At 67.4% G+C, this 108,932-nt stretch carries 121 protein-coding genes and 1 tRNA gene (2 of these 122 only partly in view); 54 read left to right on the top strand and 68 right to left on the bottom strand.

Translation table 11 applies throughout. From position 1 onward, the window contains the following. Both JOE30_RS18975 and JOE30_RS18970 read right to left on the bottom strand, forming a co-directional pair. Positions 1–179 carry the 5' portion of a hypothetical protein gene (locus JOE30_RS18975; protein WP_204868555.1) on the bottom strand. It extends 55 nt beyond the left edge of the window, so only the first 179 of its 234 coding nucleotides appear in the window; the start codon lies at positions 177–179; the stop codon falls past the left edge of the window. A gap of 31 nt (positions 180–210) precedes the next feature. Next, positions 211–354: a hypothetical protein gene (locus JOE30_RS18970; RefSeq protein WP_204868554.1), complete on the bottom strand. Its 144-nt coding sequence runs from the start codon at positions 352–354 to the stop codon at positions 211–213. Positions 355–617: 263 nt separating this feature from the next. On the opposite strand from JOE30_RS18970, the gene JOE30_RS18965 reads away from it, so the two are divergent. From JOE30_RS18965 to JOE30_RS18955, 3 genes are all read left to right on the top strand, one after another. Continuing rightward, positions 618–1,250: a hypothetical protein gene (locus tag JOE30_RS18965; protein WP_204868553.1), complete on the top strand. Its 633-nt coding sequence runs from the start codon at positions 618–620 to the stop codon at positions 1,248–1,250. 220 nt (positions 1,251–1,470) lie between these two features. Next, entirely contained in the window at positions 1,471–1,674 is a 204-nt protein-coding gene (locus JOE30_RS18960) for a three-helix bundle dimerization domain-containing protein (protein WP_204870859.1), read from the top strand. A gap of 531 nt (positions 1,675–2,205) precedes the next feature. After that, positions 2,206–2,466 carry a DUF3263 domain-containing protein gene (locus tag JOE30_RS18955; protein WP_204868552.1) on the top strand — a complete coding sequence of 87 codons (261 nt, stop codon included), beginning with the start codon at positions 2,206–2,208 and terminating at the stop codon, positions 2,464–2,466. Positions 2,467–3,036: 570 nt separating this feature from the next. On the opposite strand, the gene JOE30_RS18950 is transcribed toward JOE30_RS18955, so the two are convergent. Further along, positions 3,037–4,023, bottom strand: a complete 987-nt coding sequence (locus tag JOE30_RS18950; RefSeq protein WP_204868551.1) for an SMI1/KNR4 family protein — start codon at positions 4,021–4,023, stop codon at positions 3,037–3,039. A gap of 129 nt (positions 4,024–4,152) precedes the next feature. On the opposite strand from JOE30_RS18950, the gene JOE30_RS18945 reads away from it, so the two are divergent. After that, positions 4,153–4,614, top strand: a complete 462-nt coding sequence (locus JOE30_RS18945; protein ID WP_204868550.1) for an antibiotic biosynthesis monooxygenase — start codon at positions 4,153–4,155, stop codon at positions 4,612–4,614. Positions 4,615–4,711: 97 nt separating this feature from the next. Here JOE30_RS18945 and JOE30_RS18940 read toward each other — a convergent pair whose 3' ends face one another. Further along, entirely contained in the window at positions 4,712–5,428 is a 717-nt protein-coding gene (locus JOE30_RS18940; RefSeq protein ID WP_204868549.1) for a DUF899 family protein, read from the bottom strand. A gap of 211 nt (positions 5,429–5,639) precedes the next feature. After that, on the bottom strand, positions 5,640–6,446 hold the full coding sequence (locus JOE30_RS18935; RefSeq protein ID WP_204868548.1) for a MerR family transcriptional regulator: 807 nt from the start codon (positions 6,444–6,446) through the stop codon (positions 5,640–5,642). A 130-nt stretch (positions 6,447–6,576) separates the two neighbouring features. On the opposite strand from JOE30_RS18935, the gene JOE30_RS21845 reads away from it, so the two are divergent. Beyond that, positions 6,577–7,161 (top strand): VOC family protein, encoded by a 585-nt coding sequence (locus JOE30_RS21845; protein WP_371831688.1) that lies wholly within the window; start codon positions 6,577–6,579, stop codon positions 7,159–7,161. 108 nt (positions 7,162–7,269) lie between these two features. Further along, complete coding sequence (locus tag JOE30_RS21840; protein ID WP_371831687.1) at positions 7,270–7,404, top strand: hypothetical protein; 135 nt, start codon at positions 7,270–7,272, stop codon at positions 7,402–7,404. A gap of 47 nt (positions 7,405–7,451) precedes the next feature. Here the strand turns inward: JOE30_RS21840 and JOE30_RS18925 are convergent, their stop codons facing one another. Then, on the bottom strand, positions 7,452–7,631 hold the full coding sequence (locus tag JOE30_RS18925; protein ID WP_204868547.1) for a hypothetical protein: 180 nt from the start codon (positions 7,629–7,631) through the stop codon (positions 7,452–7,454). On the opposite strand from JOE30_RS18925, the gene JOE30_RS18920 reads away from it, so the two are divergent. The 4 genes from JOE30_RS18920 to JOE30_RS18905 all read left to right on the top strand — a co-directional run bounded on the left by JOE30_RS18920 (position 7,630) and on the right by JOE30_RS18905 (position 12,222). Further along, the gene (locus tag JOE30_RS18920) at positions 7,630–7,833 is read left to right on the top strand and encodes a hypothetical protein (protein ID WP_204868546.1); all 204 of its coding nucleotides are present in this window, start codon (positions 7,630–7,632) and stop codon (positions 7,831–7,833) included. The two genes, JOE30_RS18925 and JOE30_RS18920, sit on opposite strands and share 2 nt — an antisense overlap. A 340-nt stretch (positions 7,834–8,173) precedes the next feature. Beyond that, on the top strand, positions 8,174–9,601 hold the full coding sequence (locus tag JOE30_RS18915; RefSeq protein WP_204868545.1) for a serine hydrolase: 1,428 nt from the start codon (positions 8,174–8,176) through the stop codon (positions 9,599–9,601). A gap of 294 nt (positions 9,602–9,895) precedes the next feature. Further along, positions 9,896–11,599, top strand: coding sequence for a CocE/NonD family hydrolase (locus JOE30_RS18910; protein WP_204868544.1), 1,704 nt, complete (start codon positions 9,896–9,898; stop codon positions 11,597–11,599). Between the two features lie 203 nt (positions 11,600–11,802). Further along, entirely contained in the window at positions 11,803–12,222 is a 420-nt protein-coding gene (locus tag JOE30_RS18905; protein WP_204868543.1) for a pyridoxamine 5'-phosphate oxidase family protein, read from the top strand. Between the two features lie 38 nt (positions 12,223–12,260). On the opposite strand, the gene JOE30_RS18900 is transcribed toward JOE30_RS18905, so the two are convergent. Next, positions 12,261–12,956 (bottom strand): MerR family transcriptional regulator, encoded by a 696-nt coding sequence (locus JOE30_RS18900; protein WP_204868542.1) that lies wholly within the window; start codon positions 12,954–12,956, stop codon positions 12,261–12,263. An 86-nt stretch (positions 12,957–13,042) separates the two neighbouring features. On the opposite strand from JOE30_RS18900, the gene JOE30_RS18895 reads away from it, so the two are divergent. Both JOE30_RS18895 and JOE30_RS18890 read left to right on the top strand, forming a co-directional pair. Next, complete coding sequence (locus JOE30_RS18895) at positions 13,043–14,206, top strand: erythromycin esterase family protein (protein ID WP_204868541.1); 1,164 nt, start codon at positions 13,043–13,045, stop codon at positions 14,204–14,206. Between the two features lie 172 nt (positions 14,207–14,378). Beyond that, positions 14,379–15,365, top strand: coding sequence for a LacI family DNA-binding transcriptional regulator (locus tag JOE30_RS18890; RefSeq protein ID WP_204868540.1), 987 nt, complete (start codon positions 14,379–14,381; stop codon positions 15,363–15,365). 31 nt (positions 15,366–15,396) lie between these two features. Here JOE30_RS18890 and JOE30_RS18885 read toward each other — a convergent pair whose 3' ends face one another. Further along, entirely contained in the window at positions 15,397–16,557 is a 1,161-nt protein-coding gene (locus JOE30_RS18885) for a serine hydrolase domain-containing protein (protein ID WP_204868539.1), read from the bottom strand. A gap of 84 nt (positions 16,558–16,641) precedes the next feature. Further along, a complete protein-coding gene (locus JOE30_RS18880) occupies positions 16,642–17,928 on the bottom strand; it encodes an MFS transporter (RefSeq protein ID WP_204868538.1) in 1,287 nt (428 codons plus the stop codon). Between the two features lie 353 nt (positions 17,929–18,281). On the opposite strand from JOE30_RS18880, the gene JOE30_RS18875 reads away from it, so the two are divergent. The 3 genes from JOE30_RS18875 (at position 18,282) to JOE30_RS18865 (ending at position 21,646) form a co-directional block, all read left to right on the top strand. Then, positions 18,282–19,169 carry a LuxR C-terminal-related transcriptional regulator gene (locus JOE30_RS18875; RefSeq protein WP_204868536.1) on the top strand — a complete coding sequence of 296 codons (888 nt, stop codon included), beginning with the start codon at positions 18,282–18,284 and terminating at the stop codon, positions 19,167–19,169. 115 nt (positions 19,170–19,284) lie between these two features. Next, positions 19,285–20,964, top strand: coding sequence for an AMP-binding protein (locus tag JOE30_RS18870; RefSeq protein ID WP_204868535.1), 1,680 nt, complete (start codon positions 19,285–19,287; stop codon positions 20,962–20,964). 121 nt (positions 20,965–21,085) lie between these two features. After that, entirely contained in the window at positions 21,086–21,646 is a 561-nt protein-coding gene (locus tag JOE30_RS18865; RefSeq protein ID WP_204868534.1) for a hypothetical protein, read from the top strand. 58 nt (positions 21,647–21,704) lie between these two features. Here JOE30_RS18865 and JOE30_RS18860 read toward each other — a convergent pair whose 3' ends face one another. The 6 genes from JOE30_RS18860 to JOE30_RS18835 form a co-directional block, all read right to left on the bottom strand. Further along, positions 21,705–23,363, bottom strand: a complete 1,659-nt coding sequence (locus JOE30_RS18860) for a hypothetical protein (protein WP_204868533.1) — start codon at positions 23,361–23,363, stop codon at positions 21,705–21,707. Continuing rightward, positions 23,360–24,286: an ABC transporter ATP-binding protein gene (locus JOE30_RS18855; RefSeq protein ID WP_204868532.1), complete on the bottom strand. Its 927-nt coding sequence runs from the start codon at positions 24,284–24,286 to the stop codon at positions 23,360–23,362. Before JOE30_RS18855 ends, JOE30_RS18860 begins: the two co-directional genes overlap by 4 nt. Further along, a complete protein-coding gene (locus JOE30_RS18850) occupies positions 24,283–24,981 on the bottom strand; it encodes a TetR/AcrR family transcriptional regulator (RefSeq protein ID WP_204868531.1) in 699 nt (232 codons plus the stop codon). The genes JOE30_RS18855 and JOE30_RS18850 overlap by 4 nt, the downstream gene beginning before the upstream one ends. Before the next feature lie 144 nt (positions 24,982–25,125). Beyond that, positions 25,126–25,395 carry a hypothetical protein gene (locus tag JOE30_RS18845; RefSeq protein ID WP_204868530.1) on the bottom strand — a complete coding sequence of 90 codons (270 nt, stop codon included), beginning with the start codon at positions 25,393–25,395 and terminating at the stop codon, positions 25,126–25,128. Between the two features lie 134 nt (positions 25,396–25,529). Then, positions 25,530–26,603, bottom strand: coding sequence for a tryptophan--tRNA ligase (gene trpS, locus JOE30_RS18840; RefSeq protein ID WP_204868529.1), 1,074 nt, complete (start codon positions 26,601–26,603; stop codon positions 25,530–25,532). A 190-nt stretch (positions 26,604–26,793) separates the two neighbouring features. Then, on the bottom strand, positions 26,794–27,456 hold the full coding sequence (locus JOE30_RS18835) for a MerR family transcriptional regulator (protein ID WP_204868528.1): 663 nt from the start codon (positions 27,454–27,456) through the stop codon (positions 26,794–26,796). A gap of 240 nt (positions 27,457–27,696) precedes the next feature. Between JOE30_RS18835 and JOE30_RS18830 the strand changes: the two genes are divergently transcribed. Then, entirely contained in the window at positions 27,697–28,080 is a 384-nt protein-coding gene (locus tag JOE30_RS18830; RefSeq protein ID WP_204868527.1) for a DUF3291 domain-containing protein, read from the top strand. A 189-nt stretch (positions 28,081–28,269) separates the two neighbouring features. Here JOE30_RS18830 and JOE30_RS18825 read toward each other — a convergent pair whose 3' ends face one another. Together JOE30_RS18825 and JOE30_RS18820 are read right to left on the bottom strand one after the other, a co-directional pair. Continuing rightward, positions 28,270–28,701, bottom strand: coding sequence for a hypothetical protein (locus JOE30_RS18825; RefSeq protein ID WP_204868526.1), 432 nt, complete (start codon positions 28,699–28,701; stop codon positions 28,270–28,272). Positions 28,702–28,768: 67 nt separating this feature from the next. Further along, on the bottom strand, positions 28,769–28,945 hold the full coding sequence (locus JOE30_RS18820; protein ID WP_204868525.1) for a hypothetical protein: 177 nt from the start codon (positions 28,943–28,945) through the stop codon (positions 28,769–28,771). A gap of 167 nt (positions 28,946–29,112) precedes the next feature. Between JOE30_RS18820 and JOE30_RS18815 the strand changes: the two genes are divergently transcribed. Both JOE30_RS18815 and JOE30_RS18810 read left to right on the top strand, forming a co-directional pair. Continuing rightward, positions 29,113–30,255 carry a DUF6745 domain-containing protein gene (locus tag JOE30_RS18815; protein ID WP_239532417.1) on the top strand — a complete coding sequence of 381 codons (1,143 nt, stop codon included), beginning with the start codon at positions 29,113–29,115 and terminating at the stop codon, positions 30,253–30,255. Positions 30,256–30,284: 29 nt separating this feature from the next. Next, a complete protein-coding gene (locus JOE30_RS18810) occupies positions 30,285–30,737 on the top strand; it encodes a hypothetical protein (protein ID WP_204868524.1) in 453 nt (150 codons plus the stop codon). 63 nt (positions 30,738–30,800) lie between these two features. Here JOE30_RS18810 and aztD read toward each other — a convergent pair whose 3' ends face one another. The 4 genes from aztD to aztB are packed head-to-tail and all read right to left on the bottom strand — an operon-like array spanning position 30,801 to position 35,078. Beyond that, entirely contained in the window at positions 30,801–32,003 is a 1,203-nt protein-coding gene (gene aztD / locus JOE30_RS18805; RefSeq protein WP_204868523.1) for a zinc metallochaperone AztD, read from the bottom strand. A 33-nt stretch (positions 32,004–32,036) separates the two neighbouring features. Next, positions 32,037–32,957 carry a zinc ABC transporter substrate-binding protein AztC gene (gene aztC / locus JOE30_RS18800; protein WP_204868522.1) on the bottom strand — a complete coding sequence of 307 codons (921 nt, stop codon included), beginning with the start codon at positions 32,955–32,957 and terminating at the stop codon, positions 32,037–32,039. A gap of 2 nt (positions 32,958–32,959) precedes the next feature. After that, entirely contained in the window at positions 32,960–34,186 is a 1,227-nt protein-coding gene (locus JOE30_RS18795; RefSeq protein WP_204868521.1) for an ABC transporter, read from the bottom strand. Positions 34,187–34,220: 34 nt separating this feature from the next. Next, the gene (aztB, locus tag JOE30_RS18790; RefSeq protein WP_307806245.1) at positions 34,221–35,078 is read right to left on the bottom strand and encodes a zinc ABC transporter permease AztB; all 858 of its coding nucleotides are present in this window, start codon (positions 35,076–35,078) and stop codon (positions 34,221–34,223) included. Positions 35,079–35,132: 54 nt separating this feature from the next. Here aztB and aztA point away from each other — a divergent pair, with 54 nt between their 5' ends. Beyond that, positions 35,133–35,777: a zinc ABC transporter ATP-binding protein AztA gene (aztA, locus tag JOE30_RS18785; RefSeq protein ID WP_204868519.1), complete on the top strand. Its 645-nt coding sequence runs from the start codon at positions 35,133–35,135 to the stop codon at positions 35,775–35,777. A 328-nt stretch (positions 35,778–36,105) separates the two neighbouring features. On the opposite strand, the gene JOE30_RS18780 is transcribed toward aztA, so the two are convergent. Then, a complete protein-coding gene (locus JOE30_RS18780; protein ID WP_307806244.1) occupies positions 36,106–37,113 on the bottom strand; it encodes an AraC family transcriptional regulator ligand-binding domain-containing protein in 1,008 nt (335 codons plus the stop codon). A 130-nt stretch (positions 37,114–37,243) separates the two neighbouring features. On the opposite strand from JOE30_RS18780, the gene JOE30_RS18775 reads away from it, so the two are divergent. Then, positions 37,244–38,089, top strand: a complete 846-nt coding sequence (locus tag JOE30_RS18775; protein ID WP_204868517.1) for an alpha/beta fold hydrolase — start codon at positions 37,244–37,246, stop codon at positions 38,087–38,089. A gap of 34 nt (positions 38,090–38,123) precedes the next feature. Here the strand turns inward: JOE30_RS18775 and JOE30_RS18770 are convergent, their stop codons facing one another. Then, on the bottom strand, positions 38,124–39,110 hold the full coding sequence (locus JOE30_RS18770) for a phytanoyl-CoA dioxygenase family protein (protein WP_204868516.1): 987 nt from the start codon (positions 39,108–39,110) through the stop codon (positions 38,124–38,126). Continuing rightward, positions 39,101–39,913: a class I SAM-dependent methyltransferase gene (locus JOE30_RS18765; protein WP_204868515.1), complete on the bottom strand. Its 813-nt coding sequence runs from the start codon at positions 39,911–39,913 to the stop codon at positions 39,101–39,103. The genes JOE30_RS18770 and JOE30_RS18765 overlap by 10 nt, the downstream gene beginning before the upstream one ends. 48 nt (positions 39,914–39,961) lie before the next feature. Here JOE30_RS18765 and JOE30_RS18760 point away from each other — a divergent pair, with 48 nt between their 5' ends. Further along, on the top strand, positions 39,962–40,840 hold the full coding sequence (locus JOE30_RS18760; RefSeq protein WP_209993108.1) for a methyltransferase domain-containing protein: 879 nt from the start codon (positions 39,962–39,964) through the stop codon (positions 40,838–40,840). Here JOE30_RS18760 and JOE30_RS18755 read toward each other — a convergent pair. Next, positions 40,821–41,675: an alpha/beta fold hydrolase gene (locus JOE30_RS18755; protein ID WP_204868513.1), complete on the bottom strand. Its 855-nt coding sequence runs from the start codon at positions 41,673–41,675 to the stop codon at positions 40,821–40,823. The genes JOE30_RS18760 and JOE30_RS18755 overlap by 20 nt on opposite strands. A 91-nt stretch (positions 41,676–41,766) precedes the next feature. On the opposite strand from JOE30_RS18755, the gene JOE30_RS18750 reads away from it, so the two are divergent. Together JOE30_RS18750 and JOE30_RS18745 are read left to right on the top strand one after the other, a co-directional pair. After that, a complete protein-coding gene (locus JOE30_RS18750; protein WP_204868512.1) occupies positions 41,767–42,444 on the top strand; it encodes an alpha/beta fold hydrolase in 678 nt (225 codons plus the stop codon). 99 nt (positions 42,445–42,543) lie between these two features. Then, positions 42,544–44,046: an NAD(P)/FAD-dependent oxidoreductase gene (locus JOE30_RS18745; protein ID WP_204868511.1), complete on the top strand. Its 1,503-nt coding sequence runs from the start codon at positions 42,544–42,546 to the stop codon at positions 44,044–44,046. A 19-nt stretch (positions 44,047–44,065) separates the two neighbouring features. On the opposite strand, the gene JOE30_RS18740 is transcribed toward JOE30_RS18745, so the two are convergent. From JOE30_RS18740 to JOE30_RS18730, 3 genes are read right to left on the bottom strand one after another with little or no spacing between them, the layout of a single operon-like run. Further along, positions 44,066–44,719, bottom strand: a complete 654-nt coding sequence (locus JOE30_RS18740) for an enoyl-CoA hydratase-related protein (RefSeq protein WP_204868510.1) — start codon at positions 44,717–44,719, stop codon at positions 44,066–44,068. Beyond that, positions 44,716–45,351 carry a TetR/AcrR family transcriptional regulator gene (locus JOE30_RS18735; protein ID WP_204868509.1) on the bottom strand — a complete coding sequence of 212 codons (636 nt, stop codon included), beginning with the start codon at positions 45,349–45,351 and terminating at the stop codon, positions 44,716–44,718. The genes JOE30_RS18740 and JOE30_RS18735 overlap by 4 nt, the downstream gene beginning before the upstream one ends. Positions 45,352–45,354: 3 nt before the next feature. After that, positions 45,355–46,206, bottom strand: coding sequence for an NAD(P)-dependent oxidoreductase (locus JOE30_RS18730; RefSeq protein ID WP_204868508.1), 852 nt, complete (start codon positions 46,204–46,206; stop codon positions 45,355–45,357). Positions 46,207–46,404: 198 nt separating this feature from the next. On the opposite strand from JOE30_RS18730, the gene JOE30_RS18725 reads away from it, so the two are divergent. Next, positions 46,405–47,685, top strand: coding sequence for an EAL domain-containing protein (locus JOE30_RS18725; protein WP_204868507.1), 1,281 nt, complete (start codon positions 46,405–46,407; stop codon positions 47,683–47,685). 28 nt (positions 47,686–47,713) lie between these two features. Here the strand turns inward: JOE30_RS18725 and JOE30_RS18720 are convergent, their stop codons facing one another. Next, positions 47,714–48,289 (bottom strand): TetR/AcrR family transcriptional regulator, encoded by a 576-nt coding sequence (locus JOE30_RS18720; RefSeq protein ID WP_239532415.1) that lies wholly within the window; start codon positions 48,287–48,289, stop codon positions 47,714–47,716. Positions 48,290–48,387: 98 nt separating this feature from the next. Between JOE30_RS18720 and JOE30_RS18715 the strand changes: the two genes are divergently transcribed. Beyond that, positions 48,388–49,050 (top strand): NAD(P)H-dependent oxidoreductase, encoded by a 663-nt coding sequence (locus tag JOE30_RS18715; RefSeq protein WP_204868505.1) that lies wholly within the window; start codon positions 48,388–48,390, stop codon positions 49,048–49,050. A 19-nt stretch (positions 49,051–49,069) separates the two neighbouring features. Here JOE30_RS18715 and JOE30_RS18710 read toward each other — a convergent pair whose 3' ends face one another. Beyond that, positions 49,070–49,507 (bottom strand): hypothetical protein, encoded by a 438-nt coding sequence (locus JOE30_RS18710; RefSeq protein ID WP_204868504.1) that lies wholly within the window; start codon positions 49,505–49,507, stop codon positions 49,070–49,072. A 136-nt stretch (positions 49,508–49,643) separates the two neighbouring features. Between JOE30_RS18710 and JOE30_RS18705 the strand changes: the two genes are divergently transcribed. Then, on the top strand, positions 49,644–50,756 hold the full coding sequence (locus tag JOE30_RS18705; RefSeq protein ID WP_204868503.1) for an ABC transporter substrate-binding protein: 1,113 nt from the start codon (positions 49,644–49,646) through the stop codon (positions 50,754–50,756). A 298-nt stretch (positions 50,757–51,054) separates the two neighbouring features. On the opposite strand, the gene tatC is transcribed toward JOE30_RS18705, so the two are convergent. From tatC to JOE30_RS18690, 3 genes are read right to left on the bottom strand one after another with little or no spacing between them, the layout of a single operon-like run. Continuing rightward, complete coding sequence (tatC, locus tag JOE30_RS18700) at positions 51,055–51,837, bottom strand: twin-arginine translocase subunit TatC (RefSeq protein WP_204868502.1); 783 nt, start codon at positions 51,835–51,837, stop codon at positions 51,055–51,057. Then, entirely contained in the window at positions 51,834–52,067 is a 234-nt protein-coding gene (locus JOE30_RS18695; protein ID WP_204868501.1) for a twin-arginine translocase TatA/TatE family subunit, read from the bottom strand. The genes tatC and JOE30_RS18695 overlap by 4 nt, the downstream gene beginning before the upstream one ends. Before the next feature lie 31 nt (positions 52,068–52,098). Beyond that, a complete protein-coding gene (locus JOE30_RS18690) occupies positions 52,099–53,076 on the bottom strand; it encodes an intradiol ring-cleavage dioxygenase (protein WP_204868500.1) in 978 nt (325 codons plus the stop codon). Positions 53,077–53,237: 161 nt separating this feature from the next. On the opposite strand from JOE30_RS18690, the gene JOE30_RS18685 reads away from it, so the two are divergent. Next, positions 53,238–53,573 (top strand): nuclear transport factor 2 family protein, encoded by a 336-nt coding sequence (locus tag JOE30_RS18685; protein WP_204868499.1) that lies wholly within the window; start codon positions 53,238–53,240, stop codon positions 53,571–53,573. Between the two features lie 12 nt (positions 53,574–53,585). Further along, a complete protein-coding gene (locus JOE30_RS21730; RefSeq protein WP_204868498.1) occupies positions 53,586–54,398 on the top strand; it encodes a MerR family transcriptional regulator in 813 nt (270 codons plus the stop codon). Positions 54,399–54,407: 9 nt separating this feature from the next. On the opposite strand, the gene JOE30_RS18675 is transcribed toward JOE30_RS21730, so the two are convergent. From JOE30_RS18675 to JOE30_RS18660, 4 genes are read right to left on the bottom strand one after another with little or no spacing between them, the layout of a single operon-like run. Further along, entirely contained in the window at positions 54,408–54,743 is a 336-nt protein-coding gene (locus JOE30_RS18675; RefSeq protein ID WP_204868497.1) for a hypothetical protein, read from the bottom strand. Beyond that, a complete protein-coding gene (locus tag JOE30_RS18670) occupies positions 54,740–55,075 on the bottom strand; it encodes a hypothetical protein (RefSeq protein WP_204868496.1) in 336 nt (111 codons plus the stop codon). Before JOE30_RS18670 ends, JOE30_RS18675 begins: the two co-directional genes overlap by 4 nt. A 59-nt stretch (positions 55,076–55,134) precedes the next feature. After that, positions 55,135–55,542, bottom strand: coding sequence for a hypothetical protein (locus tag JOE30_RS18665; protein WP_204868495.1), 408 nt, complete (start codon positions 55,540–55,542; stop codon positions 55,135–55,137). 22 nt (positions 55,543–55,564) lie between these two features. Beyond that, a complete protein-coding gene (locus JOE30_RS18660; RefSeq protein ID WP_204868494.1) occupies positions 55,565–56,548 on the bottom strand; it encodes a bile acid:sodium symporter in 984 nt (327 codons plus the stop codon). A 93-nt stretch (positions 56,549–56,641) separates the two neighbouring features. Here JOE30_RS18660 and JOE30_RS18655 point away from each other — a divergent pair, with 93 nt between their 5' ends. From JOE30_RS18655 to JOE30_RS18645, 3 genes are all read left to right on the top strand, one after another. Continuing rightward, complete coding sequence (locus tag JOE30_RS18655) at positions 56,642–57,283, top strand: dihydrofolate reductase family protein (protein ID WP_204868493.1); 642 nt, start codon at positions 56,642–56,644, stop codon at positions 57,281–57,283. Between the two features lie 68 nt (positions 57,284–57,351). Further along, entirely contained in the window at positions 57,352–58,368 is a 1,017-nt protein-coding gene (locus tag JOE30_RS18650) for a LacI family DNA-binding transcriptional regulator (protein ID WP_204868492.1), read from the top strand. Positions 58,369–58,485: 117 nt separating this feature from the next. Continuing rightward, positions 58,486–59,670, top strand: a complete 1,185-nt coding sequence (locus tag JOE30_RS18645; protein ID WP_204868491.1) for a phytanoyl-CoA dioxygenase family protein — start codon at positions 58,486–58,488, stop codon at positions 59,668–59,670. Position 59,671: 1 nt separating this feature from the next. Here the strand turns inward: JOE30_RS18645 and JOE30_RS18640 are convergent, their stop codons facing one another. Next, positions 59,672–59,875, bottom strand: a complete 204-nt coding sequence (locus tag JOE30_RS18640) for a zinc-ribbon domain-containing protein (protein WP_204868490.1) — start codon at positions 59,873–59,875, stop codon at positions 59,672–59,674. Between the two features lie 69 nt (positions 59,876–59,944). On the opposite strand from JOE30_RS18640, the gene JOE30_RS18635 reads away from it, so the two are divergent. Both JOE30_RS18635 and JOE30_RS18630 read left to right on the top strand, forming a co-directional pair. Beyond that, entirely contained in the window at positions 59,945–61,207 is a 1,263-nt protein-coding gene (locus JOE30_RS18635) for an MFS transporter (RefSeq protein ID WP_307806243.1), read from the top strand. Positions 61,208–61,222: 15 nt separating this feature from the next. After that, positions 61,223–61,585, top strand: a complete 363-nt coding sequence (locus JOE30_RS18630; protein WP_204868489.1) for a metalloregulator ArsR/SmtB family transcription factor — start codon at positions 61,223–61,225, stop codon at positions 61,583–61,585. A 6-nt stretch (positions 61,586–61,591) separates the two neighbouring features. Here JOE30_RS18630 and JOE30_RS18625 read toward each other — a convergent pair whose 3' ends face one another. The 5 genes from JOE30_RS18625 to JOE30_RS18605 are packed head-to-tail and all read right to left on the bottom strand — an operon-like array spanning position 61,592 to position 65,300. After that, positions 61,592–62,197: a response regulator transcription factor gene (locus tag JOE30_RS18625; RefSeq protein ID WP_204868488.1), complete on the bottom strand. Its 606-nt coding sequence runs from the start codon at positions 62,195–62,197 to the stop codon at positions 61,592–61,594. Further along, on the bottom strand, positions 62,194–63,333 hold the full coding sequence (locus JOE30_RS18620; protein WP_204868487.1) for a sensor histidine kinase: 1,140 nt from the start codon (positions 63,331–63,333) through the stop codon (positions 62,194–62,196). Before JOE30_RS18620 ends, JOE30_RS18625 begins: the two co-directional genes overlap by 4 nt. A 40-nt stretch (positions 63,334–63,373) precedes the next feature. After that, positions 63,374–64,159 (bottom strand): ABC transporter permease, encoded by a 786-nt coding sequence (locus tag JOE30_RS18615; RefSeq protein WP_204868486.1) that lies wholly within the window; start codon positions 64,157–64,159, stop codon positions 63,374–63,376. Continuing rightward, on the bottom strand, positions 64,156–65,052 hold the full coding sequence (locus tag JOE30_RS18610; RefSeq protein ID WP_204870560.1) for an ABC transporter ATP-binding protein: 897 nt from the start codon (positions 65,050–65,052) through the stop codon (positions 64,156–64,158). Before JOE30_RS18610 ends, JOE30_RS18615 begins: the two co-directional genes overlap by 4 nt. Positions 65,053–65,072: 20 nt before the next feature. After that, positions 65,073–65,300, bottom strand: coding sequence for a hypothetical protein (locus tag JOE30_RS18605; RefSeq protein ID WP_204868485.1), 228 nt, complete (start codon positions 65,298–65,300; stop codon positions 65,073–65,075). 123 nt (positions 65,301–65,423) lie between these two features. Between JOE30_RS18605 and JOE30_RS18600 the strand changes: the two genes are divergently transcribed. The 3 genes from JOE30_RS18600 to JOE30_RS18590 all read left to right on the top strand — a co-directional run bounded on the left by JOE30_RS18600 (position 65,424) and on the right by JOE30_RS18590 (position 67,282). After that, on the top strand, positions 65,424–65,579 hold the full coding sequence (locus tag JOE30_RS18600; RefSeq protein ID WP_204868484.1) for a hypothetical protein: 156 nt from the start codon (positions 65,424–65,426) through the stop codon (positions 65,577–65,579). 102 nt (positions 65,580–65,681) lie between these two features. Further along, positions 65,682–66,353 (top strand): TetR/AcrR family transcriptional regulator, encoded by a 672-nt coding sequence (locus JOE30_RS18595; RefSeq protein ID WP_204868483.1) that lies wholly within the window; start codon positions 65,682–65,684, stop codon positions 66,351–66,353. After that, positions 66,350–67,282, top strand: a complete 933-nt coding sequence (locus JOE30_RS18590; protein ID WP_239532414.1) for a TIGR01777 family oxidoreductase — start codon at positions 66,350–66,352, stop codon at positions 67,280–67,282. The genes JOE30_RS18595 and JOE30_RS18590 overlap by 4 nt, the downstream gene beginning before the upstream one ends. A 41-nt stretch (positions 67,283–67,323) precedes the next feature. On the opposite strand, the gene JOE30_RS18585 is transcribed toward JOE30_RS18590, so the two are convergent. After that, positions 67,324–67,833, bottom strand: a complete 510-nt coding sequence (locus tag JOE30_RS18585) for a hypothetical protein (protein WP_204868482.1) — start codon at positions 67,831–67,833, stop codon at positions 67,324–67,326. Continuing rightward, positions 67,824–68,498 carry an RNA polymerase sigma factor gene (locus JOE30_RS18580; RefSeq protein ID WP_307806241.1) on the bottom strand — a complete coding sequence of 225 codons (675 nt, stop codon included), beginning with the start codon at positions 68,496–68,498 and terminating at the stop codon, positions 67,824–67,826. The genes JOE30_RS18585 and JOE30_RS18580 overlap by 10 nt, the downstream gene beginning before the upstream one ends. A 233-nt stretch (positions 68,499–68,731) precedes the next feature. On the opposite strand from JOE30_RS18580, the gene JOE30_RS18575 reads away from it, so the two are divergent. The 3 genes from JOE30_RS18575 to JOE30_RS18565 all read left to right on the top strand — a co-directional run bounded on the left by JOE30_RS18575 (position 68,732) and on the right by JOE30_RS18565 (position 71,779). After that, positions 68,732–69,151 (top strand): Asp23/Gls24 family envelope stress response protein, encoded by a 420-nt coding sequence (locus tag JOE30_RS18575; protein ID WP_204868481.1) that lies wholly within the window; start codon positions 68,732–68,734, stop codon positions 69,149–69,151. Between the two features lie 216 nt (positions 69,152–69,367). Further along, positions 69,368–70,066, top strand: a complete 699-nt coding sequence (locus JOE30_RS18570; RefSeq protein WP_204868480.1) for an aquaporin — start codon at positions 69,368–69,370, stop codon at positions 70,064–70,066. A gap of 213 nt (positions 70,067–70,279) precedes the next feature. Further along, the gene (locus JOE30_RS18565) at positions 70,280–71,779 is read left to right on the top strand and encodes an amidase (RefSeq protein ID WP_204868479.1); all 1,500 of its coding nucleotides are present in this window, start codon (positions 70,280–70,282) and stop codon (positions 71,777–71,779) included. Positions 71,780–71,852: 73 nt separating this feature from the next. Here JOE30_RS18565 and JOE30_RS18560 read toward each other — a convergent pair whose 3' ends face one another. Both JOE30_RS18560 and JOE30_RS18555 read right to left on the bottom strand, forming a co-directional pair. Next, positions 71,853–72,149 (bottom strand): hypothetical protein, encoded by a 297-nt coding sequence (locus JOE30_RS18560; protein WP_204868478.1) that lies wholly within the window; start codon positions 72,147–72,149, stop codon positions 71,853–71,855. Then, entirely contained in the window at positions 72,146–73,093 is a 948-nt protein-coding gene (locus JOE30_RS18555; RefSeq protein WP_204868477.1) for a DMT family transporter, read from the bottom strand. The genes JOE30_RS18560 and JOE30_RS18555 overlap by 4 nt, the downstream gene beginning before the upstream one ends. A 35-nt stretch (positions 73,094–73,128) precedes the next feature. Here JOE30_RS18555 and JOE30_RS18550 point away from each other — a divergent pair, with 35 nt between their 5' ends. After that, positions 73,129–73,710 (top strand): TetR/AcrR family transcriptional regulator, encoded by a 582-nt coding sequence (locus JOE30_RS18550; RefSeq protein ID WP_204868476.1) that lies wholly within the window; start codon positions 73,129–73,131, stop codon positions 73,708–73,710. Here the strand turns inward: JOE30_RS18550 and JOE30_RS18545 are convergent. Next, positions 73,684–74,709 (bottom strand): LLM class flavin-dependent oxidoreductase, encoded by a 1,026-nt coding sequence (locus JOE30_RS18545; protein ID WP_204868475.1) that lies wholly within the window; start codon positions 74,707–74,709, stop codon positions 73,684–73,686. The two genes, JOE30_RS18550 and JOE30_RS18545, sit on opposite strands and share 27 nt — an antisense overlap. Positions 74,710–74,791: 82 nt before the next feature. Between JOE30_RS18545 and JOE30_RS18540 the strand changes: the two genes are divergently transcribed. Further along, entirely contained in the window at positions 74,792–75,454 is a 663-nt protein-coding gene (locus JOE30_RS18540) for a GNAT family N-acetyltransferase (protein WP_204868474.1), read from the top strand. A 19-nt stretch (positions 75,455–75,473) separates the two neighbouring features. On the opposite strand, the gene JOE30_RS18535 is transcribed toward JOE30_RS18540, so the two are convergent. From JOE30_RS18535 to JOE30_RS18525, 3 genes are read right to left on the bottom strand one after another with little or no spacing between them, the layout of a single operon-like run. Further along, a complete protein-coding gene (locus tag JOE30_RS18535) occupies positions 75,474–76,346 on the bottom strand; it encodes a sugar phosphate isomerase/epimerase (RefSeq protein WP_204868472.1) in 873 nt (290 codons plus the stop codon). Position 76,347: 1 nt separating this feature from the next. Next, entirely contained in the window at positions 76,348–77,382 is a 1,035-nt protein-coding gene (locus JOE30_RS18530; RefSeq protein ID WP_204868471.1) for a Gfo/Idh/MocA family protein, read from the bottom strand. A 31-nt stretch (positions 77,383–77,413) separates the two neighbouring features. Further along, entirely contained in the window at positions 77,414–78,337 is a 924-nt protein-coding gene (locus JOE30_RS18525; RefSeq protein ID WP_204868470.1) for a sugar phosphate isomerase/epimerase, read from the bottom strand. A 161-nt stretch (positions 78,338–78,498) separates the two neighbouring features. Here JOE30_RS18525 and JOE30_RS18520 point away from each other — a divergent pair, with 161 nt between their 5' ends. Then, positions 78,499–79,500, top strand: a complete 1,002-nt coding sequence (locus tag JOE30_RS18520; RefSeq protein ID WP_204870558.1) for a LacI family DNA-binding transcriptional regulator — start codon at positions 78,499–78,501, stop codon at positions 79,498–79,500. 131 nt (positions 79,501–79,631) lie between these two features. Here JOE30_RS18520 and JOE30_RS18515 read toward each other — a convergent pair whose 3' ends face one another. The 3 genes from JOE30_RS18515 to JOE30_RS18505 are packed head-to-tail and all read right to left on the bottom strand — an operon-like array spanning position 79,632 to position 83,498. Beyond that, on the bottom strand, positions 79,632–81,383 hold the full coding sequence (locus tag JOE30_RS18515) for an ABC transporter ATP-binding protein (protein WP_204868469.1): 1,752 nt from the start codon (positions 81,381–81,383) through the stop codon (positions 79,632–79,634). Continuing rightward, on the bottom strand, positions 81,380–83,083 hold the full coding sequence (locus tag JOE30_RS18510; RefSeq protein WP_204868468.1) for an ABC transporter ATP-binding protein: 1,704 nt from the start codon (positions 83,081–83,083) through the stop codon (positions 81,380–81,382). Before JOE30_RS18510 ends, JOE30_RS18515 begins: the two co-directional genes overlap by 4 nt. Before the next feature lie 49 nt (positions 83,084–83,132). Continuing rightward, a complete protein-coding gene (locus JOE30_RS18505; protein ID WP_204868467.1) occupies positions 83,133–83,498 on the bottom strand; it encodes a PLD nuclease N-terminal domain-containing protein in 366 nt (121 codons plus the stop codon). A gap of 213 nt (positions 83,499–83,711) precedes the next feature. Between JOE30_RS18505 and JOE30_RS18500 the strand changes: the two genes are divergently transcribed. Then, positions 83,712–84,008: a hypothetical protein gene (locus tag JOE30_RS18500; RefSeq protein ID WP_204868465.1), complete on the top strand. Its 297-nt coding sequence runs from the start codon at positions 83,712–83,714 to the stop codon at positions 84,006–84,008. Beyond that, positions 83,998–84,744 (top strand): CDP-alcohol phosphatidyltransferase family protein, encoded by a 747-nt coding sequence (locus JOE30_RS18495; RefSeq protein ID WP_209993106.1) that lies wholly within the window; start codon positions 83,998–84,000, stop codon positions 84,742–84,744. Before JOE30_RS18500 ends, JOE30_RS18495 begins: the two co-directional genes overlap by 11 nt. Here JOE30_RS18495 and JOE30_RS18490 read toward each other — a convergent pair. Further along, positions 84,677–85,540 carry a YhjD/YihY/BrkB family envelope integrity protein gene (locus tag JOE30_RS18490; protein ID WP_204868461.1) on the bottom strand — a complete coding sequence of 288 codons (864 nt, stop codon included), beginning with the start codon at positions 85,538–85,540 and terminating at the stop codon, positions 84,677–84,679. The two genes, JOE30_RS18495 and JOE30_RS18490, sit on opposite strands and share 68 nt — an antisense overlap. A 114-nt stretch (positions 85,541–85,654) precedes the next feature. Here JOE30_RS18490 and glgX point away from each other — a divergent pair, with 114 nt between their 5' ends. Continuing rightward, positions 85,655–87,745, top strand: a complete 2,091-nt coding sequence (glgX, locus tag JOE30_RS18485; protein WP_204868458.1) for a glycogen debranching protein GlgX — start codon at positions 85,655–85,657, stop codon at positions 87,743–87,745. A gap of 37 nt (positions 87,746–87,782) precedes the next feature. Here the strand turns inward: glgX and JOE30_RS18480 are convergent, their stop codons facing one another. The 4 genes from JOE30_RS18480 to JOE30_RS18465 are packed head-to-tail and all read right to left on the bottom strand — an operon-like array spanning position 87,783 to position 91,223. After that, a complete protein-coding gene (locus JOE30_RS18480) occupies positions 87,783–88,910 on the bottom strand; it encodes a TetR family transcriptional regulator (RefSeq protein WP_204868456.1) in 1,128 nt (375 codons plus the stop codon). Continuing rightward, positions 88,907–90,016 (bottom strand): sulfate/molybdate ABC transporter ATP-binding protein, encoded by a 1,110-nt coding sequence (locus JOE30_RS18475; RefSeq protein ID WP_204868454.1) that lies wholly within the window; start codon positions 90,014–90,016, stop codon positions 88,907–88,909. Before JOE30_RS18475 ends, JOE30_RS18480 begins: the two co-directional genes overlap by 4 nt. Further along, complete coding sequence (locus JOE30_RS18470) at positions 90,013–90,831, bottom strand: ABC transporter permease (RefSeq protein WP_307806313.1); 819 nt, start codon at positions 90,829–90,831, stop codon at positions 90,013–90,015. Before JOE30_RS18470 ends, JOE30_RS18475 begins: the two co-directional genes overlap by 4 nt. Then, positions 90,831–91,223, bottom strand: a complete 393-nt coding sequence (locus tag JOE30_RS18465) for a molybdopterin-binding protein (protein WP_204870555.1) — start codon at positions 91,221–91,223, stop codon at positions 90,831–90,833. The genes JOE30_RS18470 and JOE30_RS18465 overlap by 1 nt, the downstream gene beginning before the upstream one ends. Before the next feature lie 481 nt (positions 91,224–91,704). Here JOE30_RS18465 and JOE30_RS18460 point away from each other — a divergent pair, with 481 nt between their 5' ends. Further along, complete coding sequence (locus JOE30_RS18460) at positions 91,705–92,919, top strand: Ig-like domain-containing protein (RefSeq protein WP_204868451.1); 1,215 nt, start codon at positions 91,705–91,707, stop codon at positions 92,917–92,919. A 4-nt stretch (positions 92,920–92,923) separates the two neighbouring features. Here JOE30_RS18460 and JOE30_RS18455 read toward each other — a convergent pair whose 3' ends face one another. After that, entirely contained in the window at positions 92,924–93,712 is a 789-nt protein-coding gene (locus tag JOE30_RS18455) for a M23 family metallopeptidase (RefSeq protein WP_307806239.1), read from the bottom strand. Between the two features lie 469 nt (positions 93,713–94,181). Between JOE30_RS18455 and JOE30_RS18450 the strand changes: the two genes are divergently transcribed. Beyond that, on the top strand, positions 94,182–95,405 hold the full coding sequence (locus JOE30_RS18450) for a DUF4185 domain-containing protein (RefSeq protein WP_239532412.1): 1,224 nt from the start codon (positions 94,182–94,184) through the stop codon (positions 95,403–95,405). 54 nt (positions 95,406–95,459) lie between these two features. On the opposite strand, the gene JOE30_RS18445 is transcribed toward JOE30_RS18450, so the two are convergent. After that, positions 95,460–95,532, bottom strand: a tRNA-His gene (locus tag JOE30_RS18445). A gap of 80 nt (positions 95,533–95,612) precedes the next feature. Then, positions 95,613–96,215 (bottom strand): oligoribonuclease, encoded by a 603-nt coding sequence (orn, locus tag JOE30_RS18440; RefSeq protein WP_204868449.1) that lies wholly within the window; start codon positions 96,213–96,215, stop codon positions 95,613–95,615. A 123-nt stretch (positions 96,216–96,338) separates the two neighbouring features. Between orn and JOE30_RS18435 the strand changes: the two genes are divergently transcribed. Further along, positions 96,339–97,913: a helicase HerA-like domain-containing protein gene (locus JOE30_RS18435; protein WP_204868447.1), complete on the top strand. Its 1,575-nt coding sequence runs from the start codon at positions 96,339–96,341 to the stop codon at positions 97,911–97,913. Between the two features lie 4 nt (positions 97,914–97,917). Here the strand turns inward: JOE30_RS18435 and cmrA are convergent, their stop codons facing one another. Together cmrA and JOE30_RS18425 are read right to left on the bottom strand one after the other, a co-directional pair. Further along, a complete protein-coding gene (gene cmrA, locus JOE30_RS18430) occupies positions 97,918–98,724 on the bottom strand; it encodes a mycolate reductase (protein WP_056446372.1) in 807 nt (268 codons plus the stop codon). A 39-nt stretch (positions 98,725–98,763) separates the two neighbouring features. Then, positions 98,764–100,776 (bottom strand): NADPH-dependent 2,4-dienoyl-CoA reductase, encoded by a 2,013-nt coding sequence (locus JOE30_RS18425; RefSeq protein ID WP_204868445.1) that lies wholly within the window; start codon positions 100,774–100,776, stop codon positions 98,764–98,766. 23 nt (positions 100,777–100,799) lie between these two features. On the opposite strand from JOE30_RS18425, the gene JOE30_RS18420 reads away from it, so the two are divergent. Beyond that, positions 100,800–102,131: an MFS transporter gene (locus JOE30_RS18420; protein ID WP_239532411.1), complete on the top strand. Its 1,332-nt coding sequence runs from the start codon at positions 100,800–100,802 to the stop codon at positions 102,129–102,131. Next, positions 102,128–102,751, top strand: a complete 624-nt coding sequence (locus tag JOE30_RS18415) for a GyrI-like domain-containing protein (protein WP_204868442.1) — start codon at positions 102,128–102,130, stop codon at positions 102,749–102,751. Before JOE30_RS18420 ends, JOE30_RS18415 begins: the two co-directional genes overlap by 4 nt. A 26-nt stretch (positions 102,752–102,777) precedes the next feature. Here the strand turns inward: JOE30_RS18415 and JOE30_RS18410 are convergent, their stop codons facing one another. The 3 genes from JOE30_RS18410 to JOE30_RS18400 all read right to left on the bottom strand — a co-directional run bounded on the left by JOE30_RS18410 (position 102,778) and on the right by JOE30_RS18400 (position 104,685). After that, the gene (locus JOE30_RS18410) at positions 102,778–103,071 is read right to left on the bottom strand and encodes a hypothetical protein (protein ID WP_204868441.1); all 294 of its coding nucleotides are present in this window, start codon (positions 103,069–103,071) and stop codon (positions 102,778–102,780) included. 106 nt (positions 103,072–103,177) lie between these two features. After that, the gene (locus JOE30_RS18405) at positions 103,178–103,987 is read right to left on the bottom strand and encodes an alpha/beta fold hydrolase (protein WP_204868440.1); all 810 of its coding nucleotides are present in this window, start codon (positions 103,985–103,987) and stop codon (positions 103,178–103,180) included. Positions 103,988–104,007: 20 nt separating this feature from the next. Next, complete coding sequence (locus JOE30_RS18400) at positions 104,008–104,685, bottom strand: TetR family transcriptional regulator (RefSeq protein WP_204868439.1); 678 nt, start codon at positions 104,683–104,685, stop codon at positions 104,008–104,010. Between the two features lie 202 nt (positions 104,686–104,887). On the opposite strand from JOE30_RS18400, the gene JOE30_RS18395 reads away from it, so the two are divergent. The 4 genes from JOE30_RS18395 to JOE30_RS18380 all read left to right on the top strand — a co-directional run bounded on the left by JOE30_RS18395 (position 104,888) and on the right by JOE30_RS18380 (position 108,878). Then, complete coding sequence (locus JOE30_RS18395; RefSeq protein ID WP_204868438.1) at positions 104,888–106,009, top strand: ferredoxin reductase; 1,122 nt, start codon at positions 104,888–104,890, stop codon at positions 106,007–106,009. Between the two features lie 30 nt (positions 106,010–106,039). Continuing rightward, positions 106,040–107,251, top strand: a complete 1,212-nt coding sequence (locus JOE30_RS18390; RefSeq protein ID WP_204868437.1) for an acyl-CoA desaturase — start codon at positions 106,040–106,042, stop codon at positions 107,249–107,251. Positions 107,252–107,262: 11 nt separating this feature from the next. Beyond that, a complete protein-coding gene (locus JOE30_RS18385) occupies positions 107,263–107,511 on the top strand; it encodes a hypothetical protein (protein WP_204868435.1) in 249 nt (82 codons plus the stop codon). Positions 107,512–107,699: 188 nt separating this feature from the next. After that, on the top strand, positions 107,700–108,878 hold the full coding sequence (locus JOE30_RS18380; protein ID WP_204868432.1) for a winged helix DNA-binding domain-containing protein: 1,179 nt from the start codon (positions 107,700–107,702) through the stop codon (positions 108,876–108,878). Here JOE30_RS18380 and JOE30_RS18375 read toward each other — a convergent pair. Next, positions 108,867–108,932 carry the end of a LuxR C-terminal-related transcriptional regulator gene (locus JOE30_RS18375; protein ID WP_204868430.1) on the bottom strand. 711 nt of this gene lie beyond the right edge of the window, so the window shows 66 of its 777 coding nt (coding positions 712–777); its start codon lies beyond the right edge, outside the window; the stop codon is at positions 108,867–108,869. The two genes, JOE30_RS18380 and JOE30_RS18375, sit on opposite strands and share 12 nt — an antisense overlap.

The following is a 108,932-nucleotide window of genomic DNA, read 5'->3' as shown; positions in this document are numbered from 1 at the left end:
GCTCGGGCGAGTTGTTGCGCTGCTCGCGTCATGCGCTGCTGCGCACGGAGGAGACGGCGGCGGTCGCGGTGAGCCTGCCGTTGCAGTCGTGTTTCGACGCGACGGTGCTGCGTGGTCATGTACTGGGTCAGTTCGGCGCGGTGAAGTTCGAGGTGCAGCTCGGGCGGAAGATGGTGCATCCTTGTTCCTTTCGTTGCCCCTGTGTCGTGGTCACGGCTCGAACGGGAACCCGTGCGCGAACACCATGACGTGGCTGCTCTCGGCGGGCGCGACCGTTGACTCTGCTCGCGCACGCCACTTCTCGATCACCGACTGGATCTCGCGCGACATCCCCTCGAGCTGCTCCGCGGTCATTTTGAGCACGTAGTCGGTGCTGAAGGCAGACGGCAATCGACGGGGCGGGCGTCGTCGATATGAACAGTGGATGTCAACTGGCTATTCGCTTCCCTTGCTCGGATGGTCCACACGGGCACGTCTGTGCACGTCAGGCGGTCGCGGCGTGGTCGTCCGCGGCGGGCCGAGGGCTCCGGATCGGGACAATCGCGCTTGCGCCCGTCATTACCTCTGTCGATACTGGCGGCCACCGAGAGCACCGCTCTCCATGATGGAGGATCTTGATGCGTTCACGCCCGACACCCGTGCTGCTCGTGACCACAGGACTGCTGTTCGCTCTCTACTCGGCCTTGCGGCCGTACTCCACCGAAATCGGCACTGGAGGTGCCGAGGCCTTCGCATCGCCACTCTGGCTGGCGGCTCACGTCGCTGCAATGGTCGGTTTCACGTGTCTGGTCTTCGTCGCGCGCCAGGCACGAGTCGGCGCACTCGTCGACACGACCATCCTTCTCGGTGTCGCCCTGGTGTTGCCCTATTACGGCGCCGAGACGTTCGCGCTGCACGCGGTGGGACAAGACGCCCTCGACACCGGCCGTGCGGATCTCCTCGAACTCGCCGATCCCATCCGCTACGGCCTGCTCCAGGTCAGTATGTTCGGCGTCGGTCTGATCCTGATCGCGGCCGGCGCCGTAGTGCTGGCAGTGCGCACCGGGGGCGTCGGCGCCGCAGTGTTCGCGGCGGGCTTCGTCCTGTTCCTGCCGCAGTTCTATGCCCCACCCTGGATTCGCGTCGCCCACGGCCTGCTGGTCCTGATCGGCGCCGTATTGTTCGCCCGCAGAACCGCTACCGGCACCGATGCCGGCGCGTCGAGCGGCGACCCGCAGTCGGTTGAGGGTCACGTCAGCGACGCCAGGTAATCGTCCACCGTCGTCGGAGCTCGGGGGTCGTCCTTCGTCGCGGCGACGTCACGCTTCGGTGGCGGCGCCAGCGCCTCGTTCCTGCACAGGTGGCGCGGCCCCATCGGCCCACGTGACCCGCCTGAGAATGCAGCTCGGTGCGGCGGAGATGGTGAGGTTGAACGCCACAAAACTCGGCGTCACCTTGACTCGGTCCCGACACGAGGTCGATTCTGAGCAGATGACGACCACCGGCGAATCGGAGCACCTCGCGGCGGTGCAGGACCGGCTCACCGCCGCCCTGCCCGGGGTGAGCCGACACGACATCGAACAGACCGTGGCGGCGGAGTACGCCCGCTTCGAGGGACGCTCGGTGCGGGACTTCGTGCCGCTGTTCGTCGAGCGCAACGCACGAGAGGCACTGCGCTCCACTGCAGCGCACTGACACACCGTCTTCACAGCAGTGCACGGCCGCCCAGAACGTGGGCGACCGTGCAGGGTGCGGGGGTGTGTCAGCTGAAGAAGCTGAGTCCGTCGAGGAAGTCGCTGCTGCCGCCGAAGATGTCGGACAAGGCGCCGAGGAAGTCGACGAAGCTTGCGAGGTCGGTGATCATGGGAGCTCCCGTGGTCGAGTGGTGGTGGCAGGAATGCCTGTTCATTGGTACTGAGCACTGGTGAACGAATGGTGGATTGTCGGTTACTCCAACGGGATTGCCGCCGTGAACGGTTCCCGTCAGACCGGGGTGATCACCAGCAGGTGAGCCCAGTACGCGGCGGAGTGCTCACCGAGGTAGGGGAGCAAGGTGTCGAAGAGGATGTAGGACATCGGGGGACTCCTGCGATCGGGTCGAGGTGGGTCTGCGGCGAGTGCAGGATGCTCTCTGCGCAGGTAGCCGGAGTGGCGGTGCGGTGAACGGCAGGTGTCGACTCGGCTCATAGTCGGGTGCGATGGCTCGTCGGCCGTGATGATGGTGCGATGAGTACGAGTCAGGCCGAGGGCCTTCGCGGAATGATCGAGTTCGCGCGTCGGTGGTTGCCCTACGGCGGCGGATCCGATGAGGAGATCCTCGTGACGTTCGGTGTCCCCGGATATGAGTTTCACGAGCGGCTCGCGCGTGTCGTCGACAGCGGAGACCCGACGGTGACGCAGGCGTTGACGGCGCCCGAAATTGCGGCGCTGCGCCTGCAGTGCCGCATCCGCTCGCAGCATCGCCACAACGTGCCTGCCTGGCAGTGACCCACTGGTCCTCGACACGTCTCGTCAGTTGCCGCTGCCACGTCGTCGACGACACTCGCCACGACTGAGCCAGGTGGGATGCTTCCGGCCACGACCGGTCGTCACGTAGGACTCGCATTGTGTCCCGTGGTGACGGCTGCTCTCGCGTCCTATGGTCTCCTGACCATGGGTCCGGAATGAGCGGCCGCCGCTGGGCTCGCAGAACTCGGCGAGCGCGGAGGGCCTGAACTCAGCCGTCTCAGAGGAAGTACACATGCATGCCGCGACGGTAGGGGCACACCTGCAAACTTTGCAACGGTTTACCCGTACCAGTCGTTGGTTGCAGCGCGTACGTACACCCGGTCCATGCCAGGGCGTTCATGTCGGAGGAGCTTGACCCGGCTGCGTGGTTGCTGGGACTCACCACGTCCCCAGAGACGTGGGTCGTGGTTGTGCTCGTCGTGGTGACGGTGTTGGCGACTGCTCTCGCGGTGGGGCGTCGTTGGGCGCTCCGTTCATGACTACTTGCAACCAACGGTAGCGATCTGCACGACTCGACTTCGGCACAGCGCGGCCTGCCTACCGTCCGCGTCAACGGTCTTCGACGACCTCGATCGTGTACCCGCCCGGGATCGCCTCGACGACGATGACGTCGTCACCTTCGCCGGTGATGAATGCGGTGAAGATGCGCTCGTTGCCGAACGGCGGCAGACTACCGGTGCCGCTCATCGACAACCACCAGTTCATGTTGGCGCCGCGCTGACGAGGAACGCGCTGGTACACAGCACGTGCATCCTCGACCACTGCCCCCGGATACCGGTCGCGAGCGGCAGCGATCACGGCCGACCGAACAGCATCGAGATCGACGATGTCGTCGTCATCGGTCCACTGGGACGGCCGGAAATCTGTGGGAGCGAACGGCAACCGCAGCAGCGTAGGCGGGGGAGTCGGCGGCGGTGGCGGCCTGTCGGAGAAATCCACTTCCCAGATGAGGGCTCCCTGCTCGACGGTCGGAACGAGTCCGTCATGCTCTGTTCCCCCTTCGGCGTCGAGCCGTACGGCGTCGATGTAGTCGGCCAGCGACTCGTACGCCACGCCGCCCTCGTCGGCGCTGTCGTTGCCGAATAAGCGCACGCACCCCTGTAAAGGTCCACTGCGGGTGTCGACGTAACAGAATCCGCCAGCGCCGTCCTCGGCGATCGGCATGTACTCAGGGAGGAACATGTACGCCGTGTCACCTGCCTCCTGGGTTGCGACCTCCGAAGGCCACTCCTCACCGAGGTCGTCGATGTCGAAGGGGTGCTCGAGCTGGAATTTGTGCCGATACACGATCTCCTCGAACGTGAGCAGGGAATAGTGCGGCAGAACGGTCCCGACGAAGTGCTCGGTGCCCGTGGGCACACGTTGCCCACTGTGGAGCGTGAAGAACTCGCGTAGTTCGTCCGACCACGGTGTGGTTGCCCGTTCCAGCTCCCGACGCTCACCTTCCGAGCGCGGCGGGAGCACCGACTCTGCCGTCGCCGGGTAGCGGTCGCGGAGCAGAGCCATGTAGGAGGACCACACCTCGGTGAGAGTCATGCATGCACCGTAGCCGCGGTGGTACACAACGGATTGCACAATGGTTTCGGCGGGACGCCCATCGCCTGGCCTGATCAGCCCGATCTGTGCTCACCTGCGACGAGAACTGCGGCAACACCATCGCTCGTCATGGAGCATCCTGCCATCGCGGCCTCTACGCTTTCCACCATGAGGAGCTCCAGAGACGACGACGAGCCCGGCCGGCAGCCCGCCGAGCCGGGCCGCCTTGCCGCCGACGAGCTGCGCGGGACCTCGCGGATCCAGATCTTCGATGGTGGGCTCGAGAAATTCGAGAAGCTGGCCCGGGAGTGCGTCGACATCGTCCGCGACCTCGACACCGGGACGTTGGAGTACTGCTTCTTCGTGAACGCCGAGGGCACAGAGGCATTCGTGCATGAGCGCTATCGTGACTCGGCGGCCGGCTTGGAGCACATGCGCAACATCGGCCGAATGATGGAGCCCCTCTCGGAGGTATGCGTCATGACCGGCGAAGTGTGCGGCGAGCCGAACGCAGAGCTTCGCGAGGCACTCACCAATGCCGGCGTGACGATCTACAGCCCATTGACTTCGCGTCTTCGCGGCGTTCCGTGAAACGCCACGCGAGCCGGCCTGCGGTGCCCCCGAGTCATGAAGTGGCACGGCTTCCCGCGCGCACCTGCGTCGATCCTCGCCCGACCCCTGCGCCCGTTCAGCTTTCAGAGGGCCTGTTCGCGGCGGACGGGGCGGGTTCCGTGTACTCGTCGTGACGGCGCATCCAGAATGCGTGTGGCGCCTGCGGCCATCCGTCGGGAACGTCCTCGCCCTCGATCTGGCCGCCGTAGGGCGTGAGCGACAGCAGGCTGTTGACGCTTCCGATGCCCCCGACGACGGTCCCGTTCTGCAGGAAGTACGTGCGGTACACGCTGTCGCCCACTCGGAGGAAGACGTTGAGCGCGAACCACTCCGTCCCCCCGAAGTCGCTCGTGAAGGAGGGCGTCCTGATCGTGTACCAGGGCACGTCGTCCCACCCCATCCGCGCCTTGTACGCCGCGAGCTGCGGCTGCTCCGCGGGTGACGTCATGGCGAAGGTGGCGTCGTGGGCGTGAACGAGTCCGAGGTCCCCGACGCCGTCTGCCCAGGAGGAGCAGCCCGCACATCCGGCATCGGGCCAGCCCGCGACACCCTCCTCGAAGAAAAAGCGGTAGAGGATCAGCTGGCTGCGCCCCTCGAACAGATCCGCCAGCCGGACCACGCCCTCCGGCCCCTCGAACAGGTACTCGTCCTCGACGAGGACCATCGGCATCCGCTTGCGCGCCGCCGCGGTCTCCTCGAGCACGGCTGCCAGACGCTCCTCGTGCGCCCTGAGGGCCGAGACGGAGGACTCCCACTCGGAGGCGGAGACGACGGCAGGCTTCGCGATGCTCATGCCCGCATCGTAGGCACTGCCGACATCCGCGATCCAGCATGAATCTGGTGGGTTCGGTCAGACGGCCTGCCGCGTTCGTTGCTGCGCCAGGAGAGTGCCTCGACCCCGTGGGGTGACGGCGGCGCCCTGTCCAGCGGACGGCGAGGGAGGCGATGCTGTGGTGGACAGACTCGGGAGGCGGTATTTCCCGGAACGCACCGGACGGAGTCCTTCATCGGGGTGGTGAGTGGAAGAACCACTGCTGACCTTCCGGATCGCGGGCGCCCCACTCCCGCACCCCGTACGGCTGGTCGATCGGTTCTTCGATGACCTCGGCGCCCGCGGCGGTGCAGCGCCGATAGTGCTCGTCGACGTCGTCGACCACGATGACCGTCATGCCCGTGGCGGCCCCCAGTCGCGCCGGAGGCTGATAGCCCTCACCACAGGGATGCAGCCAGATGACGTGGTGACCGGCGCGCACCTCCGCATGCACCACGGCGCCGTCGTCGTCGACGTGCACTGGGCCGGCCGACAGACCCAAGACGTGCACCAGATGATCGTGGGCAGCGGCCAGGTCGTCGTAGACCAGCATCGACGTCGTTTCGCGGATCGGTGAATCGAGCATGTTCATCTCCTCGATCGTCGAGAACAATTGTTCTGTGGAAAGGCCCTCCACTTCCTCGAGGGCCGTGGCGATGTCGCTGAGCCGTGCGACCAATCGAGTGGCCACCGACGCGGTCCGTCGAGCATCGACGAGGTGATTGGCGACGGCTTCTTCGAGCTGCCATTGCGACTGGGAGAGCAGGTCGGCTATGCGGTCCAACGGGAACCCCAGACGCCGCAACACGCGGATCCGATACAGACGTTCAGCGTCGGCGGCACTGTAGAGCCTGTGTCCCGACGCGGAACGCTGGGACGGGGTCAGCAACCCGATCTGGTCGTAGTGGTGCAACGCACGCACCGACAGACCGGTCCGCTGCGCCAAGGCACCCACCCTCCACACCTCGCCGGCTTGCTTTCGGAGTGCTTTCTCGCTCACACCAGTGACGCTAGAACCTCACGCCGCGTCAGGAGCAACTCCATCGGTGGGATATGTCGCTCCGGTGCGATGAGTTTGCGAGCGCTGATCGGTCACAACCGACGACACCGAGCGAAGCGAAAGGTTCACGATGCAGATCACGACCACGCTGGCAATCCTGTTCGTCGACGATCACGACACCGCCATCGACTGGTACACGAGACTGTTCGGCCGCACCTTCGATCGACGGCCGATGGACCCCGACGCCGAATGGGACCTCGGTGACGGACGCGGAGTCCAGGTCTATCTCGACCCGGCGCGGGCCGGCGGACACGACGTCGTCCTCGGAGTGCCCGACCTCGACAGCACGTTGTCGGAACTCCGCTCTCGCGGAATCGACGCCGAGAAATTCACGGTGCCTTCAGGGCAGTTCGAGCTGGCCATGCTCACCGACCCCGCCGGCAACAAGGTGATCTTGTCCCGGTCATCGGCCGATACGATGCCTGCGACCGAGCGATATACCTCGCACCGCACTATCGCTGCATCACCGTCGGACGTCTTCGCGTTCTTGGCCGACCCCGACAAACACCGACACACCGAACCGACCGACTGGGTCCGCGGAGCCGTCGACTCTGACCGGATCACCGGTCCTGGACAATCTTTCGCGGTCAACATGTATCTCGACGAAGCGGGCGGAGAGTACGTGATGCACAACGTCGTCACCGCGTTCGAGTGAGACCGCATCATCGCGTGGCTGCCGTGTACGAAGAACTCCTCCGGCGGCCTCGATGCAGGGGGATGGTGGTGGCGTTACGACCTGGCACCGCACGACGACGGAACGCGGGTGACCCTCACCTACGACTGGGCTGATACCCCCGCGGCGACACGAGAGGAGATCGGCGGCCTGCCGGCAGTTCCGCCGACCTTCCTCGACGAATCGCTGGCGTCACTGGACGCCGCCGTCCGGGCCGGCCGGTGACGCCCCCGCTGAGTCTCCTGGATCCGCTCCTCGGCCGGTGGCGAAGTTCAGGCACCGTGCTGGACAGTCACGGGAGACCTGACGGTGAGATATCGGGTACGGACGCGTACTCCGTACTGCCTGGCGGGCAATGGATCACCCACGACGTCGACGTCGTCGTGGGCGCGCAGCACACCCTCGTTCACGAACTCATCGGCGGATCGCACCCCCGACGGGGGTTGGCTCATGTACGCCTTCGACGACTCCGCCGAACCCGGGCTCATGCGGCTGTCGATGCACGACTCCGACCTGCTCTTTCTGGCGGGAGACGGCATTCGTAGCTGGTTCCACATGAGGGCCGGCGCCGACCACATGACAGCCCGGTGGGAACGGTCCGACGGCAACAACTGGACGACGTGGATGGCGATGCGATTCGACAGACTCGAGTGAGACGGAGACGTGACGAGGATGACCGGGCCGGTCGGGCGGCCGCTGAACGTGTCACACGACGGCGGTCGACGGCGCGGGCGTCCGAGATGAACGGAACGCAGGTGTTTCTGGTCGCACGACGGCATGGCTGGGGGATACGAGAGCGGTACCCACTCCATCGCCATCCGGTCTCGGGGTGAGGTCGGGGTGTTCCCGGATGTCCGGGCGAGCGGATCGTTCCTAGTGTTGTTCGTGTGCAGACACCTTCGCCAACCACACGAATGAATGATCGTGCAGCGGTGCCCGATTCGTCGCCACGCAGCCGGGTCACTCGCGCGACGGCGCTGACGGGAACACGGCGATGACCGCGGCACGACGAGTCGTCGCCGCACTCGTGGGTGCCCTGACCCTGCTCGCACTGTCGATCTGCCCGGCGGCCGGTCGAGCGCACGACGAGGAGTCGTTGCAGGGCCTCGTCACTCGGTGGGCCTCGGAGATCGGTGCACCGGGCATGGCCGCACGGATCGTCGACAGCGGCGGTGCACGGTCTGCGGCATTAGTGGGAGTCGACGGGGACGGTCACGACATCGACGGGTCGACCCCGTTCGTCTGGGGGTCGGTGTCGAAGCAGTTCGCGGCAGCGACAGCGAGGGGCCTCGAGTGCGAGGGTGTTCTCGATGCGACCAGCCCTGTCGTCGAGGTGGTCCCGCAGGCTCGCCGCGTGCTCTCCGACCCCGCAGTGACCGTCGACGACCTCGTTCATCACACCAGCGGGCTGCCGCAGGACATCACCGTCACCGACGAGTGGACCCGAAGGGGTTCCGCGACCGACGCCGTCACCGCCCTCGACGCGCCGAAAGGGGCCGGTCCTCGTGGTGAGTTCCGGTACTCGAGTCTGAACTACCTGCTCCTGCAGGCTGTGATCGAGCAGGCCGGAGGGTCCTCCTACGCGGACGCCGTACGCCGTCTCGTGCTCGATCCCGCCGGCAGTGACGCCATCACCGACCCGCAGTTGTTCGTCGACAGTGTTCCGCGGGGACACGTTCCGTTCTTCGGTTCCTCCCGCCCGGTCGACGTCGGCGTCGATTCGGCGGGGTTGGGATACGGCTACCTCGCCGGCTCCATCGATGACCTGGGACGTTATGCGTCGTGGCGACTGCGGGAAGGTCACGACGGCGAAGCCCGGAATCGCGAGGTGCCGACGGGCCAGGGTTCGACCACCTACGGTGACGGCCTGTTCCACGAGAGGATCGATGGCCACGATGTCTGGTGGCATGCGGGTGCGGTGCCCGGCTACTACACCTACGTCTCTCTGATTCCATCCCTGGACACAGCAATCGTGGTGGCGGCGAACCGATACGGTGAGATCGAGGCCGATCGACTCGCGGCCGTCGGCCGGAACCTGACGACGTCGGTGACGGGTGGACGGACGAGCGAGCTTCCCGAGTCCTCGGCGTCCACCGTGCTCGGAGCGCTCGCTGCGATCATCGCGGCGCTGGTGGTCGGCATGGGCGTTCATGCGGTGAGCATCGTCTCGGGGAGGATGTCTCCGCGGACCAGACGAGTCGCGGTCGTTCGCGGGGTCGTCGCACTCGCGGTGGGGACAGCGGCCGTGATCGCCGTCCTGTTCGGAATGTCTGCGTCGACCGGCGCGGGGTTGGCGGTGGCAGGCAGGTGGGCTCCGGATGTGACTCTGCTGGTGTGGATGTTGCTCGGGGCGATCGTTGTTGCCGCCGTGGTCGTAGTGCTGGGGCAGGTCGTCGGGTGTCGACGTGTCCGTGGGGCGTAGTGAGCGACTGTCGCTCTGGCCTGTGGTCTCCACGCCGATGCCGTACCCGCACCCCGTTGCGCGATCCCCCCATTCGGGTGTGCCGAAGGACACACACGCCGCGGTACGGTTGCGTTCAGTGCCTCGGACCGCCGGGTGATCTGCGATCACCCGGCCCTGCGGACGCTGCACATCGCGCACGAGACGGAACCGTCCATCAGCGTGGGTCGTGTCATCTATGCGCCTCATCCCTGCCGCTCGCCGTCACCGTCGCTGACCAGACGCGCCTGACGCGTTGAAACGGAAAGGATTGTCGTGTTCGACATATCGATCGAGAAGAACGTGCCCGCAACCATGCGCGACGGAGTCGTTCTGCGTGCCGACATCTACCGTCCGCAAGGCGCCGGACCGTGCCCCGTGCTACTCCTGCGAGGCCCGTACGGCAAGGACAGCGGAGCGCTGATAGGTCACTTCGACGTTCTCGATTTCGTCGGGAAGGGCATCATCGTGGTGTTCCAGGACACGCGCGGCCGGTTCTCGTCCGACGGGGAGTTCGAACCGTGGACTTTCGAAGCGCGAGACGGATACGACACGGTCGAGTGGGCTGCCCGTCTTCCGGGTGCCGACGGCTCGGTCGGCATGTTCGGCGGCAGCTATCTCGGCAACACTCAGTGGATGGCGGCGATGGAACAACCGCCGTCACTGAAGGCCGTCATGCCGATGACCACATTCTCCGATCCCCACGACGGCCTCTTCTCGCGGGGCGGGGCACTCGAACTGGGGCTCTCCTTACCCTGGTCCCTGACCCAAGGGCTGGACACAGTCAAGCGGAAGCATCAAGGCCGGCTGGATACGTTGGGTGCTGCGATGTCGGCGCTCATCAGCGAGATAGACGATGTCACGCACAAGGGTTACTGGGAGCTGCCCGCCGGGAGCCACCCGGCATTCGTGCGCCACGATGTTCGGGAGTTGGGGTTCGAACACGCGGTTGCTGATCCGGGGTGGGACACCGCCTGCATGGTGTCCGGTCATTACGATTCGGTGCAAGTTCCCTCGCTCAATGTGGGCGGATGGTTCGACATGTTCTGTCAGGGGACCCTGGACAACTTCGTGGGGATGACGACGGCGCAGAAGCCGTCGAACTTGATCATGGGACCGTGGGCCCACACCTCATGGGGACCTCAGATCGGCGACACGAACTTCGGCATCGCGTCGAGTACCGAGTTGCTCGGGTATCGAGGACGATTCGCCGACATCCAGGCGCAGTGGTTCAAGGACCAGCTCCGAACTGACGCGCCGACCGGCGACGAGGGTGGTCTGCCACCGGTTCTCATTTTCGTCATGGGCACCAATGTCTGGAGGGAGGAGCAGGAGTGGCCTCTGGCGCGCACAACTTTCACTCCGCTCTACCTTCGTGGTGGTGGCACCTTGTCCTTCGAGGCCCCGACCGACGTCGAGCCGGCCGACTCGTATGTGTACGACTCCGCTGATCCTGTGCCGACAGTGGGCGGCGCGGCCCAGCTGTCGGGTGAGTTCCGAGCGGGGCAACTGAACCAGGCTCCGGTGGAGGCTCGGGACGACGTTCTCTGCTACACGACAGAGGTGCTGAAGCACGATGTGGAGGTCACTGGTCGCGTCACCGCGACCATCTGCTTCCAGAGCGATGGAGCCGGCACGGACTGGGTGGTGCGGATGTGCGACGTGGACGAAGCAGGCACGTCGAGAAATGTGGTCGACGGAGTGCGCCGCACCTCGGCCCTTCCCGAGGGTCCGATGGAATGCGACGTCGATCTGTGGTCGACCAGTCACGTTTTTCGTGCAGGCCATCGCATCCGTGTGCACGTGACCTCGAGCAGCTTCCCGCGCTGGGATCGCAATCCGGACGACGTCGCGCAAGGACCCAGCTCTCCGGCCCGGATCAGCACCAAAGCCGTTCTGCACGAACCAGGTCGGGAATCCCGTGTCGTCATCCCGCTGATCCCGGGCGCACCGGACGATCTTCTGACGCCGGGGACCTGACCCGTCCGGACGTCCGACGCTCGTCACCCGGTCCGCGAGGGAGGGGAGAAGCGCGTCGCGACGCGGCGGTACGTCTCTCGGCATCCGTACCGACGACGAGTTCGACGGATCCGGGTTCCGGTGGCACGAGATGGTCGGACGTCCGTTGTGGCTCGGTTCGCCGGTCGGCACAATCGTGAGATGCCGACGACGAATGCTTTCTGATGAGGCTCGCCCGCAGCGAGGCCGTCGCGCGTCTGGCCGCCCGCGACCATGGTGTCCTCTGCACGGTCCATGCCACCCGCGGCGTCGATGCAGTGCCCTGTGTCTTCGCTGCCGACGACGGATTCATCGGTGTCCCGGTCGATCGGGTGAAACCGAAGTCGACATTCCGATTGCAGCGTGAGCGCAATCTCGACGCCGATCGGCGCGCGACCTTGCTCGTCGAGCAGTGGGACCGAGATGACTGGTCCCAACTGTGGTGGGTCCGGGCGTCGCTGCGCTGGGAGGCGGATCCCTCTCCCCGTCAGGTCGACGATCTTTCTGCACAGCTGCGACGCCGGTTCTCGCAGTACGTGGGCGAGCCGTTCGCCCGCATTCATGTGTTCCGCATCATCGAGGTCACAGGCTGGGCCGCACGGTGAGTCCGGAAATGTGGTCACACCGGAGCCCGTCATTCACCTCATCGGTGGTCGCGAAGACGGAGATAGGCATCGAGCCGAGCCGCACCGACGAGGAAGTCGTGGCTCCGCGCGGTCAGCCGCGTCTGCCACGCGTCGAGGAATGAACGTAAGGCGTCGACACCTCCGGCTCCGCGCAACGACGTGAGAAAGTCCGCGACCTGACTCAGTCGGTAGTCGCCGCGCCGGAGCTGCCGCGCGATCTCGGCATCCCGGACGGCCTCGGCGTCGTATTCGCGGTATCCGGTCGTCGGGGAGCGCGTGGGTCGCACTATTCCTTCCGCCTCCCAAGCCCGCAGCGTGGCCGGGTGCAGGTCGAGGCGTCGAGCGAGTTCACCGACCGTCATCGGGCGCCCCTCGATCGGCCGCGGTGCTGCCGTCGACAGGTACTCGAGGGCGTCGGCTGTATCGCTGTAGGTGCGACGTTCGGTGTGCAGGGCCGCGTGGCCGGCGTCGATCGTTCGGTAGGCGGAGGCATCGTCACGGGCGTGGACTGCGCGCATGATCTCGACCGCCGGTGTGTATCCGTGTCCGCGGCGCAGTGCGACGAACGCGTCGAGCGCCGCGGCATGCACGAGTGTGTACCGCCGGTAGCCGGAGTCCGACCGAGCTGCCGGAGGTAGGACGCCTGCCTCTTCGTAGTTGCGAATCGCCTGTGTGGACAATCCGTGTGCACGGGCCAGATCGGTAGGTCTCACAATGCCTCGATCGAGGGTTGACAGGGCAATTCCCTGCAGAATTCTGCCGAAGTGCCAATGGGGTGTTCAACGATACCGTCGAACCCATGCCCGCTGAACTGCACAGCGTCGCCCGAGAACTCGGCGACGACCTCGGCCCCGTGGTGGACGCCTTCCTGGCCGAGCGTCCGGCCGTCCTCCTCGGGCTCGGCGAGCCGACGCACGGAATCGCCGCCTTCACGAGCTTGCGCAACGAGATGCTCGTGCATCTCGTCGCACGCGGATTCCGATCGGTGGCCCTCGAGACCGACATCGTCGCCGCATCCATCGTCGACGAGTACGTGGCCGGTGGAACAGCGGATCTCGACGAGGTGCTCGCGACCGGGTTCAGCCACGGGTTCGGCGCCGTTCCGGGCAACCGTGAACTGCTCGAATGGCTACGCGATCACAACGCCGCACAGGCGCCGGCTGATCAGGTCCGGTTCCACGGCTTCGACGCGCCCGTCGAGTACTCGGGCGCGCCGAGCCCCGGCACGTTCTTGCGGTTCGTCGTGGAAGCCCTGCCCCCCGACGTGGGGCTGCCTCCCGGAACAGGGGAACTCGACCAGCTCCTCGGTGACGACGCCGACTGGACCGCCCCCGACGCGATGTACGACGCCGCCGCGTCGATCGGCGGAACCGACAGGGCCCGAATTCTCGGCTCGATCGCGGACGGCCTGGCCGCAGCTTTGCCACCGGACGCGCAGTGGGAGGTGTCTGCGCACGCACGCATCGCGCAGGGACTGCTTCGCTATCACGCGGCGATGGCAAGCAGCGCCCCCGATCGGATCGGGCAGCTGCTCGGTGTACGCGCAGAGATGATGGCCGACAATCTTCGTGACATCGTCGCGCGTGAACGCCGCCACGGGCCGACCCTGGTGTTCGCACACAACTCGCACCTGCATCGCGGCGATTCGGCTTTGCCGGGTGAGGCGAGGTGGGCTGCAGCAGGTGCGCTCCTGGCCCGCGACCTCGGCGACGAGTACGTCGTCATCGCGACCGATGCCAACCCGTCTGCACCCGCCGGGACACTGCAGGCCATGGTGGCCGAGGCCACGGTGCGACGCGCGTTGTACCCGTCCGACGCGCTACGCAGCGCTCTGCCCGGGTCCGTGACCGCAGGTCCGCCGATCGTGCCTGGTCACCTACCACTGTCTCCGGCAGATCTGTCCGGGACCGACGCGGTCGTGTTCATCGCCGACACCGACGGGCACCGCCACCGGTACTGGTGACGGTCGAAACACATCAGAGCCGTTCGAAGCGGTGTGACCGAAGAATGAGCATGGTGCAGTGCCCTCAGCAGGTGCCGCGGTCCCGTGATCTTCTCGATCTCGTCGAGGGCCGCGCGGTGAGCTCATCGGACTAAGCTCGCGTCGTGGTTCGGAAGGAGTTGATGTGGCCCGCGTGACGAGCAGGGATGTAGCGTCCGCTGCGGGGGTGTCGCAGACCACGGTCAGTTTCGTGCTGAACGGCCGTGACGATCAGGGCATCTCGGCCGAGACTCGCGATCACGTGTTGGCGAAGGCGCGCGCGCTGGGGTATGTCCCCTCGGCGGCAGCGCGCAGTCTTCGCACCGGGACGAGCGGGGTGGTGCTCGTGCTGCTGCCGGACATGCCGGTGACGCACGCGATGGAAGAGTTCAAAGTGGAGCTGAGCACGGCGTTGGCCCGATCTGATCTCAGTTGCGTCTATTTCCATCAGTCCGACGAGCGGCAGCGTTCAGACACCGAATTGTGGCAACAGGTGAACCCGGCGGTCGTGGTGGCGTTCGGGCACCTGGACTCTGTGTCGACCGCTGCGCTGGACAGAGCCGGTGTACCGCTGATCGACGACGTGTTCGGATCGAAGAGTGTCGACCACATCGGATTGGACCAGAGCGCCATCTCCACTCTGCAGGTCCGGCATCTCGTGGCGAAAGGCCATCAGCGAATCGCCTACGCCTCTCCCTCGGACTCCAGGGAGGCGCGGTTCTCCGAGCCTCGCCTCGAAGGCGCCCGGCGGGCGTGCGCTGAGGCTGGAGTCGACCTCGTCGCGGTGAGATCGAGTGAGGTTCGGCGCGAGGACGCACGCGAGGCGGTCGACGAGATGATGCGAACCCACACGACAGCTGTCGCTGCGTACAACGACTTGATCGCTTTGTCGATCATCGATTCGTGCAGGGAGCGATCCCTCGCAGTCCCGACAGATCTCGCCGTCATCGGTGTGGACGATCTGGCGGTGTCGTCGTTGGTCCAGCCCCGGTTGACGACCGTCGCGTTCGGCCTGGGGGCCTATGCAGCGCATCTGGCGTCCACCATAGTGACCCGTCTGCCGTTCGTGCGGTCCGTCGATACTCATGACACAGGTCGGCCCGCCGAGCTTCTCTCCGTGATCGAGCGTCAATCCACCTGAGGCGGAACGCCGGTGTGACTTTTTCGAACCATCACCGTCCGCTCGTCCGCAGACACGCGCCCACTTCGGACACGAGGGCATTAGCCCTCTCGTCCGGAATGCCCCCCATTTGATTGGGCGTGTAGGCGAAGGCCACACCGTGGGCGTGATCAGCAAATGCCAGGGCTCCGCCGGCTCCGTCGTGCCCGAAGCTCGAGGTTCCCAGCATCGGCCGCACCGGGCCGGTCACCTGAAAGCCGAGACCCCACCGATTGTCGACTCCCGGCAGTCCGAAGAATCCGTCACCTCGACTTCGAACTCTGGTCGCATCCTCGCGCAGCTCCCGGGACAGGAACGGCCCACGGCCATCCATGTCGCCGATCGCGGCTGCATAAAATTTGGCGAGTGATCGTGCGGTGGTGGTGCAGTTGGCCGCCGGCAGCTCGCGTACGAGTACGTCGGGGTCGTTCAGCGAGCACTCCATCTCGATACCGGGTACCGGGATCTGTAGTGCACCGTTCATCGTCACGGCGCGCAGGACCCTGTCGTCACGTTCGACGTGTGACCGGATCATGTCGAGCGTGGCCGATTCGGTCCACGCGTCGGGTGGCGCGATGACAGTGGCGACCCTGTCGAGTTCCGACGGGGGAAGCCCGATCCACGTGTCGAGTCCGTATGCCGAGGCCGCGGTAGCGTGGAGGAACTGTCCTGCACTCTGGGCGGTGACCCGTCGAATCACTTCTCCGATAAGACTTCCGAATGTGACAGCGTGGTAGGCGTGGTCCGTTCCCGGTTCCCACAGAGGTGCCTGTGTTTCCAGGGTCGCCACGATCGCGTCGCCGGTCAGGAGTTCGTCGAGTGACGGTGTCGTCTCGACGAGGGGAAGCCCTGCTCGGTGCGCGAGGACCTGTTCGATGGTGACGTCCTCTTTTCCGGATGCCGCGAACTCGGGCCAGTGATCACTGACGCGGTCGCTGATGCTCACGCGCCCGTCCTCGACGAGCATCAGCAGGCAGAGAGTGAGAACTCCTTTGCTGCAGGAGAACACAGGAACAAGAGTGTCGTGTGTCCATGCCCGTCCGGTGGTGGGATCGGCTGTGCCGCCCCAGAGGTCGAGCTTCTTCTCGCCGTCGATGTAGACACACAGTGCGGCACCGATGTCAGCGCCTGAGGCGACGCTGTCGGCGAACAGGTCAGCGACAGAACGCAGCATCGGGTCGCACTCACCTTGCAGCGGACTTCTCGCGGTCACATCGAGTGGCATGGAAGACTCAGTTCTTCTCTCGTCGGGGGCAGGTCAGCGCAAGGACCGGATACGAAACACCACGATGCCGGACAACACGGCGCACAGTGCACTGAAGACGTACAGGGCCGAATAACCCAGCGTGAGTATGAGGCCGCCGGCGATGACCGAGGACAGTATCTGGGGAAGTCCGGTCGCAACAGCGAGAATGCCGAAGTCGCGGCCCTCGTTGTCCCTGTCCGGCAGTACGAGTGACATCAAGGCGAGATCGACTGCGAAGTAGATGCCGATGAATGCACCTGAGAGAACCGAGTAGACGAGCATTCCGATCCACGTCGGACTGAGGATGGGAACGAGCAGAGACACGCCCATGCCCACTGCGCTCGTACCCACGAACATCTTGCGCCGATCGAGTTTGTCCGCGAGCCAGCCCGCAACGCCGGCCACGACCACCCAGGTCACCGTCGACACCGTGGACAGCGTCGCCACTGCGACCGCGACATCACCGCCGGGGAGTTTGTCCTTCCCGATGTAGTCCTGCATCGTGTAGAACAGGTAGCCGCTCACCGTGAAGTAGGCCAGGAACAGAAAGAATCGGCTGACGAAAGCACGTCGGAAATCCGCGGTGGAGAAGGCTGAGAAGAACGAGCGCGCGAACGCTGTCGGGGATCGACGACTCTCGGCCTTCTCTCGGGGTGGTAGCGACAACGACGAGGGCTCCCTCGATCCGAGGACCAACAGGACGGTGAATCCCGCGAATGCCGTGGCCAATACGAGATAGCTCAGGATCGGCGACACCCGGCTCGCGAGATTGACCCCCACCAGGATGCCCACGGGGGTACCCAGGCCGATCACCGAGGACGCCAGGCCTCGGCGTTCCACGGGAATGCGATCGGGCAGGATCGCCGCTATCGCGCCTTGATGGAAACTTGTGACATAGAGCAGGGCGAACACGACGAAGCCCATGACGATCAGGTTGTCCGTCACGGCCAGTGCGATCAGCAACACGGCCGTGAGCACGGACATCACGACCATCCACGGTGTGCGTCGGCCGAACCGTGACCGCGTCCGGTCCGACACCGCGCCCCCCATCGGCAGGGCGATCAAGGATCCGACAGCGGCGATCGTCGTGATCAGAGCGAGGTTGCCTACTTTCGAAGCAGGATCGATCGCCTCGATCTGTGCTGGCAGGAGTATCTGTCCGATGCCGTTGTAGACCGCGTACATCGCCGTGGTCGCAGGGAACAGCAGCGCCAGCAAGCGGCCGAGCCCGGCATGAGTTCGGGCGTCCGGTGCAAGCGGCTGTGCCGCGTGTGCGGTGCCGAGTTCGGATTGCGTCACGGGATCCTCCAGGTGGCATCACGACTAATTCGTATTAGCTGGAAGGTAGACCATCGCAGATGTGATGCGCAATACATGTCCGACTCCACGGGGCTCGAACGGTCAGAGGGCCGACCCCTCACGGATGTACTCCTCCGCGAACGGGCTCGAGGCGGCGGTGGACGTGGATCCACCGCGCTCCTGCCAGAAGCGCGAGCAGCTACCGCTGAGCACGGCGGGAAGTGCGAGCGCATCGCCGATCTGCCACGGGTGCCGCCCCCCCCATTCGGGGGTGGTACGAGTATGACCCGGGTCATACTGTCGAAACTTCGGGACAGGATCGGAAGGACAGGCCGGCGGTGAGATCGCATTCGATGACGACGGAGGTGAGTGTGGCCAGCGACCAACGACCCCATGGAGAGTTGCTACGCCCTCGCGACGACGACGTTCTGCGTTCGGAGCTTCGTTCGATCGCGCACGCGTGGTCGTCCCCCGTCACTCTCTTCGGAGGCTCCGTGTCGAGCGGGACGTTGGTGATATCCGAGATGCTGGGCACACGGACCGCGGCACTGAAGAACTTGACCATCTCACCCCGGTCCGGCCTCGGTGGACGGGCCATGAACCGGTGCGCCCCTCAATGGGTGGACGATTATCACTCCTCGTCGACGATCAGCCACGAGTACGACAGGCCGGTCCTGGTGGAGGGGCTGCGTTCCGTCATCGCCGTGCCGATCGTCGTCGGGGGCACGTCGCGTGCCGTCCTCTATGCGGGACTGCGCGAAGCATCGGCGATCGGTGGTCGGACGTGCGATCTCCTCGTCGACGCGGGCAAACGAATCGGTGCAGAAATCGTCCTTCGAGACGAGGTCGATCGCCGGATCCGACTCCTCGACTCTCTCGGCAGACACGTGCCCCGTGATCAGTCGATGGCCGAAGGCATTCGAGAGATATACGGAGAGCTGCGCCCGCTGATCCATTCCGTGCCTGACGGTGCGCTGCGAAGCAGCCTGCTGGAGATGACCGAACGATTGGCCGAGCTCACTCGTCCGGGCAACGCAGATTCACGGGTGATCCTGTCTTCCCGCGAAGTCGATGTGCTTGCCTGTGTTGCCCTGGGCTGTAGCAACAGTGATGTCGCGCAACGGCTGTCGATCAAAACGGAAACCGTGAAGAGTTATCTACGCACCGCGATGGGGAAACTCGATGCGCACTCCCGGCACGAAGCGGTCGTGCAGGCGCGCAAACGTGGCTTGCTGCCGTGAAAGTTTGTCGCCGCGTCGGCGGCACCCCAATGCGGGGGTAGTGGGGCGTGGCGGAACCTGCGTAGCTTTGCGCTCACTTCGACAAGGCCAGTGCGGCCCCGACGGTGGGAGAACGATGACGAGTGTGCCGGGTGGGCCTCCTGAGGGGAGTGCCGTCGCGGATGACGGGTCGAGCGCCAGCTGGTGTGTCGGCAGCTCCGACACACCACTTCTCGACACCACCATCGGTGCCGATCTCGACGCCACCACTGAACGATTCGGCGAGCGTGACGCGCTGGTGGAATCGGCTACCGGCCGACGGTGGAACTACACGGAATTTCACCGAGAGGTCGTCACGCTGGCGGCGGCATTCCTGGCGCGCGGCGTCACCGCCGGGGACCGGGTGGCCATCTGGGCACCGAATTGCGCCGAATGGACGATGGTGCAGTACGCGACGGCCAAGATCGGCGCCATCCTCGTGAACGTCAATCCTGCGTATCGGTCGCACGAGCTGCGGTACCTGTTGCAACAGTCGGGATCTCGATTGCTCATCACGGTTCCGAAGTTCAAGTCCTCGGACTACGCCGCGATGATCGAGGAAGTCGTGGCGGACTGCCCGTTGTTGGCAAGCTCCATCTTCATCGGCACCGACAGCTGGACCGCTCTCCTCGCCGACGCGCGACTGGTCGACAGGTCAGCTGTTGCTGCGGCCCAGAATCTGACGCGAGCCGACGACCCCATCAATATTCAGTACACATCCGGTACGACGGGGTCACCGAAGGGTGCGACACTCAGTCATCGGAACATTCTCAACAATGGGTTTTTCGTGGGGGAGCTCCTCGGCTACACCGAAGCCGATCGCGTCTGCATTCCCGTGCCGTTCTATCACTGCTTCGGCATGGTGATCGGCAACCTCGCGTGTACGACCCACGGATCCGCGATGGTCATTCCGGGGCCGTCGTTCGAACCGGTCGAGACGCTCCGTGCCGTGGAAGAAGCGCGCTGCACCTCGCTCTACGGGGTTCCCACGATGTTCATCGCCGAACTCGAACATCCCGACTTCGATTCGTTCGACCTGAGCAGCCTTCGTACCGGCGTGATGGCAGGATCCCCCTGCCCGGTCGACGTGATGAAGCAGGTCCTCGACCGCATGGGGATGACAGAGGTCGGCATCTGTTACGGAATGACCGAGACGTCACCGGTGTCCCTGCAGACCAGACCCGACGATTCCGTCGAGAAGCGCGTGTCGACGGTGGGACGTGTCGGACCGCACCTCGAGGTCAAGATCATCGACACCGTGACCGGAGAGGTCGTTCGTCGCGGTGCGCCGGGAGAACTGTGCACGCGCGGGTACTCGGTGATGCTGGGTTACTGGCAGTCCCCGGAGATGACACGAGATGCCATCGACGGCGAAGGGTGGATGCACACCGGCGATCTGGCGGTGATGGATGGCGACGGCTACGTCGTGATCACGGGGCGTATCAAGGACATGGTGATCCGAGGCGGGGAGAACATCTATCCGCGCGAGGTCGAGGAGTTTCTGTTCTCGCACCCGGACATCATCGACGCTCAGGTCATCGGAGTGCCGGACGAGAAGTACGGCGAGGAGTTGGTCGCGTGCCTGCGGCTGCGCACGGGGGCCCGGGATCTCACTGCCGACGAGGTTCGTGAGTTCTGTCGAGGCAAGCTGGCGCATTACAAGGTGCCACGCTATGTGCATGTGATGGACAGCTTTCCGATGACCGTCACCGGCAAGGTTCGCAAGATCGAGCTTCGCGAGCAGGTGAGGATGCACTCGGCCGGTCGGCGGGGGTGACCGCTCAGTCGCCGTGTACCGCCCGCGCTGCCGACCTCCCGAATATCGGCAGGGCGGGCCGGAGACGAAGCAGAAGTAGAAGTAGAAGTATCCGATCCGGTCGAGGTGGTGTGACCGAAGAATGAGCATGGTGCAGTGTTCTCATCAGGTGCCGCGGTCCTGCGATCTTCTCGATCTCGTCGAGGGTCGGCCGGCGATCGACATCGCCGCTGACGTGGACGATCCGAACTCGGTCGCATCCGTCGTCCGCCGACGCGGTTTTCTGGTGTGGTTGATCGATGATCGGGACACGGTGGTGGTGCGGTCGGCGGCCACCCTGTCCAGTGCGGTGGAGGTGGCTCGTGCTTACCGCGCCGCCTGGGGTGGGAAGGTGCGGTTCATCGAGGGGCCGGACGGTGAGCTCGTCGACCGGGCCGAGTGGGAGCAACTCGTGGAGTCGTCGGCGCCGTTGCCGTACGTGTACACCGTCGAGTTGCGGTCACCGCGTTCGAACGGGATCAGCGAGGTGGTCTCCGCGCTGTGGACGAGCACCGATCTGTCCGAAGCGTTGCAGTGGCGCAGCCTTCTCCCGGACGATCTGCGTTCCCGCGCCCTGGTGGTCAGTAACGCCCCGGACGGGCACTACCCGAATCTGTCGCGACCGCGATCACGTGACGCCGATGGTCGACATCCGACGGCGTGATGCGCGGCGGGTGAATGGCGTGTGACAGCGGTACCCACGCGACGTTGCCGTCCGTGAGCTACGTCAGGTCGCGGCGGCGCAGAGCCCACAGCCCGGTGGCCAGAAGTGCGGCGGCCACGACCACGAGAATCGATGAGGCGGCGGCGGGGACCGAGGCTCCGGTGTCGGCGGGAACATGGCTGTGCGGCGCGACGTCTCGCAACCACTGAGGCGCTCCGATGAGCGTTCCGAGAGGCCCCAACAGCAGGTCCAGGACGACTGCAGCCCAGCCGAGTGCGATCCATCGCGTCCCGAATCCGTATGCGGCGAAAGCGATCGCGGCAACCGACAGTGTTGCCGGTAGCTGCGATACTGCCCCGAGGAGTACATCGACGACACCGGGGCCTGTCCCGCCGACGGCAGCGGCCCCGGCGACGAGCCCTACACCTGCCAGAAGCAACACGAGGGTCGCCGTGACTGTCGCCGTGGCGGCAGCGGCGAGCAGACGGGATCCCGGGGAAACGGCGGTAGCGAGGAGCACTTCTACGCGGCCTGTCCGGTCGTCCTCGCGCAGGCGCCCGACCACGGACACCGCGGCAGCCGAAGCGGCGATCGCCATAATTCCCAGGACGGTGTCGATCAAGGCGCCGACGAGGTCCGATGACGCCGCCCCGGAACCGCCTCCGATGTCTCTGAGTACGTCACCTGCCGCCTCGGACGCACCCAGGAGATCGTCGATGGAGTCGGTGAGCAGCCCGACGAGAAGGCAGTAGGCGAACGCGCCGGACATCCACGGCACCAGGGAGCCTCCCATGGTTCGGACGGTGACTCCGAGAATCGAGATGGGCCATCGTGCGACCGGAGGGCCGGGTCGCGGTTGCACTAGGCCCGCGCCCAGATCACGCCTGCGTCCGACCGCGGCCGCAACTCCGAGGCCGACAGCACACAGGGCCACGCACGCGAGGAACGGCGATACGGCGCGGTCGCCGAGTGGGTCCACGCGTTCGGCCCACCCCAGAGGTGACAGCCATGTCATCCAGGCCAGTCCGCTCACGGCGTCACCGATCCCGCGGACGAGGTACGCGGCGAGCAGTACGACTGCGGACGTGGCGATGGCCGTTCGTGACGTCGTCACGACCTGGTCGACGACCGCGGCGACACCTGTCGCGGCGAGCCCGGCTCCGACGAACTGGAGAGCGAGGAATGTCGCTGCAGGCGCGGGTACTCCGGCCAGTGCGGCCGCTGCTCCGGTCAGCACGCCGGTCGCGACCGCGGCAGCTGTGGCGGTGATCGCCGCAGCCGCCAGAGGTGCCGCTGCGCCGATGGCGCCCGCCCGCACGAGTTCCATCCGCCCCGTGGCTTCCGGACCGCGAAGGTGTCGCGTCACCGTTGCGGCAATCATGATCGCAACGACGAGCAGCGCGAAGGCGCCCACCCGCCACACGGCGATCTGCGCGGTGCCCGATGTGTCGCGAAGCGGGCCGAGAAGGATTCGGAAGACCGGGTTCGCTGCAGAGCCGTCGGCCAGTGCAGCACGCGACGTCGCATCCGGGTACAGAGGCGCGAGCGACGCCGCGGTCGACAGGTACAGCGCCGGCACCACCAGGACGCCGACCGGGGTCGTGAAGCGTTCGGTGCGCAGGGCGAGACGAAGCAGGTAGGTGGTTCCGGCGAGCCTGCTCTGTGGGCCGCCGCCGGGCTGATCAGTAGTGTCACGCCGGTCGGAGATGGTGGTCATGAACGATCACCGTCGGAGTCGTAGTACCGCAGGAACAACTCCTCCAGAGACGGTGGCGCCACCGTCAGATCCGCGACGCCGAGAGCGCCGAGTGCGGCGACCGCAGCGGGCATGTCCGCACGGGTCACGGAGAAGGTGACGCGCCGCCGACCGGTCTCGGCGGACGCGACGACGTCGAGGTCGACCACGCCGGGAGTTCGGGCCAACGACCCCGGGTCTCTGCTCACCTCTGCTGTCACGTGCACGGTGGTGACATGGCGTAGGTCGGTCAGCCTGCCGCTCTCCACCGTCCGCCCGGCACGGATGATCGTGACTGTCTCGCAGAGCTTCTCGACTTCGGACAGGATGTGACTGGACAACAGGACCGATGTTCCCCGGTTGGCGATCTCGCGTACGCACTCGGCGAACACGTTCTCCATGACGGGATCCAGGCCGGACGTGGGTTCGTCGAGCACGAGCAGGTCCGCGTGCCCCGCGAACGCGGCGATCAGCACGACCTTCTGGCGATTTCCCTTCGAGTAGGTCGAGACACGTCTGGTGGGGTCGAGGTCGAAACGCTCGATCAGGGAGTCGCGCGCGTGGACGTCCACGCGAGCCCCGCGCATACCGAGCAGCAGGTCGATCGTCTCCCCTCCGGTGAGTCGTGGCCACAACGCGACGTCGCCGGGTACGTAGGCCAGACGTCGATGGATACTCACGGCATCACGCACCGGGTCTGCGCCGAGTAGTCGGACCGTGCCGGCGTCGCGGTGCACCAGTCCGAGAAGAATGCGGATCGTCGTGGACTTGCCGGCGCCGTTCGGGCCGAGGAACCCCGCGACCGCACCTTCGGACACCGTCAAGTCCAACCCGTCGAGCGCCCGGTGTCGGCCGAATCGTTTGACCAGTCCGGCTATCTCGATCGCATTGTCGGCATCGTTCATGGTCGGTTGTCTCCTGTTCCGTCGAGCGGAGCACCCGCACCGCGGGCAGCGAGGACGGCGTCGAGGGCCGAACCGTCGGTGAGTAGTCCGTGGGTGGCGTACTCGGCGGCGGGCACCATAGTGCGGTCGCTGTAGGCGCGGAGGATGGCGGCACCGTCGGTGGGGTCGGGTGGGGGATTCAACGCCATGTCGATCGTCAGCGTCCCCAGCGCCATCGTGACGAGGTAGCGGGCGCGCGCCGCCTCGTCGACAGAGGGTCGGACGGTTCCTGCTGCCACCGCAACCCGCATCGAACTCTCCACGTCATCCACCAGTCGATCGACGAACGTCCGGGCAGACTCTCCACCCTCGGCCAACAGACGAGTGATGTACACCAGTAGCGGGCCGTGTTCGGCCATGGACTGCAGCGTCTCTTTCACCGCATCACCCACTGCGCCGGCGGACGAGTCGCTCCCATCGGCTCCCAGGATCCGGCCGGTGCGATTCCGGCTCAGGTCGAGCACGTGCGTGTCGCACTCGGCACGCAAACCTGCCTTGTTCGTGAAGTGGTGGATGACCAGCCCCGGACTCACGTCCGCTCGGACTGCAATCGCCCGAAGGGGTGCACCGAAGCCGTCGCTCACGAACACGTCGATCGCGGCGTCGCGGATACGTGCACGTGCAGTGAGGTCGGGATCGTGTCGGACTGAACGCATGTTCAGCATATTAAACATACGTACAGTCGCGAAGCAAGATCGCTCCTCTGAGTCGACGTGACTGTGGACTTCGCGAACAGCACACGATCGACAGCCCGTCAGCGGCGCCGAATCCCGCGTCGCTGCCGTCACTTCACTCTTGGGTCAGTTCGAACGGTCGACGAGGATCGCGGCGTCGCCGAGACCGAGACCGGGGTGCGCTTCACGCAGCTTCTTCACCGCAGCCACCCTCGTTGCGGTCGAGTCGACCGCATCGGCGACATCAGATGCCGGGACAACGTCCGGTGCGACTCGAGGTGGCGGGACATCGCGATGAAAGAACCTCTCGCGGAAGGTGAAGTACGCAAGGACGGCCACGGCGAACACCCAGACGACGACCAGCGTCACGTGCCACGCTGTCGGCTCCTCGAGCATGTCGCCGATACTCGATCTCGTCCTTCTCGTACCATCCTCGGGCGCTCATGGGTCGCAGTCTCCTCTCTCCGCACTGCAGCCGGTGGACACGGTTCCGTCGATGCCATGGGTCGGTGTCCGAACGTGATCGTCTGTCAGTAGATGGTCCCCATCGCGCTGCGAACCTCGTCGAGCGTGCGGTCGGCGATCGCGTTCGCGCGGTCGTTTCCCTCTCGCAGGACCTCGCGCACATGGTCGAGGTCGAGTGCGAGCTCGGCGCGTCGTCGACGATGGTGGGCGAGGAACTCGTTCACTGCGGTGGTCGTCAGCGTTTTCAGGGCCCCCGCACCGGCATCGCCGAGGGAGTCGGCGATCTCGTGCTCATGTCGATCCGAACACAGCGCGGCGGTGGTCAACAAGGCTGACACCCCGGGGCGAGTGGTGGGGTCGAAAGTGATGACGCGTTCGGAGTCGGTCCGCGTTCGGCGGATCGCGTCGGCAGTCTGATCTGCGGTCATGGACAGGGCGATGGCGTTGCCGTAACTCTTGGACATCTTGCGTCCGTCGAGTCCCGGCACCTCGGGTGTCGCGGTCAGCAGTGGTTGCGGATGAGGAAAGACCTCGCCGTAGCGCGCGTTGAAGCGCCTCGCGATCACCCGCGTCTGTTCGAGGTGCGGCACTTGATCCTTGCCGACGGGCACGAGGTTGGCTTTGCAGAACAGGATGTCTGCCGCTTGGTGGACAGGGTAGGTCAACAGCAGTCCACTCAGAGCCCCTCCGGCCGCGGCGTTCTCGGCTTTCACCGTGGGATTGCGATGCAGCTCGGCTTCGGTGACGAGACTCAGGAAGGGCAGCAATAGTTGGTTGAGAGCCGGTACGGCAGAGTGGGTGAAGATGGTCGCTGTGGCCGGATCGATTCCAGCCGCCAGGTAGTCCAGGACTGCCCCGTGCACATTCTGTCGAATCGAACCCATGGAGTCGCGGTCGGTGATCACCTGGTAATCGGCGATCACGAACATCGTCTCGACTCCGAGGCGGTGCAGACGCACGCGCTCGCGGATGGTGCCGAAGTAATGTCCCAGATGTAATGGCCCGGTGGGGCGTTCCCCGGTCAGGACGCGGTAGTGGTCAGGGTGCTCCGACACGGCGCTTCGAAGTGCGTCACTACGCTCGACGGTGACGGCGGCGGACGTTTTCATACGACAACTCCTCGGTGATGAGGGCCGCATGACACTCGCTGATCACGCACTGCACGTCGATGTCCGCGAGCTGCATGCAGCCAGCGGACATGAATGGGCCGGGCTGCTAGCGCAGCCACCACCATGCTTGTCGGACAACGGACATGCGACGACGGTAGCACTTCGCCGATTCACCGGAAAGTGCGAATTGATGACGTGTGTCCCATGCGGATCAGAGGTGTCAGTCGCCCGTTCGGGAGAAGGGCGACAGGGTGTCGGCGTGCTCGAGGTGGAAACTGGCGGATTCGAGGCTCAGCCGACGAATCTCGAGGAGTATTCGTTCTGTGATGACGGTGCCCACGATCATGGATTCGACAGCCGCCGCGCGCTCGTCCTTCGCTCGTGCGTAGGCGACCTCTCCTCTCGCGGCGGACTCGGCATGGTCGGCTGCAGCGTCGAAATCGGTCAGGGAGACCGGTAAGCCGAAACGGCGCATCGTGGTGATGAGCTCAGCCAGTCGGTGGTGTGCGGGTGCAGCGGGATCGATATGCCAGTGCCGATCGGTCATCCATGCGATGACCTCGTGGTGCGCGGCGGCCAGATCCGGGTCGGTGTCGTGTGCGTCAGGTAGGTCGTCCAAACCGTGCATCACTGCACCGAAGGCGTCGTGCAGCGTCACCGTGTCATCGTCTACTGCAGCCAGGACGGCTCGTACACGGGCAAGGGGCAATTCGCCGATCTCGATCATCGAGCGAATGAGTCCGAGCCGGCGCACGTGCGATTCCCCGTACTCCGCCTGATTGGTTGCCGTCCGGACGCCGCTGTGGAGAAGGCCCTCGCGGAGGTAGTACTTGATCGACGAGATGGGCACGGCCGAGCGCGTGCTGAGCTCGGAGACCCTCATGATCGACGCCTTGACATCACGATCGGATACTAGCACTATCCATAACGGATACTTCAAGTGTCCATTGTGATCGGTCGCGGCACCCGCGTTCACGCCGAAGTGCCGGAACGGGTGTCGCAGTAGCGGGGCGTCACTCGACATGTGATGTCTCCGAACCGTTGTCGGACACCGGACGGCCCCTGTCCACCGCCGGCGACGATCACGCACGCATTCTGATCACTACCACCACAGGAGATTCACATGGTCGCACTGCCCTGGTCCGCAGGCCCACAGGATGCGGACGAGCTCGACACCTCAGTCGTCATGGCGTCGCGGTTCGAGCTCACGTCCGCCCGCCACGTCCTACCGTTCTTGATCGCATCGCTGCGGGTACATCATCAGGTGCGCCGAGCGGAAGGGGCCGTGGGAGTCGCTCTGATCGCCAGGCCGTTGCGTCGGGAGTTCTACACGCTCAGTGCGTGGCGAGACCGCGACGCCATCGATGCGATGGTGAGCGCGGAACCGCACCGCTCCGTGATGAAGGCCTTTCGAAAGCAGACCGCGGACGCCGAGTTCACGTTCTGGACCATCCCCGCCTCGGAACGACCGAACTGGACGGACGCTCGTACGAGACTCGGCCGGTAGAAAGCGCGTGGCCGACATGCTCCATAGTCAGGGGGCGCCAGTACTCGTGGGAGACGGACACCTCGTGCTGTGGGACTACGGCGCCAACAAGAGTTTCCAGCGATATACGAAAACGATCAATGCCTTCGCCGCAGCCCTGGACGACGCCACTGTGTCGAAAGGACAGTACGGCCCGGACGCCCCGATGATCTACGTATGGCGTTCGCTCCCTCTGGACGCACGTCGACGAACGATGGCGCCGGCGACACTACCCACCGCAGCGCAGATCACGCCGCTCGCGACGACGAAGCCCGGTGCGAGGGAGATCAGACCAGCAACGAGTGACACCCATGCGAGGACCACTGCGCCAGTCTCGAGGCGCGCCGCCACGGCCGGCCCGGTTCTCCGGCTGTGCGCCGACACCGCCTTCAGGTACAGACCGTAGGCGGCATAGATCGTGGTGTATGCCCCCACGCAGAACGCGAGAACACCCACCGCGAACCACCCGGGAACGACGTCGTAGGGAGCACCGCCGAGGGCAGACACAGCGGCGACCGAGATGGGCACCACCAAAGCCGTTCCGATGTACAGGAGGACCGCCAGGCCCAGCACCGAATCTTTCGGCGACGACGTCCACGACATCGCCCCACTGTATCGAACCGATCGGTCTACATCGTGCTGTCGGCTGCCGCTGCGGAGCACGGGCAGGTCACGGCGTGTCCGTCCGGGGCCTGACCGAGAGAATCGCCGCGACCACTGCTCCGACCAGGAGGATCAGGACCACGTCGTCACTGCGATCGGTCGCCGACGTGCCTCCCCAGGTTGCCACGCGGACGATCACCGCGAGTAGGTAGAGGCCGACCGCTGCGGTGCGTGGATTTCCCATGAACGCACCGTATGCCAGTATCGGCACCGACTCTTGCGCTGCGTTGCGTGACGTGCCATTCTCGGATTCATGACAAACGGAAAGGCGGACACCGCCACCCTCGCGTGAGCGCCGCAGCAACACCCTCCGCGGTCAGGGAAAGAACCGCATCGTCGTCGATTCATCACATGGCATCCGTACCCACGTTGCGGGACACGTGGCTCGCGCTGGGTGTGTCCACTCTGCCGTCCGACAGGCCGACCGCCGAGGCCGCCGTCGCGGATCTGTACAGGCATGCAGGGTTCCGCTGCCCCGAGTTCGTGTGGGTACCGTCCCCACCGGCGGGGGCCGAACTGATTGTCTCCGAACAATTGTCGGGGACCAACTCTCTGACCTCCGGTGCTGCTGCCAGGATCGCGTCGACCGTCTCACGGTCACGCGAACGAATGGACAACCGCACGGGCGGGGTGTCGCGCCGCTGGCCTTCCGACAATCGCTCCCTCTGGGCTGCACGCACACAGCCGCTGGTGGAGTCCGTGCGGCAGGGGATCGCGCCCGACGCGTTGATGCGGATCGCGGTGTGGGATTCATTGCGCACCAGCCTGTTCGATGGAGTAGCGGCCGCTGTGCGGTCACTCGTTCAGCAACCGACGGGAAGCGTGGCGTGGTACGGGCAGCAGGAAGCGCACCGGCTCGCGTACTACGACATCCATCGCGCACTGGGCATCTCCGCCTTCCGCGGTACGGATCACGCCATCCTCGATACTCAGACGGCCCTCGCGGGGGCGACCGGCTGGTGGTGGGCATTCGACAGTGTCTGCGTCATGTCCGAGCGACCTCGGATTCTGCAGACCGAACCTCTTCCGGGAGCGGTGCACAACGAACGGCGACTACACGGACAGAACGAGCCCGCAGTCCAGTTCGTCGACGGACGATCCGTTCACGTCGATCACGGGACCATCGTTCCCGAGTGGGTGATCACCGAACCCACCGTCGAACGCATCGCACGTGAGCGGAACATCGAGATACGCCGGTGCGCGATCGAGCGCATCGGATGGGACGTCTACATCGACGAGGCTGGACTGGAGCTCGTCGACCGAACGGACGATCCGGGAAATGCCGGCGCCCCGCTGTCGCTCTACGCCACGCCGACCAGTTGGGTGGCCGACGGCCGAATCCTGCTCGTGGTCAACGGTTCTGTCGAGCGAGACGGTCGGCGGCGACGGTACGGTCTGCCGGTTCCGAACGGTATGACCTCCGCACTCGACGCCGCCGGATGGACCTACGGCATCACCGGCGACGACTACTCCCGGCTCGTGCGCCGCACGTGACCACATCCCGACGACCCGAGGTGACTTCGATGACCACGACCATGACTCTGTCCACACTCACAGCTCTGACCGGCCTCGACGTCTTCGACTATCTCGATCGAGACGTGTCGATTCCCGTCGTCGACGGGCTTCAGGCCCAGGGCGACCTCATCGTCGTCCCGCGCCCGATGATCGTTCACGTGCAGGCATTTCAGGGCACCAGGGCCGACGACGTGCCTCTCACAGGGTTCGAACTGCTTCGCAGCGCTGCCGGCGGAAACCCCCACAGCCTGGTCTGCGAGGAAGGCCACTGCACGTGGTCCACTCCGGTGTTCGATCCGAAAGGCCTCGCATTGGGCATCCTCGACACAGAGGTCACGGCGTACCTGATTCATCCCGAACACGGTGCGACGGGAATTGCGCCCGGCTCCTACGTGATCAGCAGGCAACGCGAGCGCGGAGTGGGTCGACACTTCCGATCGGCGCGATTGGTCGCGGACTGAGTCGGCGGCGACCACCCGCCGGTCAGGGGCGCGGCCGACATCGCACCCCTGACTGCGGTGAGATCAGTCGGTGACGGCCACGAACTCGTTGGGCGTGACGTCGAGTTCTCTGCTGACGGTGACGTCACCGGTGGTCAGGTCCACGGCGTGAATGCTGTCGGTGTCCGGTTCGGTGACGTAGGCGGTGTTGCCGGTGACAGAGATGCCGGGGTGGGCATCCTGGTATTCGGTGGGGCCTTCCCACTCACCGATGACGGGGTACGAGGCGGTGAACTCCCGGGTCTCGGGATCGAAGACGTGCACGGCGCCGTCGGTCCCGATGATGTAGGCCTTGTCGTCGGGCCCACGGGAGACGCCGCGCCAGGTGTACTCGGCACCGTCGGGCATCTGGACGACCTCCAGAGTCTTCGCCACGGTGTCGATGACGGTGACCGCATGCAGCAGTGACCCTTCCGCATCGGCATCGTCCTTGTAGTCGCCGACGACCAAGGGACTGGTCTCGCTGACATACGCGTTACCGGTACGCCCGTAGGGCTGGTCAGGCGAGTCGAGCTTGGTGATCTCGCCCTTGTCGTAGACCAGGACGCCGTTCTCGCAGCCGAAGACGACGACCTCGTTCCGCGCCGTTCCCTCTCCGTGCACACCGGGGCACTCGTCGTTGCGCGCGATGACCGTACCGGCGTCATCGCGCACCTCGATACCGGTGCGTCCGTTGGCGTTGCCGACGGTGGTGAGGAACGTGCCGTCTTCCAGAACGATCGAGACTCCGTGATGCGGTTCCACGCCGGGAATACTCTTCACCTCGGGGAGACCGTCGGTCGACTCCAGTGCTGCCGTGTCGAAGATCGTGGTGTCGCTGGTGCCGTCGGCGTACAGAACGGTCTTGCCGCCGTGCCGAACGACGTGGCCCGCCTTCTCCGCCTCGAAGACCGTGTCCGTGAGCTCGGGTTCGTCCGTGGTCCCGGCGGCGGTGTCGAGTACCTGGAAGCCCGTGCTCGTGGTCACCAAGACGTTGCGACCGTCGCCGACGAGGTTGAGTCGTGTGTAGTCCTCGGAGTCGAAGTCCGCGACGGTGTCGAGGGTGGCGGCGTCCAGCACCTGTACGCCGCCTTCGTAGGAGACGGCGACGCGAGGCCCGGCCTGCATCGCTGCGGTGGTGGAGTCGGCGGCGGTCGTGGTGGTGCCGGAGGAGCAGGCCGCGAGGGTGACGACAGCTCCGAGCGCGAGCACCGTGGAGCCTGACCGCCGGAAATGACTGAGACGCATCTGATGTCCTTATCTGTGGGGGATCGAAACTGATCAGGGGGAGAGGCCGGTGGCGATGCGTTCGGTGTTGACGCGCATCATCGTCAGGTAGTCGGGAGCGCCACCGTCGGGACCGGAGAGTGACTCGGTGAACAGCTGGACGACGTTCACTCGAATGTCGGCTTCACTGGCGAGCGCCTGGACGAGGCGGTCGGGCGAGGACGATTCTGCGAAGATGGTGCGGACACCGGTGGAGTCGACGGCATCGACCAGATCGGACAGATCCGACGCGGACGGTGCGGCGAGGGTGGTGCCGCCGGGAATGACCGCCCCGACGACCTCGAAGTCGAAACGATCAGCGAGGTAACCGAAGACGTGATGATTGGTGACGAGCGCACGACGCTCGTCCGGAACGGCGGCGAAGGCGGCGGTCATCTCTTCGTCGAGACTGTGCAGCTGTCCGCGGTACTCGGCCGCTCGGGTCGACGTGGTGGCCGGATCCATCCCGTCGAGATCGCCGAGAATCGGCTCCAGGGCATCGACGACGGCGATCATGCGTGCAGGATCGGTCCAGAAGTGAGGATCGGGGCTACCCTCCGCATCGCCCTCCTGGTAGTCGAGCACGTCGATGACGTCCCCGGCGACGAAGGTCGGAACGTTCTCCGCGGCTGCGGCGTCGAGATGCTGCTGCAGACCCTCCTCGAGGCCGAGCCCATTGGAGACGACGAGGTCCGCCGAGCGCAGACGTGCGCCCTCCTGCGCGGAGATCTCGAACGAGTGCGGGTCGGCGTTCGGCTTCATCAGAGTCACGACCTCTGCCTCGTCGCCGACGAGGTGCTCGACGACGTCGCCCAGGATGTTCGTGGAGACCATCACCACCGGACGGTCGTCTGCTGTCGCCGAACACCCTGCGAGAGAGATCATCACAGCGACTGCCGCCGCGGCCAGGGGAGTCCCCGTCCGGTGTCGTCGCATGATCAGCGTCCCGTCTCGGCCGTGAACGCCGGTTCGGATGCGGTCTCGAACGTGCGTGAGATGCGGGCGTCGTCGGCGTAGTCGATCTCGTACAGCTCGTTCTCGGTGGGCGCGCTGAGATAGGCGCGCTGCTGGTCGGCGACCAGGGTCGGTGCCTGACCGGCGGCCAGTGACGCGGCGACGAGTGGCGGCGTCTCGGCGACGACAGAACCATCGGCTCCGTTCAGCACGAGCACGCGCCCGTCGGCTGCAAGGCCCAGGACGTGCTCATCGTTGTCGTCGACCGCCGTCACGTGCACCAAGGGAGTGGGTGCGGGGAGAAGTGCCCACGACTTCTCGCGGGTGTCGAGCAACCAGATGCCCTCGTCGCCGGCGAGGCCGGCGACGGTGGGTCGGCCCTCCCGGTTGTCGAACGACGTTGCGGGAGGGGCGGTCACGTCGGTGGGGTACGGGATCCGTTCCACCGTGAGCTCGTCTCCGGTGGCCGACGCGAGCAGGGCGCCGTCCGAGCAGCCGATCACGGCGCCGACCCGTGTGGTGATGGTGCCGGCCGCGTCGGGGCACGGCTCCACGAGACCGGTGAGCGTCCCGTCCGAGGTGTGTCCGACCACCGTCCGTGACGGACCCACGCCCTCGGTGACGAGGGCGAACGATCCGACGGGCACGACCATTCCTTCTCCCGGCGGATTCCGCAGACGGAACGACTCGGCGATCTCGCCCTTCGACAACGCCTCGGTGTCGAGTAGTACGGCGTCGCCGGTCTCGGGGAAGTAGAGTCCGGTTCCGCCGGAGGTGGACTGATTCGACGTGGCCACGGCCGCGTCGCCGGCGCCCTCGACAGTGCCGATGAGCCGAGGTTCGGCGCGGTAGTAGTGGTAGTGGTCGACGTGGTCCCAGGTCCAGACGCCGCTGTCGACGATCTCGATGCCCGCGTCGGTCCGGGCGAACAGGTAGCGTCCGTCGGTGCTCATCGCTGCCGGGGCACCGATGGTCCCGAGATCGGACACCGATTCGTCCAACAGGTCCAGGTGCGAGACCGCGCCGGTGGGGTCGATCGTCGTGAGTCCGAGGCGCGGCTCGGCGAGTTCAGTGGCGTCCGTGATCGCTCCGTGGCCTTCGACGGGTGCTTCGTCGGCGGTGGATGGCGGCGCCTGCTCGGTGGCGCACGCGGTCAGGCCGACGATGACGGCGCCGAGTACGAGAACGGAGGTCGTGATGCGATGTCGCACAGTGTCCTTTCGGGTGGATCGGGGCGGCCGAGTGTCAGGTGGAGAGCGCCGACGCTGGTGTCGGGCGTCCGATCGACGTGGTCGCGGTCCTGGCCGCCACCGACAGTCCCGACAGCGCGATCGCCGTCGCGGCGACCGTGGCGCCGGCCGCCGTGGCCGCGTGCCACGAGATGAGCAGTCCGACGAACACCGACAGCACACCGAGGAGGGCGGCCGACACCATCCGAGTCGGTATCCGAGTGGTCCACTGCCCGGCGGCGACGGCGGGTGCGAGAAGGAGTCCGACGACCAGAAGCGAGCCGACGGCCTGGTAGGAGGCCACGACAGCGAGTGTCACCAGGGCGACCAGAGCAGCCTGTGCCGTGCGGGGAGCAAGGCCCAGTACCGACGCGATGCGGGGATCGAGCGCGAGCGCCACCAACGAACGATGGAAGCCTGCGGTCACCGTCATGCCGACCACCACGGCGACGGCCAGGAGCGCGATGTCCACGGACGTGATGGCCAGGATGTCTCCGAACAGGATGGACGTGGCGTCGGTGGCGAAGCTTCCCGAGTGGGAGATGATGATGACCCCCAGCGCCAGCATCGAGACGAACAACATGCCGATGCTCGTGTCGTAGGAGAGGGATCCGCGACGCTGGAGCGCGGCGATGCCGAGGCTCATGACGACCGCACTGAGTGCTCCGCCCACCAACGCCGGTGCACCCAGGACCGTCGCCAGGGCGACGCCGGGAAGCATCCCGTGTGCGAGAGCCTCACCCAGAAAAGCCATGCCGCGGACGACGACCCAGGTACCGACGACCCCGCACAGCACCGCCACGAGTGCGCCGCCGAGCAAAGCGCGTTGCACGAAAGCGAGCGAGAAGGGCTCGACGAGCGCCTGAAATGTCACGCTACGCATCGTAACGATAGTGATAACGATTTCCAAAATCGTTAAGATGGGTCCATGAGTGAGATCGACACGACCCGACCCGCTGCTCGGCTCCGCGATGTCCGCGTGGAGTTCGACGGACACGCGGCCCTCGACGGGATCGAACTGGATGTCGTCGCGGGTGCCGTGATGGTGATCGCAGGGCCGAACGGTGCCGGAAAATCCACCTTGCTGGAGGTGATCGCGGGAACACGTGCGCTGACGTCCGGTGCGCGAGTCGCAACGCGAGCAATAGGATTCGTTCCACAGCGCGCGGCGGTCCCGGACCGACTGCCGGTGACGGTGCGGGACGTCGCGACAGTCGGGGTCTGGGGCGGGACGCGGGCGTGGCGCCGTGTCGATGCCGAGTCTCGCCGTGCCGTCGACGACGCGCTCGATCGCCTCGGTATCAGCGAGCTCGCGGACAGGTCCTTCTCCGCGTTGTCAGGCGGTCAGAGACAGCGGGCGTTGCTCGCGCAGGGCCTTGCGCGTCGCGCGGATCTTCTTCTTCTCGACGAACCCACGACGGGTCTGGACGCGACGAGCGGTGACCGCATTCGGGACGTGATGAGGGCGGAAGCTCGGCGGGGGGCGGCAGTCGCGTGCGTCTCTCACGATCCGCTCGTGATCGACATGGCCGATCGGGTCGTGCGTCTCGAGGCTGGGCGGGTGGTCCGCTGATGGGCGATCGCGGCGATTCAGGAGGGGCTCCGCTGCCTGTGCTCCGACGGTCCAGACGTGCAGGGACTCCCGCTGCGATGATGGCCGTACACATCGCCACCACGACCACGGCCGGCGGACGCACTGTAGTCACCGACCCGCAGCAGACCGACCGCAGCGGCCATACGCCAGTGCACAGTTCGAGGGCCGGGGATCGCGACGTGCGGCAACGAGATCGTGCTCGCGAGTAGCACTGCGGTCACCTCGGGACTGCGGCGACGCCGGCCCATGCGGGACTGAGGAACACAGAGCTGACAGGAAGTCGCGCGCTGCCATCATGAGATCGGTTCTACATCGGACTGATCCCCGGGGACCTGACTGCGGAGAGAGCTGCCGGATCGATGAGGCGAAAGCGGCGAGGGGTGGTGTGCCACCACCGGTCCGCATAGCGGCTCAAGCTGGCGGGGCTGTCGAGTCCGATGACGGCGGCGACCTGACCGACAGGCATTCTCGTCGTGCGAAGGTAGTGCTCGGCTCGTTCCCGACGTGTCTCGTCGAGACAGGCACCGAAGCTCGACCCTTCCGCGCGGAGCTGCCGTTGAAGCGAGCGAGGCGCCATCGACATCTCCGACGCGGTCGCGTCGAGGGTGGGACGGATGGTTCCCAACGTGCGGCGGAGGTAGGTCTTGACCTGCGTCGTCAACGTAGTGGTCCCGTTGTTCGGTTGCTGCTGCAAGAACCGGAGAGCAAGCTCGTGGGCCGATCGGTTTCGGCCGCTGATCGGCTGTTCGGCGAGGTGCTTGGGTACGCGTAGGAGTGCTGAGGAACGGCGGTATCGCACCGCATTCACGCCGAACAACGACTCGTACCGTTCGGGGTGCGCGACGGGTGCATGGGGAATTTCGACACTTCGCAGGCCGTAAGGGCCGCCCGCGAGATCGGTGATCGCCCGGTGCAGAAAGAGAAGACCCATGTCCACGCTCTGCGGCGTCGCGTAGACGCCGGGCGGGTAACCATAGCGATACGCGATCACACCGCGAACGAGGTAAGGGTCGGGAACCGCCGCGACGCTGAGGCCGCGGGCATGCACGAAGAGGTATCGCGACGTGCAGTCGAGAGCCTCTCCGATCGTCTCGGAGTTCCCGACAGCCAGTGCGAGCGGACCGAGCAGGTCCAAGTTCTGCTCGAGCGCAACTCGTAGACCGAAATCGGCGCAGTCGAGTTCGGCGGCCGCGAGTTCCAGGAGCGCTGCGATAGAGGTGTCCCGGACCAAGATCTCGTCGTTGTCCAGAACCGCGAGCGGAAGTCCGACTCGGACGACCAGACTTGCCGCGTCGCCGTGCAAGCTTTCGATCACCTGCCTCACGCCTCGCAGACCAGCCGAACGTACCCATGCCATACCGTCACTGTATGGCGTGATCGGTCAACTTTGCCGGTCTGCGATCGTGCATCGTGGAGGCCGTCCGACACGACGACCTGGAGATCCGATGCCTGAGTACTTCATCCCCACAACTCTGGGGAAGATCCACGCGACGGTGTCGGGTACCGGAGACGCGATGGTGCTGTGGCCGAGCATGCTCACCGACCACACACTGTGGGACAGGCAGGTCGAGTACTTCGCGGACAGGTACACCACGATCGCGATCGATCCACCCGGGCACGGACTCAGCGAACCGCTGACTCACCACTTCGACTTTGCGGAGAGTGCGCGCTGCTACGTCGAAATTCTCGACTGGCTCGGTATCGAGTGGGCGCATCTCGTCGGGAATTCATGGGGGGCGATGACGGGAGCCACCATCACTGCCAGGTATCCGGACCGGGTCGGTTCTGCAGTGCTGATGAACGGTACGGCGTCGGTCGCACCGCGACGGCAACGCATCAAGGTCATGGCGCAAGCGCGACTGGGTAGACTCAGCGCCCGCCTGCCCGACGTAGTCGAAAGGCGCGTTTCCAGGCCCGTCGTCGATCACAGTGTCATTCGCATGTTCTTCGGCCCCACAGCATTACGTGATCAACCGGACTTGACGACGCGCATCTCCGAACTCGTTCACAGCCATGATGTGCGGTCTGTGGGCCTGGCGGGGGAGAGCGTGGTCAGCCGCCGGCCGGACCAACACATTCTGCTGGCGGCGATCACATCGCCCGTTCTGATACTCGCAGGCCGCGAGGATCCGACTTTCCCGGTAGACGAGGTATCCCGGATGGCGGCCGCGATTGTCGGCAGCGAATTCGTCGTCATCGACAACGCCGCTCACCTGGTGGCTGTCGAAGCGCCGGACACGGTGAACGCGCTGATCGACGACTTTTTGGATCGCCACCCGATCGAGCGGTGACGGGACTATCGCGCTCCGTACGAACTCGACCGCCTCAGTCCCGGCGCCCCACCACCGGGTTGAGCTCGGAGTCCGCGAGCCCGCCCGGCTCGATACCGGGGAGGAACTCGCGCCACGTGCCGCTGATGAGGGTCGGCGATTCCACGACACGGGTGCCGTCGGCGAAGTAGGTGGTGGCGAGGGCTCGACGCGGCTGCGTCGTCCGGTTCGGGCCCGCGGTGTGAAAGCACAGTGCGGAATGGAACGACACGTCTCCCACCGCGAACGGCTCCGCTTCCACCGCGACGTCGCGCTCGAGGAAACGCTGGGTGACGGCTTCGTCGTACGACGTGCCGACCTTGTCGAACTCCAGATCGGCGACCTCGTTCAGCACGTCCCGGCCGCGGGCGAAGGACAGCGGACCCATCCGGCCCGGGATGGCAGACATCGGCATCCACGCGGTGACGGCGTCGGTGGTCTGCAGGGGGAAGTGCTCGGCGTCGTGATGCCACGGCGTGCGCCCGCAGCCGGGCTCCTTGGACAACGCATTGTCGTGGTAGAGGCGAACTCCGGGCACGTCGAGCAATGCCGCGGCCAGACCGCCGATCCGGGGCGACAGCGCCACGGCGCGCATCAGATCGTCGTGGAGCCACATCTGCTCGAGCGCGGTGAATCGGCCGGCGACGTCGTCACCGTGTTCCGCGCGCAGCAACTCCTCGAGTCGCTCGGCGAGGCGACGCACCACCGCCGGCGACAGCACTGCGGGCAGTCGCACGAAAGCCTGCCGTGCGAATGCCTCGACGGAGGCGGGGTCCAGGTCGTAGGGCTCGGCCAGCTCGCGCTCGACCTGCTCGTCCGTGGCGGCCTCGACCTCGGGCATACCGGGACCCTCGACCAGCTCGGTGGGCGTGGCATCGTTCGCGGCCAGCGTGACGTACCAGTCCCACCAGTCCTGATCGTCGCCTGCCCAGTCCTGATCGATACCGCCGTCCCGGTTCTGCTCGGGCAGGCGATCATTGGTGGTCGAGTCGTTCAGAGCCACAGCAGGGCCGCCTCGTGCGAGAAGGTGTAGGAACCGGACGCGTCGCGGCAGGAGGCCAGGTAGTCGCCCAGTACCGGGGCGGCTTCCATCTCCTCCAGCGACACCGAGTCGTCGAATGCGCAGCGCTGGAGAAACCCTTCGGCGATGCCGCGGTCGGAGGTTCCGGTCGAGTAGGTGACGCGCTGGTCGCGTACGTCCGCGCCGGCTCGTGTCAGCGCGTCGCGCACCTGCTCGGCGGTCGTGTACGGCGTCGCCTCGCGCACCCCGGCGCGGAAGGCGTCGTAGAACGCGAGGTAGTGCGAGGCCGCCGTGGCCTGTGCGACCAGGCCCAGACCTCCGGGAGTCAGTGCGGCCACGAATCGTTCTGCCGCAGCGTCCAATTCGTCCGGCGGAAGTGCGTAGAGCGCGTGGGTGGCCCAGACGACGTCGTAGCCGGCGTGATCCGCGGGGAGGTCCTGCAGGGTCATCACCAGGTCGTGCCGGGCCGCGAACGGCGCGCCGAGCGCGCCGCGTGCCTCGGCGACGGAGAATGCGGACGGGTCGAGCAGGTCGTAGGCCAGCTCGGGGACTGCCGACAGGTCCGTGTAGCGGCGCAGCGCGGTGGGAAACTTTCCGCTGCCGCACGCCACGTCGAGCAGCGACCAGCCTTCGTGCGCGCGGTCGCTGAGAAGCGTCGGCCAGTCGGCGGCCAACGCCAGCTGCCGGTAGTCCTCGGTCGCGAGAGCGTAGAACGCCTCCATGCCCGTGCGACCGGCTTCACTCCAGTGCTCGAGGCTGCGCTCGGCTGTGTCTCCGCTGCTCATGTCACTCCTCCTGAAAGGAGCCGACCGCAACACACCGGATGAGGCGTCGTGATTGACTCGTATCTGATGTCCAACATAGCTGCGCCACCGCCCACCGAGCTCGCCGCAGTGCTTCTCGACGGTGTGCGCGCCGTGCGGCGGGGAGCTCCGGCCCTGGCCGGCCTCGAACCCGACTCCTACGCCCGCCTGCATTCCGCTTTCGAACTGCTCTCCGATCAGCGCGATCTGATCGCCGAGCACCTCGCCGAGAGGCTGGCTGACAGGGGGGACGGACCGATCTCGGTGCTGTCGGTGGGATGCGGTGACGGCGTGCTGGACGTCCGTCTCGCCGCCGGGCTGGTGCTGGCGGTGCCCGGGCGGCCCGTGCGGTATGTCGGAGTCGATCCGTGGATCGGCAGTGTCGAGCGATTCACCGCCACGATGGCCGCGCTGGATGCCGACGAGCTGAGCGCCGACGGCCACGTGGCGTCGTTCGGCGACTCCCCGGTGGACGAGACCTTCGACGTCGTGATGTTCGTGCACTCGATGTACTACGTCGCCGACGTCGGGGCGACCCTGCGCGCTGCTCTCGCGCTGCTGCGTCCCGGCGGCGAGCTGTGGGTGGCCGTCGCACCGTCGGCCGAGCTGAATGCCCTGGTCGGAGTCCTCGCACCGCCGCTCGAGGGTCATCGGCAGTGGTTCAGCGGTGACGTCGGAGAGGCCTTCGTCGACGCCGGGATCGTCGTGGACGACGTGGCCACTCTGCACGCGCTGGTCGATCTGGCGTCCGCGAGCGACGAGGTGCTCGATTTCGCGGTGCAGGCCAGGCTGACCCCCGACCTACAGGGTCCGGTGCGGGCCTACCTCGACGCGGTGTCGGTGCCCGGTGTGGACGGGGGCCTGCGAGTGCCGCATCCGGTCGACGTCTTCACCGCGTCCGGTCACTGACCCCGTCCCGCAGTGCGTCGTCGATCGTCGCGCCCACGGCGGCCGCACCCCTGGAGGTCATGATGGTGCCGGCATGGTCGAGGCCGTTCAGTGCTCGGACGGACGCCACCTCGAGAGCGTCGATGTCCCGCGGCGAGTACATCGGCGGGGACTCTGCCCCGACGCTCCACTGCGCGTGCAGGAATCGGATCGGCAACGTCAGTTCGCGGAACCGCGAGTCACCGAAGAAGACGTCCGTGGCGTCCGCGACCACCGCATCGGTCGACAGCCGTATCGCACCGTCGGCCAGATCGTGTTCGGCGTACGCCCGGAGGAGCGGATCGGCACGGTCCAGCAGCGGCAGCGACGTCGACACCAGGAAGTCGAGGTAGTCGTCGACGTCGTCCCATCGCTGCCGCGTCCGCGCGATCCGGTCCTCGAACACGGCCGCGACGGTGTCTCGGGTGAGACCGGCCGGCGGTCCCACGGGCACACCTCCGTCGACGAGAACGAGACTCTTCGCTCTGGACGGGTACCGCGCTGCGAACTCCACCGCCGCGAATGCACCCATCGACATGCCGCACACGTGCACGGAGTCGAGTCCCAGTGCGTCGAGAACGGCGCCCAGATCCTCGGCGTGCCGGGTGAGTGACGACGGGCCCGTGACGTCGACGCTGTCACCGCGGCCGCGGAGGTCCGGCGCGACGAGCGTCAGGTGAGGCGCCTCCGCGTGCAGCCAGTTCCACAGCATGCGCTGGCTGGACACCCCGTGGATCACGAGGATCGGCTCGGAGCTGCCCGTGTGCGTCTCGACGGCGATGTGTCCGCCCGACACCGGTACTCGTTCGACGGTCATGGTGCCGACACTAGGAGGTCGGCATGCCGGCGAGTGCGACACCGGCTATTGCGGACCGAACTCGACCTCGATCATTTCTATTCTGTGCGATATGACGAGTTACGTACTGGTTCCCGGATTCTGGCTCGGCGGCTGGGCCTGGCGGGACGTCGCGGCCGAGCTGCGCGAGCAGGGCCACGATGTTCACACGGTCAGCCTCACCGGCATGGGCGAGCGGGCGCACCTGGCGGGCCCCGGCGTCGATCTGAACACTCACGTGACCGACGTGGTCAACGTGCTGCAGTACGGCGAACTCGACGATGTCGTGCTCGTCGGTCACAGTTATGCCGGGGCAGTGGTGACGCCGAGCGTGGCCGACCGGGTACCGGAGAAGATCGCGAGCCTCGTCTTCGTCGACACCGGGCCGCTGCCGGACGGTATGTCGCAATCCGACTTCGGCGGGTCGTCGGAACCGGTGGGCGAGCGTGTACCGCCGCCGCGTTGGGACGATCTCCTGGCTTCCGGTGCCGAGCGCACGACCAGACTGTCCGTCGCGCAACCGGGAGCGACCGCCACGAGCGCCGTCCATTACACCGGTGCGTGGGAATCGATTCGGCGTGTGTTCGTGATGAGCAGCGTCACCGAGGCGGAGGTCCGCGAATCGTCGACGACGATACCCGCCTACCGACACATGACCGGAGAGTTCCGGGAACTACCGGGCTCACATTGGCCGATGTTCGATCAGCCTGCAGCCCTCGCGGCGGTCCTCGCCGAGGTGGGCCGCTGCTGACTGCGCGCCACCCGGGATCGACGCGGAGTTGTACCGTCGCAGAATCACGAGGCCACGAGGGATGCACCTCGACGGCCACACCGCCGAAGAAGGGGCCTCATGCCCGACACGTCACCGCGCAGGCACCACGAGATCGTCATCGTCGGCGGAGGCTTCTCCGGCCTGGGCACCGCGATCGCGCTCCGCAAGGCCGGTTTCGACGATCTTCTCATCGTCGACGACGGCGACGGTCCCGGGGGCACGTGGCAGTGGAACACCTATCCGGGCGTGGCGGTCGACATCCCGTCCTTCAGCTACCAGTTCTCGTTCGCTCAGCGTTCCACCTGGTCGCGCAGCTACGCCCCCGGCCGCGAGTTGCGTGCCTACGCGGAACAGATCGTCGAGGAGTACGGTCTGGCACCCCATCTGCAGTTCGGCACGCGCGTACACGGGGCCTTGTTCGATGCGTCGTCCGCTCGCTGGTCGGTCTCGACCAGCGCCGGCGAGGTCACCGCGCGCTGGTTGATTCACGCGGGCGGGCCGCTGAGCCAGCCCAAGCTCCCCGACATCGAGGGCATCGACACCTTCGAGGGCGCGACGATGCACACCAGCCGGTGGAAACACGACGTCTCATTGGCCGGTAAGCGGGTCGGCGTCATCGGTACCGGCGCGACGGCGGTGCAGGTGGTCCCGGAGATCGCGCCGGAGGTGGATCATCTGGCGGTGTTTCAACGCACCCCCATCTGGTGCCTGCCGAAGCCGGACTTCCCGCTCGGCCGGGTGGGACGCGCGTGTCTCGATACAGTCCCCGGAGTCCGGCAGATCGCCCGCCTGGCGAGCCAGGCATTCGTCGAGGCGACGTTCCCGGTGTTGGCGCACTTCCACAAGTGGGTTCCCGCCACCGCGGCTCTGCAGGTCGCCGCGCGCCGGTACATCGCCGCGCAGGTGCGCGATCCGGCCACACGGGACGCCCTGACTCCGACGTACGCGCTCGGGTGCAAACGGCCGAGCTTCCACAACTCCTATCTCTCGACGTTCAACCGGGACAACGTCTCTCTGCAGACGGCGTCCATCGAGGCGATCACCCCCGGGGGCATTCGCACGAGCGACGGCGTGCAGCACGAGCTCGACGTCCTCGTCCTCGCCACCGGATTCAAGGTCACCGACAGGGATGCGCTGCCGACGTATCCGCTCACCTCCGCCGACGGCACCGATCTGGCGGAGCACTGGGAGACCGAGCGGTTCCACACCTATCAGGGTGTCGCGACGGCGGGCTTCCCCAACTTCTTCACCGTCTTCGGCCCCTACGGATACAACGGCGCCTCCTTCTTCACCCTGGTCGAGAACAGTGCCGCGCACATCGTGCGTGTCCTGACCGAGGCTCGTCGACGCAGAGCCACCTTCGCCGAGGTGACCTCGGCGGCGCAGGAGCAGTACATGAGCGCGATACTGGCCCGTCGGTCGTGGCAGGTCTTCACCGATCCGACGTGCGCCGGCGCCAACAGCTACTACTTCACCAGAAATGGGGACGTGCCGTTCCGGGCGTCGACCACTCCCGAGGCGGCGTGGCGGAGCCGGCGATTCCCCTTGGCCGACTATGCCTTCGGTGGACGGGCGGGCTGATCTTCGCCGAGCTCGAATCTCAGGTCGTGCGCAGTGCCGCGACGACCGGCGCGAACATGGTGGTCTTGATCGCGCCGAGGGTGCCGCGATCCTTGCCTGCGATGGGCGTGATCCGCTCGATCGCGGCTCCGACCACCTCGGTTTCCGGGGCGGTGGCATCGACGAGCCGCGCGGTCAGTGCATCGGCGCCGCCATAGCGGTGTCCCGTCGTCATCGCGACGACGGCGTCCTGCGGTGACAGCTTCGCCTGGATCAGCGCCGCCATGCCCGGTGTGAAAGGAATGTTGATATCGACCTCGGGGAAGCAGTAGTAGCCGCGATCGGCGCGCATGATGCGGAAGTCGTGCGCCAGAGCGAACATCGCGCCGGCACCGAAGGCATGGCCGTTGACGGCGGCGACGGTGGGGAGCGGGAACGTGAGGATGCGGGCGAACAGATCGTGCACGCGGCCGACGTACCAGTCGGCGCGCTCGCCGTTGGCCATGAGCCAGTCGAGGTCGAGTCCGTTGGAGTAGAACTTCCCGGTGCCGACGGTGACGAGTCCGCGGGCGTCGGCTTCGACCTGATCGAGCTGGGCGCCGACGGTGTCGAGCCAGTCCGGGGAGAAGCGGTTCTCGTCGTCCCCGAGGGTGAGGACGGCGATGCCGTCGCGGAGGTCGAGAGTGGCGGTCATGAGGAGGCCTTTCGTGTGGTCGGTGGGGGCAGGGCGAGGACGCCGCGGACGGCGGCGGCGAGTCGTTCTCGGGCGGCGGTGTCCGGTGATCTGGTGCCGCGCAGCAACAGTGCTGTCGGGAGTCCGACGACGCAGTCCTCGACGACGGCGACGCTCTCGCGATCGGCGCGGTTCCACAGGGCCCGGGCGAGTTGGACGAGCAGTGCGACCAGTGTCTCGTCGAGGGTGCGCAAGTCTGCGGCGACCTCGTCGGGCAGGTCGTCGGTGCCCAACAGCTCTCGCCGCGAGACAGTCATGAGAAACCGTGCTGCGACCGGTGATTCGGCCAGGAATGCGGCCGGTGCGTCCGCTGCCGCCACGACGGCCCGGACGGCGGAGTCACGTCCGGTGCGGTGCTCGAGCGCCGTGGTCACCGCGTCGTTCTGCAGTGTGAGCATCCGACGTGCGTCACGGACCCACACTCGTCCGAGGAGGCCCGCTCGTGACCCGAACGCGTGATAGATGGCGCCGTTGGAGACCGAGGTGCGCTCCGACATCGCGCGGATCGTGACTGCGGAGGCACCGGAGTCGACCGCCAGCGTTTCGGCGGCGTCCATCAGCGCGTCGAGGTCGTGGAGGCGGGGGCGTGGCACGACTCAGGCGGGTGGTCGGTAGCCCGGGGGATTGGGCTCGTCGACCCAGATGTCCACTGTGAGATCGCCTCCCGGCGTGCAGTCGTAGGTCGACAGATCGGTCACGCCCGACTCCAGCAGGACGTCCTCGCACAGCAGTGTCTGTCCCGTGTAGTCGCGGGCCGGTCTGCTCAGCACCGCGTATGCCGCGTCCGCGTAGATCTCGGGCTTGCGTGCCTCGCTCATCGCCTTGTCGCCGCCGAGCAGGTTCTGCACCGCGGCGGTCGCGATGAACGTGCGAGGCCACAGCGTGTTGGAGGCGATGCCGATCTCCCGCATCTCCTCCGCGATTCCCAGGGCGCACAACGTCATCCCGAACTTGGCCATCATGTAGGGGGTCGGCGCGAGCCACCGCTGTTCGAGGCGCAAGGGCGGTGAGAGCGTGAGGACGTGCGGGTTCTCGCGGCCCTTCATGTGCGGCAGGCACGCCTGCGACACGGCATACGTCCCGCGCACCTGGATGCCGTTCATCAGATCGAACTGTTTGAGAGCAACCTCGTCGATGGATCCGAGGTTGATCGCCGAGGCGTTGTTGATGCAGATGTCGATGCCGCCGAACTGCTCCACGGCGGCGCCGACGGCAGCCTGCACCGCCTCGCCGTCTCGAACGTCTCCGACGATGGGCAGCGCCTGCCCGCCCGCCTCCTCGATCTCCGCGGCCGCGGTGTACAGGGTCCCGTCGAGCTTCGGGTGGGGTTCGGCGGTCTTCGCCAGCAGCGCGATGTTGGCGCCGTCCGCTGCGAGGCGCTTCGCGATGGCCAACCCGATACCGCGGCTGGCCCCGGAGATGAACACGGTCTTACCCGAGAAAGTCATGAGCCGTCCGTCCTTCGTCGATGTCGCGGTGAACGGTCACTACCGCGGACACCTCGGACCGTAGCAGAGCGGTTGCTCGGTAATTCGAACACCGATCAGCTTCCCGACATGCGCGGGACCAGTAGACTGGGGATGATCACAGTCGCTCCGTAGGTGAGCGGCGGCGGACCAACCCCAAAGTCCGTCGGAGAGGGTGACGTGCAGCGCATCGTCGATCCCGAATCCCACGCGGTCGAGGCCGTCCTGGCGGACGTGTGGGGAGCGCGATCGGTGTATCAGCCGATCGTGGACCTGGACTCCCGAGTGGTGGTCGGCTACGAAGCCTTGGCTCGGTGGCCCGCGGTACCCGGTGTGGATGTCGGACGGGTGTTCGACGAGGCGGCGGGCCGAGGTGTGGTGCGAGAGCTCGACTGGGCATGCCGACTGGCCGCGCTCTCCGGTGCCGCGGAGGCCGGTCTGAGTACCGAGTACAGCGTCTTCATCAACGTCGAACCGCACAACGGGCCCGTCATACCCGACTTCGCGCGGAGAATGCTCGACAGCTTCGACCGGCCGATCAACGTCGTGATCGAACTGACCGAGAGGTCGCTGATGTCCGATCCCGCCACGCTGCTGACGGTGGTCGACGCTGCTCGGCGACTGGGGTGCTCGGTGGCACTCGACGACGTCGGGGCCAACGAGGCCACGGTCACCATGCTGGAATTCGTGGCACCGGACATCATCAAGCTGGATCGCACGCTGGTGCAATCCGATCCGAGTCCGGCGCAAGCGCGTGTCATCGCCGCGGTGCGTGCGCACGCCGAGTTCACCGGCGCGACGATCCTCGCCGAGGGTGTGGAGAACGAAGAGCACCTGGCCCGTGCCCGAGCGCTCGGTGCCACCCTGGGGCAGGGCTGGCTGTTCGGCCGGCCCGCGGCGTTGCCGTCCGACACGTCGCGACGCCGCGACGTTCTCGAACGGACGCCGTCGGTGGTGTCACGCAGGCGGTCGTCGGCCGGTTCTGCAGTGCCGGAGGTGCCGTCCGATCTGTTCGAGGAGATAGCGCCCCTGGTGGGGCGAAAAGCGTTCGTGCTGAGCATGGCTCGTCAGATCGAGGACCACGCCCGCGGCGCCGTGGACCCACTCATCGTGCTCTCGGCGTTCCAACGTGCCCGGTGGTTCGCGCCGAACGTGGTCGACCGGTATGCCGATCTCGCGACACTGCACCCGTTCATCGCCGCGCTGGGGGTGGGCCTGCCGGACGAGCCGGCTCCGGGAGTGCGCGGCGCCGCACTCGATGCGACCGAACGCTTCTCGGGCGAGTGGACGGTGACGGCGGTGGGGCGGCACTACTTCGCGGCCTTGATCGCTCGCGACCTCGGCGATGTCGACGTTCCCGACGCCGATCGGCGGTTCGAGTTCATCCTCACGCACGACCGTCGCCTGGTCGTGTCGGCGGCACGGTCGTTGATGAGGCGCGTGCTGCCGTCTCGCGGATGATCCTCACGCATCCTCGACCTCGCCCCGGTCAGTCGTCGCCGCGTCGAGTATGGCGCTTCACTCCGTCGACGATGGTCGCCGTCAGTTCGTCGTACGCCTCCCTGGTGTCCAAATTTCCCGCAGCCGCTTCTGCCGAGAGTGCGTCCGCGGCACCGAGAACGGCAGTCATGGTCGACGCCGGAAGCGCTCCCTCGGCGAACGGTTCGAGGAATGATCGACACCGATCCGAGTACGCGGCGTCCGCGCGGCGTTTGTAGTCGGCCAACTCGGGTGCGCCTTCCAGGGCCGCGGCGACGCCTGCCAGTTCGCGCCCGTGGGTGACCACGCAGTCGACGTGCGCCGTGGCGATGGCGCGCGCTCGTTCGGCGAGTGAATCGTCGACCGCGTCGAGAGCCTGCTCCAGTGCGAGTGTCTGAGTCGCGTCGTACGCCTCGAACAAGGCCACCAGTAAGGCTGAACGGGACGGAAAGTGGCTGTAGACGACAGGTTTGGTGATGCCGGCCGCGTGCGCGAGTCGTCCCAGTGTCAGCGCGTCGGTACCTTCTTCGCGCACGATCGTCCAGGCCAGGGTCACCAGTTGCCCGTGGCGATCCTCTCTCGTCATCCGCACCCGCGCCATCGACACCGCCTCGTCTCTTATGTACCTTTGGTAACCTACCGTTGGTAACCTACTGATGGTACATCCCGACCGAGAGGATTGTCATGACCACGCTCGTCGTCGTCGCCCACCCCGACACCACGTCCTTCACTCAGCGTCTCGCTCGTTCCGTCGCCGACCGACTCACCGAGGACGAGGTGTCGACCGCTGTCGCCGACCTCCATGCCGAGGGCTTCGATCCGCGGTTCTCGCTCGAGGATCGCGCCGGGTATCCGGCGGGTGGGACTCCTCCTGCGGATGTGCTCGCCGAGCAACGTCGCCTGGACGGTGTCGACGACCTGGTCCTGGTCTTTCCGGTCTACTGGTGGTCTATGCCGGCGCTCCTGAAGGGGTGGGTCGATCGCGTCTTCACCGACGGGTGGGCATTCGACACCGACGTCGCGCCGACCGGGCGCAAACTCGACCACCTGACCGTGCATCTGGTCATGGTTGCGGGAGAGGACGCGGAGGGATTCGCGAAGCGCGGCTACGACACCGCTCTGTCCACCCAGATCATCACCGGCATTCTCGGATACACCGGCGCGCGAACCGGTCTGACGACAATCGTTCACGACTCCGAGGCGCGCTCACGTAATTCTCTCGCGCGGGAAGCGGCCGCGATCGTGGACGGCGTGGCGGCCCGGGTCCGTACCTCGGCGGCGGAGGCTTCCGGGGTGCGTTCCGATGCGCAGAATCGGGAGGTGCGGGACGTGTCCGCCGTGCGGTGAGCCGGCCGTGCCTTTCGCGTCAGGGTGCCACGAAGCAGAGCGGCCCCACCGCGGTCGCGGGGTTGACCGTGACGGTGGCGACGGGCCCACCCGCGGACGTCTCGTACGCCATGAGCGAATGCTCGCCGGGAGTCGTCGGCGTCCAGAGGGACACCTTGTGTCCGGCGATCACCGGTGACGACCAGTAACCGTCGAACTGCCAGGCGAACTCCTCCAGGGGCATGATCGACTCAGTGTCCAGTGGAGCGATGTCGACGCGCGGGCCGGAGAGATCGGCAGTGCGGGCCACGGCGACGTACGTGCATCCCACGCCGTACGGCGTGGTGGGACCGAAGCTCAGCCCGGGCAGAATGTCCAGGTCGACGACCTCGGCATGTGCCGTGCCCGATGCGAGTAGCGCGGCGGCCGAACACGCTGCGGCGACGAACAGGGAGCGGGCGACCCGCGACAGTGTCATACCACCTGGTCGGTGGCGGACGCCTGCGCGTTACAACGCGCGGAGAATGTCACCCTCGACCGCGAGGTGACCGGACACACATGCTCGAGCCCGAGCTGGCACCCCTGTCCTGTCGGCCACCTCGCTACGGTGAGACGTGCATTACCAATCCTTTACCAAACTCATCGCTCTTGCCGGTGCTGTCGCGGTGCTGACCGCCTGCAGTGCAGACGTCTCGGCCGAGGACGCCACGGGCCGCACGGTCGACACCAGCCTGGGTGAGATCGTCGTTCCCGACGAGATCCGGTCGGTCGTGGTCATCGACGGGCGTCGGGACCTGGACATCGCCTTGTCCTTCGGCCTCCCGGTCGTCGGCATGCCCGTCGAGTCGGAGGCTCCGCCGGAGATCCCGGGGCCGTTGACCGCACCGACCCGAGACCTGCTGTCGCGGGGAGTCGCGGAGCTGTTCCCGCGCAACAGCATCGACATCGAAGCCGTGGCCGCAGCGGATCCCGACCTCATCATCGCGCGTGACGAGGTGGTCGAAGAAATCTACGACCAGTTGAGCGCCGTCGCGCCTGTGCTCCCCGTGGGATCGACCGATTCCGGGGTGTCCTGGCAGGACGACGTGACCAGGGTCGGTGCGGCACTGGGCCGCGAGGACACGGCCGCCACACTGCTCGGCGAGTACTCGGACCGCGTCGACGCGCTCCGACAGCGACTCGCAGGACCTCTCGGTGACACGACCGTGCTGTCGATAGCCACCGGAGACGGTGGTGGCATCTCGATCAACAGGGAGCGAATCACCTCGCTGGTGCTGGAGGACGTCGGAGCTCGATTCGGACAGGCCTGGCAATCGGCTCGTCCCGAGGCCGAGTTCGCAGCGGAGAACATCCCTGTCGCAGCGGATTCGGACGTTCTTCTCGCGGCCATCACGTCGAGTGACGATCTACGAGCACTGGAGTCGAATCGCCTCTGGGCCGATCTGCCGGCTGTGCGGGACGGGCGGGTGGTGCGAACGGACAAGTTCACCAACGACGGTGGGCCGATCACGGCGCAGTGGTCACTCGACCTCGTCGAGCAGATGTACGGGTCGGCCGGCCAGCACTTGCATTACAGCGCTTCTCGCTGGGGAGGGCTCGCATCAGCGGCAGGCGCGTCTTCTTCTGTCACGAGTCTCGCAGCACTTCGTCGGGGGTCGTCGGCGGGCAACGATGCGATGAGGGTGCGGACGGGGTGCGAGGACGGTCCCGTCACTAGGTACTTCTGACCCGGGCGCACTCGCTCCGCCTGCTCGATCATCTCGTCCGTCACGACGGTCGTCGGGGTCGTGTCGTGGAGTGCCTCCCGCACGATGCGACGCGGGTCGTATTGCCGTAGGTCGAGTGCCTCCCACTCCGAACGGTGGAGCGGCACGCCCATCTCCCGCTCTGCCGTGGCGCGCGTCGTCTCGACGAACTGCTTCAGCGTTCGAATCGCGCGGGTGAGGTGGTGTGCGTAGCCGGGTAGCCGGCTCGGTCCGAGTACGAGGCCGGCGATGACGGCGACGAAGAACAGCTTCTCGAGGGTCAGGCCGAACATGGGGTGCTCCGGATCGTGGTGGGGTTCGAGGTGAGTGCATGCCGGTCGTGGACGGTGGTGATGGCCACGGCGGCTCCGAAGAGCGCCGACATCGGCAGCGCGACGAGGAACATCGACAGCACGTCGGCCGCCGGCGTGACGAGCGCGCTGAAGAGGGCGATGACGACGACGATGATGCGCCAACTTCTGCGTAGACGGTGGGCGGACAGGACTCCGAGGCAGTTGAGCATCACCAGCAGCACGGGGAGGACGAACGCGACTCCGGTGGCGAGGACGATCTTCATGACGAAGTCGACGTAGTAAGAGGCGTCGAGGATGGTGCTGTCCTGGTCGGAGGAGAAGCTCGCGAGGACGGTGACCATGCGGGGGAAGACGAGGAAGCCGAAAGCGCACCCGGTGGCGAACAGGGGCACTGCCGCCGCGGTGAATCCGAGGACGTACTTCTTCTCCCGAGCCGTGAAGCCGGGGGTGAGATACGCGAACAGTTCTCGCAGCCAGACCGGGCTCGAGAGAATGATTCCCGAGAACAGCCCGATCCTCATCTGCAGGTCGAAGGCCCCGGTGACGGTGTCGTAGTTCAGGCTGGCCTGACGGGACAGCGCGAGTTCCTCGACCGGCGTGCGGAGGACGTCGAGGATGTGATCGGACAGAGCGAAGCCGAGAATCACCCCGACGACCAGCGACACCGCCGCGCGGGTCGCGCGGCGGCGTGCCTCGCTGACATGCCCGGCGAGCGGCATCGTGCCTCGCGCGGCGGTGCTCGACGTCATGAGGCGTGTCGGTACGGCACGGGGGCACCCTCTGCGACGGCCGTGGTCGAGTCGACGGAGGAGCCGCGTTCCGTCGACCGCGCGGGGGTGTCGTCACGGACCTCGTCCTTGAGGATGCGCATGGACTGCCCGACGCCCCTGGCAAGGGAGGGGAGCTTGGTCGAGCCGAAAACGAGAAGCAGGATGGCGAGGACGATGAGTGCGTGCCAGCCGGTCAGGTTGTGCAACATGGTGATTCCTTCTGTGTGGGTGATCAGGGTGTCAGTTCGACGGTGCAGTGGGAGGGGTTCCGCCGCCCATGGGAGGCTGTCCGCCGCCGCCAGGTCCGCCCCCGGCCGGTGCTGCGCCGGCGGTGGGCTCGGTGGTGGTGTCGACGGCGACGGCCAGCGATCCGACGTAGCCGGAGGTGGGGTCGCCGGTGAAGGTGCCCATCTCCAGGTCGTACCCGTCGCCGAACACGTTGTCGTTGTCGAGACTGCCGATCTGCGCGAGGTTCTCGCTCGACCCGGCGTAGGTGTCCTGCTGGTAGACGGCGTCGAGCATGTCGCGGGGGAAAGCCATCTGGGACGTCGCGATCGCATTGTCCGCGGTGGTCGCGGAGTCGACATCCGGGTAGACCTCGAAGTGGATGTGCGTCCAGCGGCCGGAGTAGCAGGCCGGGACGATGGTCGTGAAGGTCACGACGCCGGCGGCGTCGGCGACCTGGACGCCGCGCAGGTACGTCTCGTCCTCGACGCCGTCGGAGTACATCGAGTAGAGACCCGCTGCATCGCAGTGCCACAGATAGACGGCGACACTGTCGAAGGGACGGTTGTCGTTCGCCAGATCGGTGACGGTGAAGGTCACCGACAACGGGACTCCGGCGGCAACGGTGTCGCTGTCCAGGCTCGAGGTGACGTCGGCGCGGACGATTCCCGATTCCTCGAGGATGTTGACACCGTTGCTTCCGTCGGCCGGGTACGGGCCGTTGGTCTCGTCGGGGATCTCGTTCGTGGCGGCGGCGGTGGTCGTCGCGGAGGGCGACGCCGCGGTCGTCGCATCGGACGACCCCGAGCACGCGGCCAGGGCCAGGGCTCCGGCTCCGGCGCCGACGACGCTGAGGACTCTGCGGCGGGTGACGAGAGTGGCGACGTCGAAACCGACTCCCTGATCGACCACGTCTTCGTCGGGCCGGGGGAGTGGGCGCCCGTCGTAGGTGGGCCCGTCGGGTGTGGTCGTGGGTTCGGGAACGGTGCTCATCGGGGTGGCTCCTCGGTTGTCGCGGTGTGTGTTTCGGTGTGGAGTCGATACTTCGTGAGGTTCCGGGGAGCGGCCTGCACGCCAGCTGTGGGGTTCCCGGGAGTGTGTGTTGTCCAGCCACCACTTGACCTTCACCTCGGGGCAGGGCTGATTCTCGAGGCATGACCGCCACAGATGCTCCCGACGTCGTTCTCCGCTACCTCGATGCCGCCGACCGCGACGACATCGACGCACTCACGACCTGCTTTGCCCCCGACGGAACTGTGACGGACGAAGGCCACACCTACCGGGGACGCGACGAGATCCGCGCGTGGCGTGAGACCGTGGCCGGCCGCTACACCTACACCACGACGGTGACGGGGTCCGAGCTCGTCGATGCGAGGAATCATCGAGTCTCGGTACGTATCGCGGGGAACTTCCCCGGTGGGGTGGCAGACCTCGTCTACCGATTCGAGCTCGCCGACGGCGTGATCTCACGGTTGACCATCGGTGGATGAGAGACTGGGTCCGTGGCGGCGCGGGTGACCATCGGCGAGTTCTCGATGATGACGAGACTGACGCGCAAAGCGTTGCGGCTCTATCACGATGAGGGCCTCCTGGAACCGGCCGACGTCGATCCGTCGAGTGGGTACCGCTATTACGACGTCTCCCAGGTCGCGGGTGCACGGATGATCAAGCGTCTGCGCGACCTCGACATGCCGCTTCCCGATGTGCGGTCCTACGTCACCGCCGAGAACGGCAGTGTTCGGCGCAGAGTACTCACGCAGCACCTCGACCGACTGGAGTCGGAATTGCGGCGGACGCAGGACGCGGTGTCGTCTCTCCGCGCACTGGTGGACGCGTCGACGGCGTCGCCGTCGATCGGGATGCGGAACGACCCCCCGATCGTCGCCGTGGCCGTCAGCGGCACCGTGACGCTGTCTGGCGTCGCGGACTGGTGGAATACCGCGCACGACACCCTGATCGAGCGCCTGCGTAGTGCTGGAATCGAGGCTGTCGGGCCGCTCGGGGCCGACTTCGACAAGGAACTGTTCGCGGACGAGACGGGCTCCGCATCATTGTGGTACCCCGTCGACTCGGCGCGTGCGGCTCGGTGCGCTCTCGACGTGGTGACGGTTGCCGGAGGCCAGTTCGCCGTGGCGCTGCACGACGGTCCGGACGCCCGGATCGACGAGACGTACTCTGCGCTCGGCACCCATGTCGCCGAACACGGCATCGGGCGAGACGGCCCCGTACGCGAGCGCTATCCGCGAGGCGTCCACTCCGAGGGTGAACTGGTGACGGAGATCGGGTGGCCGGTCCGGGACCCCACCGTGCTGTGACCGCGGCCGTCAGGGTCTGGTTGCGCGCGTTGCGTGATGACGATTGTGAGTGGTGGTGATGACCACGCTCGGAGCGTAGAGGGCGAGGACGATGATCGCGATCATCATGACCACGCTCGGCATCGGATTGCGGTAGTCGTACACGGTCGAACCCAGTGCCAGTGCGCCCCAGAGAACAGCGGCCGAGCTGAGCACTCTCGTCCAGCGCAGGGTCCGAGGGAGGGGAACGGCGAACTGCCCCCACGTGACGGGCAACCTGTGGCCGACGTTCACGGCGGACACCTGGAGATCGGTCCAGATACGCAGCGCCGCAGCGACGACGAGGACGAGCGCTGCCGCGATCACGAGGTCACCTGACCCTCGACGGCCGAATTGTGGCGGCGTGTGATGACGACGTGGGGAAGGAAGTAGCCGATCGTCAGCACCGCCGTGCTCAGCGCAATGGGTCCCGCGAAGGAGTGTGGCCACAACGCTGGTCCGAGGTAGAAGCTGCCGAGCATCAGCGCGAAGACGCCGAGCCCGCGAAGCAGGCGAATTCTCGTCGTGATCCGAGTCGCGGTGTTCTCATGTGTCATCGAAAGAACGACTCGCGGGTTCTCCCGGCCCGTGATCTTGGCACCCACTGCAGCCAGAAAACTGCCGATGACGACGAGCGCGACGGCCGGGATCACGGTCATCTGCTTCTCCTCACGTAGCGGATCTCCTCAGCGTACCGATCGGTTCGTACGGCGGCTCCTCATGGCCCGTCTGTGGGCGGACGCCGCGCGGCGTCCACCAACAGCGATGCCTCGCGTAGCCCCAGCCCGGGGTGTGTCTCCCTCAGTGCTTTCACCGCCATCACTCTGGACGGCGCCGACGCCACGGCAGTCTCGACGTCGGCTCGCGGAACCTCGGCTGGATCGAGGGAAGGTATCAGCCTCGTCGACTGGGCGCTGCCACCGAGGAACCACGCTCTGACGAAAGCGGTACCGGCGTAGGCGACGAGGACGACGCACGCTGTTGCTTTCGCGACATGCCACCACGACGGCGCCGAGACGAGCGCGGACACCGCGTCGGGGAGGACGAGCGCGGCGAAGAACACCAGGAAGAACGTCGTACCCGCTTTCTCCACAGCGGGTCGTTCGAACCACGGGCGATCTGTCATACGTCCACCATCACACACGGCATCAGGTTCGCGCGGCGGGTACGAGCCGCGGAACCAGACGCACGTAGACCACCATCCCGAGCAACTCGACCAGTGTCTGTGTCACCACCACGACGGCAGCGAGGTCCAGTGCCGGCGGAAGGGCCAGGGCGAGGGGGAGAACGACGAGAGAGTTACGAGTCGCACCCGAGAAGACGAGTGCCCGTGTCGACGGCACGTCCTGACCGAACACCCGACCCACGCCGATGCCGGCCGGCGCCATGACGACGAGGAATGCGACGAAGACGAGGGCCGCGACGATCAGTCGGTCGAACTCGCCTCGGACCGAATCGATCTGCGACGCGACGACCACCGCGAGCGTCGCCATCATGAGGGGCACCATCGCGGCGGCCATCACGTCCATCAGCTGCAGGCCGACCCGATGCCGTCGGGCGAGTGCTTGCGTCAGTGCGGCCGCCGTCAGAGGGACGACGATGAGCAGGACGAAGGCCTCCACGAACGGTGCCACGTCGATGACGGCCACCGTCTCGGATCCGGCGAACACCCACAGCCAGAGGGGAAGCAGGGCGACCTGCAGCAGCATCAGCAAGGGCGCGGCAGCAAGAAGCCGTGTCGACGCGGCACCCGCGAGCCCACTGAACACGATCACATAGTCGATACACGGAGCCAGCAGGACGAGCACGATGCCCACGAGTACCGCCCTCTCGCCCGCGACGACCCGCGTGAGGGCGAGGACGACCACCGGGACCACCACGAAGTTGAGGACCACGACGGCTGCGAGGAAGCGCACATCCCGGAGGGACCGACCGATCGCCGCGAACGGGACTGTCAGGAACGTTGCGTAGAGCAGGGCGACGAGTACCGGATCGATGGCGTGTTCGAAGGTCGGGGCTGTCTGCGGGAAGGTCAGCCCGACAACGGCACCGACAGTCAGTGCCGCGAGATACAAGCCGATCTGGTGTCTGTCCCACCACTGTGCGGCGGGGCTGTTCGCCCAGTCGGTCATGCGACGACACTAGGTGACGCGCTGGTCGTGCGATGAGTCCTCCCGGCTGTGCGAGTCTGATCACCGACCACCTTCCTCGAGCCGGGAGCAGACATGACGCAGTTGTCGAGAGTGCAGAACTTCACCGTGTCCCGAGACGGGGTGGCCGCCGGCGTCGAGCAGAGCCTCGAGAATCCGTTCGGCCTGGACCATCGTGAGCTCATGTCGTGGTATCTCGGCACCGCGAGCATGCCGGGACGCCCCGGATTCGGCGGTACGCGCGGCCTCGACGACTACTTCGCTCGGGACTTCGCCAACAACATCGGTGCCGAGATCATGGGACGCAACAAGTTCGGCCCACAACGCGGACCGTGGGCCGATCACGAATGGCAGGGATGGTGGGGTGACGAGCCGCCGTTCCACACGCCGGTCTTCGTGATGACGCATCATGTGCGGCCGTCCCTCACCCTGTCCGACACCACGTTCCATTTCGTCGATGCCGGCCCGTCCGATGTCCTGACGCAGGCGAAGGCCGCGGCGAACGGTCGAGACGTCCGGATCGGTGGCGGTGTCACCACGGTCCGGGAGTTCCTCGACGCCGACCTCCTCGACACGCTGCACGTCGCGGTCGCGCCCGTCGATCTCGGACCGGGGCTGGCGCTGTGGGAGTCCCCGGACGATCTGAACGATCGCTTCGAGCACGAGGTCGTTCCCAGCGCGAGCGGTGTCGTGCACCACCTGTTCTGGAAGCGGTGACGCGTTGCTACCGTGTCGCTGATCGGGCAGTCGCGCGGCGCAGTGCCGTCGTCACCTCAGGAGCAGCAGTGGCGCATCGTTACCGGGTCAGAGAGATCGCGCAACAAGCGGAGTTGAGCGAGGCGACGGTCGACCGTGTGCTCAACGATCGTCCCGGTGTACGCCCGTCGACACGGGAGATGGTGACGCGGGCGATTGCCGATCTCGACGGCCAACGAGAACAACTGCGGTTCAGTGGACGCAAGTACATGGTCGATGTCGTCATGTCCGCGCCCGACCGTTTCTCCAAGACCTTCAAGCGTGCGGTCGAGGCCGAACTGCCGAGTCTCGAACCCGCCACAGTGCGCGCACGGTTTCATCTGCAGGAGAGCGCCACCGCCGAGGCGGTGGTCGCGCGGCTGAACAGGCTGTCGGGCAGCGGATCTCAAGGCGTCATTCTGAAGGCGCCTGCCGTACCGGACGTCGCTGCCGCGGTCGATCGCCTCGTGGCTGCCGGGATTCCCGTGGTGACCTACGTGACCGACATTCCGGGCAGCCGACGGTTCGGGTACGTGGGTATGGACAACCGTGCGGCGGGGGAGACGGCCGCGTATCTGATCACCACGATGATGGCCGATCACCCGGGCGACATCCTGATCACGCTGAGCAGCAACGCGTTCCACGGCGAGGAGGAGCGGGAGATGGGCTTCCGCACCGCGCTGCGACAACTACCCGGACCTGAGCGGACGGTCGTCGAGATCGCGGAGAACGACGGACTCGACGATCGCGTCGAGGCGCTCGTTCTCGACGCCCTCGATCGTCACCCCACCGTCTCCGCCGTCTACTCCTGCGGCGGCGGGAACTCGGCCATCGTGCGGGCCTTCCGGACGCTGGACCGACCCTGCCGGGTGTTCGTCGCGCACGACCTCGATGCCGACAACCGGGCCCTGCTGTACCGCCGACAGATCAGCGCGGTGCTCGAGCACGACATGCGCGCGGACGCCCAGCGTGCCTGTCGGATGGTGCTGCACGCGCGCGATGCCTCGACTGCGGTCCGCGGGTCCTCGTCACCCATTCGCATCGTCACTCCGTTCAACATGCCCTGACCGCTCTGGCGGGTCCCGTCTCGAGGGGAAACTGAGGGTTCGAAGCCTTGTCTCGAGGTGTCCGCGCCCGGCAGGCTCGACCATGACGACAACGGCCATCGGGACCGAGGAGCAGGTATGACCAGCAACATCAGCAGCCACTCGCACCGCGCGGATCGCCTCCGCGCGGCCGACTGCGACATCGAGAATTTCCGGGCGCTGGTGTCGGAGAGCACGCAGCTCGCCGACCACCCCCACGCGTCCGACGTGGTGCAGAACGTGCTCGTGTACGACGGCCCCGACCTCGCGCGCCGGGCGACCGACGACCAGGTGCGCGCCGACATCCAGGACGAACTGGCGGACGCACTTCTCAACGGCCCCGGCATCGTGGTGTTCCGCGCTGCCTTCACGGTCGACCACGCAGTCGCGGAGACCACCCGCACGTACCGGGACATCATTCGTGAACAACACGAGCGCGGTGTGAGCAACGGTGACCACTTCGCGAAGCCGGGAGCGAACGATCGCATCTGGTCGGCCCTGCAGAAGCTGGCGATCGCCGAGCCCGAGCAGTTCGCTCGGTACTACTCCAACGATCTGCTCGCGCTGGTGGCGGAGGCGTGGCTCGGGCCGATGTATCAGGTCACGTCCGCCATCAATGTGGTCAATCCCGGTGGCGCCGCTCAGAATCCGCATCGTGACTACCATCTCGGGTTCATGTCGACCGACACGGCCGCGGCATTCCGTGCGCACATCCATCGCCTGTCACCGGCGCTGACACTGCAGGGAGCGGTGGCGCACTGCGACATGCCGATCGAGAGCGGCCCGACGATGTATCTGCCACACTCCCAGAAGTTCGAGGCCGGTTACATCGCCTTCAACCTCCCCGAATTCCGGGAGTATTTCGCCGAGAACCACATTCAGCTCCCGCTTCGGGAAGGCGACGCCGTGTTCTTCAATCCGGCGCTGTTCCACGCGGCAGGGCACAACACGTCGACCGACATCTTCAGGATGGCGAACCTGCTGCAGATCTCCTCGCCGTTCGGCCGCGCGCTCGACAGCGTCGACCGGCAGACGATCGTGTCCGCCCTGTATCCCACGCTGGTGGATTGGACGGCGCAGGGTCGCGAGCGAGACGTCGCCAACGTGATCGCGGCGTCCGCGGAGGGCTACGCGTTCCCGTCGAACCTCGATCTCGACCAGCCGATCAGCGGCCTGGCGGGGGAGACGCACGCCGAACTGGTGCGGCGCGCGCTGGCGACCGGGCTCGCCGCCGCCGAGTTCGACGCCGCCGCGGCTGATCTGTTCGCCCGCCACCGGGCCTGACTCACACCTCGGTCGCGGTCCCGCAGATTCCGCACACCTCGAGGACGCGCCGCTTCCAGCGTGCGACGGGGATGAAGAAGACGCTGAGCTGCGTGTACTGCCGCATCCGCTCCCACTGGGTGGTGTTGTGGCAGCGGGGGCACGTCCGGGTGCTGCCGACGCCGAGCGAGGACCGTTTCGTGCCGTATCCGAAGAAGACGAACATCGGACCAGCCTAGAGGCCACCGCATACACATGTGTGCGCACGTGCGCACGCATGGGTATGGTCGTCGGTGTGGCCGTCTCGCAGGTTCGATCCGAGTCCGTTCTCGCGATCCCGGCGTTTCGCAGGCTCTTCACCGCGCAGGTGGTGGCCCTGGTCGGCACCGGTCTGCTCACCGTGGCGTTGGGACTGCTGGCCTACGACATCGCCGGGAGTTCCGCCGGTGCCGTCCTCGGCACGGCGCTCGCCGTCAAGATGGTCGCGTACGTCGGGGTGGCTCCGGTCATGTCCGTGCTCACCGGCCGTCTGCCACGCACGACCGTGCTGGTGTCCGCGGACGTCGTGCGGCTCGCGATCGCGGTGCTGCTCCCGTTCGTGACACAGGTGTGGCAGGTGTACGTGCTCGTGTTCGTCCTGCAGGCGGCCTCGGCCACCTTCACGCCGACCTTTCAGGCCGTCGTTCCCGCGGTGATCTCCCGCGACGATCAGTACACCCGCGCGCTCTCGCTGTCTCGGCTCGCCTACGACCTCGAGTCGCTGCTGAGTCCGATGCTCGCCGCCGCGCTGCTCACCGTCGTGTCTTATCACTTGCTGTTCGTCGGCACAGCACTGGGTTTCGCGCTGTCGGCCGTCCTGGTGGTGGGCACCCGACTTCCGGACAGAGAGCCCCGGTCCGACCGCGACGGGTCTCGGTCGTTCGGCGACCGACTCGTGGCCGGAGTGCGCCGCTTCGGTAGCCGTCCGTCGCTTCGGGGGTTGCTCGCACTGAACCTCGTCGTCGCGGCCGGAACGGCGCTGGTGATCGTCAACAGCGTGGTCTACGTGCGCGACGTCGTGGGTGGGTCGGCCAGTGCCCTGGCCGTGGCCCTCGGCGTCTTCGGCGGCGGGTCGATGATGGTGGCGTTCGCAGTTCCTCGCATTCTCACAGTCGTCGACGACCGTCGGCTGATGCTCGCCGGTGGTGTGGTCGTCTCTCTCGGGACGACAGGTGCTGTCGCGCTCGCCGCCCTCCGTCCGAGCGGTGCCGCGGGCTGGGCGTCACTCGCTGTCGCCTGGGCCGTGTTGGGCGCCGGAACATCGATGATCTCCACCCCGTCGGCCCGCGTGATCACCCGCGACTCCGACGACGGTGACCGGGACGAGCTCTTCACAGCGCAGTTCTCGCTGTCCCACGCGTGCTTTCTGCTCACGTATCCGGTGGCGGGGTGGGTGGGCGCCGAGGTGAGCCAGGTCGTCGCCGCGTCGGTCATCGCCGCCCTCGCTACACTTGCCGCGCTGGGTGCCTGTCGTCTCTGGACCCCGGCATCGACGGTGGGTGCGCCACCGACCGAGTAGACGGAAGCGGCGATCATGACGGCATCGGACGAGAAGCGGGCTCACGCGAGTCTCGACCACGCCGACCGCCCGGACCGTGCGCGTCTCGAAGCGGCCGGCGACACGTTCCGCATGCTGTCCGATCCCACTCGGCTGCATCTGCTCTGGACACTGAGTCAAGGCCCCGCCGACGTCACGGCACTCACGGAGGAGACCGGCGCGTCCCGCACCGCGGTGAGTCAGCATCTGGCGAAGCTGCGCTTCGTCGGCATGGTCGAGACCGAACGCAGCGGCCGCAACGTCATCTACCGACTCGCCGACGGCCACCTGGCCCGGCTGGTGCGAGAGGGTCTCAACTTCGCCGATCACACCGTGACCGGCGAGCCTGCGCACCACTGATCGGGTCTAGATCCACCCGTGGCGCCGGGCGATCGCGCACGCCTCGTGGCGATTGGCGGCGCCGAGTTTGGCCGCGGCGGCCGAGAGATAGTTGCGTGCCGTTCCCGGTGAGAGATGCGCGCGCTGGGCGATCTCCGCGATCGTGGCTCCGTCCGCGGCGAATTCGAGCACGTCCGCCTCGCGCGGTGTCAGCGGCGAATCGCCCGCGCCGATGGCCTCGGCCGCCAGGCTCGGATCGACGTAGCGTCCGCCGCTCGTCACCGTCCTCACCACCTCGGCGAGAGTCGCCGCGGACGTGGTCTTCGGGAGGAATCCGCCGACGCCGGCCGAGAGCGCCTTCTTGAGGTATCCGGGCCGGCCGTGGCTGGTGACGATGATCGACCGGCAGTCGGGAAGCAGCGCGGCGATGCGTTGGGCCGTCTCGATACCGTCGATCCCGCCGAGTTGGAGGTCGAGCACTGCGACGTCGGGGGTGGTCCGCGCGGCCTCGGTCACCGCCGCTTCGCCCGAGTCCGCGTGGCCCACGACCTCGATGTCGTCCTCCAGATCGAGCATCGTGCCCAGGGCAACCCGGATGAGGTTCTCGTCGTCTGCCAGCAGTACCCGGATCATGGTGTGTCCTTCGTGGGGGATGTCGTCGTCGGTGCGAATTCGACAGCGAGAGTGAAGGTGTCGGCTCCGGACTCGACGGTGAGGGAACCTCCGACCGCAGCCAGACGCTCACGCAGACCGGCGAGACCGGTGCCGTCGCCCGCACGTTCCGGCGATGTCGGCCGGTCGTTGACGATGCGGAGACGGTCGTCACCGAACTCGATACGGCAGTAGGTGGCACGCGAGTGTCGCAGGATGTTCGTCACGCCTTCTCGTACCACCCACGCGGCCTGTTCGGCCACCGCGCCGGGGATGTCGGCGACCGTCCCCGTCAGCTCGGTGCGTATGCCGGCGGCGGACAACAGGGACTGCGCGCCGCGGAGTTCCGCCGCGACGTCGACGGAACGGTAGCCACGCACCAGCTCCCGAGCGTCGGTCATCGACTCCCGGGCGAGCACACGTACCTCGTCCATCTGCGCCGCAGCTCTGTCGTCTCCTCGCCGAGCCAGCGCGGCGGCGAGCTCGCTCTTGACCGCGATGGCGGACAGTGCACGGCCGACGACGTCGTGCAGGTCGCGGGAGAAGCGCAGCCGCTCCTCGGCGACCGACAGGGCGGCGGCGGCGTCACGGGTGGTGGCCAGCTCGGTGACGATGCGCAGCAACCACATCGACAGGCGCACCGTGGTGGCCATCGCGACGATGCAGAAGGCCAGGAGCGTGATCTCGAGGGCGGTCGAGCCCGAGACCGCGGCAACCACCGGGGCGACCACCGCGGCGCAGAGAGACCAACGCAGGTCCACCAGTGCCGCGATCGGTGTCGTCACCAGGATGGCCACCCACAGGAGGTTCGGTGCGGCGCCCACCAGGACGAGCACGGCGGCGGCCGCGATCTGTACGGACAACGGTGCCCGGACGTCCGCAGTCGAGGCGCCACCGAGTGCAGGAATACGGTGCAGGACAACGAGTGCAGACACTGCGCACACCAGCGCGGCGGCGGTCGAGACCGCGTCACCCGCTCGCGCCGAGGCCGCCATCGAAGCCACCGCGACCGCGACGATGATGAACTGGAAGGACTGCCGGGTGTAGGTGCGGACCTTCTCGACGTCACTGCTGCCCCGCCAGCCGAGTGTCGGATCGAGGTGATCGCGCAGTCTCATGGTCTCCAGCCTTGCAGATCGGATCGTCGGGGGCGCAACGTCAGGAGCGCGGTTCCCAGCGGAAGTGGGTGCGGGCGATCAGCACGCTGCCCGCGATCCAGGCGAACATGACGAGAGCCGGCTGACCCGCCTCCGCGAACGTCGACGCGAAGCCCACCGAGTCGGCGACCCCGGTGGCATCGCCCACCGAGGTGGTGCCGAACCAGCCGAGGTTCAGAAGATCGCTGACCGCGGCCATCGGCGTCAGAGCCACCACGTCGGCGAGGGACTCGGGTACCACGTCACGCAGGAGTGACGATCCGAGCATCGCCAGCAGGATGACGGGCAGGCTGGTGATCTGTGCTGCTTCGGCATTGCGGGTGAAGGCGGACGTGATGAGGGCCAGTGCGGCGAAGAGCGCCGCACCACCGACGAGTGCCGCCGCGATGAGCACGACGTTGACGGGAGTGCCGCCGCCGAGGACCACCACGACCACGCCGACGATCACTCCGAGGAGCAGTGTCAGGAGGAACGACGGCACCGCGGGTCCGAGAAGGATCTGTGCGTCCGTGCTCTCCCCGGTGCGGAGACGTTTGAGCACCAACTCGTCTCGACGCGTCGCGTAAACCGACAGGAGGTTGTAGTAGACCAGGAACACCAGCAGGAACAGGGCGAAGATCTCCAGCGCGGCCGACACGCCGGCGTCGGTGAGCCCACCGTCTCGGCCCGCGACGACCAGAAGGACGATCGGCAGGACGAGGGGCATGACGAGAGCGTTGAAGAGGAGGACGCGGTTGCGTCCGAGGAGCGTGAATTCCGCTCGGGACAGTGCGGTCATCGTACTCATGCCGTGATCACCTCGGGGTCGTCGAATGTGTCTGCGATGGAGAGGAACACGGTCTCGAGGGACGCGGCTCGCGCGTCGAGACCGTGCAGGGTGACGCCGCTGTCGCGGGCCCACACGAGCAGCTCGGTCAGCGTCTCCTGTACCGAGTTCGTCGTGATCGACACCGTGTCGCCCTTCCGGTCGACGTCGGCTCCCGGGAGTTGCGGCAGTGCGGTCCGCGGGTCCTTCAGCTCGATGCGCGCCGGGTGACCGGCGACCACGTCGTCGACCGTTCCGCTGCGAACGACGCTGCCGCGGTGCATGATCGCCAACCGGTCGCACAGCGATTCCGCCTCGTCGAGATAGTGCGTGGTGAGCATGATGGTCACCCCGGAGTTCTTGAGCTCCTGAATGAGCTGCCACGTGTTGCGCCGACTCTCGGGATCGAGTCCGGTGGTCGGTTCGTCCAGGAACAGGACCCGCGGTCGGCTGATGATCGCGCAGGCGAGATCGAGCCGACGCTGCTCGCCGCCCGACAGGAACTTCACTCGGGTGTCCGCACGGGCTCCGAGATCGACGCGTTCCAGGACGTCGTCGACAGGCAATGGATCGCTGCACGTGCCGGCCCACATCCGCAGGCTCTCGGCCGCGGTCAGGTCCTGCGGTAGTCCACCCTTCTGCAGCATGATGCCCAGGGCGGGCCGTACCTTTCTCCGATCCGCGACGGGGTCGAGTCCCAGGATTCGGACCGTCCCCTCGCTGGGACGCGACAGACCCTGGATGACTTCGAGAGTCGACGTCTTGCCGGCGCCGTTGGTGCCGAGCAGTCCGAACAGTTCGCCCTCTGCGATGTCGAGGTCGAGGTTGCGGACCGCGTCGTACGCGGTCTTGCCGGAGCCGTAGCGGCGGGTCATTCCCGACACCTCGATGACGGTCACGACGTTCGCCCCCAGTGCCGACGCCCGACGGCGACGCGGACGGCGAGGAACACGGCGACGACGGCAGCCGCTGCCACGGTGGGCACCGAGACTCCGACGATCGCGATCAGCACCGCGACGAGGGCCACCGAGATGACGGCTACCACCAGTTCGCGGGCCGGGGTCGGCGCGGGTCCGATCTCCATGAGGTCGGTGAAGAGGGTTCCTTCGTCTGGTTGCTTCATGGAAACGATTCTTCGGACCACGAGGCAGGACCGGCAGTGCCAGGACGCATCGGTCGAGATGACACCGTCACGGCCGAGAGATGACAAACGTCATGAACCGGACGGCCGAGTACCGTGTCGACCATGAACGGATGGTTCGTCGTCGCGCTGCTCGGGGTGCTCGGTCTGGCGGCGATCGTCCTCGGCGGCGCCGATGATTCGCCGGGACTCCAGGTTCTCGGACTGATCCTCGTCGTCAGTGCGGTCGTGACGGCGGTTCGCCGTCGCCGTACCTCCTGATCGCAATCCTTCTTTCCCGTCGCGAGTGCGCGGGCACTCTTGTTGAACGTGTTCAACTTCGCTACGGTCGGTGTTGAACACGTTCAAGACGGGAGTCCGACGATGGCGCGAGACACGGCGACGCGGGAGCGGTTGGTGGAGGTGGCGCTACGGCTCTTCCGCGAGGACGGGTTCCAGGCGACCACGATGCGGCGCATCGCGACCGAGGCGGGCGTCTCGCTGGGCAACGCCTACTACTACTTCGCCGGCAAGGACGAGTTGGTTCACGAGCTGTATCTCGTCGTCCAACGCGAGCATCGGACCCGCGCGATACCCCTGCTCCGTGACGGCGCCTCGCTGGCGGACAACCTCTCGGCGGTGCTGCACGCCGGTCTCGACGTGATGCACCCGTACCGAAGTTTCGGCGGCACGTTCCTCCAGTCGGCGCTTCCCCTGCAGTCGACCTCCAGTCCCTTCTCGCCCGAGTCGTCCGCCGCGCGAGACATGGCCGTGGACCTCATGCGACTGACCCTGCAGAAGTCCAAGCAGCGCGGACCGGCATCGCTGGAGAGTCGCCTCCCCACATTGCTGTGGGTGGCGTACCTGGGTGTGACGCTGCACTGGGTCACGGACGGATCCGACGACCAACGCCGCACCCGCGCGCTCGTCGACGGTCTCGTTCCCGTCATCACGAAGACGATCGGCCTGTCCCGATTACCGGTCGCGCGAGGACTGCTCGGCGACATCGTCGGGCTGGTGGACACCATGACATCCGAGAAGGGAAGCGGGCGATGACGAGAGACGTGCGGACCGTCGTGATCTGTGGAGCGACGGGATACATCGGGCAGTACCTCGCGAGGGCGTATCGGGACCGGGGAATCGACGTGAGATCCGTGGGCCGCGGCGCCGTCAACGACGCGACGTGGTCGGACCGCGACCGGTTGACCCGTGTCCTCGACGGAGCCGACATGGTGATCAATCTGGCGGGTCGTTCGGTGAGCTGCCGCTACACCAAGAGCACCGCCGACGTCATCTTCTCCTCCCGTGTGGAGACGACGGCCGCACTGGGACAGGCCCTCTCTCGCGTGGACCGCGCTCCCGAGGTGTGGTTCAACGCCAGCACCGGAACCATCTACCGCGATGCTCGTGACCGGCCGATGACGGAGCGGGACGGGGACGTGGGGACGGGTTTCTCCGTCGAGGTGGCCCGCGCGTGGGAGCGCGAACTGTTCGACGCCCCCACCGGCATCCGCAAGATCGCTCTGCGCATGGCGATCGTCCTGGGCGCCGGCGGCGGGGCCGTCAACCCTCTCATCGATCTGGCGCGGCTCGGACTCGGCGGCCGGATGGGTGACGGCACGCAGATGTTCAGCTGGATCCACGTCGCGGACGTGCTCAGGTCCATCGACCATCTGTACGAGCGCGAGGACATCGCGGGACCGGTGAACCTCGCGACACCGTTCGCCGTGGACAACGCCACCATGATGAGCGAGGTTCGACATCACCTGGGACGGTCACGCGGTGTCGCGACCCCCGCGTGGTTGTTGCACGCCGGCGCCGCCGTCATCCGCACCGAACCGGAACTGGTCCTGAAGAGTCGATGGGTGGATCCCGAGGTGTTGCGGCGCAGCGATTTCGAGTTCGAGTATCCGCGCCTGGGGCCGGCGCTGGAACAGATCGCTCGCCACACGTCCCGCGGTCTGCTGCCGGTCGCCCTGGGCTGACGCGACGTGGCGGGCCGACAGGCAGATCGACGTGCGCCAGTTCACGATGGTGACGTAGGCGGCGCCGCCTGGTCGGGGGCGTCGATCTCCGCGATCACGACGCCGATGTCGTCGGCGCTGTAGGGAAGTCCGAGGACATCCGTCAGAGCGGCAGCTGCCCGGCTCGCGACGAGATCGCCGGCCTCCTGGAGATCCGTGTCGTAGGCGGCGATCACCGTCACCAGACCGCCCGTGCACCGGTGACCCTCGGTGTAGAGCGAGATGTCGGCGGGCTCTGTGCCCGCCACCTCGGCGACGGCGCTGCGCACAGCGATGCGGACGACGACGTCACTGACTCGCAGTGTGTCCGCGTCGAAGTTCACGCCCTCGTCGGGAAAGCGAGCGTCGAGCGGCCACGTCCGGACGCCGACGGCTCGCACGCGTGAGAGGGCGGCGGCGCTGATGTCCACCCAACCGTGCACGGGCGCGTCGCGCAGCACGCTCGCGGCTCGACGGAGCGTCGAATCCGTTTGCGGCGGTGTCGAATCAGGCTGACCCGACGTCATCTCCACGTCTCCAATCGTGTCTCGAGGGTGGCGCGTGCACGGGTGAGGTGGCCGCGGACGGCACCGGGGGAGAGGGCCATGACCGTGCCGATCTCGGTGTGCTTCATGCCCTCGACCTCACGGAGCAACCAGCAGGCCCGCTGGCGATACGGTAGCTCAGCGAGAGCGTCGTCCAATGCGGACAGGAAGTCGGCGTCGGACACGGTGCGCGACGGGTCGTCCCGCGGGTCCTGGCTCGGCCTCTCGAACACCCAGTCCTCGACGGGCGCGATGCTGCGACGCCGACGATGATCCGTCACCTTGTGGGAGACGACGCTGAACAACCAGGTGCGCAGCGACGAGTCGGAACGGAAATGGCGCAGTCCGCGCCAGGCGTCGACCAACGCGTCCTGGACGATGTCCTCGGCAGCGCCTCGGTCGGACAACAGGTGGGTCGCGTAGCGCAGCATGTCCGGGCCGAGTCTGCGCACGATCTCCTCGAACGCGCGTCGGTCGCCCATGCCCGCGGCGGCGGCGAGGGCGCGATCGCCGAGCTCGCGGTAGTCGGCGGCGAACGTCGGACGAGTGGATGTGTCACGGTCCGCCGACGGTGTGGCGGTGGACGGGAGGACGACGTCACCGGCCACATCGGGACTGCCGGGATCGGGCGCGATCGACGGACGACTGAGCACTGTTCCCCCCGAACCGCCGTCGGAGTGACCCACCCCGAAGATTGATGAAGCAACTACTTTCCCCGATGTGATTGTTCCCACCCTGGGTCACGCGCAAACAGCTGTGATGCGCATCACTTGATTTCCGACGTGCGTTTTCGTGATGAGGACCCGACTCAGTAGCTGTGACGAGCCGTCACAGTCCAGAGAGAGGACCTGAAGTGAACGCCCCGCAGACCGCGACAGGAAACGCCGTGAGGACGTCCGTCGCATCGACCGTCGACCATGGTGACGACCGGACCGACCGCGGAAGTTGCGGCCGCACAGTCGTCGCGGATGCCGTGGTCGCCACCGTCGCCGGCATCGCCGCACGAGAGGTACCGGGCCTCCACGCCCTGGAACCGGCCGGTTCTCGTGCGCTCGACGTACTCCGGTCCGCAGTGGGCGTCGACGGGGCGAGGCACACACAGGGGGTGTCGGTCGAGGTGGACGACCGCACCGCAGTCGTCTCGCTCGATCTGGTGGCGGACTACGGAATCTCCATCGCCGACGTCGCAGCGGACGTCCGCCGCAACGTCTCCAGTGCGGTGACGGCACTGACCGGACTGACCTGCAGCCGCGTCGATGTCGTCGTGCACGACGTGCAGGTGGGCGGCCACCGCACCGCCGCCTGACCACATTCTCGTCCCACACACGCACCGACTCGCACTCCGCGGGCCGGTCCAAGAGAGGAACCGTGATGACCACCATCGAGAAACGCACCGACGAGGTGCGCGCATGAGCGCCCGTCGCAGCCTGTCCAGCCGACTCTTCGAGGGTCTGGGCCGCGTGACGTGGGGCTACGCCAAGCGCAAGATCGACGAGCGCCGCACCGGACGAGGTGGACGACGATGACCAAGTTCACCGTCTACATCGCCGAGGCCATCGGCACCGCCGTTCTCGTGATCGGAGGTGTGGGTACCGCCGTCCTGGCGGGCGACGACGTCGGCACCACCGGAATCGCGCTCGCCTTCGGCCTGACACTGCTCGCGATGGTGTTCGTGCTCGGACCCGTCTCCGGTTGCCACATCAACCCGGCGGTCACGCTCGCGTTCCTCGTCACCGGCCGGATGACGGCCGCCCGCGCCGCCGGATACGCCGCCGCACAGGTGATCGGCGGACTCGTCGGCGCCCTGGTGGTCTACGCCATGGCGACGGGTCGACCCGGATACGACCGAACGGTCGACGGTCTCGGCGCGAACGGATACGGCGACGCCTCGGCAGGAACCTACTCGCTTCTCGCGGTCGCGATCGTGGAGATCGTGGCAACGGCGATTCTCGTGTTGGTCGTACTCGGCGTGACGGGGCCGCATTCCGTTGCGGCAGCCGGGGTTCCGATCGGACTGACGCTCGCGTTCGTGCATCTGCTCGCCATCGGAGTCGACTCGACGTCGGTCAACCCGGCGCGCTCCATCGGGCCTGCGCTGATCGCCGGCGGAACCGCACTCTCGCAACTGTGGGTGTTCCTGGTCTTCCCGTTGATCGGCGGTCTGGTCGGTGCACTCGCTTACAAGGCCGTGCTGCCCGTCGATGCGGTCGCCGCGCACTGACTCTCGTGCGCGACGAGCGCGTTGCTCGCCGGGTGCGCCGCGGGACGTCGCCGAGATCCTCTCGCGGGGCGGGGGAGAGCGGCATCCGCCGGCGGGGACGGGCGATCGTCTTCGCTGGAACGGGATCGGCTCGCGGGGTCACGGGCCGTGCAGTGTCCAGACTTCGTCGACATCGACCCCGCGCCGGTGGTGCTCGCATTTAGTCTGAGCGCCATGAGATTCGACGAGTATCGGGCCCACGACGCGACCGGGCTCGCCCTGCTGGTCGCGTCCGGCGACGTGACTGCCGCGGAGTTGGTCGAGATCGCGATCACGCGAGCGCGCGAGGTGGATCCCACCCTGAACGCCCTCGTGCAGTGGCAGGACGATGCCGCGCGAGTGCGGGCCGCGGGCGCCCTGTCCGGTCCGATGGCGGGAGTGCCGTTCCTGCTCAAGGATCTCTTCCAGGCTCAGGCCGGGATCGTCGAGACGTCGGGGTCACGCTCGGGGGTGTCGTCCAGGCCCCGCGTCACGGACACCGTGGTGCAACGGTGGCTCGACGCCGGGGTCGTCGTCCTGGGCCGCACGGCCGTACCCGAATTCGGCGCCAAGGGAGTCACCGAGCCGCAGGCGCACGGTGCGACGCGCAACCCGTGGGATCCCGCGCGCACACCCGGCGGCTCCTCCGGTGGTTCGGCCGCCGCGGTGGCGTCGGGCATCGTGCCCGTCGCCGGTGCCAGTGACGGCGGCGGCTCCATCCGCATCCCCGCGGCCTACTGCGGCCTGTTCGGACTGAAGCCGGGCCGGGCAGTCGTCCCTGCCGGGCCTCGTGCCGGGGAGATGCTCTTCGGGAGCGCCGTCACCGGTGTGCTCACCCGCTCCGTGCGCGACTCGGCCGCGTTCCTCGACATCATGCGCGGCTCGGACGACGACGCGCCCTTCGAGTTCGCGGCCCCGTCGACGTCCCATGTGGAGGCACTCGGCCGGCCGGGTCCTCGGCTCCGGATCGGGGTCGCGGCGCGATCGGCGCTGAACAACGCACCGCATCCGGACGTCCTCGCCGCGCTCGACCGCGCCCGCGACCTGCTCGTCGAACTGGGCCACACCGTCGAGGAGGTCGCCTCGCCGTTCGACGAGGAGCAGCTGGCTCGAGACTTCCTCGTGCCGTGGTTCGTCCACCTCGCCGCCGAGGTGTCGTCCGCGTCGGCCGCGGCGCGGCCCACCACGACGGAGTTCGAACTCGACACGCTGGTCCTCGCCGAGATCGGGCGCGCCACGAGAGCGGTGGATCACGATGCGGCACTGGCACGCTGGCAGGACCACGTCCGCGCCATCGCTGCATTCCACCGCCGCTTCGATCTGCTCATGACACCCACGACGGCGGGTCCCGCGCCGCTGATCGGCGCCTTCGACACCCCGTTCGTCGAGAGGGTGGGCGCCCGGCTCGCGCTCGCGCTGCGACTCGGACCGATTCTCGGACGGCTCGGCGCGGTGCAGGACGCGGTGATGCGCAGCCTGTCCGCTGTCCCGTACACGCAATCGGCCAATCTGACCGGGCGGCCGGCGATGAGTGTTCCGCTCTCGGAGACAGTCGACGGTCTGCCCGTCGGCGTGCACTTCCTGGCGCCACCGGGTGGGGAGACTCGGCTGCTGGTGCTCGCCGCGGAGCTCGAGTCGGCGCGGCCGTGGTTCGACAGGATCCCCGCGGACGTGCTCAGTGAGCGAGTCGGATGACGCCGTCGACGATCTCCACCTGCGCGGTGGTGAGCGGTAGGGCGCCCGAGCTCGGCGAGTCTCCGGGTGCCGACTATGCGTCGTCGGTTCCGGGCCTCGGGACGTCGGTCTCCCAACGCGCGCGGCGTTCATCGTCGGACTGTTCCCACCACGGCGTGCCGCGTTCGCCGAGGGCGACCTTGGCGGCCTGCACACCGGCGCGGGACTCCGCGGCGCCGCCGGTCCGGCGGACGTCTCGTCGCCACGCCATCAGGATCGACCGCAGTTCGGCGCCGCGCTCCTCGGGAATGTCGGGATCGGTGGCGCGCCACTTCCGCCCGTCGATCACGATGTGGTGGCCGTCCTGGGTGTACTCCCGGCCGTCCGTCATGACACCGATGCTAGCGACGACTCCGGGATGTCCCGTCGGGTTCCGGCCCGGGGACGCATCGTGACGACAGTGATGGCCACGAAGGTCAGCGCCAGACCGATCGCGGTGAGGGCGGTGAACGGCTCGCCGAAGAGCAGGGCGCCCCACACGGTGGTGACGGGCGGTACGAGGAACATCAGAGCGTTCACCCTCGTCACCCCCACCCGGTCGAGCAGATACCAGTACAGCCCGTAACCGCCGAACGTCGCGAACACCACCAGTCCCGCCGTCGCCGCCCAGAAGTCGAGGGTCGTCGGCGGTACCGCGGTGCCCGTCGCGACCGCGCCGACGGTGAAGACGACGGCCGATGTGGCGCAGTGGATTCCGAGAGCGCTGAAAGGTGCCGGTCGCTGGGCGCGACGGTCGACGAAGGTCGCGGCGACCAGCGACATCATTCCCACCAGCGGAACGAGGTAGGCCCACGCCGGGGTGGTCGCGGTGGTCGCCGTGGCGTCCGCGACGGTGGCGAGCGCAACGCCGAGAGCGCCGATCAGGAGCCCGATCCATTGCCGGCCCGAGGCCGCCGCGCCCAGCAGGGGGCCGGCCAGGGCCGCCGCGACGAGTGGCTGCACTCCGTCGACGAGGGCCGTGGTGCCGGTGGAGACCCCGAGGCCGATGGCCCAGTACACGGTGAGGAGGTAGCCGGACTGCGACAGGACGCCCACGATCACCTGCCGCCGCAGGTCCGGGCCTCGAACTCGGCGAGACCCGAGGAGCCACGCCGGTGCGAGCAGCAGCGCCAAGGGGAGGAACCGCCACATCAGGACGGTGGTGACGGCAGCGTCCTCACCGCTGATCTTCGCGCCGATGAAACCGGACGACCAGCACAGCACGAACGCCGCGCCCGCCAGTACCGACACGACGGCGGTGCGTCGACCCGTAGGTATACCGATCTGTCTACTCATGACAGCAGACTACACAGATCGGTATAGTTCGAAACATGACATCCGAGGTCGCCTGGACGCCGAAGGCGCGTGCCGTGCTGGCCGCGGCCGATGAGCTGTTCTACGAGCAGGGCATCCACGCGGTCGGCGTCGACACGATCGCGGCGCGCGCCGGCGTCACGAAGAAGACCTTGTACGACCGCTTCGAGTCCAAGGAACGGCTCGTCGTGGAGTACCTGCGGGAACGAGACCGTCAGTGGCGCGAGTTCCTCGCCGCGCGGATGGGTGCCGTCTCCGCCGACGCGGCCGGCGACCGGATCGATGCGGTGCTCGTCGCCTCGGCCGACTGGACGGCGCAGCGAAGTGGCAAGGGATGCAGCATGGTCAACGCGCACGCGGAGATCAGCGACCCCGCCCACCCGGCCTACCCGGTGATCATCGGACAGAAGCGTTGGATGGCCGACCTGTTCGTCGACATCCTCACGGCCGCAGGCGTACCCGACCCGGTGGGGACGGCCGACCTGCTGATGCTCGTGCACGAGGGCGCACTGGTCTGCGCGGGAATGGGAGTGGTCGAGCGGCCCTTCGACCGTGCGCGTGCTGCCGCGCGTCTACTCCTCGAGCCCGCCGGCCGGTGACCATCCGAGCGCCGGCCCCAGCGTCGTCGCCATGTCGGTGAGAATCTGCACGTAGTCGTCGTGGTCGAAGCTGAAAGGCAGAGCGAACGCCACCTCGTCGATCTCCCGGAAGGCCGCGCGCGCCTGCAGTTGCTCCACGAGTTGCTCGCTGGTGCCCACCAGATCGGGAGCGAACAGCAGGCGGGCCGGGCCCACCGGTGACCGGGTGCGGCTCAGACGGGCGTCGGCGTACTCCTGGTAGCGGGCGCGCTGGCTCGGTGTGGCCGAGTCGGTCGGAATCACGACCAAGCCCTGCGAGACCCGAGCACCGTTCCCCGCCGCGTGTGCCGAGCGGAAAGCCTCGATGTGGGAGAGCTGGATGCGGTCGAAGTCGTCATCCTCCTCGGCCTTCACGACGCTGCTCGTCAGGAAGTTCATACCGTTCGCGCCGGCCCAGCGAGCCGACCCGAGCGACGCGCCGCCGTACCACATCCGGGACGCGAGACCGGGCGAATGTGGTTGCGCCCGAGAAGAATGCACCTCGATTTCGTCCACCCCCTCGAAGTCCGTCAGGCGATCGCCCCGGATCGCGGCCAGGAGCCGTTCGACGCGGGCGTAGCTGAAGTCCTCCCGATCGGCAGTGTCGGGATACAGGGCATCCTTCAACCGGTCGAAGTTCATCGGCGGCCCCACGCTGACCCCGGGATTCAGGCGCCCGCCGGACAGGATGTCGACGGTGGCGAGGTCCTCGGCCAACCGCACCGGGTTCTCCCACCCCAACGGGGTCACGGCGGTACCGAACTCGATCCGCGAGGTCCGCTGCGACGCGGCGGCCAGCACGGCGACGGGGGAGGAGATGCCGTACTGCAGGTGGCGATGCCGCAACCAGGCGCTGTCGAAGCCGAGACGTTCGCCCAGCTCGATGATCGCGAGCGTCGACTCGTGCCCGGCCGCGGGATCGTCCCCGTCGAACAGTCCGATCGTGAGAAAACCCATCCTGCGCAGCGGTCTCGGGTGCATGGGTCCATGATGCCCCCGTGAGCCTTGTGCGCATCCCCGAGTACGCAAACCGCGCACGGGGGCGAAGCCCTATGATCACGCGATGACCGATCACGATCATGTTGCCGCTCGCCGAGAGATCACGTCCGCCCTTCTGGCGGCCTTCGAACGTCGTCACGAGGTGCTCGACGTCATCGTCGAGGCCGAGACCCTGCCCGACGCCGTGGAGGCGATCGCCACCCTGCTCGGCACGTCACGATTGGGCGGCGAGGCCGTCATGGGCATGTCGTTCGCCAGCCTCACCAAGGACGCCCGCCGGAGCAACGCCGCCGAGCTCGAGGACCTGGACAGCCGCCTGAACTTCACGTTGGCCGAGCGTCCCGCCAGCGCGGGAGAGACCCTGGTGCTGGAAGCGTTCTCGGACGACGACCGCGACCTGTTCGCCGCCCGCCTCGCGGACGTCGGTTCCGCGGGTGACGGATCCGGCGGGGCCGCCGGTGATCTGGACACCGAGCTGGCATCGGCACGGGACCGCCTCGACTCCGAGCAGGCCGCGTGGTTCGTCGCGCGCGAGGGCGCGGAGAAGGTGGGCATCGTCTTCGGCGAGCTCGCCGGTGGCGACATCGACCTCCGCGTGTGGATCCACCCCGGACACCGGAAGAAGGGCTACGGCACTGCGGCGCTGCGGAAGTCGCGCGCCGAGATGGCGGCGGTGTTCCCGGGGGTGCCCATGATCGTGCGCACCCCCGGGGTCCAGCCGTCCTGACACTTCTCGTGAGAGGCGATCAGGCCCGGTACTTCTCGACGTACCGGGTCATCGTCTCGAGCTGGTAGCGGGAGACGTCCCAAGCGTTCTCGTTCTCGGCGAACACACTCGACACCATGACGGTGTCGTTGTCATAGAACCCGAGTGAGCCGAGCCCACCGAAGAACTGGTCCCAGTCGACGTCCCCGTCCCCGATCTTCAGATGCTGGTGCACCCGCACCGCGTTGCCGGGCGGGTTGGTGATGTACCGCAATCCGTGCGAGCGGTGATGATCCATCGTGTCCGCCACATGCACCAGACGCACCATGTCCCCGGCGGCTGCCATGATCGCCGGCAGGTCACCACCCATGTGGAACTGGTGGCACGCCACGATCACCATGCCGACGTTCGGGGAGTTGATCCCGCGGATGGTCCGGATCGCGGCGAGCCCGTCCTCGACGAAATCGTCCGGGTGCGGATCGATGAGGACGTCGAGACCCTCGCGCTCGATGATGGGGACCAGTTCCTCCATCGACCGGTAGAACGCACGCTCGGACTCCTCCGGTTTCTCCGGTCGGCCGGAGAACTCGGTGTTCATCGTCGACACGCCGAGGTCGACGGTGATCTGGATGGCCCGCTTCCAGTACCGCACGGCTGCCTCGCGGGCGTCCTCGTCGGGACCGGACCACCGCAGTACCGGCAGCACCGAGGCGATCCCGACGCCGGCGTCCGAGCACGCTCTGCGGAACTTCGCGACCAATCCGTCGTCGGCCTTGGGGTGACCAAAGAACGGGATCATGTCCACGTGCGGGGTGAGCTGCAACCACTCGTACCCCAGATCGGCGACCACGGCGGGCAGTTCGAGCAGCGAATGCGAATGATGGAACGGGGTGGGATCGAGCGCGATCTTCATCTCAGGCTCCGGCGATGGACGAGCGCTGCACCATCTCGACGGCCACCGGCGCACCGGACTCGAGCGACTTCGCGCCGGCCTCGCACACCGCGGCTGCGGCGTATCCGTCCCACGCTCCGGGGCCGTCGACGTAGTTTCCCGTCTCGGCGCCGGCCTTCACCGCGTCGACCCAACGCTGGATCTCGGTGTCGTAGGCCTGGCCGAAGCGCTGCACGAATCCGGGAGTGATGGTGCCGCCCCAGGTTCCGGGTGCCGACTTGCGGACGAGGCCGACGTCGAGACCGATCATCGCGCTGCCGTGCTCGGCCACGACCTCGGTGCGCACCTCGTAGGCGACACCGGTGGTGACGAACACCTCGGCGTCGACGTGACGACCCGATTCCGTGGTGAAGATGGCGATCTGCGGATCCCGCAGGCCCTGCGGCGCCGAGGGATTCGCCGACGGGCTGATGATCTGCACCGACGTGATCTCCTCGTCGAGGAGGAAGCGCGTGACGTCCACCTCGTGCACCAGCGAGTCGCGCACGATCATCGCGCTGTCGAAGTGCGGCGGCACGGCGGGGTTGCGGTGCGCGCAGTGCACCACCAGCGGACGGCCGAGCTCGCCGGAATCGATGAGTGCCTTGAGCTGGTCGTACTCGGTGTCGAAGCGGCGCATGAAGCCGACCTGGATGAGCTTCTTGCCCAGTGCGGCCTCGGCTTCCACGACGGCGAGGGACGTGGCCACATCGGTGGTCAGCGGCTTCTCGCACATGACGGGCTTGCCGTGCTCGAGACACGCGAGAAGCTGCTTCTCGTGGGTCGGGCCGGGAGTGGCCAGGACGACGGCGTCGACCTCGGGGTCGGCGATCGCGTCGAGGGGATCCTCGACGACGCGGCAGCCGGGGATGGTCGCGGCGAGTTCGTGCGCCTTCTCGCTGACGTAGTCGTTGACGACGGCGACGCGGGCGCCGGTGATCGTCGAGGTGATGCGGGCGACGTGGTCGGCGCCCATCATGCCGACGCCGAGTACTGCGATGCGAAGTTCGGTGGTCATGGTGAGGGAAATCCGTTCCGGAGAGGAGGTGTCAGGAGAAGGTGACGGCGGGAATGCCGCAGGAGCCCAGGTACTTCCGGGTGCGCTGCGCGATGGGCAGGGGAGCGTCGACGGCGCACGGGTACATGTCCTGCTCGACGATCGCGAAGATGTCCGCGGTGAGCTTGCCGTCGTCCGCGAGGCGCTCGATGGTCTTCAGGAGCGGGGGCATGTCCGGGATGCCGAGCGGCGGTTCGGTCATGGCACCGAGCTTGACGGCTTCGCCGAACGGGAGATCCTCCGCGGCGACCTTGGCGCGCACCTCTTCGTTCACCTGCTTGAGGTGGAGGTAGCCGATGCGCTCGGGTGCCCGCTCGATGATCGCGATGTTGTCGCCACCGCAGTAGCTGATGTGACCGGTGTCGAGGCACAGGTTCACGAACTCGCTGGAGGTGCCGTCGAGGAAGCGGTACACGTTCTCCTCGGTGTCGACGTGGCTGTCGGCGTGCGGGTGGTATTGCGCCTTGACGCCGTACTGCTCGAACATGCGCTTGCCGAGCTCGTTCATGCCCTCGGTCTTCTTGCGCCACTGGTCCGCCGTGAGATTGCGGTCCTCGAGCACCGCGCCGGTGGACGGGTCGCGCCACATCTCGGGGATGACGACGACGTGCTTGCCGCCGGCGGCCGCGGTCAGCTTGGCGACGTCCTCGATCTGAGTCCACACCGCGTCCCACGCATCGTCCTGATGCAGATGCTCGAAGACCGTGCCGGCCGACAGCTTCAGATTGCGAGACTCCAACTCCGAGAGCAGCTTCTGCGGATCGGTGGGCAGGTAGCCGTAGGGGCCCAGCTCGATCCACTCGTAGCCCGACGCCGACACCTCGTCGAGGAAGCGGGTGTAGGGCGTCTGCTGCGGGTCGTCCGGGAACCAGACTCCCCAGGAGTCCGGGGCGGATCCGACGCGAATCGTGCTCATGTCTCGGGGGTTCCTCTCGAAGAATGTCCGGCGCTCGTGCGGTGCCACTAACGCGCTTAAGTAACGCGCTTAAGCTACTATGAGGTGGATCACGCTTCCGTGTCAAGCCCCGTCCCAGAGGAGTGCCGGTGTCCACGCCGCCCCGCAGCCGCAAGACGACGATGAGTGACGTCGCCGCTCTGGCGGGAGTGTCCCGGACCCTGGTGTCGTTCGTCCTCAGTGGCAAACCGGGTGCGAGTGACGACACTCGCGACCGTGTCCTCGCCGCTGCGCGCGAACTCGACTATCGGCCGGACAACGCCGCGCGACTCCTCGCCCGCGGCCGGAGCAGGACGTTGGGCGTCGTGATCGACGTGCGACAGCCGTTCCAGGCCGATCTCGTGACACACATCTATCCCGTGGCCGAGGCGGCCGGGTACGAGGTGTTGCTGTCCGCGAGCGCGCCCGGCCGGGACGAGACGAAGGCGATCGAGGCGCTGCTCAGCCATCGCTGCGAAGGCGTGATCCTGCTGGGTCCGTCGTCCTCACCCGAGTACGTCGCGCATCTCGAGGAGCGGGCGGTGGTGGTCATGATCGGACGGGCCCTGCCCGCCACCGACTTCGACATCGTGCGCAGCGCTGACGACCACGGAGTGCGTCAGGCGGTCGACCACCTCGTCGGTCTCGGGCACGTGGACATCCACCATGTGGACGGTGGTACGGACTCCGGTGCGACCGAGCGCCGCGCGGCCTTCCGTGCCGCGATGGACGAGCGCGGTCTGCCCGCCGTGGTGTGGCCGGGTGCGCACACCGAGGAGGCGGGGAGTGCCGCCGGGACGCGCATGGTCGCCGAGCGGCGGGTGCCCACCGCGGTGATAGCCGGTAACGATCTGTGTGCGGTGGGACTGATGGACGCGTTCCACCGTGCCGGAATCGCTGTGCCCGAGGATGTCTCGGTGGTGGGATACGACGACAGCGAGCTGGCGCACCTCTCGCGCATCGATCTCACGACCGTCCGGCAGGACGCCGAGGGTCTGGCCGCGACCGCGGTGCGGTTCGCCATCGCGCGCCTCGAGGACGAGAGCCTCGCGCCCGCCGAGCTGGTGGTCGAGCCGTCACTCGTCGTGCGCGGGAGTACCGGGCCCGTGCGCACGGTCGCGCGTCGGACGGTCCGGCGCACCTGACGCCGTTCGCGAGCGGTCAGCTGCCGCGCTGGCTCGGTGACGACTCGGTGCACGCGAGCCATCGTCGCGCCCGGGCCGCGAAGTGCCGGACGAGCTGGCGGGGGCTCCGTCCGACGACGTGACGACTACAACTAGCGCCCCCGCCACGCGGACCAGAGTTCGGAGTACCGGCCGCCCGCCTCCACCAATTCCCGGTGCGGCCCCTGCTCGACGATGCGGCCGTGCTCGAGCACCACGACGCTGTCGGCGCTCGCCGCCTGGGTGAGGCGATGGGCGACGACGATCGTCGTCCGTCCGCGAGTGGCAGCCCTGGCAGCCTCCTCGAGGTCGCGTGCGCCGGCGCTGCCGGCCTCGGCAGTGGCCTCGTCCAGAACGGCGACCGCCGGATCGGCCAGGACGATGCGGGCCAGTGCGATCTGTTGCGCGCGAGACGGAGTCAGCTCCACGCCGCCCTCGCCGACCACCGTGTCGAGCCCGTCCTCGAGGGTGCTCACCCACGAGTGCGCTCCGACCGTCCGCAGCGCGTGTTCGACCGTCTCCCGATCCGCGTCCGGTGCCGCCAGCCGCAGATCGTCGATGAGCGGTCCGGCGAACACGTGCACCTCCTGGCTGACGATCGCGACGTGCCGGCGCAGTCGATCGGAGCCGATGTCGTCGAGCGACACCCCGCCCACCCGGACCGATCCGGAGTCCGCTCGCATCGAGCCCGCCACGAGAGCGGCGATGGTGGACTTGCCGGCGCCGGTCGAGCCGACCAGCGCCACCGTCGTGCCGTCGTCGATCCGCAGATCGATCCCGTGCAGGACATCGTCGACACCGTCGTAGGAGTGGCGGAGGTTCGTCACGACGACGGTGCCGTCAACAGGCTCCGCCTCGGTCCCGGGGGAGCGGTCGTCGGGCAGATCGATGACGCCCACCAGTCGTGCGAGGGAGGCCCCGGCCGACTGGATGTCGTCGAACGAGTACAGCAGCATGCCGATCGGGTTGAAGAGCCGGTGGAACAACAGTGCCGCCGCGGTGGTCTGACCGACGGTGACGGCGTCCTCGCGCACCAGGAGGAAGCCGACGGTGAGGATGACCGACAGTCCGACGCACTCGGCCCGGTTGCTACGCGAGCCGAACCGGGTGAAGAGTCGGAAGACGGTGACGGCGATGTCGCGAGCCTTGCCGGACGATGCGTCGATGCGCGCGAGGTGCTCACCCTCCATGCCGTACGCCCGCACGGTGCGGGCCCCCTGCATGCTGCTGACCAGAGACTGGGCGCGCTCGCCCATCGCGACGCGCTCGGCGGCGTACATCGGGGCCGACCGCGGCAGGTACCAGTGCAGCGCCATCACGTACATCGGGATCGCGACCATGCCCGCGAGTCCCAGACGCCAGTCGAGTCCGAGCATCGTGACCAGACTGAGCAGGACCAGCAGCACGGCGGCAAGGATGTTCGGCACCACTTCGCCGAGCGATTTCGCCATCACCGCGATGTCGTCCCCGACGCGGGAGAGCAGGTCTCCCTTGCCGACTCGTTCCAGTGTGCTCACCGGGAGGTGGAGTGCGCGGCCGAGGACGCGCTCGCGCAGCGAGGCCAACATCTTCTCGCCGAGCAGACTGACGGTGTAGGCGCCGATCCCGGTGAAGACACCGCCCGCGATCGCCGCGGCGCCGATGACCGTCACGACACCGACGATCGTGGACGTCGGTGCGCCCTCGGTCACCCGATCGACGAGCATGCCGAAGACGTACACGGGAATCAGCGCCATGGCCGCCGCGACCACGCCGATGGCGACGGTGAGTGCGACCGATCCGCGCCGCGCACCGAGTTCGCCGCGCAGGAACGCCCAGCACCGGCGTCCACTCGCGATGGGCAGCAGTGCGGTCGGTTCGGTCATCGCAGAACCGCCTCTCGGTAGCGCTCGTCCGTCTCCGCCAACCCGTGGTGGGTGCCGACGGTCGCGACCTGACCCTCGTCGAGCACGACGACGCGGTCGGTGACCGCGAGGAGCGCGGGGCTGGTGGTGATGAGCACCGTCGTCTGGGTGCGGGCGTCTCCGTCGTGACGCAGTCCCGCGATGCCGGTGGCGATGGCGTGTTCGGTCACCGCGTCGACGGCGGTGGTCGGATCGTGGAGGACGAGTACCGGCGGCTGCGCCGCGAGTGCGCGGGCGAGGGCGACTCGCTGGCGTTGCCCACCGGACAGGCTGGCGCCGCGGTCGGTCACCGGATGGTCGAGACCGCCGTCGTGCATGGCGACGATGTCGGTCACGGCGGAGGCGGTCACCGCGGCGTCGAGGTCGCTCCCGCGGTCCAGGGCGATGTTGGACCGCACCGTACCGGCGAACAGATCCGACGTGTGCGGTTCCACCAGCACGGTGCGGCGGACCTCGGGGAGCGCGAGCTCGGTCACGTCGACGCCGCCGACCGTCAGCCGTCCGGTGACGTCGTCGGGCGACACCTGGCCGGAGAGGACGGCGGCCAACGCATCGGCGTCCTGCGGCCGGTACGCGACGACGCCGACGATCTCGCCGCGCTCGAGATGCAGGTCGAGATGTGCCAGAGTCCCGTAGGACAGGTCGTCGAGCCCGACGGACGAGGTGTCCGGGGACCGCGTACCGGTGGAGGTGACCACCGGGTCGGCGCCGAGAACCAACGCCAACCGATCCGCCGATCCGCGGATGACCGCGAGAAAGCCGGGAAGTCGGGAGAGTGAACTCAGCGGCTCGATGAGAAATTGCGCCAGTCCGACGACGGTGATCAGCTCGGCGACGGAGATCCGGCCCTCGAGAGCGAGGAACCCGGCCGTGCCGGCCACGGCCGCGGACAGCAGCGCGCCCACCGTCGCGGAGACACCGAGATACACGCTGTTGCCGCGGGCCAGACGCATCGTCGCGGCCAGCGCACGTCGGCTCGACTGCACGAACCGCCGGGACGCGACGTCCTCGGCGCCGATACCGCGGAGGGGCCGTACGCCGCTGACGAGATCGGTGGCGAGACCCGAGACGCGCGCCACCTCCGCCTGCTGATCGGTCGCGGCGCGAGTGAGGAACGGCGCACACAACTGCAGGAGAAGGAGGAGTACCGGCGTCCCGATGACGACGGCCAGCCCGAGCGGTACGTCGATGACGAGAAGTGCCACCGCCGTGACCACGAGGGCGGTGACCGCGGCGGCGACCCTGGCGATGGCGTCGAGCGCCCACGAGGTCTTCTCGGCGTCCGAGGTGCTGACCGTCAACAACTCGCCGGGGCCGAGATCGACCTGGACTCCGCGCGGGTCGAGCACGCGTCCCGCGACCTCGACGCGCAGCAGGTGCGCTTCCCGTTCGATCGCGACGACGATGATGCGGGCGCCGATGCGGTACGCGTACGAAAGGACGACGAACAGGCCCGCCAGCCCCAGCAACGAGACGATCATCGCGGTGACGTCGCCGGTCTCGACCGCACGGCCGATGATCAGACCGATGGCGACGGGCACCATCGTCTCGCAGAACTGGTGCACACAGAACAGGGCCGACGAGCCGACGAGTCGCACACGGTGGCGCCGGGTGGTACGGCGCAGGATGGCCCCGCCGGTCGACGGAGGTGCGTCATGCATTAGCCGACCCTAACCTACATGGTCGGCCGGCCGGGACGACCCGTAGGCGTCAGTCCTGCTCGGGATTCCTGGTGCGTCGGGCGGCGTCGCGCTGCTGCTGGGCGCGTTCCCGGCACCGGCGCAGGAACTCCTCGTCGGACTCGGAGTTCGTCGCGACCGCGCGGCCGGGACGGACGTCGTACTCGGGAAAACCGGTCGCGCTCGGTCGGCGTCCCGCGTCGGGACCGCCCCAGATGCCGCCGCCGACGGGCCGGCCCGCCACGAGCCAGGCCACGGACCCGGCGAGAGGAAGGAACACGACGAGCAGGAGCCAAACCGTCTTGGGGAGATGACGGATGCCACCCTCGTCGGCCGTGATGACGTCGATGAGGCAGAAGATCCAGAGCACGGCGACGATCAGGCCGAGATAAGGCACGGGCGCGTCCTCACGTAGAGCGGTTCACGACCCGATTCACGAACCGCGTGGTCTGTTGACGCGCTCACCCTAGCGCTCGACGTCGTCCTCGTCACTCCGTACGAGCCGTCGCGGGGGTGGGCGGTTCCGAATGCCCTCTGTGAGTGCCCACCGACCGGGTTTCCCCCGGCGGTTCGACGGGCATGCACGGATGTATCGACGAAAGGACAAGTCGTGGTCGCGCAGAACGAGAACGAGCAGCCGCAGGATTTCGCACGCACCACGCGTGCGCACGCCGGTGAGGCCATCACCGACAGCCGGGCATGGCCGGGCTACTTCCTGATGGCGCTGGGCTTCGTCGCGCTCGGACTGGGCCTGACCGCCGCGGGCGGCGGCTTCGAGGGATGGGTGCTGGTCGCCGGTATCGCCTGCCCGGTTCTCCTGCTCGCAGGACTCGGTGTGGTCCTGCTCGAGCGCAAGCGCGTCAAGGCGGCCGAGGGCAAGTCCCTCACCGATCCCGGTGGTCACTGACCACGATCACGTGACGGGTTCCGGTGCGTCGGAACCCGTCGTCACCGTGCCGAGAACTCGCACGCAGTACTTCCGTGCGTGGTCCGAGCTGCACGGCGGCTACGACGTTCACTCGTCGGCACTGGTGCACGGCTGGTTGACCATCACGTACGTTCTGGCCCGCCCGCTCGCGCGGGCGCGCGTCGCCCCCACCGCGGTCACTGCTGTGGGGGTTCTCTTCGCCGTTCTCGCTCTCGCCGTCGCGGGTTCCGGTCCGTGGGGCGCCGGCGCGGCGGCACTGCTTCTCGTCCTGTCGGCGCTGGTGGACAGTCTCGACGGCGCCGTCGCACTGCTCCGGGGTCGGTCGACGGCATTCGGCTACGTGGCCGACTCGGTGGCCGATCGGCTCTCGGACATGCTGGTCTTCGCGGTTCTGCTCGTGCTGGGAGCACCGGCGCCCGTGGTGGTCGCGGTCGCGCTGCTCACCCTGCTGCACGAGACGGCGCGGGCTCGCGCGGTGTCCGCGGGGATGGCGTCGATCGGGGTCGTCACGGTGTGGGAACGCCCGTCTCGCGTGATCGCCGTCGTGGTGACTCTCCTGGGAGCCTCGGTGGTGGACACCGGTCCGCTGTTCGGCACCATCGGCGCTGCCGTGTCCCTGGTCCTCGCCGTCGTCGGCTTCAGTCAGATCAGCGTGTCCATCCATCACGCTCTGAGTGCGCTTCCCGCTCCGCGACCCGGTCGCACTCGAGAGTGAACACCCAGCCGATCAGCACGATGATGTGCAGCAAGAACAGCCACAGCACCGTGGCGACGGCCGCTCCGACGGGTTCGAGGCCGCCGAACGGGCCCGACCAGTCGATGGGGATCGCGAGGAACAGGACGTAGCCCTGCAGGAATCCCGAGACGAAGGACGCGGTGGTCAGGGCACCGATCGCGACAGCCGTACGCGACAGGGTGGTCGGCGCGACCACCCTGTACGTCCATCCGATGGGCACGGCGAGCACCAGCCAGATGGTGACGAATCCGAGCCAGACGCGGAACGCTCCCGCGCCGATGCCGCCGTTCACGGAGGCGAGTGCGTTGCCCACCACGAGGACGGGGATGGTGAGCAACGGCGTGACGATCAGGACCGGGAGCGCCGACGCGCGACCGCGCCAGCCGACGAACGATTCGCGTACGGGTTCGTAGACGAGCAGGGCCCGTCGCATGCCCTCGCCGTAGAAGGTGGCGGGCAGGATCGCGACCAGGCCGCCCAGCCACCCGAGGTGGGTCCCGGCGTCGAACAGGGTCCGCACTGCGCCGGGGGCGCCCGCCGCGCCCGGCAGCAGTCCGGCGATGGCGTCTCCGTACCCGACGACGGTCTCCTCGCCCAGCAGCAGCGTGGTGAGGCGCAGGCCCAGCAGCAACATCGGCACGACGGCGATGCCGCCGTAGAACGTGATGCCCGCTGCCACCAGGGCCGTGTCGCGTGCCGCCAGTCGACGTCGCATTCCCGCCGCGACGGCCGTTCGTTCACGCACGATGCGTCGAGTCGTGCGGACGCCCGTCATGCGGCATGTCTACCCGGTGGCCCGTGCGCTCAACCTGCACCGTTTCGTCCGGGCGGTGCGCGGGTAAGAACGCTGGGACCCGCACGACTTCCGTGGGTGACTTCCGGTCCCTCCATGAGCTGGACCTACGACAGAGAACTGGTGCCATCAGTGACACGACAGCCTTCCACCCCCTACCCCGCGGGTGTCAGTCTTCGACCCGACGGGAGCGCGAACGTCGCGGTCTACACCGAGACGGCCGAGTCGGTGACCGTCGTCACGTACGACGAGAACGGTGTCGAACTCTCGTCGACGACGCTGCCCGAGTACACCGGACACGTGTTCCACGGCATCGTCGAGAACATGTCCGTCGGAACGCGATACGGATTCCGGGTCGACGGCCCGTGGGATCCGGCCGCCGGGTTGCGCCACAACGCCGCCAAGCTCCTCCTCGACCCCTACGCGAAAGCCGTTGCCGGGTCGGTGGAATGGGACGAGGCGGTGTTCTCCCACCATCACGACGAGCCCGACACCCGCAACGACGCCGATTCCGCGCCCTTCATGCCGCGTTCCGTGGTCGTCGACGACTCGTTCGACTGGGGAGACGACGCCGCGCCGCGAATTCCGTTGTCCGAGTCCGTCGTCTACGAGGTGCACGTCAAGGGCTTCACCCAGCTCGACGAGAACGTGGACGAGGCCGTCCGTGGGACCTACGCGGGTCTCGCGCATCCGTCCGCCATCGAGCACCTGACACGGCTGGGCATCACGGCCGTCGAACTGCTGCCCACGCATCAGTTCGTCCAGGACTCGCACCTGCTCGAGGAGGGTCGCCGGAACTACTGGGGATACAACTCGATCGGCTTCCTCGCGCCGCACAACGAGTACAGCAGTGCGGGCGACACGGGTGGGCAGGTCACCGAGTTCAAGTCGATGGTCAAGGCGCTCCACGCCGCCGGCCTCGAGGTGATTCTCGACGTGGTCTACAACCACACCGCCGAGGGCAATCACCTCGGACCGACCCTGTCCCTCAAGGGAATCGACAACGCGTCCTACTATCGGTTGGTCCCCGAAGACCACAGCTCGTACTACGACACGACGGGAACGGGCAACAGCCTGAACGTCGGCCATCCCGCCGCACTCGCCCTCATCATGGACTCGTTGCGCTACTGGGTCACCGAGATGCATGTCGACGGCTTCCGCTTCGACCTCGCGAGCACCCTGACCCGTCAGGACGAGGATCTCGACCGACACAGCGCGTTCCTCGACATGGTGCACCAGGATCCGGTGCTCGCCCCGGTGAAGCTGATCGCCGAGCCGTGGGACACCGCCGGCTATCAGGTCGGTGGATTCCCGGCCCGGTGGTCGGAGTGGAACGGCAAGTTCCGCGACGACGTTCGCGATTTCTGGCGCGGAGAGGAGGGTAGTCTTCCCGCTCTGGCGCAACGTATCTCGGGTAGCCCCGACGTGTACGAGAACGATCGCAGGCCCACCCTCGCGAGCGTCAACTTCATCACCGCGCACGACGGCTTCACTCTCGCCGACCTCACGATGTACGACGAGAAGCACAACGAGGAGAACGGCGAGGACAGCCAGGACGGCGAGTCCGACAACCGGTCGTGGGGATGCGGCGCCGAGGGCCCGACGGACGATGCGGACATCAACGCCCTGCGCGATCGCCAGCGTCGCAACTTCCTCGGCACGCTACTTCTCTCGGCCGGCGTTCCGATGATCCTGGGAGGCGACGAACTCGCGCGCTCGCAGGGCGGCAACAACAACGCCTACTGCCAGGACAACGAGATCTCGTGGTTCGACTGGGCGGTCGCCGACGAAGCGCTCGTCGAGTTCACCACGGCGCTGATCACGCTCCGCCGCGAGCATCCCGCGCTGCGTCCGGTGTGGTTCCGCCACGGCGAGGACGACACCACCACCGACACGAGCGGTGGTCGTCCCGACACGATCGACTTCCAGCGTGCGGACGGCGTCGCGATGGGTGACGACGACTGGACCACCGGGTCGAACAAGTCGATCGCCGTGCTGTTCAAGTCGTCGGCCGAGGACACCGTGTTCCTGTGGCTGATGAACGCCTCCGACACCCCTGTCGAGTTCACCCTGCCGAACGAGACGTGGTCGCTCACGATCTCGAGCGACCCCGAGCAGCAGGTGGGCGACGACCCGACGTCACTGCTTGTGCGAGACAGGTCGTTCACGCTGCTGCAGGCTCAGTAGCCGGTCGCGGCACGGCAGATCCCGACACGGACCCCGATCACCGATGTGGTGATCGGGGTCCGCTGTCGTCCACACCCAGCATCGCGGTGACCACCGCGGTGAGCCGGCGCTCGTCCACGTGCCGTGACAGGTCGTCCACCACCGTGAACGTCGCTTCGACGAGAACCGCCGACTGTCCCCGCGAGCGTCCCGGCATCGTCGACGCGAGGAGATTCACCCACTCCGCGCGCTCCTGGCGGGCCATCACGGTGAGCTCGCGTGCCGTCGCCGGACCGGTCGAGAGGCCGTGCCGTCGGAGTACCCGCAGTGCCGGCGACCGCGTCGCGAGGGCCACGCGCCGCCGCGCCAGACCGGCCAGCGCCTGGTGCGGCGTGTCCGACCGGGCGAGCACACGCGCCGTCTCGTCTGCCGCCCGCCGCGCGGCGCCGAGGCACACCTCGTCCAGCACGACGGTCTTGCCGCCGAACCAGCGGTAGGTACTCGATGCCGCGATGCCCACCGAGGAGGCGATGGCCGCCATCGTCACCTCGGCGGGCTCGCTCTCGTCGAACAGCGACGCGGCCGAGCGCAGGAGTGCGTCCCGTCGCCCGACGGGCGGGACGCCGTGCGGGAGTTCCGGATCGTCGACGGCGTCCGGCAGGTCCGCCGAGAGGACCGCGGCGCACGCGGAGTCGAGAACCTCGAGCACCGCGGCGGCGGGAACGGCGAGGCGATGCGTCCCGATGCTGGAGAGGGTGGACAGCACCGCCCGAGTCGTGACGTCGGAGTCGCGAGACGGCCGAAGAACCGGATCGGCACGACGTGCTGCAGCGGTGACGGCATCGAGAACCGTGGTCACCGAACCGATGTCGGGGTCGTGCAGGTGCGGGCGGTCGCGGCGCAGCGTGCCGAGTGAGCGTCGGACCGTGAGGGCGCCGAGAGCGAGCGTGTGGTGATCGGCGGGTGCGCCCTCCCGAGCGATGCGCCGCTCGAGGCGCTCGACCGCGGTCAGGTGCAGGGTGCGGAGCAGGTCGTACTTCGAGTCGAACCACCGGTACACCGACGGCCCCGAGACTCCCGCGGCCGCCGCGACGTCGTCGATACCGACGGCCGCGTATCCGCGGGCGCCGAACAGATCCGCCGCCGCGTCGAGCAGTCGCCGCGGCCGGGGCGACCCCCCGGTCACCGCGGTGTGGGCGCGCCGGGAGCCGCGGCGTGCAGTGCCACCTCGCCGGCCTTGACGACGAAGTGGACGCGACGGCCTGGCACGAGGTCGAGTTCGGTGGCCGCCGCGACGGTGACGTCGGCGTGCAGCGCGGGCAGACCAGCGGCCGCGGTGGACGTGATGCGGACCGACGAGCCGGTGGATTCCACGTGGCCGATCTGCACGGGCAGCACGTTGCGGGGGCTGCCCCGTGGTGGGTCGACGAAGACGGAGACCGCGGTGGGATGCAGCAGGGCCACCGCCGGTGAGCCCGCGTCGAGGGGATCCGGGGCGCGGCCCTGCACGGCGACACCCGACGTGGTCGTGAGCGTGTCCGGAGCGGTGATGGTGCCCTCGATGAAGTTCACTCCGACGAGGGCGGCCGCGAACCGGGTACGCGGAGCCGTCAGAACGTCGCGGACGGTGCCGTGTTCGACCACTCGTCCGGCGTCGACGACGGCCACCTCACCGGCGAGCGTCAGGGCGTCGACCCGGTCGTGGGTCACCAGCAGTGTGGTGCGCGAGGTCTCGGCGAGCACCTCGCGGAGCACGCGTCGCATGGCCGGTGCGGACTCGGCGTCGAGCGCCGCGAACGGCTCGTCGAGCAGGAGCACGTCGGGGTCGGCTGCGAGCGCTCTGGCGAGGGCGACGCGTTGGGCCTGTCCGCCGGACAGTGCGCGTGGCCGCCGATCGGCGAGGTCTGCCGCGTCGACGGCCTCGAGCCATCGGCGCGCGAGTCGCTCGGACTCGGCTCGTCCGGCACCTCGTGACCGAGGCGCGAAGGCGACGTTCGCCAGCGCGGACAGGTGTGGGAACAGCAGCGCGTCCTGGGCGAGGAGAGCCACCCGTCGGCGGTGCGGCGGGACGTCGATGCGCTGCGCGCTGTCGGTGAGGGTGCGCGTGCCGATGCGGACGACGCCCTCGTCGGGCCGGACGAGTCCGGCGACCATCGACAGCAGCGTCGACTTCCCGGCGCCGTTGGGCCCGAGGATCGCTACCACGCCGCCCGACGGCACCGTGAGCGTGAGGTCGGCGCCGCGTGCTCGGTGACGGATGTCGAGGACGACCGAGGTGTCGGTGGGTGTCACAGCACGCCTGCCGGACGCCGACTGCGGGTGAGGATCACGATGACGATCGCGACGACGATGAGGACCAGCGAGAGGGCCACCGCCGCATCGGGATCCGTCTCGCGCTGGAGGTAGATCTCGAGCGGGAGGGTGCGGGTGACGCCCTGGAGAGACCCGGCGAACGTGAGGGTGGCACCGAACTCGCCGAGCGCGCGGGCGAAGGAGAGCACCGCACCCGACGCCAACCCGGGCAGGACCAGGGGGAGGGTGACGCGCAGCAGGACGGTGCCGGGTGAGGCTCCGAGGGTCGCGGCGACGACCTCGTACCGCGTGCCCGCTGTACGCAGTGCGCCCTCGAGACTGATCACGAGAAAGGGGAGGGCGACGAACGTCTGCGCGAGGATCACCGCGGTGGTGGTGAAGGCGATGTCGATGCCCCACGCCCGCAGGTGTTCACCCAGCAGTCCCTGCCTGCCGAAGGCGTAGAGCAGGGCGAGCCCGCCCACCACCGGAGGCAGGACGAGGGGGAGCAGGACGAGTGCGCGCACCACGGCTACGATCCGTCCGGTCGACCGCGCGAGGACCAGGGCCATCGGCACCCCCAGCAGGATGCAGAGGACCGTGCTGACGGCCGCCGTGCGCAGGCTGAGCAGCAGCGCGGCCCGGGACGACTCCGAGGTGACGAGCGGGACGAAGCGAGCCACGTCGACCGAGAGCAGCATCGCCACGAGGGGGAGCACGACGAGCGCCGTGCCGACTCCGGCCGGCACGAGGATCAGGGCGGGCGGACGCACCGCGTCGCGGCGGCCGCGCTTCCCGCCCGCGAGGAAAGAGATCACGGTGTCTCGACGATGACGGTGGTCGCCTTGACCACCGCGACGGCGACGCTGCCGGGTTCCAGTCCGAGCGTCCGCACCGATTCGGCGCTCATCAGCGACGTCACGGTGAACGCGCCGCACTGCATCTGTACCTCGGCCATCACGGTGTCGACGACCACCGAGGTGACCAGCCCGGCCAGACGGTTGCGCGCGGAGCTGACCGTGCCGCTGGGATCCGGCGGTGCGGCGGCGCGAGCCCGGGCGTGCGCCGCGAGGGAGGCGCCGTTCACGACGGTGCGCCCGGCCGCGTCCTTCGACGTCTCGACGACACCGCTCTCGATCCACCGGCGGACGGTGTCGTCGCTGACACCGACCAGGGCGGCGGCGTCTCGGACACGCAGATCACTCATCGGGTCGCGCGCCGGAACGGGGCGGGGCGTGGCGCAGATGCGGACGACGTGGGACCGAGGGCGCGCATCCACGTGATGCTAGCGGCCGGGAACAGACTCGGGGGTGTCGGCGTTGCACTGCTCGACGGAGTCGGATCCATGCCCCGGGTACCACCCCTTTCGCCGCTACGAGCGGCCTTCTGCCGAGAGGCGCACGGCCGACTCCGTCCTCGATGCCGCCGAGTTCACGCTCGGCGGCATCGTGCTGTGTGGGGTCGCATGTGACGCGCACCAAGATCGACGTCGATCGACGAAACGGGACGTCCGGTCCGCATTCCTGCTGGCAGGGGCTCCGGACCGCTGGTGAGGAGCCGGGTCGATGCTTGATCGGTACTCGACCGTGACCGTGTTCCACAGCTCCGGAGTGGTGAGAAATCCCAGGTGGATGGCATCATGTGCGTGATAGGTGATGGTTCGGGCGCAGGTGAGTGGAGTCGAGAGAATGACGATGTCGTGGGGTAGGACCCGTCGCGGGCGCTCGACACTGGTGGCCGCGATGGCGGTGCTCGCACTCGCCGCAGCCGGGTGCACCGCGGGGTCGGGTCAGACACCGACGGCGGCTCCCGCACCGATCGACTCCAACCCGTTGTCGGAACTCATGAAGCCGAAGGTGTCGTTGCCGGCGCCCGACGCGTCCGTCGGATTCTCCCCGAGCGCTCCGGTCGCCGTGACCGTGACGGACGGCACCCTGTCCGAGGTGACGCTCACCGACGACGCCGGCACCCCCGTCCTCGGAGCTCTGTCCGAGGATCGGTCGTCCTGGACGAACAGCGAGGTGCTCGACTACAACGGCACCTACACGTTGCGTACGCGGGCCTACGGTCTCGGCGGTGAGGCGTCGTCGGTCTCGTCCTTCACCACCAGCTCGCCGGACAACGTCACCAAGCCGTACCTGCTGCCGTCCGAGAACGAGATCGTGGGCATCGGTCAGCCGGTCGCCGTGCAGTTCGACGAGCCGATCCCCGACAAGATCGCCGCGCAGAACGCGATCACCGTCGTGACGGATCCGCCGGTCGAGGGTGCCTTCTACTGGGTGAATCAGAAGGAGGTGCGGTGGCGCCCGCAGAACTACTGGGCTCCCGGCACCCGCGTCACCGTGACGGTGGACGTCTTCGGTCGCGACCTCGGCGAGGGACTCTTCGGCCAGGAGAACGCGTCGTCGTCCTTCTCGATCGGTGACGCCGTCATCGCCACCGCGGACGACGCCACCAAGCAGGTGACGTTCTCCGTCAACGGAGTCGACGTCAAGACCATGCCGACGTCGATGGGCAAGGACAGCTCGCCCACCGACAACGGGGTCTACATCATCGGTGACAAGTTCGCGTCCATGGTCATGGACTCGTCGACGTACGGTGTCGCTGTGGACTCCGCGCAGGGCTACCGCACTCCGGTCGACTGGGCGACGCGAATGTCGTACAGCGGCATCTTCTTCCACTCGGCACCGTGGTCCGTCGGGTCACAGGGCTACTCCAACGTCAGCCACGGTTGCCTGAACCTGAGCCCGTCGAACGCGAAGTGGGTCTACGACAACACCAAGCGTGGTGACATCACCGTGGTGAAGAACACCGTGGGTGGAACGCTGTCGGGTACCGACGGACTGGGCGACTGGAACGTCCCGTGGGACGAGTGGAAAGCCGGCAACGCCCAGTCCGTCTGAGCCGCTAGACCTTCAGGCCCAGAGCGGTGAGGTAGCCGACCGGGTCCACGGCCTCGCCGCCGCGACGCACCTCGAAGTGCAGGTGCGGGCCGTTGGAGTCGCCGGTACTGCCGACCGCGCCGATGGCCTGGCCGGGGGCGATGGTGTCACCCACGGCGACATCGATGCGGCTCTGATGTCCGTAGAGCACCTCGGTGTCACCCTTCTTGATCTTCACCAGATTGCCGTACCCGTCGCCCGCGTCACCGGCCTGTGTGACGGTGCCGCCGGTGACCGCGTAGATCGTGGTGCCCTGCGCGGCTCCGAGGTCGATGCCCTCGTGGTTCTGTCGTCCGCCGCCGGTCGGGTTGTCGCGCCCGCCGTAACCGGACGTGACCTCGAAGGTGCCGGGTGTCAAGGGGAGTCGTGATCCGCCGACGCCCAGCGGAGCCGCCTGGAAGGGCGACGTGATGTCCGGAGCGGCATCGGGAGTGACCGGGGTGAGGGTGATGTCACCGAGAACGAGCCCCGCGACCTCCTGCACCAGCACGCCCGTCGCGTCGAAGACGGCGGCGAGAATGGCCGCCTGCTGCTTGGCATTCAGCGGAATGCCGGGTATCTGGAACGGCAGGGCAGGGAGCGGCGGGAGCACGGGTGCTGCTGCAGCCGTGGGTGTCCCGGCGAAGAGCAGAGCTCCGGTGGCCGCAACGCCCACCATGGCGGCCGATCCCCAGCGGCCACGGCGGCGCACCGGTGACGGCGATGCCTCCACGGTGTTCTGTGATGCGGTGTTCGAGTGTGATGTTCGGTGCACGAGCTACCTCCGTATGCGCCCACGGGCGTCGCCATTCGGTCGGCGCCGACCCGGGGGAGGAGTCCCGTCGCTGCTGCGTGGTCCACGGCGGTGCGGCCGTCGACGTCCGTCCGTACCGGTCCACACGGACCGGTACCGGAAGAGCAGTCGCCCACGGCGCACCGCTCGACGAAGTCGAATGCCCTTCCCTTGGCATTCACGTCCGTCGAGCGAACAACACGAGTAACACACGGCGCACCTTCCCCAAGAGCGCCACGGGTCACTCTACGGGACAGCAGTATCGCTCGGTAACACGAATGCTCAATTACACCAACGTAATTCGGTTGTGCGGCGTTACCTGCGAAAACACAGGCGTGTAATTCGTTCCCGAGGCCGCGCCGGGGCGGAGATCGCACCGTGTCCGGACTGGTACCTTGCGTTCGGGGCGGGGTGACTGCCGCGTGTGACGCGACTGTGGGGGATGTTCTGTATGCGACGACAATGGGCGATGGCGGCTGCCCTGGCACTGGCACTGGTGGGGGGAGCGAGCCTGGTGCTCGCGCCCGTGGCGGTGGCCGAACCGTGTGGGGGACTGCCCGGCACCGGGATCAACGGCACCGGCTTCCCCGGTCAACCGCCCGCGGGGAGGCAGGGGCCGGTACCCGCGTACAACGGGCCGTCGACGTCCACCGTGGGATGGGTGACCGGTCAGGAGAGTGCGAACCGGACGTTCGATCGCTTCGGGATCTCCGGGACCGATCTCGGCATCAGCTGGGACAACGGAGCCGGTCAGACCCTCATGGCGTTCGGCGACACCTTCGGGAACTGCGCGGTCCCGGGCGGTCAGTGGCGGCACAATGTTCTGTTGCGCAGCAACGACACCGACCTGTCGGACGGCATCACGTTCGCCGACGGTGTGCCCGGTGACGTGAACTCCGGTGCGGTGGTGGCCGGCAACGATCCGCGATTCGCGACTCGACTGCTCTCGGCCCTCGGGCTCTCACCCGTCGAGTACACGATCGTTCCCACCTCGGCGATCGCCGTGAACGGCGTGCAGTACCTGCACTTCATGTCGGTGCGCGAGTGGAGCGGCTCGGTGTGGTCGACCAACTACGCGGGAATCGCGACGTCGCGCGACAACGGGCAGACGTGGTTTCCCGAGCCCGGCACGATCCGGTTCAACAGCGGCGTGACCGTCCCCGGTACCGAACAGCTGGACGCCCGCTTCCAGCAGGCGGCGTTCGTCCGCGGGCAGGACGGGTTCGTGTACCAGTACGGGACACCGAACGGTCGTCTCGGTGCCGCCTATCTGGCCAGGGTCGCACCCGACGCGATGCTGGACCTGACCCGGTACGAGTACTGGAACGGTGGGTCCTGGACATCCGACCTGGCCGCCGCCGCTCCGGTGGTCGGCCAGCCGGTCGGGGAGATGTCCGTCGCGTGGAATGCGTATCTCGGTCGCTACATCATGCTGTACGGCAACGACGTCGAGGGCCGCATCATGGCGCGGACCGCGTCGGCGCCCGAGGGGCCGTGGAGCGCTCCCACCGCGCTGGTGGTGAACAACGACATCGGCAACTACCCGGGAGGGGGTCTCTACGCGCCCTACATCCATCCGAGGTCGGCCGGTGACTCGCTGTACTTCACGGCGTCGCAGTACTCGTCCTACAACGTCATCCTCATGCGAACGGACCTCGACGCGCTTCCCCGCTGACGCCCCGCACACGACGAAGGCCCCCGACTCGAGAGTCGGGGGCCTTCGTGTTCGGGTGGACGACGGGACTCGAACCCGCGACAGCCAGGATCACAACCTGGTGCTCTACCAACTGAACTACGCCCACCATTGCTGCACACCCTGCGGCGATGCAGCGCGTTCGATACTAGCGTGACCGATACGCGGGAAGCCAATCGGTTCCCCGTGTCACGCGTCGCCACCGGTCAGCGTCGTCACGACGGCGCCGATCTCCTCGGTGGTCGGTCCCGGAGCCGCCACGAATGCCGTCTGCCGGTAGTACTTCAGCTCCCGGATGGACTCCTCGATGTCCGCGAGTGCCCGGTGCGCGAGGCCCTTGGGAGGCTGACCGAAGTAGATGCGTGGGTACCACCGGCGGCACAACTCCTTGATGGAGCTGACGTCGATCATCCGGTAGTGCAGGTAGTCGTTCAGCTCCGGCATGTCCCGCGCGATGAAGCCGCGGTCGGTGCCGATCGAGTTGCCGGCGAGCGGCGCGGTGCCGGCGGGAACGTGCTGCCGGATGTACTCGAGCACCTTCGCCTGCGCCTGCTCCATCGTGACCGTCGACGCGCGGACCTCCTCGGTGAGCCCCGACTTGGCGTGCATCTCGGTGACCACGTCCGGCATCGAGGCCAGTGCGTCGTCGTCGCAGTGGATCACGATGTCCACGCCGTCGCCGAGAACGTTCAGGTCGCTGTCGGTGACCAGGGCCGCGATCTCGATGAGCTTGTCCGAGCCCAGCTCGAGGCCCGTCATCTCGCAGTCGATCCACACCAGTTTGTCGTTCACGCACATCCTCGGTATCCGTCGTGTCCATCGGTACCGCTGCCACAGTAGACCCGCACGTCTCGGTACCGGCGATAGAGTTCAGCCCGTAGCGCCGGCGACACGAGAACGGGAGCACGAGTGACGATGACGGAATCGACGGAGGGTGGCCGCGCGGCCACGATCGCAGCGGGGTACGCCACGGAAGGGCCCGCCATCGAACTCGGCAGTGTGGTGCTGGACGGCGTCGCGGATCCGACGGCGCGGGTCCGGTTACCGCTGAAGATGGTGAACCGTCACGGCCTCGTGGCCGGCGCCACGGGAACGGGCAAGACGAAGACCGTGCAGGTGATCGCCGAACAGCTCTCCGCGGCCGGTGTTCCGGTGGTGCTGGCCGACGTCAAGGGCGACCTCTCGGGACTGTCCGCTCCGGGCGCCGACTCGGACGGCCTGCGCGGCCGAGCCGGTGAGACCGGCGCGGACGGGTGGGCGCCCACGGGGTTCCCGGTCGAGTTCCTCTCCCTCGGTACCGAGGGCGGCGCGGTGCCGGTGCGCGCGACCATCACGGCGTTCGGCCCGATTCTGCTCAGCAAGGTGTTGCAGCTCAACGCGACTCAGGAGTCGACCCTCGGACTGATCTTCCACTGGGCGGACACGCAGGGGCTCGCGCTGCTCGATCTGAAGGATCTGCGTGCCGTCATCACGCACCTCACGAGCGACGAGGGCAAGGCCGACCTGAAGGGTATCGGCGGCGTCTCGTCGTCCACCGCCGGCGTCATCCTGCGGGCACTGGTGAATCTGGAGGCCGATGGTGGCGACACCTTCTTCGGTGAGCCGGAGATGCGGACGGAGGACCTCATCCGCACCGCACCGGACGGACGCGGCATCGTCACCCTCTTCGAACTCGGTTCTCTCGCAGCGCGTCCCGTCATGTTCTCCACGTTCCTGATGTGGGTGCTGGCCGATCTCTTCCAGACCCTGCCGGAGGAGGGGGACCTCGACGCTCCGAAGCTGGTGTTCGTGTTCGACGAGGCACATCTGCTCTTCGCCGACGCGTCCAAGGCGTTTCTCCAGCAGGTCGAGCAGACCGTGAAACTGATCCGCTCCAAGGGTGTCGGCATCTTCTTCTGCACGCAGCTGCCGTCGGACGTTCCCGGGCCGGTGCTCTCACAGCTCGGCGCGCGGGTGCAGCACGCGCTGCGCGCCTTCACTCCGGACGACCAGAAGGCGCTGACCAAGACGGTACGGACGTACCCGAAGAGTGCGGACTACGACCTCGAGGAGGCACTCACCACCCTCGGGACCGGCGAGGCGGTCGTCACGGTGCTCTCCGAGCGGGGCGCGCCGACTCCCGTGGCCTGGACCAGGATTCGCCCGCCGCAGTCGCTGATGGACACCATCGGAACGGATGCGATCACGGCCGCCGCGACCGCCAGTCCGTTGTACGCGACGTACGGCGCCACCGTCGACGGCGAGTCCGCGTACGAGTTGCTGAACGCACGGATGGCCCCCGAACCGACGCCGCAGCAGCCGGAGTTCCCGCCGCTGCCGCAGACCTACGACCTGCCGCCGCTGCCCGCGCCGGAGCCGGAAGGACCGTCGGCCGCGGAACGCATCATGGCCAACCCCGCCGTGAAGAGCTTCCTGCGGTCGGCAGCCAGTGCGGCCGGTCGCGAGATCTCACGGAGCATCTTCGGGACCGGACGCCGCCGTCGGAGGTAGAAGGTCAGGAACCGCCGAGCTTCTTGTAGAAGCTGCCGATGATCGGAGCGCTGATCGAGCGCGGACTGTACTGCCCCGCAACGGACATGCCCTTGCTGAGGATTCCGGGAACGATGCGCATCTTGTTCTTCTCGAGCCCGTCGAGAGACAGCCGTGCGGTGTACGCGCTGTCGATCCACAGGAAGTCCGGCACCAGCTTGTCGACGATGGAGGCGTCTGCGGGATCGGGCGTCTCGGTGCGGACCGGGCCGGGTGCGAGGAGCGTGCAGTGCACGCCGGTGCCGGCGAGCTCCGAGCGCAACGACTCGGAGAACGTGTTCACGAACGCCTTGGTGGCGGCGTAGGTCGCATTGTTGGGGATGGCCATGTTGCCCGCGGCCGAGCCGGTGACGAGGATGCCGCCGGCGCCGCGCTCGATCATGCCGGGCAGGACCGCCAGCGTGAGGTCGTGCACCGCAACAGCATTGAGCTGCACCTGGGCGCGCTCGTAGGCCGGATCCAGCGCCGACACCGGACCGAAGGTGGCAATGCCGGCGTTGTTGCAGAGCACCGAGATGTCGCGGCCGGCCAGTTCGTCCGCCAGGGTCTGACGCTGAACCGGATCGGACAGGTCGTTCACGCGGACCTCGACGGTGACGCCGTGCTCGGCGGTCAGCTTCGCCGCCAACGCCTCGAGCAGCTCGCCTCGGCGGGCGACGACGATCAGCGAATGACCACGGGCGGCGAGTTCGGTGGCGAGTGCTTCTCCGATGCCGGACGACGCTCCGGTGACGACGGCACGGGACTCTGCGGTGGGTGCGGGGAGGCTCACGGTCACCGAGGCTAGCGTGACGCCAGGGAGCACGCGACGTCAGAGGGCGGCCGCGAGGCGGGTCCCTTGTTCGATCGCCCGCTTCGCGTCCACTTCCGCGGCCACGTCGGCGCCGCCGATGACGTCGACCACCGTTCCCGCGGCTGTGAGATCGCCCAGAAGATCGCGCACCGACTCCTGACCGGCGCACACGACGATCGTGTCGACCTCCAGCGTGCGTGCCCGTCCGTCGACGGTGATGTGAAGTCCGTCGTCGTCGATCCGGTCGTACCGCACCCCCGACAACTGCGTCACGTTTCTGCTCCTGAGGGCAGCGCGATGCACCCAGCCGCTGGTCTTGCCGAGTCGCGTCCCGATTCGTCCCGCCGTCCGCTGCAGCAGGTACACCTCGCGAGCCGCGGGGGGAGCGACGGCGGTGGCCACGGCACCCGCGGCCGCCGGATCGTCGGTGACTCCCCATTCCCGACGCCACTCCGCGTTGTCCAGAGTCGAGGAGTGCTGTGTCGTGAGGAACTCGCAGACGTCGACACCGATGCCGCCGGCGCCGATGACGGCCACGCGCCTGCCGACCTCACGGTGACCGAGCACCGCTTCGGCGTACGTGACGACGCTGGGGTGATCGATGCCGGGAATGGAGGGGATGCGCGGCACCACACCGGTGGCGAGGACGACGCGATCGAAGTGCACGAGGTCCGCGGCGGTGGCAGTCGTGCCGAGCTGGACGTCGACCGTCGCCGCGGCGAGTGCATGGGTGAAGTAGCGGACCGTCTCGGCGAACTCCTCCTTGCCGGGGATGCGCTGCGCGATCGCGAACTGGCCGCCGATCTCGTCGCGCGCCTCGAAGAGGGTGACGCGATGACCGCGCTGCCCCAGTGCGACCGCGGTGGCGAGTCCCGCCGGGCCCGCGCCGACGACGGCGACCGTTCTCGCGGAGCGGGTCGGGGACAGCACGAGTTCGGTCTCCCTCCCGGCCCGCGGATTGAGGAGGCAGGACGCCTTGCGATGAACGAAGACGTGGTCGAGGCAGGCCTGGTTGCAGGCGATGCACGTGTTGATCTCGTCCCGTCGGCCGTTCTTCGCCTTGAGCAGCCAGTCGGGATCCGCCAACATCGGGCGGGCCAGCGACACCAGGTGAGCGCTGCCGTCGGCGAGCAGGCGTTCGGCGACCTCCGGCATGTTGATCCGGTTCGCGGCCGCCACCGGCACCGTCACCACCTCGGTGAGGCGGCGGGTGAAGTCGATGAACGCAGCCCTCGGTACGGACGTCACGATGGTGGGAACGCGTGACTCGTGCCAGCCGAAGTCGGAGTCGAACAGATCGATACCAGCTCCGTCGAGTTCGATGGCGAGTGCCACGATCTCGTCCCACGTCTGACCGTTCTCGACCAGATCGGCCAGCGAGATCCGGAACGAGAGCAGGAAGTCCGGTCCGACCGCTGCTCGGATGCGGCGCACGATCTCCACGGGCAGACGGCGCCGGTTCTCGGCGGACCCGCCCCATCGATCGGTGCGACGGTTCGTCCTCGGTGCGAGGAACTGGTTGAGGAAGTAGCCCTCGCCGCCCATGATCTCGACGCCGTCGTAGCCTGCACGCTGCGCCAGGCGTGCGCACCGGACGTAGTGGCTGATCTGCCGTTCCACGCCCCGGTCGGTGAGGCCACGGGCGCGGAACGGCGTGATCGGCGACTTCCCACCCGACGCACTCACCGAGAGCGGATGGTAGGAGTAGCGGCCCGCGTGCAGGATCTGCAGCACGATCCGACCACCCTCGCGGTGCACGGCATCGGTCACGCGACGGTGTCGACGGGCCTCGAGACGGTTGGTCAACTTGGCCGCGAACGGAAGCAGCCAGCCCGTGCGGTTGGGGGAGTAGCCCCCGGTGACGACGAGTCCCACGCCACCTCGGGCGCGCTCGGCGAAGTATGCGGCGAGCCTGTCGATGTCCTTCGCCCGATCCTCGAGTCCGGTGTGGATCGAGCCCATCATCACCCGGTTGGGCAACGTCGTACGACCGACCGTGATCGGCGACAGCAGAACAGGGAAGTCGGTCATCTCGGCACCCTATGCTGCGAGACATGGTGGTCGTGGGCGCGCCCGGTGTCGTGACGAAGAAGCAGGTGCTGGCGTGGGGTTTCTGGGACTGGGGCGGCGCCGCCTTCCAGGCCGTGATCCTCACGTTCGTGTTCTCGGTGTACCTGACCGACTCGGTGGGTGCCGATCTGCCCGGCGGGGTGTCCGCCACGTCGTGGTTGGGGTGGTCGCTCGGCATCGCCGGAGTTCTGGTCGCGGTCCTGGCTCCCGTCTCCGGTCAGCGCAGCGATGCCAGAGGTCGCCGCAAACGGCTCCTCTTCGTACTGTCGACCGCGACCGTCGTGTGCATGGCGGCACTGTTCTTCGTGAAGGACGACTACCACTACCTGTGGCTGGGCCTGATCCTGCTGTCCGTCGCCTCGGTGCTCTTCGAGGTGGCGCAGGTGCCCTACACCGCGATGCTGCGTCAGGTCTCGACGCCCGACAATCTGGGCCGAGTGTCCGGATTCGGCTGGGCGATGGGCTATTTCGGGGGCATCGTCCTGCTGCTGATGTGCTACTTCGGGTTCATCGCCGGCGACGGCGATCAGCGCGGCCTACTGGGCATCACCACCGAGGGCGGCCTCAACATCCGGCTCGTGGCGCTGCTCGCGGCGGTGTGGTTCCTCGTCTTCTCACTTCCCGTGCTCTTCGCGGTTCCCGAACTCCCCGTCACCGACCCCGATGCGGCGGCCGCGCGAGCCGGCTACCTCGAGTCGTACCGCGTGCTGTGGCGCGACGTGTCCGAGCTGTGGCGCACCGACCGCCGCACCGTGTGGTTCCTCGTCGCGAGCGCGCTGTTCCGTGACGGTCTGGCCGGGGTCTTCACCTTCGGAGCGGTGCTGGCCGTCACCGTGTACGGCATCTCCAGTGCCGACGTGCTGCTCTTCGGCGTCGCCGCCAACGTCGTCGCCGCACTCGGCGCCGTCGTCGCGGGGCGCGTCGACGACGTGCTGGGGCCCAAGCTCGTCATCGTCGTCTCGCTCGTGTCGATGATCGTCGCCGGGCTGGTCCTGCTCGCCGTCTCGGGTCCCCTGATGTTCTGGATCTTCGGACTGATCCTGTGCCTGTTCGTCGGGCCCGCGCAGTCGGCGTCGCGCACCTTCCTGACCCGCATCGTCCCGCCCGGCCGGGAAGGCCAGATGTTCGGCCTCTACGCCACGACGGGACGCGCGGTCTCGTTCCTCGCTCCGAGCCTCTTCGGACTCTTCGTCTTTCTCTTCGACGCGGATCGGGCCGGCATCATCGGCATCGTGCTGGTGCTGGCGGCGGGGCTGCTGGCGCTGCTCCGCGTCGCGGCACCCGAGGGCGATCGGGGGAGGGACGCGGCGGCGTGAAGGTCGACCACAAGAAGGAGATCGCGACGTACAGCGCGCGACTCGGGGTGTTCGACGTGGTCGAGGTGCCGCCCCTGCAGTACCTCACGATCGACGGGCACGGTGATCCGAACACGACCGTCTGGACCGACGCGGTGTCGTCCCTCTATCCGCTCGCGTACGGCCTGAAGTTCCTCGGCAAGCGGGAACTCGGCAGGGACCACGTGGTGATGCCGCTCGAAGCGCTGTGGTGGGCGGACGACTGGGCGTCGTTCACCCGCGAGCGGGACCCGTCGCGATGGGGGTGGACCGCGATGATCATGGCCCCCGACTGGATCACGGCAGAGCATCTGGAGACCGTCCGCGAACAGAAGGCGGGCCCGCGGATCGGCGACGTGCGCCTGAGGCGCCTCGACGAGGGGCTGTGTGTGCAGACGCTGCACGTCGGGTCCTACGACGACGAGGCGCCGGTGCTCGCGCACATGCACGACGTCGTGGTCCCGGCGCACTCGCTCCGGATGACGGGATGTCATCACGAGATCTATCTCAGCGACCCACGGCGTGTGGCGGTCACGAAGCTGAGAACGATTCTGCGACAACCGGTGTCACCCTCCGCGACGCCGGCGCACCCTGTCGGGTGAGGGATGCGCCGGCGGGCGGTGAGGTGTCAGCTCCCGAATCCGGCGCGGATGCCGATCAGATCGACGCTGTCGAATCCGAGAGTCACCGCTCGGCACTCGACCAGGATGATGTCGCCGCGAGCGCGGTTCGCCGCCGCACGCTCGGAGCACGGGACACCGTTCGGGTCCAGGGACAGGGAGGAGAAGCTCTCCCAGTAGAAGGGTCCGCCTGCTGTCGGCTCGGCAGCGGAGGCCGTTCCCGCTCCCGCCATGGCGATGCCGACCACCGACGCGGCGATGGCGACGGCGGATGCTGCTCTGGTGCGTGTTCTGCGTGTCATTCGAACTCCCAGTGGTTCCAGCGACAAAACATGACGATCGGTTTGTCGTCCGAACCAGGGGGCTCGTTACACGAGGGCACTAGTTTCTGTGTCGACCACCAGCGCGTCACCGCGCGAGGATCTCGTCCGCCAGTCGGTCCGGATCGTCCTCGGGCACCCAGTGGCTGACACTCAACTCGACGAACTCGTAGGGGCCGGTGACGTGCTGGGCACATCGCTCGGCGGCGGCGCGGCCGACCGCCGTGTCCTGGTTACCCCACACGTAGGTGGTGGGCACCTCGACGGACGGGAGATCCGCGAAGTCGCGCGTCATGGCGCGGTACCACTCCAGCGCGGCGGTCAGCGTGTCACGCCGGCCGACCACCGGTAGATGCTGCGAGACGATCGTCGGATCGGCGGCGCCGGAGAACATGGCGATCAACCGGCGGGCGTCGTCCTCGAGCAGCAGGTCCTCTGCCTTGCCGGGCTGACGGAAGAGAGTCATGTACTCGCTGCGCTTCTTCTGGTCATCGTCTTCGCGAATCGCCCATCCGAAGGCGGCCGGGTGCGGGACGGACACTGCGGTGAGGGTGCGCACGCGATCCGGGTGCAGCGCCGCGACGTACCAGGCGACGATCGACCCCCAGTCGTGCCCCACCAGATCGACTGCCGCGAAGCCCAGTTCGTCGAGCATTCCGACGACGTCCGCGACCAGCAGGTCGATGCGGTAGGCGTCGGTACCGGTCGGACGGGCACCGGGGGAGTACCCGCGCTGGTTCGGCACCACGACGTCGCGGCCCGCGTCCGCCATGCGAATCGCCACGTCGCGCCAACTCGCGGACGTCTCGGGAAAACCGTGCAGGAGAAGTGCCGGGCGGTCACCGGGGGTGCCGTAGCGGTCCGCGTCGAAGGTCAGGTCGCCGACTGAGATCTGCATGGGGAAAGGCTAGCGGGTGATCACGCCCTGAGGGCGGCCGCCGACGTCCGTGCTCCGCGGACGTTCCGAGGCTGCCACTGGCCCATTCCCAGCATGATCACACGCAGCTGGGACAGCGCGCGCTCGACGATGTCGCGTTCGGCCGCGCTTGCCGGCGTCACCTCGACGAGGTCCACCACCGTTGCCAGCATCGTGTTGACGATGAGGTCGGCGACCATCTCGAGATCGTCGCCGGGCCACGACGACAGGGCCGGGATCCGGGACAGGTCCTGCGTGAGCTCGTGCACGATCATCCGGAGCTCGGTCTCGATCGCGCGCCGGACCTCCACCACTCCGCCGGATCGCTCACGGATCAGGAAGCGGAACTGGACGTCATGTTCGCGGATCTCGCCCACCAGCAGTTCGAGCGACTCTCGCGCGTTGTCGGCGGACGGGTGACGACGGACGTCACGCAGGATCTTGCGAAGGACGCGCATGCTGTCCTCGACGACCGCGACTCCGAGGTCCTCCATCGACGCGAAGTGGCGGTAGAACGCCGTCGGCACTATTCCGGCCGCGCGCGTGACCTCGCGCAGGCTCACGCTGGAGAAACTGCGGTCCGCGATGGCGTCCAGTGTTCCGTCCACGAGTGCCCGCCGGGTGCGTTCCTTGCGTTCGGCCCTGCTGGCCGTCGCGGAACCTACGGAATTCTCGGACATTCCTCGACATTAACCGACGCCGGTGTATGGGTGTGCACTTCCGGCGTGTGAGAGCCTGGCGGGTCACTGCTGCTCAGGCCATGTGTCCGTCGTCACATTCACCTTGAAAGTGACCGGTACGGGCTGTCACACTCGTTTCCAGTGAACGAGTGTGCACTGGAGAATTGATCCGGTCACCGGCCCGTCATTCGAGGAGGACGACTTGAGCATCGCCACCACCCCCACATCGCGCGGCCGTCGCAGTTCGCTGCTGTCCAAGCTGCGCCCCCGGTTGCTCGAGACGTTGACCACGCCGCACGCGGTCGACCGGTACCTCGAACTCGTCGACCCCATGATGACCGTCGACGACATGCGCGCCGAGGTGGTCGCCGTTCGTCATCAGACCGCCGACACCGTCACGCTGACGCTGCGCCCCACGTGGCAGTGGAAGGGGTTCTCCGCCGGCCACTTCGTCCAGATCGGCGTCGTGGTCGACGGCGTCCGACACACGCGTTGCTACTCGCCGGCCGGTACTGCCGGAACCGACGACGACACGATCGAGCTCACCGTCAAGGCTCAGCCCGACGGCATCGTGTCCAACTACCTGGTCGCCTCGGCGAAGCCCGGTCTCGTGGTCAATCTCGCACCCGCCACGGGCACCTTCGAGCTGCCGAGTCCGCGACCGGACCACGTTCTGCTGATCAGTGGTGGAAGCGGCATCACCCCGGTGATGTCGATGCTGCGCACGCTGGTGCACGAGGGGTACACCGGACGCGTGGCGTTCCTGCACTACGCCTACACGGAGAACGACGTCTGCTACCGCGCCGAACTCGACCGCATCGCGGCCGAGAACGACAACGTGGACGTTCTGTACGCGTACACCGATCAGCAGAACGGTGGTCATCTGCACGGATTCTTCGACACCGAGCATCTGAACGCCGCAGCGCCCTGGCACGCCTCGGCGCAGACGTACCTGTGCGGGCCGCCCGGGCTGATGAAGGGCGTCAGGTCGGTGTTCGACGACCTCGGACTCTCCGAGTCGTTGTTCTCGGAGGAGTTCGTCACCGCAGTTCCGGTCGTCGACGGGGATGCCTCGGGAACCGTATCGTTCTCGGGTTCGTCCGTCGAGGCGGAGAACGACGGCGCCACCCTCCTGGAGCAGGCCGAGAATGCGGGTCTGACACCGGAATTCGGCTGCAGGATGGGAATCTGCTTCACCTGCACGGCAATCAAGAAGTCGGGATGCACCCGCAACGTCAAGACCGGTGAGCTCGACTCGGATCCGGACAACGAAATTCAGCTCTGCATCTCCGTCCCCGTGGGCGACGTCGACATCGACGTCTGACCCATCCACACACTCGAAGAGGAGGTCACCATGTTCGGACTCTCACTGTCCTTTCTCCCGTTCATCGGTTCCAGCACGGCGCCCGACACCACGACGTCCGGCGTCGACGTGATGGACGAGCCGGGCACCGACGGACCCGTCGTCCTGAGTTACGAAGCCGTCGAGGAACTCGGGCGCAAGCTCGACGACCTGCGCGCCCGCACCGTCGCGGACCTCGGTCAGGAAGATCGCGACTACATCTTCAAGATCATCAAGGCGCAGCGCGGACTCGAGGTCGCCGGTCGCGGACTGATGTACTTCGGCTTCTTCCCGCCGGCATGGATCGCCGCCGTCAGCGCCCTGAGCCTGTCGAAGATCCTCGACAACATGGAGATCGGCCACAACGTCATGCACGGCCAGTACGACTGGATGCGTGAGCCGGGCCTGAACTCCAAGGTCTTCGAATGGGACAACACGTGCCCCGGCGACCAGTGGCGCCACTCGCACAACTACATGCACCACACCTACACCAACATCCTCGACATGGACCGCGACATCGGTTACGGCATCCTGCGGATGGACAGCGCGCAGAAATGGAACCCGTACTACCTGGGCAACCCGATCTACGCGTTCCTGCTCATGACCTTCTTCGAGTGGGGCGTCATGCTGCACGACCTGGAGGCCGAGAACGTCGTCCAGGGCAAGCGCAAGTGGCACGACGTCAAGCCCCTCGTCCAGGGCTGGTGGAAGAAGGCCGGACGACAGGTTCTCAAGGATTACATCGTCTTCCCCGCGCTGACCGGGCCGATGTTCGTTCCGACACTGATGGGCAACTTCACCGCCAACATCGTCCGCAACGTGTGGGCCTACTCGATCATCTTCTGCGGCCACTTCCCGACGGGCGTCCAGACGTTCACCGTCGAGGAGACCGCCCAGGAGACCCGCGGCCAGTGGTACGTGCGTCAGATGCTCGGCTCCGCGAACATCGAGGGTGGCGACCTGTTCCACATCATGTCCGGCAACCTCTCGCACCAGATCGAGCACCACCTCTTCCCCGACCTGCCCGCGCACCGCTACCCGCAGATCGCGCCCGAGGTCAAGGCACTCTGTGAGGAGTACGGCCTTCCGTACAACACTGGTGGCTTCTTCCATCAGATCGGTACTGTGTGGGGCAAGATCTTCCGGCTCGCCCTCCCCGACCGTTTCACCGGTGTGGACAAGGTGACCGGTGTGATCATCGAGCGCGAAAAAACTGCAGCCTGAGAGGTAGTGCCATGGTCGGCAAGTTCGAACGCAACAAGGACACCGTGCAGGAACTGACCGAGTCCGCGGCGACCCACGTCGGACGCATCGCGGTCATCATCGCCACGGCAGTTCGCGACGTCACCCGCGAGATCGGTGACCTGGTCACCGACGGCATCGAAATGCGTGAGGCCTCGCGTCGCGCAGAATCCGATACGCGCACCTTCGAAGTGATCGAGGGGGACTTCGAGGAATCGTCCAGGCGGTCGAACGGTCGCTAGAGCACGCTTCACAACGGCGCCACACCTGCGGGTGTGGCGCCGTTGTGCGTTGTGGGGCCGGGCTGGGACTCGCGCACCGCGGTTCGTCCCGCGCACTCCCCATCGGGGGAGCACCACACGAACTGCGCCGCGGGGCACGTGCGCACGTCATGGGTGCACACGGGAGCGGGGTCGGTCAGACTATGCCGATGAAGGTGACGGACGAGGAGCGGCGCAGGATCCTGGTGCGCCGGCACGCCGTGGGTCTGGGGTCGTCGCTGACGCCCGAGGAGGTGGTGCAGCGCATCGTCGCGCTCCACGCCACGGATGCGGCGAGCGTGTCGTTGCAGGTTCTGGCGCGATCGACCACGGCGACCCTGGACGACGTGCGCGACGCGCTGTACACCCGACGCTCGCTGGTTCGGGTCATGGCGATGCGCCGCACCCTCTTCGTCATCGACAAGCAGTTCATGCCCGTGGTGCAGGCCGGGTCGAGTGCCGGGGTGGCCAGAACCCTGAGAACGCGTCTGGCGAAGCAACTCTCGACCCTGCCCACCGACCCGGTGATCGATGATGTGCCGGCCTTCCTCGACCACCTCGAATCGGGAGTCGATGCGGCACTGGCTGCGTCGGGCACCGCGACGGGAGCCGAGTTATCCACCGCTGTACCGGAACTGCGCACCGCGTTCCTCCCGACCACGGACAAGAAGTACGACGTCCGTCGGTACGTGACGTCGTCGCTGCTGACGTTGCTGTCGGCGGAGGGGCGCATCGTGCGCGTGGAACCGCGGGGCAACTGGACGTCTCGTCACCACACGTGGGCACCGGTGAGCGCGTGGTGGCCCGACGGTGTTCCGCCGATCGAGGAGGCGGACGCGCGGGTTCGCCTGGCGCACACCTGGCTCGAGGCGTTCGGGCCGGCGACTCCCGAGGACCTCCAGTGGTGGACCGGATGGAACAAGGGTCACACCGTCAGAGCCCTCGCTGCCCTCGACGTCGAGGAGGTCGAGCTGTCGTCGGGTGCAGGAATCATGCTGCGCGGCAGCGACATCACCGGCGCTGACGGGGGTGTCGCACTGCTCCCCGCGCTGGATCCCACAGCGATGGGGTGGAAGGATCGGCGGTGGTTCCTGCCTGACGAGTACCGACCGGACCTGTTCGACACGTTCGGCAACGTCGGCCCCACCGTGTGGTCGAACGGCCGAGTGGTCGGTGGTTGGGCCGTACGCGGCGCCGGCGAGGTGGTGTTCCGGTTGTTCGAGAAGGCCGACGAGGAGCAGGTCGCGGCGGAGGCTGCCCGCCTCGAGGCCCATCTCGACGGTGCGCCCATCACCCCGACCTTTCCGACACCGCTCGAGAAGGCGCTGCGGACAGGATCAGGGAACTAGGCCCGCGCGCCGGGCGGCATGCGCGGCTTCGTGTCTCGTGGATGCGTCGAGCTT

This window comes from Rhodococcus sp. PvP016, assembly GCF_017832185.1.
Classification (GTDB): Bacteria; Actinomycetota; Actinomycetes; order Mycobacteriales; family Mycobacteriaceae; genus Rhodococcoides.
This window is presented reverse-complemented; position numbering and strand designations above follow the sequence as displayed.

Excerpts from the sequence above, each read along its gene's own strand:
- JOE30_RS18815 (WP_239532417.1), top strand. The coding sequence starts at position 29,113 with ATGGCATCCGTACCCACGTTGCGGGACACGTGGCTCGCGCTGGGTGTG.
- JOE30_RS18925 (WP_204868547.1), bottom strand. The coding sequence starts at position 7,631 with ATGAGCCAACCCCCGTCGGGGGTGCGATCCGCCGATGAGTTCGTGAAC.
- JOE30_RS18845 (WP_204868530.1), bottom strand. The coding sequence starts at position 25,395 with ATGCTCGAGGAGCCGACAGCGTGGCACGTGACGCTGGTCGTCGTCTGG.
- JOE30_RS18410 (WP_204868441.1), bottom strand. The coding sequence starts at position 103,071 with ATGACACGCAGAACACGCACCAGAGCAGCATCCGCCGTCGCCATCGCC.
- JOE30_RS18765 (WP_204868515.1), bottom strand. The coding sequence starts at position 39,913 with ATGAGCAGCGGAGACACAGCCGAGCGCAGCCTCGAGCACTGGAGTGAA.
- JOE30_RS18970 (WP_204868554.1), bottom strand. The coding sequence starts at position 354 with ATGACCGCGGAGCAGCTCGAGGGGATGTCGCGCGAGATCCAGTCGGTG.
- JOE30_RS21845 (WP_371831688.1), top strand. The coding sequence starts at position 6,577 with ATGCAGATCACGACCACGCTGGCAATCCTGTTCGTCGACGATCACGAC.
- JOE30_RS18400 (WP_204868439.1), bottom strand. The coding sequence starts at position 104,685 with ATGTCCGAGAATTCCGTAGGTTCCGCGACGGCCAGCAGGGCCGAACGC.
- JOE30_RS18600 (WP_204868484.1), top strand. The coding sequence starts at position 65,424 with ATGAACGGATGGTTCGTCGTCGCGCTGCTCGGGGTGCTCGGTCTGGCG.
- JOE30_RS18545 (WP_204868475.1), bottom strand. The coding sequence starts at position 74,709 with ATGCACCCGAGACCGCTGCGCAGGATGGGTTTTCTCACGATCGGACTG.
- JOE30_RS18510 (WP_204868468.1), bottom strand. The coding sequence starts at position 83,083 with ATGCATGACGCACCTCCGTCGACCGGCGGGGCCATCCTGCGCCGTACC.
- JOE30_RS18665 (WP_204868495.1), bottom strand. The coding sequence starts at position 55,542 with ATGACAGATCGCCCGTGGTTCGAACGACCCGCTGTGGAGAAAGCGGGT.
- JOE30_RS18920 (WP_204868546.1), top strand. The coding sequence starts at position 7,630 with ATGTACGCCTTCGACGACTCCGCCGAACCCGGGCTCATGCGGCTGTCG.
- JOE30_RS18965 (WP_204868553.1), top strand. The coding sequence starts at position 618 with ATGCGTTCACGCCCGACACCCGTGCTGCTCGTGACCACAGGACTGCTG.
- JOE30_RS18810 (WP_204868524.1), top strand. The coding sequence starts at position 30,285 with ATGACCACGACCATGACTCTGTCCACACTCACAGCTCTGACCGGCCTC.
- JOE30_RS18915 (WP_204868545.1), top strand. The coding sequence starts at position 8,174 with ATGACCGCGGCACGACGAGTCGTCGCCGCACTCGTGGGTGCCCTGACC.
- JOE30_RS18835 (WP_204868528.1), bottom strand. The coding sequence starts at position 27,456 with ATGAGGGTCTCCGAGCTCAGCACGCGCTCGGCCGTGCCCATCTCGTCG.
- JOE30_RS18405 (WP_204868440.1), bottom strand. The coding sequence starts at position 103,987 with ATGCAGATCTCAGTCGGCGACCTGACCTTCGACGCGGACCGCTACGGC.
- aztA (WP_204868519.1), top strand. The coding sequence starts at position 35,133 with ATGAGTGAGATCGACACGACCCGACCCGCTGCTCGGCTCCGCGATGTC.
- JOE30_RS18645 (WP_204868491.1), top strand. The coding sequence starts at position 58,486 with ATGACCAGCAACATCAGCAGCCACTCGCACCGCGCGGATCGCCTCCGC.
- JOE30_RS18530 (WP_204868471.1), bottom strand. The coding sequence starts at position 77,382 with ATGACCACCGAACTTCGCATCGCAGTACTCGGCGTCGGCATGATGGGC.
- trpS (WP_204868529.1), bottom strand. The coding sequence starts at position 26,603 with ATGCGGCCCTCATCACCGAGGAGTTGTCGTATGAAAACGTCCGCCGCC.
- JOE30_RS18655 (WP_204868493.1), top strand. The coding sequence starts at position 56,642 with ATGACGCAGTTGTCGAGAGTGCAGAACTTCACCGTGTCCCGAGACGGG.
- JOE30_RS18465 (WP_204870555.1), bottom strand. The coding sequence starts at position 91,223 with ATGAGTGATCTGCGTGTCCGAGACGCCGCCGCCCTGGTCGGTGTCAGC.
- JOE30_RS18385 (WP_204868435.1), top strand. The coding sequence starts at position 107,263 with ATGGTCGGCAAGTTCGAACGCAACAAGGACACCGTGCAGGAACTGACC.
- JOE30_RS18660 (WP_204868494.1), bottom strand. The coding sequence starts at position 56,548 with ATGACCGACTGGGCGAACAGCCCCGCCGCACAGTGGTGGGACAGACAC.
- JOE30_RS18380 (WP_204868432.1), top strand. The coding sequence starts at position 107,700 with ATGAAGGTGACGGACGAGGAGCGGCGCAGGATCCTGGTGCGCCGGCAC.
- aztD (WP_204868523.1), bottom strand. The coding sequence starts at position 32,003 with ATGCGTCTCAGTCATTTCCGGCGGTCAGGCTCCACGGTGCTCGCGCTC.
- JOE30_RS18490 (WP_204868461.1), bottom strand. The coding sequence starts at position 85,540 with ATGACGGGCGTCCGCACGACTCGACGCATCGTGCGTGAACGAACGGCC.
- JOE30_RS18570 (WP_204868480.1), top strand. The coding sequence starts at position 69,368 with ATGACCAAGTTCACCGTCTACATCGCCGAGGCCATCGGCACCGCCGTT.
- JOE30_RS18710 (WP_204868504.1), bottom strand. The coding sequence starts at position 49,507 with ATGACACTGTCGCGGGTCGCCCGCTCCCTGTTCGTCGCCGCAGCGTGT.
- JOE30_RS18615 (WP_204868486.1), bottom strand. The coding sequence starts at position 64,159 with ATGAGTACGATGACCGCACTGTCCCGAGCGGAATTCACGCTCCTCGGA.
- JOE30_RS18720 (WP_239532415.1), bottom strand. The coding sequence starts at position 48,289 with ATGACGAGAGAGGATCGCCACGGGCAACTGGTGACCCTGGCCTGGACG.
- JOE30_RS18740 (WP_204868510.1), bottom strand. The coding sequence starts at position 44,719 with ATGACCGCCACTCTCGACCTCCGCGACGGCATCGCCGTCCTCACCCTC.
- JOE30_RS18595 (WP_204868483.1), top strand. The coding sequence starts at position 65,682 with ATGGCGCGAGACACGGCGACGCGGGAGCGGTTGGTGGAGGTGGCGCTA.
- JOE30_RS18640 (WP_204868490.1), bottom strand. The coding sequence starts at position 59,875 with ATGTTCGTCTTCTTCGGATACGGCACGAAACGGTCCTCGCTCGGCGTC.
- JOE30_RS18960 (WP_204870859.1), top strand. The coding sequence starts at position 1,471 with ATGACGACCACCGGCGAATCGGAGCACCTCGCGGCGGTGCAGGACCGG.
- JOE30_RS18390 (WP_204868437.1), top strand. The coding sequence starts at position 106,040 with ATGTTCGGACTCTCACTGTCCTTTCTCCCGTTCATCGGTTCCAGCACG.
- JOE30_RS18885 (WP_204868539.1), bottom strand. The coding sequence starts at position 16,557 with ATGCTGCGTTCTGTCGCTGACCTGTTCGCCGACAGCGTCGCCTCAGGC.
- JOE30_RS18695 (WP_204868501.1), bottom strand. The coding sequence starts at position 52,067 with ATGTTGCACAACCTGACCGGCTGGCACGCACTCATCGTCCTCGCCATC.
- JOE30_RS18950 (WP_204868551.1), bottom strand. The coding sequence starts at position 4,023 with ATGACTCTCACCGAGGTGTGGTCCTCCTACATGGCTCTGCTCCGCGAC.
- JOE30_RS18435 (WP_204868447.1), top strand. The coding sequence starts at position 96,339 with ATGACGGAATCGACGGAGGGTGGCCGCGCGGCCACGATCGCAGCGGGG.
- JOE30_RS18750 (WP_204868512.1), top strand. The coding sequence starts at position 41,767 with ATGACGAGTTACGTACTGGTTCCCGGATTCTGGCTCGGCGGCTGGGCC.
- JOE30_RS18730 (WP_204868508.1), bottom strand. The coding sequence starts at position 46,206 with ATGACTTTCTCGGGTAAGACCGTGTTCATCTCCGGGGCCAGCCGCGGT.
- JOE30_RS18565 (WP_204868479.1), top strand. The coding sequence starts at position 70,280 with ATGAGATTCGACGAGTATCGGGCCCACGACGCGACCGGGCTCGCCCTG.
- JOE30_RS18860 (WP_204868533.1), bottom strand. The coding sequence starts at position 23,363 with ATGACCACCATCTCCGACCGGCGTGACACTACTGATCAGCCCGGCGGC.
- JOE30_RS18775 (WP_204868517.1), top strand. The coding sequence starts at position 37,244 with ATGCCTGAGTACTTCATCCCCACAACTCTGGGGAAGATCCACGCGACG.
- JOE30_RS18620 (WP_204868487.1), bottom strand. The coding sequence starts at position 63,333 with ATGAGACTGCGCGATCACCTCGATCCGACACTCGGCTGGCGGGGCAGC.
- JOE30_RS18870 (WP_204868535.1), top strand. The coding sequence starts at position 19,285 with ATGACGAGTGTGCCGGGTGGGCCTCCTGAGGGGAGTGCCGTCGCGGAT.
- JOE30_RS18630 (WP_204868489.1), top strand. The coding sequence starts at position 61,223 with ATGACGGCATCGGACGAGAAGCGGGCTCACGCGAGTCTCGACCACGCC.
- JOE30_RS18940 (WP_204868549.1), bottom strand. The coding sequence starts at position 5,428 with ATGAGCATCGCGAAGCCTGCCGTCGTCTCCGCCTCCGAGTGGGAGTCC.
- JOE30_RS18895 (WP_204868541.1), top strand. The coding sequence starts at position 13,043 with ATGCCCGCTGAACTGCACAGCGTCGCCCGAGAACTCGGCGACGACCTC.
- JOE30_RS18715 (WP_204868505.1), top strand. The coding sequence starts at position 48,388 with ATGACCACGCTCGTCGTCGTCGCCCACCCCGACACCACGTCCTTCACT.
- JOE30_RS18520 (WP_204870558.1), top strand. The coding sequence starts at position 78,499 with ATGAGTGACGTCGCCGCTCTGGCGGGAGTGTCCCGGACCCTGGTGTCG.
- JOE30_RS18755 (WP_204868513.1), bottom strand. The coding sequence starts at position 41,675 with ATGACCGTCGAACGAGTACCGGTGTCGGGCGGACACATCGCCGTCGAG.
- aztC (WP_204868522.1), bottom strand. The coding sequence starts at position 32,957 with ATGCGACGACACCGGACGGGGACTCCCCTGGCCGCGGCGGCAGTCGCT.
- JOE30_RS18945 (WP_204868550.1), top strand. The coding sequence starts at position 4,153 with ATGGAGCATCCTGCCATCGCGGCCTCTACGCTTTCCACCATGAGGAGC.
- JOE30_RS18625 (WP_204868488.1), bottom strand. The coding sequence starts at position 62,197 with ATGATCCGGGTACTGCTGGCAGACGACGAGAACCTCATCCGGGTTGCC.
- tatC (WP_204868502.1), bottom strand. The coding sequence starts at position 51,837 with ATGACGTCGAGCACCGCCGCGCGAGGCACGATGCCGCTCGCCGGGCAT.
- JOE30_RS18875 (WP_204868536.1), top strand. The coding sequence starts at position 18,282 with ATGACGACGGAGGTGAGTGTGGCCAGCGACCAACGACCCCATGGAGAG.
- JOE30_RS18690 (WP_204868500.1), bottom strand. The coding sequence starts at position 53,076 with ATGAGCACCGTTCCCGAACCCACGACCACACCCGACGGGCCCACCTAC.
- JOE30_RS18745 (WP_204868511.1), top strand. The coding sequence starts at position 42,544 with ATGCCCGACACGTCACCGCGCAGGCACCACGAGATCGTCATCGTCGGC.
- JOE30_RS18605 (WP_204868485.1), bottom strand. The coding sequence starts at position 65,300 with ATGAAGCAACCAGACGAAGGAACCCTCTTCACCGACCTCATGGAGATC.
- JOE30_RS18955 (WP_204868552.1), top strand. The coding sequence starts at position 2,206 with ATGAGTACGAGTCAGGCCGAGGGCCTTCGCGGAATGATCGAGTTCGCG.
- JOE30_RS18825 (WP_204868526.1), bottom strand. The coding sequence starts at position 28,701 with ATGTCGTGGACGTCGTCGCCGAAAGATTCGGTGCTGGGCCTGGCGGTC.
- JOE30_RS18590 (WP_239532414.1), top strand. The coding sequence starts at position 66,350 with ATGACGAGAGACGTGCGGACCGTCGTGATCTGTGGAGCGACGGGATAC.
- JOE30_RS18525 (WP_204868470.1), bottom strand. The coding sequence starts at position 78,337 with ATGAGCACGATTCGCGTCGGATCCGCCCCGGACTCCTGGGGAGTCTGG.
- JOE30_RS18555 (WP_204868477.1), bottom strand. The coding sequence starts at position 73,093 with ATGAGTAGACAGATCGGTATACCTACGGGTCGACGCACCGCCGTCGTG.
- JOE30_RS18535 (WP_204868472.1), bottom strand. The coding sequence starts at position 76,346 with ATGAAGATCGCGCTCGATCCCACCCCGTTCCATCATTCGCATTCGCTG.
- glgX (WP_204868458.1), top strand. The coding sequence starts at position 85,655 with ATGAGCTGGACCTACGACAGAGAACTGGTGCCATCAGTGACACGACAG.
- JOE30_RS18865 (WP_204868534.1), top strand. The coding sequence starts at position 21,086 with ATGAGCATGGTGCAGTGTTCTCATCAGGTGCCGCGGTCCTGCGATCTT.
- JOE30_RS18905 (WP_204868543.1), top strand. The coding sequence starts at position 11,803 with ATGAGGCTCGCCCGCAGCGAGGCCGTCGCGCGTCTGGCCGCCCGCGAC.
- JOE30_RS18460 (WP_204868451.1), top strand. The coding sequence starts at position 91,705 with ATGACGATGTCGTGGGGTAGGACCCGTCGCGGGCGCTCGACACTGGTG.
- JOE30_RS18450 (WP_239532412.1), top strand. The coding sequence starts at position 94,182 with ATGCGACGACAATGGGCGATGGCGGCTGCCCTGGCACTGGCACTGGTG.
- JOE30_RS18540 (WP_204868474.1), top strand. The coding sequence starts at position 74,792 with ATGACCGATCACGATCATGTTGCCGCTCGCCGAGAGATCACGTCCGCC.
- JOE30_RS18420 (WP_239532411.1), top strand. The coding sequence starts at position 100,800 with ATGGTGGTCGTGGGCGCGCCCGGTGTCGTGACGAAGAAGCAGGTGCTG.
- JOE30_RS18855 (WP_204868532.1), bottom strand. The coding sequence starts at position 24,286 with ATGAACGATGCCGACAATGCGATCGAGATAGCCGGACTGGTCAAACGA.
- JOE30_RS18515 (WP_204868469.1), bottom strand. The coding sequence starts at position 81,383 with ATGACCGAACCGACCGCACTGCTGCCCATCGCGAGTGGACGCCGGTGC.
- JOE30_RS18850 (WP_204868531.1), bottom strand. The coding sequence starts at position 24,981 with ATGCGTTCAGTCCGACACGATCCCGACCTCACTGCACGTGCACGTATC.
- JOE30_RS18685 (WP_204868499.1), top strand. The coding sequence starts at position 53,238 with ATGACCGCCACAGATGCTCCCGACGTCGTTCTCCGCTACCTCGATGCC.
- JOE30_RS18830 (WP_204868527.1), top strand. The coding sequence starts at position 27,697 with ATGGTCGCACTGCCCTGGTCCGCAGGCCCACAGGATGCGGACGAGCTC.
- JOE30_RS18610 (WP_204870560.1), bottom strand. The coding sequence starts at position 65,052 with ATGACCCGCCGCTACGGCTCCGGCAAGACCGCGTACGACGCGGTCCGC.
- JOE30_RS18560 (WP_204868478.1), bottom strand. The coding sequence starts at position 72,149 with ATGACGGACGGCCGGGAGTACACCCAGGACGGCCACCACATCGTGATC.
- JOE30_RS18425 (WP_204868445.1), bottom strand. The coding sequence starts at position 100,776 with ATGACCGACTTCCCTGTTCTGCTGTCGCCGATCACGGTCGGTCGTACG.
- JOE30_RS18670 (WP_204868496.1), bottom strand. The coding sequence starts at position 55,075 with ATGACCGTGATCCCGGCCGTCGCGCTCGTCGTCATCGGCAGTTTTCTG.
- JOE30_RS18550 (WP_204868476.1), top strand. The coding sequence starts at position 73,129 with ATGACATCCGAGGTCGCCTGGACGCCGAAGGCGCGTGCCGTGCTGGCC.
- JOE30_RS18820 (WP_204868525.1), bottom strand. The coding sequence starts at position 28,945 with ATGGGAAATCCACGCACCGCAGCGGTCGGCCTCTACCTACTCGCGGTG.